The organism is Salmonella sp. 32120201201600049SM (assembly GCF_017572835.1).
Classification (GTDB): domain Bacteria; phylum Pseudomonadota; class Gammaproteobacteria; order Enterobacterales; family Enterobacteriaceae; genus Salmonella; species Salmonella enterica.
Genome location: NZ_JAGESA010000007.1, coordinates 115343 through 202237, shown reverse-complemented (window position 1 = coordinate 202237; position 86895 = coordinate 115343). Strand labels below are relative to the sequence as shown.

76 protein-coding genes and 1 pseudogene (1 of these 77 running past the window's edge) are annotated in these 86895 nt (G+C 54.2%); 32 read left to right on the top strand and 45 right to left on the bottom strand.

The window, feature by feature from the left end; translation table 11 throughout:
- The 9 genes from J4650_RS15760 to fkpA form a co-directional block, all read right to left on the bottom strand.
- The coding region (locus J4650_RS15760) for a GTP-binding protein (protein ID WP_140032430.1) at positions 1 to 631 on the bottom strand (631 nt) is incomplete at its 3' end.
- 71 nt (positions 632 to 702) lie between these two features.
- Positions 703 to 2817 (bottom strand): elongation factor G, encoded by a 2115-nt coding sequence (gene fusA / locus J4650_RS15755; RefSeq protein ID WP_000124693.1) that lies wholly within the window; start codon positions 2815 to 2817, stop codon positions 703 to 705.
- Between the two features lie 96 nt (positions 2818 to 2913).
- On the bottom strand, positions 2914 to 3384 hold the full coding sequence (gene rpsG / locus J4650_RS15750) for a 30S ribosomal protein S7 (protein ID WP_001138042.1): 471 nt from the start codon (positions 3382 to 3384) through the stop codon (positions 2914 to 2916).
- A 95-nt stretch (positions 3385 to 3479) separates the two neighbouring features.
- Complete coding sequence (gene rpsL, locus J4650_RS15745) at positions 3480 to 3854, bottom strand: 30S ribosomal protein S12 (RefSeq protein WP_000246815.1); 375 nt, start codon at positions 3852 to 3854, stop codon at positions 3480 to 3482.
- 125 nt (positions 3855 to 3979) lie between these two features.
- Positions 3980 to 4267 carry a sulfurtransferase complex subunit TusB gene (gene tusB / locus J4650_RS15740; protein ID WP_000903400.1) on the bottom strand — a complete coding sequence of 96 codons (288 nt, stop codon included), beginning with the start codon at positions 4265 to 4267 and terminating at the stop codon, positions 3980 to 3982.
- A gap of 7 nt (positions 4268 to 4274) precedes the next feature.
- The gene (gene tusC / locus J4650_RS15735) at positions 4275 to 4631 is read right to left on the bottom strand and encodes a sulfurtransferase complex subunit TusC (protein WP_000820705.1); all 357 of its coding nucleotides are present in this window, start codon (positions 4629 to 4631) and stop codon (positions 4275 to 4277) included.
- Positions 4631 to 5017: a sulfurtransferase complex subunit TusD gene (gene tusD, locus J4650_RS15730; RefSeq protein ID WP_001268012.1), complete on the bottom strand. Its 387-nt coding sequence runs from the start codon at positions 5015 to 5017 to the stop codon at positions 4631 to 4633. The genes tusC and tusD overlap by 1 nt, the downstream gene beginning before the upstream one ends.
- Positions 5017 to 5739: a transcriptional regulator gene (locus J4650_RS15725; RefSeq protein ID WP_000091471.1), complete on the bottom strand. Its 723-nt coding sequence runs from the start codon at positions 5737 to 5739 to the stop codon at positions 5017 to 5019. The genes tusD and J4650_RS15725 overlap by 1 nt, the downstream gene beginning before the upstream one ends.
- A gap of 276 nt (positions 5740 to 6015) precedes the next feature.
- The gene (gene fkpA, locus J4650_RS15720) at positions 6016 to 6834 is read right to left on the bottom strand and encodes an FKBP-type peptidyl-prolyl cis-trans isomerase (protein WP_000838222.1); all 819 of its coding nucleotides are present in this window, start codon (positions 6832 to 6834) and stop codon (positions 6016 to 6018) included.
- A 219-nt stretch (positions 6835 to 7053) separates the two neighbouring features.
- On the opposite strand from fkpA, the gene J4650_RS15715 reads away from it, so the two are divergent.
- Positions 7054 to 7272, top strand: a complete 219-nt coding sequence (locus J4650_RS15715; RefSeq protein ID WP_001152701.1) for a protein SlyX — start codon at positions 7054 to 7056, stop codon at positions 7270 to 7272.
- A gap of 187 nt (positions 7273 to 7459) precedes the next feature.
- Here the strand turns inward: J4650_RS15715 and slyD are convergent, their stop codons facing one another.
- The 4 genes from slyD to kefG form a co-directional block, all read right to left on the bottom strand.
- Positions 7460 to 8050, bottom strand: a complete 591-nt coding sequence (slyD, locus tag J4650_RS15710; RefSeq protein ID WP_000861341.1) for a peptidylprolyl isomerase — start codon at positions 8048 to 8050, stop codon at positions 7460 to 7462.
- A gap of 94 nt (positions 8051 to 8144) precedes the next feature.
- Positions 8145 to 8345 carry a YheV family putative zinc ribbon protein gene (locus J4650_RS15705; RefSeq protein ID WP_001007735.1) on the bottom strand — a complete coding sequence of 67 codons (201 nt, stop codon included), beginning with the start codon at positions 8343 to 8345 and terminating at the stop codon, positions 8145 to 8147.
- A gap of 9 nt (positions 8346 to 8354) precedes the next feature.
- Positions 8355 to 10160, bottom strand: coding sequence for a glutathione-regulated potassium-efflux system protein KefB (gene kefB, locus J4650_RS15700; protein ID WP_023993559.1), 1806 nt, complete (start codon positions 10158 to 10160; stop codon positions 8355 to 8357).
- Positions 10160 to 10711, bottom strand: a complete 552-nt coding sequence (gene kefG, locus J4650_RS15695) for a glutathione-regulated potassium-efflux system ancillary protein KefG (RefSeq protein ID WP_000081820.1) — start codon at positions 10709 to 10711, stop codon at positions 10160 to 10162. The genes kefB and kefG overlap by 1 nt, the downstream gene beginning before the upstream one ends.
- A gap of 265 nt (positions 10712 to 10976) precedes the next feature.
- Here kefG and J4650_RS15690 point away from each other — a divergent pair, with 265 nt between their 5' ends.
- Both J4650_RS15690 and J4650_RS15685 read left to right on the top strand, forming a co-directional pair.
- A complete protein-coding gene (locus J4650_RS15690; RefSeq protein ID WP_000634756.1) occupies positions 10977 to 12884 on the top strand; it encodes an ABC transporter ATP-binding protein in 1908 nt (635 codons plus the stop codon).
- A 162-nt stretch (positions 12885 to 13046) separates the two neighbouring features.
- The gene (locus J4650_RS15685; protein WP_023993560.1) at positions 13047 to 13268 is read left to right on the top strand and encodes a LysR family transcriptional regulator; all 222 of its coding nucleotides are present in this window, start codon (positions 13047 to 13049) and stop codon (positions 13266 to 13268) included.
- Position 13269: 1 nt separating this feature from the next.
- Here J4650_RS15685 and J4650_RS15680 read toward each other — a convergent pair whose 3' ends face one another.
- Positions 13270 to 13581 (bottom strand): monooxygenase, encoded by a 312-nt coding sequence (locus J4650_RS15680; RefSeq protein WP_000047689.1) that lies wholly within the window; start codon positions 13579 to 13581, stop codon positions 13270 to 13272.
- 197 nt (positions 13582 to 13778) lie between these two features.
- Between J4650_RS15680 and J4650_RS15675 the strand changes: the two genes are divergently transcribed.
- The 3 genes from J4650_RS15675 to J4650_RS15665 are packed head-to-tail and all read left to right on the top strand — an operon-like array spanning position 13779 to position 15982.
- Complete coding sequence (locus tag J4650_RS15675) at positions 13779 to 14846, top strand: hydrolase (protein WP_001214115.1); 1068 nt, start codon at positions 13779 to 13781, stop codon at positions 14844 to 14846.
- Complete coding sequence (locus tag J4650_RS15670) at positions 14843 to 15061, top strand: YheU family protein (RefSeq protein WP_000586568.1); 219 nt, start codon at positions 14843 to 14845, stop codon at positions 15059 to 15061. Before J4650_RS15675 ends, J4650_RS15670 begins: the two co-directional genes overlap by 4 nt.
- 51 nt (positions 15062 to 15112) lie before the next feature.
- Positions 15113 to 15982, top strand: coding sequence for a phosphoribulokinase (locus tag J4650_RS15665; protein ID WP_001274690.1), 870 nt, complete (start codon positions 15113 to 15115; stop codon positions 15980 to 15982).
- 95 nt (positions 15983 to 16077) lie between these two features.
- Here J4650_RS15665 and J4650_RS15660 read toward each other — a convergent pair whose 3' ends face one another.
- Complete coding sequence (locus J4650_RS15660; protein ID WP_001148919.1) at positions 16078 to 16482, bottom strand: OsmC family protein; 405 nt, start codon at positions 16480 to 16482, stop codon at positions 16078 to 16080.
- A 307-nt stretch (positions 16483 to 16789) separates the two neighbouring features.
- On the opposite strand from J4650_RS15660, the gene crp reads away from it, so the two are divergent.
- Together crp and J4650_RS15650 are read left to right on the top strand one after the other, a co-directional pair.
- Positions 16790 to 17422 (top strand): cAMP-activated global transcriptional regulator CRP, encoded by a 633-nt coding sequence (gene crp / locus J4650_RS15655; RefSeq protein WP_000242758.1) that lies wholly within the window; start codon positions 16790 to 16792, stop codon positions 17420 to 17422.
- A 48-nt stretch (positions 17423 to 17470) separates the two neighbouring features.
- Complete coding sequence (locus J4650_RS15650; RefSeq protein ID WP_000269312.1) at positions 17471 to 19558, top strand: YccS/YhfK family putative transporter; 2088 nt, start codon at positions 17471 to 17473, stop codon at positions 19556 to 19558.
- Between the two features lie 42 nt (positions 19559 to 19600).
- Here J4650_RS15650 and J4650_RS15645 read toward each other — a convergent pair whose 3' ends face one another.
- The 5 genes from J4650_RS15645 to ppiA form a co-directional block, all read right to left on the bottom strand.
- The gene (locus J4650_RS15645; protein ID WP_000190023.1) at positions 19601 to 20818 is read right to left on the bottom strand and encodes an aspartate aminotransferase family protein; all 1218 of its coding nucleotides are present in this window, start codon (positions 20816 to 20818) and stop codon (positions 19601 to 19603) included.
- An 85-nt stretch (positions 20819 to 20903) separates the two neighbouring features.
- Entirely contained in the window at positions 20904 to 21467 is a 564-nt protein-coding gene (gene pabA / locus J4650_RS15640) for an aminodeoxychorismate synthase component 2 (protein ID WP_000601878.1), read from the bottom strand.
- 31 nt (positions 21468 to 21498) lie between these two features.
- Positions 21499 to 22101: a putative adenosine monophosphate-protein transferase Fic gene (locus J4650_RS15635; RefSeq protein WP_023259923.1), complete on the bottom strand. Its 603-nt coding sequence runs from the start codon at positions 22099 to 22101 to the stop codon at positions 21499 to 21501.
- Complete coding sequence (locus J4650_RS15630; RefSeq protein WP_001620545.1) at positions 22091 to 22258, bottom strand: YhfG family protein; 168 nt, start codon at positions 22256 to 22258, stop codon at positions 22091 to 22093. The genes J4650_RS15635 and J4650_RS15630 overlap by 11 nt, the downstream gene beginning before the upstream one ends.
- A gap of 108 nt (positions 22259 to 22366) precedes the next feature.
- On the bottom strand, positions 22367 to 22939 hold the full coding sequence (gene ppiA, locus J4650_RS15625; protein ID WP_000920482.1) for a peptidylprolyl isomerase A: 573 nt from the start codon (positions 22937 to 22939) through the stop codon (positions 22367 to 22369).
- Positions 22940 to 23215: 276 nt separating this feature from the next.
- Between ppiA and tsgA the strand changes: the two genes are divergently transcribed.
- From tsgA to J4650_RS15590, 7 genes are all read left to right on the top strand, one after another.
- Entirely contained in the window at positions 23216 to 24397 is a 1182-nt protein-coding gene (tsgA, locus tag J4650_RS15620; RefSeq protein WP_023994415.1) for an MFS transporter TsgA, read from the top strand.
- 317 nt (positions 24398 to 24714) lie between these two features.
- Positions 24715 to 27258, top strand: a complete 2544-nt coding sequence (gene nirB, locus J4650_RS15615; protein WP_000049249.1) for an NADPH-nitrite reductase large subunit — start codon at positions 24715 to 24717, stop codon at positions 27256 to 27258.
- Positions 27255 to 27581 (top strand): nitrite reductase small subunit NirD, encoded by a 327-nt coding sequence (gene nirD / locus J4650_RS15610; protein ID WP_000084814.1) that lies wholly within the window; start codon positions 27255 to 27257, stop codon positions 27579 to 27581. The genes nirB and nirD overlap by 4 nt, the downstream gene beginning before the upstream one ends.
- A 265-nt stretch (positions 27582 to 27846) precedes the next feature.
- The gene (gene nirC, locus J4650_RS15605) at positions 27847 to 28656 is read left to right on the top strand and encodes a nitrite transporter NirC (RefSeq protein ID WP_023993564.1); all 810 of its coding nucleotides are present in this window, start codon (positions 27847 to 27849) and stop codon (positions 28654 to 28656) included.
- 11 nt (positions 28657 to 28667) lie between these two features.
- A complete protein-coding gene (cysG, locus tag J4650_RS15600; protein WP_000349897.1) occupies positions 28668 to 30041 on the top strand; it encodes a siroheme synthase CysG in 1374 nt (457 codons plus the stop codon).
- Positions 30042 to 30369: 328 nt separating this feature from the next.
- On the top strand, positions 30370 to 36237 hold the full coding sequence (bigA, locus tag J4650_RS15595; RefSeq protein ID WP_077956797.1) for an autotransporter adhesin BigA: 5868 nt from the start codon (positions 30370 to 30372) through the stop codon (positions 36235 to 36237).
- Positions 36238 to 36429: 192 nt separating this feature from the next.
- Positions 36430 to 36600, top strand: a complete 171-nt coding sequence (locus J4650_RS15590; protein WP_000472323.1) for a YhfL family protein — start codon at positions 36430 to 36432, stop codon at positions 36598 to 36600.
- A 144-nt stretch (positions 36601 to 36744) separates the two neighbouring features.
- Here J4650_RS15590 and trpS read toward each other — a convergent pair whose 3' ends face one another.
- The 12 genes from trpS to J4650_RS15530 form a co-directional block, all read right to left on the bottom strand.
- Positions 36745 to 37749 carry a tryptophan--tRNA ligase gene (trpS, locus tag J4650_RS15585; RefSeq protein ID WP_000165562.1) on the bottom strand — a complete coding sequence of 335 codons (1005 nt, stop codon included), beginning with the start codon at positions 37747 to 37749 and terminating at the stop codon, positions 36745 to 36747.
- Positions 37742 to 38500, bottom strand: a complete 759-nt coding sequence (gene gph / locus J4650_RS15580) for a phosphoglycolate phosphatase (RefSeq protein WP_023993872.1) — start codon at positions 38498 to 38500, stop codon at positions 37742 to 37744. The genes trpS and gph overlap by 8 nt, the downstream gene beginning before the upstream one ends.
- Positions 38493 to 39170: a ribulose-phosphate 3-epimerase gene (rpe, locus tag J4650_RS15575; protein WP_000816286.1), complete on the bottom strand. Its 678-nt coding sequence runs from the start codon at positions 39168 to 39170 to the stop codon at positions 38493 to 38495. Before rpe ends, gph begins: the two co-directional genes overlap by 8 nt.
- Positions 39171 to 39187: 17 nt before the next feature.
- Complete coding sequence (gene dam, locus J4650_RS15570; RefSeq protein ID WP_000742132.1) at positions 39188 to 40024, bottom strand: adenine-specific DNA-methyltransferase; 837 nt, start codon at positions 40022 to 40024, stop codon at positions 39188 to 39190.
- Between the two features lie 180 nt (positions 40025 to 40204).
- Positions 40205 to 41482, bottom strand: coding sequence for a cell division protein DamX (gene damX / locus J4650_RS15565; RefSeq protein WP_000343147.1), 1278 nt, complete (start codon positions 41480 to 41482; stop codon positions 40205 to 40207).
- Positions 41483 to 41579: 97 nt separating this feature from the next.
- On the bottom strand, positions 41580 to 42668 hold the full coding sequence (gene aroB / locus J4650_RS15560; protein ID WP_000439820.1) for a 3-dehydroquinate synthase: 1089 nt from the start codon (positions 42666 to 42668) through the stop codon (positions 41580 to 41582).
- Positions 42669 to 42724: 56 nt separating this feature from the next.
- Positions 42725 to 43246, bottom strand: coding sequence for a shikimate kinase AroK (aroK, locus tag J4650_RS15555; protein WP_000818621.1), 522 nt, complete (start codon positions 43244 to 43246; stop codon positions 42725 to 42727).
- Between the two features lie 464 nt (positions 43247 to 43710).
- Positions 43711 to 44949 (bottom strand): DNA uptake porin HofQ, encoded by a 1239-nt coding sequence (hofQ, locus tag J4650_RS15550; RefSeq protein WP_000832803.1) that lies wholly within the window; start codon positions 44947 to 44949, stop codon positions 43711 to 43713.
- Positions 44864 to 45265 carry a HofP DNA utilization family protein gene (locus tag J4650_RS15545; protein WP_000648115.1) on the bottom strand — a complete coding sequence of 134 codons (402 nt, stop codon included), beginning with the start codon at positions 45263 to 45265 and terminating at the stop codon, positions 44864 to 44866. Before J4650_RS15545 ends, hofQ begins: the two co-directional genes overlap by 86 nt.
- On the bottom strand, positions 45255 to 45728 hold the full coding sequence (locus tag J4650_RS15540; RefSeq protein ID WP_023181711.1) for a hypothetical protein: 474 nt from the start codon (positions 45726 to 45728) through the stop codon (positions 45255 to 45257). Before J4650_RS15540 ends, J4650_RS15545 begins: the two co-directional genes overlap by 11 nt.
- Positions 45712 to 46251 (bottom strand): PilN domain-containing protein, encoded by a 540-nt coding sequence (locus J4650_RS15535; protein ID WP_000951390.1) that lies wholly within the window; start codon positions 46249 to 46251, stop codon positions 45712 to 45714. The genes J4650_RS15540 and J4650_RS15535 overlap by 17 nt, the downstream gene beginning before the upstream one ends.
- Positions 46251 to 47030: a hypothetical protein gene (locus J4650_RS15530; protein ID WP_023993871.1), complete on the bottom strand. Its 780-nt coding sequence runs from the start codon at positions 47028 to 47030 to the stop codon at positions 46251 to 46253. The genes J4650_RS15535 and J4650_RS15530 overlap by 1 nt, the downstream gene beginning before the upstream one ends.
- 120 nt (positions 47031 to 47150) lie before the next feature.
- Here J4650_RS15530 and mrcA point away from each other — a divergent pair, with 120 nt between their 5' ends.
- The gene (gene mrcA / locus J4650_RS15525; RefSeq protein ID WP_000673808.1) at positions 47151 to 49703 is read left to right on the top strand and encodes a peptidoglycan glycosyltransferase/peptidoglycan DD-transpeptidase MrcA; all 2553 of its coding nucleotides are present in this window, start codon (positions 47151 to 47153) and stop codon (positions 49701 to 49703) included.
- 95 nt (positions 49704 to 49798) lie between these two features.
- Here the strand turns inward: mrcA and nudE are convergent, their stop codons facing one another.
- Positions 49799 to 50362 (bottom strand): ADP compounds hydrolase NudE, encoded by a 564-nt coding sequence (nudE, locus tag J4650_RS15520; protein WP_000045725.1) that lies wholly within the window; start codon positions 50360 to 50362, stop codon positions 49799 to 49801.
- A 322-nt stretch (positions 50363 to 50684) separates the two neighbouring features.
- Between nudE and igaA the strand changes: the two genes are divergently transcribed.
- The 4 genes from igaA (at position 50685) to hslO (ending at position 54865) form a co-directional block, all read left to right on the top strand.
- Positions 50685 to 52817: an intracellular growth attenuator protein IgaA gene (gene igaA, locus J4650_RS15515; protein WP_000104092.1), complete on the top strand. Its 2133-nt coding sequence runs from the start codon at positions 50685 to 50687 to the stop codon at positions 52815 to 52817.
- 64 nt (positions 52818 to 52881) lie between these two features.
- Entirely contained in the window at positions 52882 to 53550 is a 669-nt protein-coding gene (gene yrfG, locus J4650_RS15510) for a GMP/IMP nucleotidase (RefSeq protein WP_001520508.1), read from the top strand.
- Positions 53551 to 53560: 10 nt separating this feature from the next.
- Positions 53561 to 53962: a ribosome-associated heat shock protein Hsp15 gene (gene hslR / locus J4650_RS15505; RefSeq protein WP_000660719.1), complete on the top strand. Its 402-nt coding sequence runs from the start codon at positions 53561 to 53563 to the stop codon at positions 53960 to 53962.
- A gap of 24 nt (positions 53963 to 53986) precedes the next feature.
- Positions 53987 to 54865 carry an Hsp33 family molecular chaperone HslO gene (hslO, locus tag J4650_RS15500; protein WP_023993869.1) on the top strand — a complete coding sequence of 293 codons (879 nt, stop codon included), beginning with the start codon at positions 53987 to 53989 and terminating at the stop codon, positions 54863 to 54865.
- Between the two features lie 110 nt (positions 54866 to 54975).
- Here the strand turns inward: hslO and J4650_RS15495 are convergent, their stop codons facing one another.
- A complete protein-coding gene (locus J4650_RS15495; RefSeq protein ID WP_023993868.1) occupies positions 54976 to 56685 on the bottom strand; it encodes a DUF4153 domain-containing protein in 1710 nt (569 codons plus the stop codon).
- 379 nt (positions 56686 to 57064) lie between these two features.
- Here J4650_RS15495 and pckA point away from each other — a divergent pair, with 379 nt between their 5' ends.
- Positions 57065 to 58684: a phosphoenolpyruvate carboxykinase (ATP) gene (pckA, locus tag J4650_RS15490; protein ID WP_001265689.1), complete on the top strand. Its 1620-nt coding sequence runs from the start codon at positions 57065 to 57067 to the stop codon at positions 58682 to 58684.
- Positions 58685 to 58758: 74 nt separating this feature from the next.
- Here pckA and envZ read toward each other — a convergent pair whose 3' ends face one another.
- Positions 58759 to 60111, bottom strand: a complete 1353-nt coding sequence (gene envZ, locus J4650_RS15485) for a two-component system sensor histidine kinase EnvZ (protein ID WP_001253818.1) — start codon at positions 60109 to 60111, stop codon at positions 58759 to 58761.
- Positions 60108 to 60827 carry a two-component system response regulator OmpR gene (gene ompR / locus J4650_RS15480; protein ID WP_001157751.1) on the bottom strand — a complete coding sequence of 240 codons (720 nt, stop codon included), beginning with the start codon at positions 60825 to 60827 and terminating at the stop codon, positions 60108 to 60110. Before ompR ends, envZ begins: the two co-directional genes overlap by 4 nt.
- Before the next feature lie 225 nt (positions 60828 to 61052).
- Here ompR and greB point away from each other — a divergent pair, with 225 nt between their 5' ends.
- The 6 genes from greB to J4650_RS15450 all read left to right on the top strand — a co-directional run bounded on the left by greB (position 61053) and on the right by J4650_RS15450 (position 68354).
- A complete protein-coding gene (greB, locus tag J4650_RS15475) occupies positions 61053 to 61526 on the top strand; it encodes a transcription elongation factor GreB (RefSeq protein WP_000856695.1) in 474 nt (157 codons plus the stop codon).
- 98 nt (positions 61527 to 61624) lie between these two features.
- Positions 61625 to 63955 carry a Tex family protein gene (locus tag J4650_RS15470; RefSeq protein WP_023993867.1) on the top strand — a complete coding sequence of 777 codons (2331 nt, stop codon included), beginning with the start codon at positions 61625 to 61627 and terminating at the stop codon, positions 63953 to 63955.
- A 436-nt stretch (positions 63956 to 64391) separates the two neighbouring features.
- The gene (gene feoA / locus J4650_RS15465) at positions 64392 to 64619 is read left to right on the top strand and encodes a ferrous iron transporter A (RefSeq protein WP_001160955.1); all 228 of its coding nucleotides are present in this window, start codon (positions 64392 to 64394) and stop codon (positions 64617 to 64619) included.
- A gap of 18 nt (positions 64620 to 64637) precedes the next feature.
- A complete protein-coding gene (gene feoB / locus J4650_RS15460; protein WP_023216665.1) occupies positions 64638 to 66956 on the top strand; it encodes a Fe(2+) transporter permease subunit FeoB in 2319 nt (772 codons plus the stop codon).
- Between the two features lie 12 nt (positions 66957 to 66968).
- Positions 66969 to 67205 (top strand): [Fe-S]-dependent transcriptional repressor FeoC, encoded by a 237-nt coding sequence (gene feoC, locus J4650_RS15455; RefSeq protein WP_000157587.1) that lies wholly within the window; start codon positions 66969 to 66971, stop codon positions 67203 to 67205.
- Positions 67206 to 67439: 234 nt separating this feature from the next.
- On the top strand, positions 67440 to 68354 hold the full coding sequence (locus J4650_RS15450) for an Rpn family recombination-promoting nuclease/putative transposase (RefSeq protein WP_000235946.1): 915 nt from the start codon (positions 67440 to 67442) through the stop codon (positions 68352 to 68354).
- Positions 68355 to 68389: 35 nt separating this feature from the next.
- Here the strand turns inward: J4650_RS15450 and bioH are convergent, their stop codons facing one another.
- Positions 68390 to 69160, bottom strand: a complete 771-nt coding sequence (gene bioH, locus J4650_RS15445; protein WP_000998138.1) for a pimeloyl-ACP methyl ester esterase BioH — start codon at positions 69158 to 69160, stop codon at positions 68390 to 68392.
- Between the two features lie 37 nt (positions 69161 to 69197).
- Between bioH and gntX the strand changes: the two genes are divergently transcribed.
- From gntX to gntT, 3 genes are all read left to right on the top strand, one after another.
- Positions 69198 to 69881 (top strand): DNA utilization protein GntX, encoded by a 684-nt coding sequence (gene gntX / locus J4650_RS15440; RefSeq protein WP_000958733.1) that lies wholly within the window; start codon positions 69198 to 69200, stop codon positions 69879 to 69881.
- Between the two features lie 58 nt (positions 69882 to 69939).
- On the top strand, positions 69940 to 70515 hold the full coding sequence (gene nfuA / locus J4650_RS15435) for a Fe-S biogenesis protein NfuA (protein WP_000619387.1): 576 nt from the start codon (positions 69940 to 69942) through the stop codon (positions 70513 to 70515).
- 373 nt (positions 70516 to 70888) lie between these two features.
- A complete protein-coding gene (gene gntT, locus J4650_RS15430; protein WP_001131741.1) occupies positions 70889 to 72205 on the top strand; it encodes a gluconate transporter in 1317 nt (438 codons plus the stop codon).
- Between the two features lie 118 nt (positions 72206 to 72323).
- On the opposite strand, the gene malQ is transcribed toward gntT, so the two are convergent.
- Positions 72324 to 74402 carry a 4-alpha-glucanotransferase gene (malQ, locus tag J4650_RS15425; RefSeq protein WP_023993866.1) on the bottom strand — a complete coding sequence of 693 codons (2079 nt, stop codon included), beginning with the start codon at positions 74400 to 74402 and terminating at the stop codon, positions 72324 to 72326.
- 9 nt (positions 74403 to 74411) lie between these two features.
- Positions 74412 to 76805 carry a maltodextrin phosphorylase gene (gene malP / locus J4650_RS15420; protein ID WP_023993865.1) on the bottom strand — a complete coding sequence of 798 codons (2394 nt, stop codon included), beginning with the start codon at positions 76803 to 76805 and terminating at the stop codon, positions 74412 to 74414.
- Between the two features lie 593 nt (positions 76806 to 77398).
- Between malP and malT the strand changes: the two genes are divergently transcribed.
- Positions 77399 to 80104: an HTH-type transcriptional regulator MalT gene (gene malT, locus J4650_RS15415; RefSeq protein WP_000907030.1), complete on the top strand. Its 2706-nt coding sequence runs from the start codon at positions 77399 to 77401 to the stop codon at positions 80102 to 80104.
- 68 nt (positions 80105 to 80172) lie between these two features.
- Here the strand turns inward: malT and J4650_RS15410 are convergent, their stop codons facing one another.
- The 3 genes from J4650_RS15410 to glpE form a co-directional block, all read right to left on the bottom strand.
- Positions 80173 to 80931, bottom strand: a complete 759-nt coding sequence (locus J4650_RS15410; protein WP_000815085.1) for a DeoR/GlpR family transcriptional regulator — start codon at positions 80929 to 80931, stop codon at positions 80173 to 80175.
- Positions 80932 to 81024: 93 nt separating this feature from the next.
- Positions 81025 to 81855, bottom strand: a complete 831-nt coding sequence (glpG, locus tag J4650_RS15405; protein WP_000928702.1) for a rhomboid family intramembrane serine protease GlpG — start codon at positions 81853 to 81855, stop codon at positions 81025 to 81027.
- 75 nt (positions 81856 to 81930) lie between these two features.
- The gene (gene glpE, locus J4650_RS15400; RefSeq protein WP_000434523.1) at positions 81931 to 82257 is read right to left on the bottom strand and encodes a thiosulfate sulfurtransferase GlpE; all 327 of its coding nucleotides are present in this window, start codon (positions 82255 to 82257) and stop codon (positions 81931 to 81933) included.
- Between the two features lie 198 nt (positions 82258 to 82455).
- Between glpE and glpD the strand changes: the two genes are divergently transcribed.
- Positions 82456 to 83964, top strand: a complete 1509-nt coding sequence (gene glpD / locus J4650_RS15395) for a glycerol-3-phosphate dehydrogenase (protein WP_000448178.1) — start codon at positions 82456 to 82458, stop codon at positions 83962 to 83964.
- Positions 83965 to 84011: 47 nt separating this feature from the next.
- Here the strand turns inward: glpD and J4650_RS15390 are convergent, their stop codons facing one another.
- From J4650_RS15390 to J4650_RS15380, 3 genes and pseudogenes are all read right to left on the bottom strand, one after another.
- The gene (locus J4650_RS15390; RefSeq protein WP_000390374.1) at positions 84012 to 84557 is read right to left on the bottom strand and encodes a hypothetical protein; all 546 of its coding nucleotides are present in this window, start codon (positions 84555 to 84557) and stop codon (positions 84012 to 84014) included.
- Between the two features lie 9 nt (positions 84558 to 84566).
- A pseudogene (locus J4650_RS15385) lies at positions 84567 to 86062 on the bottom strand (PstS family phosphate ABC transporter substrate-binding protein).
- 157 nt (positions 86063 to 86219) lie between these two features.
- Positions 86220 to 86895, bottom strand: partial view of a glycerol dehydrogenase gene (locus J4650_RS15380; RefSeq protein ID WP_000258839.1) — the 3' portion only. It continues 434 nt past the right edge of the window; only the last 676 of its 1110 coding nucleotides appear in the window; its start codon lies beyond the right edge, outside the window; the stop codon is at positions 86220 to 86222.

The window sequence follows — 86895 nt, the reverse complement described above, 5'->3', positions numbered from 1 at the left end:
ACGGCTTGTCAATCGCACGCTCTGGTTCCGGGATGTAAGAATCCAGGAAGCCAGCCAGTTCGATGATTTTCGCTTCCCACTCTGCGTCGCCTTCCAGCGCTTTCAGAGCAGAACCACGAACGATCGGAGTGTCGTCGCCCGGGAAGTCGTACTGAGACAGAAGTTCACGAACTTCCATTTCAACCAGTTCCAGCAGCTCTTCGTCATCAACCATGTCGCATTTGTTCAGGAACACGATGATGTACGGAACGCCTACCTGACGACCCAGCAGGATGTGCTCACGGGTCTGCGGCATCGGGCCGTCAGTCGCAGCAACAACCAGGATCGCGCCGTCCATCTGAGCAGCACCGGTGATCATGTTTTTAACATAGTCGGCGTGCCCCGGGCAGTCTACGTGTGCGTAGTGGCGGGTCGGGGTATCGTATTCAACGTGAGAAGTGTTGATGGTGATACCACGCGCTTTTTCTTCCGGAGCGTTATCGATCTGGTCGAATGCACGAGCAGCACCGCCGTAGGTTTTAGCCAGTACGGTGGTGATTGCAGCGGTCAGGGTAGTTTTACCGTGGTCAACGTGGCCGATGGTGCCGACGTTAACGTGCGGTTTTGTACGTTCAAATTTTTCTTTAGACACGGCTATATTCCTTACTATAGCGCTCTCCCCTTCAGGAGAGAGCACGGGATTTTGGTTTTTAACCCTGCGGCTTATTTACCACGGGCTTCGATTACGGCCTGAGCAACGTTGTTCGGCGCATCATCATACTTCAGGAATTCCATAGTGTACGATGCGCGACCTTTGGTCAGAGAACGCAGCTGAGTTGCATATCCGAACATTTCAGACAGCGGTACTTCAGCGTGGATCTTAACGCCTGTAACTTCAGATTCCTGACCTTTGAGCATACCACGACGGCGGCTAAGGTCGCCGATAACGTCACCGGTATTCTCTTCAGGTGTTTCTACTTCAACCTTCATGATCGGCTCAAGCAGAACTGGTTTTGCTTTCTTAAAGCCTTCTTTAAAGGCGATAGACGCAGCCAGTTTAAACGCCAGCTCAGAGGAGTCAACGTCATGGTAAGAACCGAAGTGCAGACGCACACCGAGATCAACTACCGGATAACCCGCCAGCGGGCCAGATTTCAGCTGCTCCTGGATGCCTTTATCAACGGCCGGGATGTATTCGCCAGGAATTACACCACCTTTGATGTCGTTGATGAACTCGTAACCTTTCGGGTTAGAGCCCGGCTCCAGCGGGTACATGTCGATAACAACATGACCATACTGACCGCGACCACCAGACTGTTTCGCGTGTTTACCTTCGATGTCGGTAACTTTCGCGCGAATCGCTTCGCGGTAAGCAACCTGAGGTTTACCCACGTTAGCTTCAACGTTGAATTCACGCTTCATACGGTCAACGATGATATCCAGGTGAAGTTCACCCATACCAGCGATGATGGTCTGGTTAGATTCTTCATCAGTCCATACGCGGAATGACGGGTCTTCTTTCGCCAGACGGCCCAGAGCCAGACCCATTTTTTCCTGGTCAGCTTTGGTTTTCGGTTCTACCGCGATGGAGATTACCGGCTCAGGGAATTCCATACGTTCCAGAATGATCGGGTTTTCCGGATCACACAGGGTGTCACCGGTAGTCACGTCTTTCAGGCCGATAGCAGCCGCGATGTCGCCCGCGCGAACTTCTTTGATCTCTTCACGTTTGTTGGCGTGCATCTGAACGATACGACCGAAACGCTCACGTGCGGTTTTCACGGAGTTCAGTACGGTATCACCAGAGTTAACCACACCGGAGTACACACGGAAGAAGGTCAGGTTACCCACAAACGGGTCGGTAGCGATTTTGAACGCCAGCGCAGAGAACGGCTCGTCGTCGCTTGCGTGACGCTCAGCCGGAGTATCTTTACCGTCGTCCAGAATACCGTTGATCGCAGGTACGTCTACCGGGGATGGCAGGTAATCAATTACCGCATCCAGCATCGCCTGAACACCTTTGTTCTTGAATGCAGAACCACAGGTTACCAGGATGATTTCGTTGTTCAGAACGCGCTGACGCAGAGCTTGTTTGATCTCTTCTTCAGTCAGTTCTTCACCACCCAGGTATTTTTCCATCAGCTCTTCAGAAGCTTCTGCGGCGGACTCGATCAGGTTCTGGTGCCATTCGTTAGCCAGGTCCTGCATGTCAGCCGGGATATCTTCGTATTCGAAGGTAACGCCCTGGTCGGCATCGTTCCAGTTGATGGCTTTCATTTTCACCAGGTCAACAACGCCGGTGAAACCTTCTTCAGCACCAATTGCCAGCTGCAGCGGAACCGGGTTCGCGCCCAGACGGGTTTTGATCTGACCAACAACTTTCAGGAAGTTCGCGCCCATGCGGTCCATTTTGTTAACGAACGCAATGCGCGGAACTTTGTATTTGTTTGCCTGACGCCATACGGTTTCAGACTGCGGCTGAACACCACCAACTGCGCAGTAAACCATTACCGCACCATCGAGAACACGCATGGAACGTTCTACTTCGATAGTGAAGTCAACGTGCCCCGGGGTGTCGATGATGTTGATGCGATGCGGTTCATACTGCTTAGCCATACCAGACCAGAATGCAGTAGTCGCTGCGGAGGTGATAGTAATACCACGCTCCTGCTCCTGCTCCATCCAGTCCATGGTAGCTGCGCCGTCATGAACTTCACCGATTTTGTGGTTTACACCGGTGTAGAACAGAATACGTTCGGTAGTAGTGGTTTTACCGGCGTCGATGTGCGCACTGATACCGATATTACGGTAGCGTGCGATGGGTGTTGTACGAGCCATTTGATTCCTCGTTGATATCTTTAGGCGTTCAGTTAAGTTATCCAAAACGGGCGACTTACCTGAAGCGCCCGCCTGGTGACTATGACTCCGAAGGGATTACCAACGGTAGTGTGCGAACGCCTTGTTGGCTTCTGCCATACGGTGAACGTCTTCACGTTTCTTAACTGCAGTACCTTTGTTGTCTGCAGCGTCAGAAAGTTCGTTCGCCAGGCGCAGAGCCATGGATTTATCACCGCGTTTACGAGCAGCTTCTACGATCCAACGCATTGCCAGAGCATTACGACGGACCGGACGGACTTCAACTGGTACCTGATAAGTAGAACCACCTACACGGCGGGATTTAACTTCTACAGTCGGGCGAACGTTTTCGAGAGCGACTTCGAAAGCTTCCAGTTCAGATTTACCAGAACGCTGAGCCAGGGTCTCCAGCGCGCTGTATACGATTGATTCTGCAGTAGATTTTTTACCATCTACCATCAGGATATTGACAAATTTAGCCAGCAGTTCTGATCCGAACTTCGGATCCGGCAGAATTTTACGCTGACCAATGACGCGACGACGTGGCATGGAAATACTCCGTTGTTAATTCAGGATTGTCCAAAACTCTACGAGTTTAGTTTGACATTAATTTAAAACGTTTGGCCTTACTTAACGGAGAACCATTAAGCCTTAGGACGCTTCACGCCGTACTTAGAACGAGCTTGCTTACGGTCTTTAACGCCGGAGCAGTCAAGCGCGCCACGAACGGTGTGGTAACGAACACCCGGGAGGTCTTTAACACGACCGCCACGGATCAGGATCACGGAGTGCTCCTGCAGGTTGTGACCTTCACCACCGATGTAGGAAGTCACTTCAAAACCGTTAGTCAGACGAACACGGCAAACTTTACGCAGTGCGGAGTTCGGTTTTTTAGGAGTGGTAGTATATACACGAGTACATACGCCACGTTTTTGCGGGCATGCTTCCAGCGCAGGCACGTTGCTTTTCGCAACTTTGCGAGCACGTGGTTTGCGTACCAGCTGGTTAACTGTTGCCATTAAATAGCTCCTGGTTTTAGCTTTTGCTTCGTAAACACGTAATAAAACGCCCTCACACAATATGAGGACGCCGAATTTTAGGGCGGTGTCGAAAAGGTGTCAAGAAATATACAACGATCCCGCCATCACCAGGCCATCTGGTTGGCATACTTAACCGTGAGTCTGACAAACTCAGTATAGTCAACCCTGACGACACTGTCTGAAATTTGACCACCCAGGCCGCGGGCGTCAATGTCTTCTTTCAAGGCATAGACCGTTATGGGGGCATCGCGCAGACTTTCAAGGAAGCGGTTACCTTCAATCGCGACGGTAACGCCATCCTGGAGCAACAAAAGCGCATCGCCCTCTTTTAGCAGGCGCAGCAAAGCGGGAAAATCAACGCTCGAAGCGCAATGAGGTAAGGTATGCAGCATAAACGCCTCAGAATCTCAGGATGACATCATAGTTGCCAAGCTCGCGGCGTAACGCCACGGGTTCCAGCGGCGTGGCGTCTACCACAAAATTAACGTTCTCCAGACCACGCTCGCGCAGCGATGCCGCGCAGATCCAGCATTGATCAATATCGTACAAATCAAAGAGCTTGAAAGTAGCAATATAGTCACGCGCCAGCACAGCGTCTGGTTTTTGTCCTGGTAATAACTGAAAGACGCCGTCGCTGATAAAAAAGACGCCCAGCGCTTCCGTTAGCGCTGACGTCGCCAGCAGCGCATCCAGCCCTTCACGACCTGAGGCGCTACCGTGCGGCGCGGTGGAAAAGACAAATGCAATACGTTTCATTAAAACTGCACCACCCGATCGCAGGTGAGAGAAGCCTCCGCCAGCGCGCCCAGGCCGCTTAGCGTAAAGCCCGGCTGAAGATTGGCGGACGGCAACCCCAGTCTGCCGGCTTCAGTTTCATCAATAATACCGCGACGAAGCGCCGCCGCGACACAGATGTTCAGCGCTACGCCATGCTGCGTATTCAATTTCTGCCAGGCGCGTACCAGATCATATTCATCGCTCGCCGGCGAGGTCAGGAGATTGGCGTTATAGACCCCTTCCCGATAGAAAAAGACGCTGGCTAACTCATGCCCCTCATTGAGCAGCGCGTGGGCGAACTGCAATGCGCTGCTGGCCTGCTGGGTGCCATATGCCGGCCCGGTGACCATAATGGCATAACGCATTATTTATCCTGCCCCTGAAAATCGCCGCTTTTGAACTGGCGAATATAGAGGTAAACCGTGTGTTTTGAGATATTCAGACGATCGGCTACCTGGTTAATGGCGTCTTTAATATCGAAAATGCCTTTTTCGTACAGGTTAAGGACGATCTGACGATTTTTCGCATTGTTAGAGACATTACGATCGGCATTCACTTCTTCGATCGTGAACTCCAGCGTCTGGGTGACTAAATCTTCGACTGAGGAGGCAAAATTAACCGCTGAGCCGACTTCCGGCGTTTCCGGCGGAATAAAGGTATTCATAATCTGTGAAAATGGCACATCAAGATTCATGTTGATGCACAGTAGACCAATGACGCGCTGCTCGCGGTTGCGAATGGCAATCGTCAACGACTTCATCAAGACACCGCTTTTCGCGCGCGTGAAATAGCATTTCGACACGCTACTGTCCGCCCCTGTCATGTCGTGCAACATACGCAACGCCAGGTCGGTAATCGGCGAGCCAATTTTACGGCCCGTATGTTCGCCATTGGCAATACGAATGGCTGAACATTTTAGATCCTGCAAAGAGTGCAATACGATTTCACAATGGGAACCTATAAGCATCGCTAACCCGTCCACTACCGCTTCGTAGGATTTCAGAATATCGAAGTCGGTTTGCTCGAAGGGACGCTGATCCAGCAAATCAAGTTCACTGGTTTCGTTGGTTAAAAGCGACCTGGACATGAAAAAAAACACTCCTTTTCAGGAGCCTGTCGTTATGTTTTCAGGGCAGGCTCATTATTTACGCGGATGATTAAATTAATACAGTGAGGGTTCATCTTTCCAGTACTAATTTGCTCGTCTATTTCAGACTACGTGTGCGTTGGCGGTCATTCAGCCTACGGTCTCGCCCTTAACGACCAGCGCAAGCGCCGTTATCCGCAAATCAAATTATGGTGAGTAATATATCCGGCCTGAATAAAAAAAACCGCCGCTATTACAAGCGGCGGCTCTCAGTTTTTATTTTTTAGCAGCATCTGCGGCTTTAGCGTCAGCCGCATCGGCAGGTTTAGCATCCGCTTTCGGCGCTGGTTTGATATCCAGCAGCTCTACGTCGAATACCAGGGTGGAGTTCGCCGGGATACCCGGAACGCCCGTTTTACCGTAGGCCAGCGCCGGTGGGATAACCAGCTTGATCTTGCCGCCTTTCTTAATATTTTTCAGGCCTTCAGTCCAGCCAGGGATAACGCCGTCCAGACGGAAGGAGAGCGGTTCGCCGCGCGTGTAAGAGTTATCAAACTCTTTACCGTCGATCAGCGTACCTTTGTAGTTCACCACAACGGTATCGCTATCTTTCGGCGCCTCGCCTGTGCCTTCTTTCTCTACTTTGTAAAGCAGACCGGTAGAGGAGGTTTTCACGCCTTTCTCTTTAGCAAAAGCGTCGCGGAACGCTTTACCTTTTGCTTCGTTATCGGCAGCGTCTTTTTCCATCTTCGCCTGAGCAGCGCTCTTCACGCGTGCTTCAAACGTCTGCAGCGTTTGCTCAATTTCCTGATCGGACAGTTTGCTCTTATCGGCAAAGGCATCCTGAACGCCGGCAATCAACTGATCTTTATCCAGTTTGATGCCTAACTTTTCCTGCTCTTTAAGCGAATTTTCCATGTAACGACCCAGCGAGGCGCCCAGCGCATAAGCCGCTTTTTGATCGTCGTTTTTAAATGCTGCTTTGCTATCAGCGGTAGCTGCCGGTTTCGCCGCATCAGCAGCAAAAGTGATCGGTGCGTGCATAGCAACGGCCATCGTAGTTGCCAGCAGCGTGGCTTTAAACAGTGATTTCATCCATATCTCCAGGGCCGGGGCATCTCGCCCCATGTTAACTTACGTAAGAAGCGTACTATAAATCGTTGCAGAACAAATCAACATACGAACACGCCCTATTATCACTTCTTTTCAGACTCTTTTTGTTTAAATTAGTTTCGTAGTGCGCGTAATGGTTGCTGTGAAAGCCGGTAAAGTTAAGTAGAATCCGCCGACGGAGACAACATAAAGAGGTACATCATGCAGGATATCACGATGGAAGCTCGTCTGGCTGAACTGGAAAGCCGTCTGGCGTTCCAGGAGATTACCATAGAAGAACTAAACCTGACGGTAACCGCACATGAAATGGAGATGGCGAAGCTGCGCGATCATCTGCGTTTGCTCACGGAAAAGTTAAAAGCCAGTCAGCCGTCAAATATCGCCTCTCAGGCAGAAGAAACGCCGCCGCCGCATTATTGAGACGAAAAAAAAGCGGGGATAACCCGCTTTTTTGTGCCCGATGATTTATCGAACCAATGATAATACCCTAACGATTTCGAGTCACAGCAAGGCGGCAAGCTTGAAAATTCCCCGGGAGCATAGATAACTATGTGACCGGGGTTTGAAAGCGTAGCCAACACCGCGGTGGCTTGAAAGACGACGGGGATTAATGGCAACCGCAGCCGCCTTTACCACCACCGCCGCAGCAGCCTTCGCCGCCGTGCTCGTGACCATGGTCATGACCATGACCGCCACAGCAGCCATCTTCACCGTGATCGTGGTGGTGATCGTGCGCGCCGTGAACATGACCGTGAGCCAGTTCTTCTTCAGTCGCTTCACGAATCGCAACAACTTCTACGTTAAATTTCAGATTCTGGCCAGCCAGCATGTGGTTACCATCAACCACAACGTGATCGTCTTCCACTTCGGTAATCTCTACCGGTACCGGGCCCTGGTCGGTTTCCGCCAGGAAACGCATCCCTACCTGCAGTTCATCAACGCCCATAAAGACGTCTTTAGGCACACGCTGCACCAGATTTTCGTCATACTGACCGTAAGCGTCGTTCGCGCCAACAGCGACATCAAATTTGTCGCCAACTTCATGGCCTTCCAGCGCCGTTTCCAGGCCAGAGATCAGAGAGCCGTGGCCGTGCAGGTAATCCAGCGGCGCACTCACCGGAGACTCATCAACCAACACACCGTCTTCTGTACGTACCTGATAGGCCAGGCTGACCACCAGGTCTTTTGCTACTTTCATGATATCTCCTGAGCATGGGAAGAATAGTGGCGCAGATTGTAGCGGAATTCTGCAGCCGTGTACCCCTTAGCTTAAAAAAACCTGCGGCATATCGCTAGTCCGGATGAAAAATCCCGATCACTTGCTCTTCTTTGCGAACATGCTCGCGAACGTCTTTATCCGCTTCCCGCATTTGATGCCCGCACTTAACGCATTCAACAATATCGACATTATTTTCACGCCACATCGCCATTGTATCCTGCGCCTGACAGGCCGGACATTTCGCGCCTGCAATAAAACGTTTACGGATTGCCATTGTTCACCTCTACTCAAATTCATCCCAGCCATCCAACTGGCGCCGTTCCTGTTGCATTTCGCGCTGAAAAATCTCCTCCAGCTCGCGTCGGGCCTCTCTGGCGCGCGAAATCTGTACCATGTCGCTATGCTCCGGGATCAGCTCCCGCAACATTCGCATATCCAGCCGACGAAAATGCAACTGCGCGCGTTGCGCCTGATGCGGATGCATACCTAACGACACCAGAGTTTTACGTCCCAGTTCCAGCGCGCTGGAAAACGTTTCACGGGAAAACTGCGTGACGCCAGCCTGTAATAACTCATGGGCCTCCACACGTCCACGCGCTCGCGCAAGAATATGCAGATGAGGAAAATGCTGCTGACACAGCGCCACCAGCTTCATCGTGTCTTCCGGTTCATTACACGTGATGACTATCGACTCCGCCGCCTCCGCGCCCGCAGAACGCAGCAGCTCGACTTGTGTAGCGTCGCCGTAATACACTTTATAACCATATTTGCGCATCAGATTAACGGCGCCGATATCGCGTTCCAGCACGGTGATACGCATCTTATTCGCCATCAATAAGCGAGCGATCACCTGACCAAAACGGCCAAAGCCGACGACAATTACCTGGGGCTTATCATCCTCAACCCACGGCTTTTCATCATTCTCTTCCGGGCCATTAAGGCGGCGCGATAACCACTTATCAATCCCTTTCATCAGTAGCGGCGTGGTCATCATTGATAACGTGACAGTCACCAATAATAACGCCATCTGATCGCCCTGAAACAGGCGCTGAGAAGAGGCGGTAGAAAAGAGCACAAAAGCGAACTCGCCCCCCTGACTCAGCACGCTGGCAAACTGCATCCGTTCAGAACTTCTTATTCCATATAACCGCGCCAGCAGATACAGCGTCAGCATTTTTATGACGACCAGAATAACAACGCTCGCCGCCACCCACAGTAAATGGGTATAAAGTACGCCGAGATTTAGCAACATACCGACGGAGATAAAGAACAGCCCAAGCAGTAAACCTTTAAAGGGATCAATAGCGTTTTCCAGCTCATGCCGGTATTCACTCTCTGCCAGTAAAACGCCGGCAATGAAGGTTCCCAGGGCCATCGACAGTCCCAGCGCGTCCATAAATAAGGCGGCGCTCAACACCAGCAACAGCGTCGCGGCAGTGAAGACCTCCCGCACGCCGGACGCAGCAATAAAACGAAATACCGGGCGCAACAGGTAACGACCGCCAATCAGCATTACCGCGAAAGCCAGTACCTTCATTGCCACTTTAAACCAGTCGAAATGCTCGTCGGCCGATCCCGCCAACAAAGGCACCAACGCCAGCGCGGGGATCACCGCTAAATCCTGAAACAGTAAGACGGAAAACCCTAACTGCCCGGACTCGCTACGATTCATGCCTTTCTCGCGCATCAGTTGTAGCGCCATCGCCGTCGAAGACATCGCCAGGCCAATCCCGCCGACGACCGCCGCCTGCCATAAGAAATCAGCAAGCATCAATAATCCCGCCAGCACCGCCGCGCTTAACAGCACCTGAGCAGCGCCGACGCCGAAGATAGAGCGCCGCAGTTGCCAAAGCCGGGACGGATTGAGTTCGAGACCAATGATAAACATCAGAAACACGACGCCCAGTTCAGAAAAGTGCAGGATCTCGTCAACGTCGCTGATAAATCCCAGCCCCCACGGGCCAATCGCAATTCCCGCCAGCAGATAACCTAATACCGCGCCGATGCCCAGCCTGGCGGCTAACGGCACCGCCGCTACCGCCGCGAAGAGGAACAACACTCCCGCGGTCAATAAATCAGCACCTTCCATCAATAGCCTCCCGCGCTCACAGGATTCGCCAGCCACTCGCCATAGGCTTTCGCATGACTGGCCAGCGTCTGCGGCGACTGGCGGCGCGCCCAGTACACAATAATGGGCGGCATCCAGTGCATCCGGCACATGGCCGCGGTCAGTTCAAAGGGGCGGAGTACATCGCTCATTGGATAGCGGTTTAGCGCGTCATACCGGTAAGCGCTCTCCGGCTCGCCGGTCGTAATCACGCTACGCCAGTACTTTCCCACCAGTTGGTTTCCCCCTGGTCCGCTGGCGAACCCCCGACTCAAAACGCGATCAAGCCATTCTTTCAGTAAAGCCGGACAGCTATAGGTGTAAAGGGGATGCTGAAAAACAATGACGTCGTGCTCACGTAACAGGGCTTGTTCATAGGGCGTATCGATAAAAAAATCAGGATAGCGCGCATAAAGATCGTGCACGGTTACGTTATTGTGCTGTATGGCCGGTTTAAGCAGTACCCGGTTAGCAACCGAGTCCTGAGATTCCGGATGGGCATACAACAGCAAGACTTTCGCTGGCTGAGACATCAATCCCCCTCCCGGTTGTTTTGGGTCGATACATGCCATTCTTCAGGCCGCTTCTACGTTGACAGCGTTTGTTCAACTCAGAAACGTACTCCATGTCCGCCGCTGGGGATTAATGAGAGATATTCTTGTCCCTCACCAAAGGCGACCTGAATGATTTTGTGTATCGTTGTTGTTTTGAGCTACCATTGCGCTCCAGCGCGGCGGTACGCCCGAATATTACATTATCATAATGATAAATTAACATAGTCTGAACATACGGCGCCTTATGATTGTTTTCTCCTCGTTACAAATTCGTCGCGGCGTGCGCGTCCTACTGGACAATGCCTCGGCTACCATTAATCCAGGCCAGAAAGTCGGCCTGGTGGGTAAAAACGGCTGCGGTAAATCTACCCTGCTGGCATTGCTAAAAAATGAAATCAGCGCCGATGCCGGGAGTTTTACCCTGCCCGGAACCTGGCAATTAGCGTGGGTGAATCAGGAAACACCTGCGTTGCCTCAGCCAGCGATTGAGTATGTCATTGACGGCGACCGTGAATACCGGCATCTGGAGGCGCAGCTTAACGACGCCAACGAACGTAACGACGGACATGCTATCGCCTCCATACACGGCAAGCTGGACGCCATCGACGCATGGACCGTTCGCTCGCGCGCCGCCAGCCTGTTACACGGCCTCGGCTTCTCTAACGATCAGCTGGAACGTCCGGTCAGCGACTTTTCCGGCGGCTGGCGGATGCGCCTTAACCTGGCCCAGGCGCTGATTTGCCGTTCCGATTTACTGCTGCTCGACGAACCGACCAACCACCTCGATCTGGATGCCGTTATCTGGCTGGAAAAATGGCTGAAGAGCTATCCGGGCACCCTGATTCTGATCTCCCACGATCGCGACTTTCTTGACCCGATAGTGGATAAAATTATCCATATCGAACAGCAGACTCTGTTCGAGTACACCGGCAACTACAGCGCGTTTGAAGTTCAGCGCGCCACGCGCCTGGCGCAGCAGCAGGCGATGTATGAGAGTCAGCAGGAGCGTGTGGCGCATCTGCAAAGCTACATCGACCGTTTCCGCGCCAAAGCGACCAAGGCCAAGCAGGCGCAAAGCCGTATCAAGATGCTGGAGCGTATGGAGCTGATTGCGCCGGCTCATGTCGACAACCCGTTCCATTTCAGCTTCCGCGCACCGGAAAGCCTGCCGAACCCGCTGCTGAAGATGGAAAAAGTCAGCGCAGGTTATGGCGATCGCATCATTCTGGAATCCATCAAGCTGAACCTGGTGCCCGGCTCGCGTATCGGCCTGCTGGGTCGCAACGGCGCGGGGAAATCGACGCTGATCAAGCTGCTGGCGGGCGAACTGGAACCGTTGCACGGTGAAATCGGCCTCGCCAAAGGCATTAAGCTCGGCTACTTCGCCCAGCACCAACTGGAGTTCCTGCGCGCCGATGAATCCCCGCTGCAACATATGGCGCGTCTGGCGCCGCAGGAACTGGAGCAGAAGCTGCGCGACTATCTCGGCGGCTTCGGTTTCCAGGGCGACAAAGTAACGGAAGAGACGCAACGTTTCTCCGGCGGCGAGAAAGCGCGCCTGGTACTGGCGCTGATCGTCTGGCAGCGTCCAAATCTGCTGTTGCTCGATGAACCGACCAACCACCTGGATCTCGACATGCGCCAGGCGCTCACCGAAGCGCTGATTGATTTTGAAGGCGCATTGGTCGTCGTGTCGCACGACCGCCACCTGATTCGCTCCACCACTGACGACCTCTATCTGGTTCACGACAAAAAGGTCGAACCGTTCGACGGCGACCTGGAAGATTATCAGCAGTGGCTGAGCGACGTGCAGAAGCAGGAAAACCAGGCCGACGACGCGCCGAAGGAAAACAACGCCAACAGCGCCCAGTCACGCAAAGATCAGAAGCGTCGCGAAGCCGAGCTACGCACTCTAACGCAGCCGCTGCGTAAAGAGATTACCCGTCTGGAAAAAGAGATGGAAAAGCTCAACGCCCAGTTAGCGCAGGCGGAAGAGAAGCTCGGCGACAGCAGCCTGTATGACCCAAGCCGTAAAGCGGAGATGACCGAGTGCCTGCAACTGCAGGCCAGCGCCAAATCCGGGCTGGAAGAATGTGAAATGGCATGGCTTGAGGCGCAGGAACAGCTTGAGCAGATGATGCAGAACGACTAAGAGCCTATCCCATTAGGCTATTTTATTCGCCATTTTAGGGCCGGGCAGTGCTCGAAATCCTCACGTACTATGTGTACGCTCCGGTTTCTGCGCGCTGTCCGGCCCCAAACTGGCTTCAACAATTACGCCTACTGCGATAGGCTCTAACGCACGGGGCGGACGATGAACCTGTCAATCACCGACGATATTACCTTCCGCAAGCTCACCATCTTCATGACCTTTATGGAGAAGGGCAACATCGCCCGCACCGCCGAGGCGCTGCACACGCTGGAAGAGAACGTTCGTGGTCCGCTGTTCGTCCATAAAGGCCTCTTCGGTACTCGCCCTGGTATAAAGATTACCGTTGCGGCCGGCAGCACCGGAACAGAAGCCTGCGTTATGTGATTTAGCGGCAAAGGTTGCCGTGATTTATTTTCGTCAGCGCGTCGTTCACGCCAAATAATTTAAACGTCACCTCATCAACGCCAAGATTTTTCAGACGCGCAGTGTGTTTTTTAATATAAGCCTGCGCCGTTTCTTCGGATTCAAACAAGTAAATGCCGCCAGCTTGCTGGTTTTTCTCGCTTTCTGTCCAGATTTTCCAGATGAAGCCCGGCTCCTCATTGATAGACTCCGCCAGCCCGACCAGTTGCTGAGTCATCTCCTCGCCAAAAGGGCCGCTAAAGTTAAAATGGATCTGTAAAAGTGTCTTCGACATGCCTTCTCCTTGAGTCACATAACTATCGTGTTGCCACACTACCACGATTAATTCGGCTGATGCAGGGGTTCACGCGATTTCTGTGGGGTATTGCGCGCGCCTTGCATACCGCCCCCTCTGGTGAAATGAGGCGCAATTTTATTTCGCCAGACGACCAATTGAACGTAAAATCACATATTGACTAATCTGTGAACCTTATGCGCGGTATAGTATTGTTTCCAATTATCAATTGTTCTGGTGCTATGGTTGAGATCACGTCCACAGAAATGACCCCGCCTGTCAATGACTCGCATGAATTTATTCCCATGCGTGGCATTCGTAATCGCCATTTACAAACTATGCTGCCGCGCTTAATCCGCCGCAAAGTGAAGTTCAACGCCCACTGGCAGCGGCTGGAGCTACCGGACGGCGATTTTGTCGATCTGGCATGGAGCGAAGAACCGCAACAGGCAAAGCATAAACCGCGGCTGGTGGTCTTTCACGGTCTGGAAGGCAGCCTGAACAGCCCCTATGCCCACGGGCTGATTGAGGCGGCGCAAAAGCGCGGCTGGCTGGGCGTGGTGATGCACTTTCGCGGCTGTAGCGGCGAACCCAACCGTCTGAATCGTATTTACCACTCCGGTGAAACGGAGGACGGAGCCTGGTTTTTACGCTGGCTACAGCGGGAGTTCGGCGCCGTTCCGACAGCCGCCGTGGGCTATTCGCTCGGCGGTAATATGCTGGCGTGCCTGCTGGCGAAAGAAGGCCGCGATATTCCCATCGAGGCGGCGGTAATTGTTTCTGCGCCTTTCGTTCTCGAAGCCTGTAGCTACCACATGGACAAAGGGTTTTCCCGCGTCTATCAGCGTTATTTGCTTAATCTGTTAAAAGCGAATGCGTCACGCAAGCTGGCGGCATATCCCGGGTCGCTGCCGGTGAATCTGGCGCAACTGAAATCAATGCGCCGTATTCGCGAGTTTGACGACCTGATCACCGCGAAAATTCACGGCTTTGCCGACGCCATCGACTACTATCGTCAGTGTAGCGCCATGCCGTTGCTTAACCAGATTGCTAAACCGACGCTGATTATTCACGCTAAAGACGATCCGTTTATGGATCATCATGTGATCCCTAAAGCGGAAGATCTGCCCCCGCAGGTGGAGTATCAGCTGACTGAGCATGGCGGACACGTAGGATTTATCGGCGGTACGCCGCTGCGCCCTGAAATGTGGCTGGAACGCCGAATTCCTGACTGGCTGACAACGTACCTGGAGGCGTCATCATGATCATTCCCTGGCAGGGGCTCGCCCCCGACACGCTGGACAACCTGATCGAAAGCTTTGTGTTGCGCGAAGGCACCGATTATGGTGAACATGAACGTTCGCTTGAACAAAAAGTCGCTGACGTAAAACGCCAACTGCAATCCGGCGAGGCCGTGCTGGTATGGTCTGAATTACATGAAACGGTCAATATTATGCCGAAAAAGCAGTTTCGCGAATAAAACGCCTTTGCCGACAATACATTATTACTAAAGCTCAATCATGGAGTTGCCATGTCAGCCAAACATCCGGTGATAGCAGTAACAGGGTCAAGCGGCGCGGGGACCACCACCACCAGCCTCGCGTTTCGTAAAATTTTCGCGCAGTTAAATCTGCACGCCGCCGAGGTGGAAGGCGACAGTTTTCATCGTTACACCCGCCCGGAAATGGACATGGCGATCCGCAAAGCGCGTGACGCCGGGCGGCATATCAGCTATTTCGGGCCTGAAGCCAATGACTTCAGCCTACTGGAACATACCTTTATTGAGTACGGGCAGACGGGTAAAGGCCAGTCGCGTAAATATCTGCATACCTATGATGAAGCCGTACCGTGGAATCAGGTTCCCGGCACGTTTACCCCCTGGCAGCCGCTTCCCGAACCGACCGATGTGCTGTTTTATGAAGGACTGCACGGCGGCGTCGTCACCCCGCAACATGATGTCGCGCGTCATGTTGATCTGTTGGTTGGCGTGGTGCCTATCGTCAACCTCGAGTGGATTCAGAAACTGATTCGCGACACCAGCGAGCGCGGGCACTCCCGTGAAGCGGTGATGGATTCCGTGGTGCGTTCCATGGACGACTACATCAATTACATTACGCCGCAGTTCTCGCGTACCCATATTAACTTCCAGCGCGTGCCGACCGTCGACACGTCCAATCCGTTCGCCGCAAAGGGTATTCCCTCGCTGGATGAGAGTTTTGTGGTGATCCATTTCCGCAATCTGGAAGGGATCGATTTTCCCTGGCTCCTGGCGATGCTCCAGGGCTCGTTCATTTCTCACATTAATACATTAGTGGTGCCGGGCGGCAAAATGGGGCTGGCGATGGAGCTGATTATGTTGCCGCTGGTGCAGCGATTAATGGAAGGCAAAAAAATCGAATAACCGCGGTGAAATGCCCGATGGCGCTACGCTTATCGGGCCTACGAGATAAAAACGGGTAGGCCGGATAAAGCCACGCCGCCATCCGGCATCACATGTTACGCCGCAATCACTTCATACGAATGGGTAATATTGACCGCTTTTTCCAGCATTAGCGCCACCGAGCAATATTTTTCCGCGGAGAGATCGACAGCGCGCGCGACGGCAGCCTCTTTCAGATCGCTGCCGGTAACGATAAAATGCAGATTAATGTGCGTAAACAGGCGCGGCGCGTCTTCCCGGCGCTCGGATGTCAGCTTCACTTCGCAGTTGGTGACATTCTGACGGCCCTTTTGCAGGATTGATACCACATCAATAGCGCTACATCCGCCAGCCGCCATTAATACCATCTCCATCGGACTCGGCGCTTTGTCACCGGAGTTACCATCCATTAAAATCTGGTGGCCGGAGGAGGACTCTCCGAGGAACGTGAGCCCTTCAACCCACTTTACACGCGCTTGCATATTTCGTAACTCCAATGTTTCAATTTTCCTGAAAGATTACGCGCATACAACAAAACTCGCAATGGAAGGCGACCTGGGTCATGCTGAAGCGAGACACCAGGAGACACACGGCGAAAGCTATGCTAAAACAGACAAGATGCTACAGTAATACATTGACGTACTGCATGTATGCAGAGGACATCACATTACAGGCTACAATCTATTTTCGTAGCCCCCTTCCCAGGTAGCGGGAAGTATATTTTTGCAACCCCAGAGACAGTGCCGTTTTCTGGCTCTGGAGACAGCTTATAACAGAGGATAACCGCGCATGGTGCTTGGCAAACCGCAAACAGACCCGACTCTTGAATGGTTCTTGTCTCATTGCCACATTCATAAGTACCCGTCAAAGAGCACGCTGATTCACCAGGGTGAAAAAGCAGAAACGCTGTACTACATCGTTAAAGGCTCCGTGGCAGTGCTGATCAAAGATGAAGAAGGGAAAGAAATGATCCTTTCTTATCTGAATCAGGGTGATTTTATTGGTGAACTGGGCCTGTTTGAAGAAGGCCAGGAACGCAGCGCCTGGGTACGTGCGAAAACCGCATGTGAGGTCGCTGAAATTTCCTACAAAAAATTTCGCCAATTAATCCAGGTCAACCCGGATATTCTGATGCGCCTCTCTTCCCAGATGGCTCGTCGCTTACAAGTCACCTCTGAAAAAGTAGGTAACCTCGCCTTCCTTGACGTCACCGGGCGTATCGCTCAGACGCTGCTGAATCTGGCGAAACAGCCCGATGCCATGACGCACCCGGATGGGATGCAGATCAAAATCACCCGTCAGGAAATCGGCCAGATCGTCGGCTGCTCCCGCGAAACCGTTGGTCGTATTTTGAAAATGCTGGAAGATCAAAACCTGATCTCCGCGCATGGCAAGACCATCGTCGTCTACGGCACCCGTTAATCCCGTCAGAATGGCGCGTTTTATCATGCGCCATTTTTGTTTGCATCGATGTGGCGAAGACTGATTTATCACCCAGAGATTAATTACGCACTACGGCAAACGCTGGTGCTGTGCCTGCCTGTGGCTGTTGGTTTATTGATAGGCCAGCTACACCTGGGCTTGCTTTTCTCTCTCGTTCCCGCCTGCTGCAACATTGCAGGTCTGGATACCCCGCACAAACGCTTTTTTAAACGCCTGATCATCGGCGCATCGCTGTTCGCCGGATGCAGTCTGGTAACGCAACTTCTGCTGGCGGAATCCATCCCCCTGCCGTTGATCCTGACCGGGCTGACGCTGGTGCTTGGCGTGACGGCGGAAATTAGCCCGCTTCACGCGCGGCTACTGCCAGCGTCGCTGATTGCCGCCATCTTTACCCTGAGTCTTGCGGGATACATGCCCGTCTGGGAGCCGCTGCTCATTTATGCGCTGGGCACGCTATGGTACGGCGTGTTTAACTGGTTTTGGTTCTGGCTATGGCGCGAACAGCCGCTGCGCGAGTCATTGAGTTTGTTATACCGTGAACTGGCCGATTATTGCGAAGCGAAATACAGCCTGCTCACCCAACATATCGATCCGGAAAAAGCGCTGCCTCCCCTGCTGATACGCCAGCAAAAAGCGGTCGATCTCATTACCCAGTGTTACCAACAGATGCATATGCTTTCGGCGCACAACAATAATGATTACAAGCGTCTACTGCGGGCTTTTCAGGAAGCGATGGATTTGCAGGAGCACATCTCCGTCAGCTTGCATCAGCCGGAAGAGGTACAGAAACTGGTAGAACGCAGCCATGCGGAAGAGGTGATTCGCTGGAATGCGCAAACGGTCGCCGCCCGTCTGCGCGTGCTGGCGGATGACATTCTTTATCATCGTCTGCCGACGCGCTTCTCCATGGAAAAACAGATTGGCGCTCTGGAGAAGATCGCCAATCAGCATCCTGAAAATCCGGTAGGCCAGTTCTGCTATTGGCACTTCAGTCGAATCGCCCGTGTGCTGCGTACTCAGCGGCCGCTGTACGCCCGCGACCTGATGGCCGATAAACAGCGTCGTCTGCCGCTACTTCCGGCGCTGAAAAATTATATGTCTCTAAAATCGCCGGCGCTGCGCAATGCCGGACGCATCAGCGTGATGATGAGCATCGCCAGTCTGATGGGCAGCGCGTTGCACCTGCCTAAACCGTACTGGATACTCATGACGGTGCTGTTTGTCACCCAAAACGGCTATGGCGCGACGCGCGTACGTATTCTGCACCGTTCGGTCGGAACGCTGGTCGGCCTGGTGATTGCCGGCGTCACGCTGCACTTACATATTCCCGAAAGCATTACGCTGGCGGTCATGCTGGTACTAACGCTGGCAAGTTATCTGATTATTCGTAAAAACTACGGCTGGGCGACGGTCGGCTTTACGGTGACGGCGGTATACACCATCCAGTTACTGACGTTAAACGGAGAGCAGTTTATTGTGCCGAGGCTGATCGATACGCTGATTGGCTGTTTAATTGCCTTTGGCGGCATGGTCTGGCTGTGGCCGCAATGGCAAAGCGGGCTATTACGTAAAAACGCCCATGATGCGCTGGAAGCCGATCAAGAAGCTATCCGACTGATCCTCAGTAACGATCCGCAGGCCACCCCGCTCGCTTATCAAAGAATGCGGGTCAACCAGGCGCATAACACGTTATTCAACTCGTTAAATCAGGCAATGCAGGAACCCGGATTCAATACCCACTATCTGTCGGATATGAAACTATGGGTCACGCACAGCCAGTTTATTGTCGAGCATATCAACGCCATGACGACGCTGGCGCGGGAGCACACCATGCTGACGCCGGATCTGGCGCAGCGCTATCTGGAATCTTGCGAGATTGCGATTCAGCGCTGCCAGCAGCGCCTGGAGTACGACAGGCCAGGCGGCTCCGGCGATGTCAATATTCTGGAGTCGCCGGACATGCCGTCACATGGCTTATTGAGCACTCTGGAACAACATTTACAGCGCATCATTGGCCATCTGAACACCATGCACACCATTTCGTCGATGGCCTGGCGTCAGCGTCCGCATCACGGTATCTGGCTGAGTAAGCGGCTACGGGATACAAAAAGTTAAGACCGACTGCCGGATGCGCTACGCTTATCCGGCAATCCGCCATCAGGCCACCACCTTCCCTACCGCCTGCGCAAAGCGCTGCATTCCTTCATGGATATCCGCCTCTTCCACCACCAGCGACGGGGCAAAACGCATCACGTCGGCTCCGGCATTGAGCACCATCACGCCGGCCTCCGCGCCTGCGTACAGAAAATCACGCGCCCGACCTTTGTACTTCGGTTTCAGTTCCGCGCCAATCAGCAGCCCCATGCCACGAATATCGCTGAAAATGTCAAATTGCTCGTCAATCGCCTGCAAATGTTGCACAAACTGTTGCCGCTTAGTGTGAATGCCTTGTAGTACCTCTGGCGTATTAATAATATCGAATGCCGCGCCAGCCACCGCACAGGCCAGCGGATTGCCGCCATAGGTTGAACCATGCGAACCGACATGGAAGGCCGAGGCTATTTCCTGCGTGGTCAGCATGGCGCTCACCGGAAAACCGCCGCCTAACGCTTTGGCGCTGGTGAGGATATCCGGCGTGACGCCGTAGTGCATATAGGCAAACAGGTCTCCGGTGCGCCCCATCCCACACTGCACTTCATCAAACACCAGCAACGCCTGATGCTCGTCACACAGGTCGCGTAACCCTTTGAGGAATTCCGGTGTAGCCGCCTGCACGCCACCTTCACCCTGAATCGGCTCGACCACCACCGCGCAGGTGTGGTCATCCATTACCGCTTTCACCGCATGAAGATCGTTGAAGGGAACGTGAATAATATCGGCGGGTTTTGGCCCAAAGCCGTCGGAATATTTCGGCTGCCCGCCGACAGAGACGGTAAACAAGGAACGGCCATGAAAAGCGTTATGGAAGGCAATGATTTTCGTTTTGAACGGGCTATGGCGCACGCAGGCATAATGACGCGCCAGTTTAAAAGCGGTTTCGTTCGCTTCAGTGCCGGAATTCATAAACAGCACGCGCTCGGCAAACGTGGCGTCGATCAGTTTACGTCCCAGACGCAACGCCGGTTCATTGGTAAAAACGTTACTGGTATGCCACAAGGTTTCCCCCTGGGATTTCAGCGCCTCGACCAGCGCCGGATGGCAATGGCCCAGCGCAGTCACTGCAATCCCGCCGGCGAAATCGATATACTCTTTGCCCTGCTGATCCCATACGCGGCTGCCTTTACCTTTGACCGGAATAAAGTCCGCCGGTGCATAAACAGGCAGAATCACCTCATCAAAAGTTGCGCGCGTAATAGCCGTTTGTTCAGTTGCCATATCATTACCACCCGGTTAAGCAGAAAATTTAGTGAAATTATACTCACAAAATATGAATAAAAAATCACTCAATGACAACCATTAATCAACGTTGAAGAAAATTTTCCAGTAGCGCGTGTCCCTGTTCGCTAAGAATACTTTCCGGGTGGAACTGCACGCCTTCCAGATCCCACTCGCGGTGGCGAATGCCCATAATCTCCTGCGTTTCGCTCCAGGCGGTGATCTCAAAACACTCTGGCAACGTGGCAGGGTCGACAATCAGCGAGTGGTAACGTGTCACGGTTAACGGGCTGGGCAATCCCCGAAACACGCCCTGTCCATTATGCGTAACAGGTGACGTTTTACCGTGCATCACTTTCGCTGCCCGCACCACCGACGCGCCAAAGGCCTGCGCCATCGCCTGATGACCCAGGCAAACGCCCAGCATCGGAATACGTCCGGCATAATGGCGGATGACCGCCAGTGAAATGCCAGCGTCATTTGGCGTACAGGGGCCAGGAGAGATAACGATTTTTTGCGGGTTCAAAGCGTCAATGTGCGCCAGCGTCAGCGCATCATTGCGCCGGACCTGCACTTCCGCGCCCAGTTCACAAAAATACTGGTAGAGGTTCCAGGTAAAGGAATCATAGTTATCGATAAGCAGGATCATGGCGGCTCCGGGTGAGTAGAACCGCCCTATTTTACTCAGTTTCGCGAGCTTCGCTTATCGCTTTCTGAAAAATCGCCCGCAAAGCGGAGAGATCGCCCATCGCGCCGCTCTGGTTCGCCTGCTTCCATGTGTCAACCGCAATACCTTGCCAACTCAGCGCATAGCCTGCATGTAACGCCAGCTGTTCAAAGAAGATGCGCTGCGCCAGCCCGCTCCCCAAACGAAACGGATGAAGCACGTTAATTTCACAGTAGTAATGCGCCAGCCGCTCGACAAACTTCTCGTGCGCCAGACCGACCAGATAGCCCTCTTCTTCCAGATCCTGCATCAGAGCATTGCCCTCTTTTTCGATATAGGCAAAGTGGCAGAAACGGGTATCGCCCTGGTAAATATCGACCTCCCGCAGTTGCCCTGCCCAGTCGAAAATATCCTGATAGAGCTGGCGATGAATCGCGCACAGATGAGGCAAGCCGCGTACCAGCGGCCCCAGTTCAATCGTAGCGGCGCGGAGCGCGGTCATTTCGTATGCCGCTTGCGCCAGTCGCTGGGCCTGATGAATCCCCAGCCGATTACGCATCACATTCAGCCCCGGATAGAGGTACGGATCGCGCCCTTCGCCAAATTTATCGCTCATAGTGCCTCCGAAGCTCGTCAAGACGTGCCAGCGCTTCATCGGCGGTCAGGGTTACTAAGGGGATCTCAATACCTTCGAGACGGCAGCTTTGCTGGAAGTTAACGTTGCGCCGCTGTTCCCAAAAGCGTGACTTTTGTTTATCGGTAAGTTTCTTCACCGGGCCTCCCTGAATATGTCTGTGCTTGACCACAAGTATAAGCAGCAATTTCAGGTTACGCTGAGACAGGGAGAAAACGCGGGCGGCTCGCACCCGCGCAGGCATGTTTTATGGCAGGACTTTCGCGGAAAGGATAACGACTGGTTTTGTCGGCACATTCTGATAAGGTCCGACATCGTGCGTCGGTACCTGTGAGATTTTATCGGCGACATCCATACCTTTTACCACTTTACCAAATACCGCATAGCCAAAGTCGCGCTGGCCGTGGTCGAGAAAAGCGTTATCCGCGACGTTAATAAAGAACTGGCTGGTGGCGCTGTCTTTATCTGCGGTGCGCGCCATCGCGATCGTGCCGCGAGTATTACGCAGACCGTTGTCGGCTTCATTCTTAATAGGCGGATTCGGTTTCTTCTGCTGCATCTGCTCGTTAAAACCACCACCCTGAATCATAAAGCCAGGAATAACGCGGTGAAACGTAGTGTTGTTATAGAAACCACTGTTGACGTAATCGACAAAGTTTTTCACAGAAACCGGCGCTTTCTGGCTGTTCAGCTCCAGCTCAATATTCCCGGCGGAGGTGGTTAACAGCACATGAGGATCACCTTTTGCTGCCAACGCTACGGGAGAAAGAGCAGAAAGAGCGAAAACAGCTGCGACAGCCGCCAGAGTCGATTTGAGCATGAGATTTCCTTAAAGAGAGCAGAAATAAAGCAAGTGGAATGATTCTAAAGAGCCTTCCTGGGCCAGGCCAGCCCTTTACCTAATTTTACGTACATGAAACAAATGTAACGTTACGACGCAACGCCTTGTCCTTGCAATATGATGTGACAAACATCACATTAAAAAATGTAATGAACATTACTATCACTAATAATTATTTAAATACATCACAAAAACGCCTAAAATCTGCCCGCTTAACGCGCCCTCCACGCGCTTCACTTCTCTTCAAGGCCAGACATGACTAACAGCAACCGCATCAAGCTCACATGGATCAGCTTTCTTTCCTACGCCCTGACCGGGGCGCTGGTGATTGTCACCGGGATGGTGATGGGAAATATCGCAGACTATTTTCATCTGCCCGTTTCCAGTATGAGTAACACCTTTACTTTTCTGAACGCCGGGATTTTGATCTCGATCTTCCTCAACGCGTGGCTGATGGAAATCGTCCCGCTGAAAACACAGCTACGCTTTGGTTTTATCCTGATGGTGCTGGCGGTGGCCGGGCTGATGTTCAGCCATAGCCTGGCGTTGTTCTCAGCGGCGATGTTTGTGCTGGGGCTGGTCAGCGGGATCACCATGTCGATTGGCACCTTCCTGATTACGCAACTGTATGAAGGGCGTCAGCGCGGTTCCCGACTGCTGTTTACCGACTCCTTCTTCAGCATGGCGGGGATGATTTTTCCTATGGTCGCCGCCTTCCTGCTGGCGCGTAGTATTGAGTGGTACTGGGTCTACGCCTGCATCGGCCTGGTCTACCTGGCGATTTTCATCCTGACCTTCGGCTGTGAATTTCCGGCGCTGGGTAAACATGCGCAGCACTCTCAGGCGCCTGTCGTCAAAGAAAAATGGGGCATTGGCGTACTGTTTCTCGCCATCGCCGCGCTGTGCTATATCCTCGGTCAATTAGGCTTTATCTCCTGGGTGCCGGAATACGCCAAAGGCCTCGGCATGAGCCTGAATGACGCCGGGGCGCTGGTGAGTGATTTCTGGATGTCCTATATGTTTGGCATGTGGGCGTTCAGCTTTATCCTGCGCTTTTTCGATCTGCAACGCATTCTGACCGTACTGGCGGGTATGGCGGCGGTACTGATGTATTTGTTTATTACCGGCACGCAGGCGCATATGCCGTGGTTTATTCTGACGCTGGGCTTCTTCTCCAGCGCCATTTATACCTCCATCATTACGCTGGGATCGCAGCAAACGAAAGTGGCCTCGCCTAAGCTGGTTAACTTTATTCTGACCTGCGGCACTATCGGAACGATGCTGACCTTCGTCGTCACCGGCCCGATTGTGGCGCACAGCGGCCCACAGGCGGCGTTACTCACCGCGAATGGTCTGTATGCGGTGGTCTTTGTGATGTGCTTTGCGCTCGGCTTTGTCTCCCGTCATCGCCAGCATAGCGCGCCGGCTACGCATTGATAATGATTGCCGGATGGCGACGCGATGCGTCTTATCCGGCCTACAGCGTAAGCTGTTGGTAGGCCGGATAAGGCGACGTCGCCCTCCGGCACTCTATCCCCCTCCTGACGAGGTAGGCCTGTTGGTCTAAAAACCCCTCATTTTGTATGTTATTTGTACAATCCTGAAAAGCCTGACAATTCCGCCACTTATAAAAATCCAGACAAATCAGCCATATACCCATTAAGAGGTATATAAAGGTGAATTTGATTTACATCAATAAGCGGGGTTGCTGAATCGTTAAGGTAGGCGGTAATAGAAAAGAAATCGAGGCAAAAATGAGCAAAGTCAGACTCGCTATTATCGGTAATGGTATGGTCGGCCACCGCTTTATTGAGGATCTCCTTGATAAATCCGACGCTAGCCTGTTCGACATTACCGTGTTCTGTGAAGAACCCCGTAAAGCCTATGACCGTGTCCACCTGTCATCCTACTTCTCTCACCACACCGCGGAAGAGCTCTCTCTGGTGCGTGAAGGATTTTACGAGAAGCACGGCGTGAAGGTACTGGTTGGCGAACGCGCAATTACCATTAACCGTCAGGAGAAAGTGATTCACTCCAGCGCGGGTCGTACCGTTTATTATGACAAGCTGATCATGGCGACCGGTTCATATCCGTGGATTCCGCCGATTAAAGGCTCCGAAACCCAGGATTGCTTCGTTTACCGTACCATTGAAGACCTCAACGCTATCGAAGCCTGCGCCCGTCGCAGCAAGCGCGGGGCGGTGGTCGGCGGCGGTCTGCTGGGGCTGGAAGCCGCTGGCGCGCTGAAAAACCTCGGCGTGGAAACGCACGTCATTGAATTTGCGCCAATGCTGATGGCGGAACAGCTCGATCAGATGGGCGGCGAGCAGCTACGTCGCAAGATCGAAAGCATGGGCGTGCGTGTACACACCAGTAAAAACACGCAAGAGATTGTTCAGCAGGGTAACGAAGCGCGTAAGACTATGCGTTTTGCCGACGGCAGTGAGCTGGAAGTCGATTTTATCGTCTTCTCTACCGGTATTCGCCCCCGCGACAAGCTGGCTACCCAGTGCGGTCTGGCCGTCGCGCAGCGCGGCGGGATCGTGATTAACGACACCTGCCAGACGTCCGACCCGGATATCTACGCTATCGGCGAGTGCGCCAGTTGGAACAACCGCGTTTACGGTCTGGTCGCACCGGGCTATAAAATGGCCCAGGTTGCCGTTGACCATATCCTCGGCAGTGAAAACGCCTTTGAAGGGGCGGATCTCAGCGCCAAGCTGAAGCTGCTGGGCGTGGACGTCGGCGGCATCGGCGACGCGCATGGCCGCACGCCGGGCGCGCGTAGTTACGTTTACCTCGATGAAAGCAAAGAAGTCTACAAACGTCTAATTGTCAGCGAAGATAACAAAACGCTGCTCGGCGCAGTACTGGTCGGCGACACCAGCGATTACGGCAATTTGCTGCAACTGGTACTGAACGCCATCGAACTGCCGGAAAACCCGGATTCGCTGATCCTGCCGTCGCACGCGGGCAGTGGTAAACCCGCTATCGGCGTGGATAAACTGCCGGACAGCGCGCAGATCTGCTCCTGCTTCGATGTGACTAAAGGCGATCTGATCGCCGCTATCAATAAAGGCTGCCATACCGTGGCGGCGCTGAAAGCGGAAACCAAAGCCGGAACCGGCTGCGGCGGCTGCATCCCGCTGGTGACGCAGGTACTGAACGCCGAACTGGCGAAACAGGGTATTGAAGTCAACAACAACCTGTGCGAGCACTTTGCTTATTCTCGTCAGGAACTGTTCCACTTAATCCGCGTGGAAGGTATCAAAACCTTTGAAGAACTGCTGGCGAAACACGGTAAAGGCTACGGCTGCGAAGTGTGTAAGCCGACCGTCGGTTCGCTGCTGGCGTCGTGCTGGAACGAATACATCCTCAAACCGCAGCACACGCCGCTACAGGATACTAACGATAACTTCCTGGCGAATATCCAGAAAGACGGCACCTACTCGGTGATCCCGCGCTCGGCGGGCGGTGAAATCACCCCGGAAGGCCTGGTGGCCGTGGGGCGTATCGCCCGCGAGTTTAACCTCTATACCAAAATTACCGGTTCTCAGCGTATCGGTCTGTTTGGCGCGCAAAAAGACGATCTGCCGGAAATCTGGCGTCAGTTGATTGAAGCCGGTTTCGAAACCGGTCACGCGTACGCCAAAGCGCTGCGGATGGCGAAAACCTGCGTCGGCAGCACCTGGTGCCGCTACGGCGTGGGCGACAGCGTCGGTTTCGGCGTGGAGCTGGAAAACCGCTACAAAGGCATTCGTACCCCGCACAAAATGAAATTCGGCGTCTCCGGCTGTACCCGTGAATGTGCGGAAGCGCAGGGCAAAGATGTGGGTATCATCGCCACGGAGAAAGGCTGGAACCTGTACGTCTGCGGTAACGGCGGGATGAAACCGCGTCATGCGGATCTGCTGGCAGCCGATCTCGATCGCGACACGCTGATCAAGTACCTCGACCGCTTTATGATGTTCTACATCCGTACTGCCGACAAACTGACCCGTACCGCGCCGTGGCTGGATAATCTGGAAGGCGGCATCGAGTATCTGAAATCGGTCATCATCGACGATAAGCTGGGCCTGAACGAACATCTGGAAGAAGAGATGGCGCGCCTGCGCGCAGCGGTGGTCTGCGAGTGGACAGAAACCGTTAACACCCCATCCGCACAGGTTCGCTTTAAGCACTTTATCAACAGCGACAAACGCGACCCGAACGTCCAGGTTGTGCCTGAACGTGAACAGCATCGTCCGGCCACGCCGTATGAACGTATCCCGGTCACTCTGGTGGAGGAAAACGCATGAGTCAGTGGCAAAACATCTGCAAAATCGATGACATCCTGCCGGGAACCGGCGTCTGCGCGCTGTCAGGCGGCGAGCAGGTGGCGATTTTCCGTCCTTACCATAGCGATCAGGTGTTTGCGATCAGCAACATCGACCCGTTCTTTGAGGCCAGCGTGCTGTCTCGTGGGCTGATTGCGGAACACCAGGGCGAACTGTGGGTCGCCAGCCCGTTGAAAAAGCAGCGCTTCCGCCTGAGCGATGGTTTATGCATGGAAGATGAGCAGTTTTCTGTGAAACATTACGACGCGCGGGTGAAAGACGGCGTGGTGCAGTTGCGCGGTTAATTATTTTTGGGAGGCGCAACGCCTCCCCTTTTTTGTATTTTTTTTCATTTTAATTGTTATCACAAAATCATTTGTACTGCATCGCGGCGGCAACTGAGCAACAAATTCGTCAGGAACGAATTTGAACAGCCGCTGGCTGCCTTCGGTGAGGGACAAGGATGTCCCTCATTAATCCCCAGGAACATAGTTCACTATGTGACTGGGGTGAGCGAGGGCAGCCAACAAAGAGGCAGTGCAAAGGATGAAGTGAGAAAAGGATAATCAAATGTTTACAGACACTATCAATAAGTGTGCGGCTAACGCTGCGCGCATCGCACGCCTGTCGGCGAATAATCCGCTCGGCTTCTGGGTCAGTTCGGCAATGGCCGGGGCTTATGTCGGTCTCGGCATCATTCTTATTTTCACCCTCGGCAATCTGCTCGACCCGTCCGTACGTCCTCTGGTGATGGGAGCCACCTTCGGTATCGCCTTAACGCTGGTCATCATCGCCGGTTCCGAACTGTTTACCGGCCACACCATGTTCCTGACGCTGGGCGTCAAAGCAGGCACCATCAGCCACGGTCAAATGTGGGCTATCCTGCCGCAAACCTGGCTCGGCAACCTGGTCGGTTCCGTGTTTGTCGCCCTGCTTTACAGCTGGGGCGGCGGCAGTTTGTTGCCGGTCGATACCAGCATCGTTCACTCAGTCGCGCTGGCGAAAACCACCGCGCCCGCCACGGTACTGTTCTTCAAAGGCGCGCTGTGTAACTGGCTGGTTTGTCTGGCAATCTGGATGGCGATCCGCACCGAAGGCACGGCAAAATTTCTTGCTATCTGGTGGTGTCTGCTGGCGTTTATCGCTTCCGGCTACGAGCACTCCGTCGCGAATATGACGCTGTTTGCCCTCTCCTGGTTTGGTCATCACAGCGACGCCTATACCCTGGCCGGAATCGGACACAACCTGTTATGGGTCACTCTGGGTAATACTTTGTCCGGCGTCGTGTTCATGGGATTGGGTTATTGGTATGCTACGCCGAAATCGGAGCGTCCTGTTCCGCAAAAAACCAACCAAATTAAGGTTACAGCTAACCATTAAGGGGTAATGTCGTGGACCATTTGCCTATATTTTGTCAATTACGCGACCGCGACTGTCTGATCGTCGGCGGTGGCGATGTCGCAGAACGCAAAGCACGGTTACTGCTGGAAGCAGGCGCACGTTTAACGGTCAATGCGCTAACCTTTATTCCACAGTTCACCGTATGGGCAAATGAAGGCATGTTGACTCTGGTTGAGGGACCGTTCGACGAAACGCTTCTCGACTCGTGTTGGCTGGCGATCGCGGCCACTGACGACGATACCGTCAACCAGCGTGTCAGCGACGCGGCGGAGTCACGCCGTATCTTCTGCAACGTGGTGGATGCGCCGAAAGCCGCCAGCTTTATCATGCCCTCCATTATTGACCGCTCGCCGCTGATGGTCGCCGTCTCCTCGGGCGGCACTTCCCCGGTGCTGGCGCGTCTGCTGCGCGAGAAACTGGAATCGCTGCTGCCGCAGCATCTGGGGCAGGTCGCGCGCTATGCCGGGCAACTCCGCGCCCGGGTGAAAAAGCAGTTTGCCACGATGGGCGAGCGTCGTCGCTTCTGGGAAAAATTTTTCGTCAATGACCGGCTGGCGCAGTCGCTGGCGAATGCCGATGAGAAAGCGGTTAACGCGACAACCGAACGCCTGTTTAGCGAACCGCTGGATCACCGTGGCGAAGTCGTGCTGGTCGGCGCCGGGCCGGGCGATGCCGGACTGCTGACGCTGAAAGGGTTACAACAAATCCAACAGGCGGATATCGTGGTTTACGATCGCCTCGTCTCCGACGACATTATGAACCTGGTACGCCGCGATGCCGATCGGGTCTTTGTGGGGAAACGCGCGGGTTACCACTGCGTCCCACAGGAGGAAATCAACCAGATCCTGCTGCGTGAAGCGCAAAAAGGTAAACGCGTGGTACGCCTGAAAGGCGGCGATCCCTTTATCTTTGGTCGCGGCGGCGAAGAGCTGGAAACGCTGTGTCATGCCGGTATTCCTTTCTCGGTAGTGCCGGGGATTACCGCGGCTTCCGGCTGCTCCGCCTACTCCGGTATTCCGCTAACCCATCGCGATTACGCCCAGAGCGTACGTCTGGTCACCGGTCACCTGAAAACCGGCGGCGAGCTGGACTGGGAAAACCTGGCGGCAGAAAAACAGACGCTGGTGTTCTACATGGGGCTGAATCAGGCAGCGACTATCCAGGAAAAACTGATCGCATTCGGTATGCAGGCCGATATGCCGGTTGCGCTGGTAGAAAACGGTACCTCTGTGAAGCAACGCGTCGTCCACGGTGTGCTGACGCAGCTCGGTGAATTAGCGCAACAGGTTGAAAGCCCGGCGCTGATTATCGTTGGCCGGGTCGTTGGCTTACGCGATAAATTAAATTGGTTCTCTAATTATTAATTAAAATAACGCCCTGTTATTCAGGGCTTTATTTTACAACTACTCGTAATCTCAAATTATTTTTACTTAAAAGTGAATTAAGAAACTAACTTTAAATACACCGGATAAATTTAAATAATAATAATTCTGCCTAAAAACCCTTTTACTCGTCAAATTCACCTCTTATTCATTCATACAATAAATAACACCGTTAAGCACTCAATTTGACCTGACCTGGTTATCGGGTGATAAAATAAACACTAAAGCATAATTTTTCTTCTGGCCATTTCATCATTGCCTGTACCGCTCTCTGCATATGTTTAGTACGCAAGGAAAACATTAATTAAGGATGAACCCTATGCAAAAGAAAAAACTTATTTCTATCGCTATCGCTTTAACGCTACAAAGTTATTACATTCCGGCCATCGCCGCAGAAAATAACGATGATGAAAAAGAATGTCCCAGTAATATCTCCTCCCTGCCTAAAGAAAAACGCGCAAAACTCTCACCGACCTGCCTTGCTACACCTGAAAATGATAATCACTGGGGCTGGGTTGCTGGCGGCGTTGCTGCACTGGTCGCAGGTGTGGCTATTGGCGTTGAAAATAACGGTGGCGGAGATTCTAATCATTCTTATACCCCCCCTACGCCCGATAATGGCGGCGACGTTACCCCGCCTGACGATGGCGGCAACGTCACCCCGCCTGACGATGGCGGCGATGACAATGTGATCCCACCCGATGATAGCGGCGATGATGATGTGACCCCACCCGACGATAGCGGCGATGACGATGTAACCCCACCCGACGATAGCGGCGATGACGATGTAACCCCGCCCGACGATAGCGGCGATGACGATGTGACCCCGCCCGACGATAGCGGCGATGACGATGTAACCCCGCCCGATGATAGCGGCGATGACGATGTGACCCCGCCCGACGATAGCGGCGATGACGATGTAACCCCGCCCGATGATAGCGGCGATGACGATGTGACCCCGCCCGACGATAGCGGCGATGACGATGTGACCCCGCCCGACGATAGCGGCGATGACGATGTAACCCCGCCCGATGATAGCGGCGACGACGACGACACGCCCCCAGATGACTCTGTTATTACCTTCAGCAACGGCGTCACCATCGATAAAGGCAAAGACACCCTGACCTTCGATAGCTTCAAACTGGATAACGGCAGCGTTCTCGAGGGTGCCGTGTGGAATTATTCAGAACAGGACAACCAGTGGCAGCTCACCACCGCAGACGGTAAAACGCTGAACGTCACCGGCTGGGACGTGACCGACGCCAATGCCGCCGTGATTGAAGGCACCCAGGAAAACGGTCTCTACTGGAAGTACGACAGCCGTGGCTATCTGATTATTGCCGACGATAAAACCACCGTTATCAGCGGCGATGACCAGGAGCATAATTCCGATCGCGGCATGGATATCAGCGGCCAGGATCGCACCGGCGTGATTATTTCCGGCGATCGAACCGTCAACACGCTCACCGGGGACTCCAGTGTGACCGACGGCGCCACCGGCATGGTTATCTCCGGTGACGGCACTACCAACACCATTTCGGGCCACTCAACGGTGGACAACGCCACCGGCGCGCTGATTTCCGGCAACGGCACCACCACTAATTTCGCCGGTGACATTGCCGTGAGCGGCGGCGGCACCGCCATCATCATCGACGGCGACAACGCCACGATTAAGAATACCGGTACCTCTAACATCAGCGGCGCAGGCTCCACCGGCACCGTCATTGACGGCAATAACGCCCGCGTCAACAATGACGGTGATATGACCATCACCGACGGCGGCACCGGCGGCCACATTACCGGCGACAACGTGGTTATCGATAACGCCGGGAGCACTACCGTCAGCGGCGCAGACGCCACGGCGCTGTATATCGAAGGCGACAACGCGCTCGTTATCAACGAAGGTAATCAGACTATCTCCGGCGGCGCCGTCGGTACGCGCATTGACGGCGACGACGCCCATACCACCAATACCGGTGATATCGCGGTGGATGGCGCGGGCTCTGCCGCCGTGATTATCAACGGCGACAACGGCAGCCTGACCCAGGCGGGCGATCTGCTGGTCACCGACGGCGCGATGGGCATCATCACCTACGGCACCGGAAATGAAGCAAAAAATACCGGCAACGCCACCGTGCGTGATGCGGACTCGGTGGGTTTTGTGGTTGCAGGCGAAAAAAACACCTTCAAAAACAAAGGGGATATTGACGTCAGCCTTAACGGCACCGGCGCGCTGGTGAGCGGCGATATGTCGCAGGTTACGCTGGATGGCGATATTAACGTTGTCTCAGTCCAGGACAGCGAAGGCGTGTTTAGCTCAGCGACAGGGGTGAGCGTGAGCGGCGACAACAACGCCGTTGATATCACCGGCAACGTAAATATCAGCGCCGACTACGGGCAGGATGATCTGGCTGCCGGGGCTCCCCCGTTAACCGGCGTTGTCGTCGGCGGTAACGGCAATACCGTTACCCTTAATGGCGCGCTGAATATTGATGACAACGATCTGTCCGCCACCGGCGGACAATACCTGGACGTTGTTGGCCTGAGCGTAACAGGTGATGATAACGACGTTGAGATTGACGGCGGTATTAATATCACCCACAGCGAGGATCCACTTGATGGAACCTCTGCAGACATTACCGGCATCAGCGTCAGCGGTAACAGTACCGTTACGCTAAACGGTCATTCTACCATTGATACCAACACGGTAGTGGGAGGTCACGTTGTACTGGCGCGGGTCAACAACGGCGGCTCCCTGATTCTGGATGATGACTCGGTTGTTGACGTTAATGTCAGTTATATACCCACAGGCTATTACACCTACAACGCGTTGCTGATGGCTGATGGCGAAGGCACATCAATTGAAAATAAAGGCGATATTACAAGCCATGGCGTGTATTCCGTCATTCGCGCAGATAACGGCTCGGAAGTCAGCAACAGCGGAGATATTCTGGTCTACGCGACCAGTAGCAACAGTAGTGAGGATCGTGCAGCCATCACAAGGGCTAGTGGCGAGGGATCGGCTGTTCATAACAAAGCCGGCGGCGATATCACCCTCATTTCTGATCAGACGCCGCAGGGCAGTGGCGGTATTGAAGTATACCCATTGAAATGGTACACCCACACCTTTTACGCCATGATGGCTTCGGATTATGGCGATGTCGTTAACGATGAGGGCGCCACGATCCATTTGCAGGGGGCAGGTGTATATGGCGTTACCGCCAGCCGAGGTAAAGCACTAAACGAAGGCGATATCTATCTGGATGGCCTTGTCCCGACGCTGGACGATGAAAATAACATCACCAGCACCAGCTACTGGCAGCCATCATCGCTCTATCTCACCAGCTCAGGAATGGTGGCGGGTTCCACCGATGCCGATGGCGACGCCACCGCCATCAACACCGGCAACATTACCGTCAACAACGCCGGGTTCGGCATGATGGCGCTTAATGGCGGCACCGCCATTAACCAGGGCGTGATCACCCTGACCGCCGATGACGGCGTGACCGGCCAGGCAAACGAGCTGGTCGGGATGGCGGCGCTCAACGGCGGCGTCGTCATCAACGACACCAGCGGCGTGATTAACATCGACGCCGATTACGGCCAGGCGTTTCTGAGCGACAGTTCCAGCTACATCATCAATAACGGCTCTATCAACCTTAACGGCAGCCCGATGGATGATACTGATTCACACATGGGCGGCACGCCAACGGACAAAATCTGGATTCAGTCTCTGCCCGGCAGCGGCGACAGCGACACCAGGACCTCCGACACAGGTTTCTTCACCGCCGGTACGCTGGCCAACTACGGTACTGAAACCCTGAACGGCGATGTGGACGTTAACGGGGGCTGGCTGTACAACGAAGCGGGCGCCTCGCTCACCGTCAACGGCACCGTGACGATTAACGGCGGGGCTAACGCGCTGGCTAACTACGGGACGCTGGACGCGGACGCTATTTCCACCTGGCACAGCCTCTTTAATGAAGCGGACGGCAGCATCACCACCGATCTGTTAACCCTTAATGGCGACGTCACTTTTTACAATAACGGCGATTTCACCGGCTCCATAGCGGGCACCAGCTACCAGCAGGAAATCGTCAATACTGGCGATATGACGGTGGCGGAAGATGGCAAATCGCTGGTCAGCGGCAGCTTCTATTTCTATAACGAAGAGGACGCAACGCTTACCAACAGCGGCAGCGCGGTGGAAGGCGGCGAGAACACCATCATCAATCTGACGCGCGCCAACGATTCGCTGACCCAGGTGAACAGCGGCACCATCACCGCCACTAACGGTTACAGCGCCATCACCACGGTCAACGGCAGCAATGACCCCAAATGGATCTGGAACACCGCAACCGGCGTGATTAACGGTATTAACCCGGATGCGCCGCTAATCAATTTGGGCCGCGGCTATAACTTCGGCAACCAGGGCACTATCAACGTGCAGGGCGATAACGCCGTGGCGATTAGCGGCGGCACCAGCAGTTATGTCATTAACCTGGTCAATAGCGGCACCATCAACGTCGGTACCGAGCAGGGCAAGGAGGACGGCACCAACGGCACCGGGCTTATCGGCATCAAGGGCAACGGTAATGCCACCACCATAAACAACACCGCAGACGGCGTGATCAACGTTTACGCGGATGACTCGTATGCGTTTGGCGGCAAGACCAAAGCCATCATCAACAACGGCGAAATCAACCTGCTGTGCGACAGCGGCTGCGACATCTACGCGCCGGGTACTACGGGCACGCAGAACGACCATAACGGGACAGCGGACATCGTCATCCCGGATGCGACTACCGCCCCGACCGAGGGCAGCATCCCGACGCCGCCAGCGGATCCCAACGCGCCGCAGCAGCTCTCCAACTATATTGTTGGCACCAACGCCGACGGTAGCTCCGGTACGCTGAAAGCCAATAACCTGGTGATTGGCGACAACGTGAAGGTGGATACCGGCTTTACCAGCGGTACGGCGGATACCACCGTGGTGGTGGATAACGCCTTCACCGGCAGCAATATCCAGGGCGCGGACAACATCACTTCCACCAGCGTGGTGTGGAACGCCCAGGGTAGCCAGGATGCCGACGGCAACGTTGACGTCACCATGACCAAAAACGCCTATGCCGATGTGGCGACCGACGGCTCGGTAAGCGACGTGGCGCAGGCGCTGGACGCCGGTTACACCAACAACGAGCTGTACACCAGCCTTAACGTGGGTACTACCGCCGAGCTGAACAGCGCACTCAAGCAGGTGAGCGGTGCTCAAGCCACCACGGTATTCCGTGAAGCGCGTGTACTCAGCAACCGCTTTACCATGCTGGCCGACGCCGCGCCGCAGATCAAAGATGGCCTGGCGTTCAACGTGGTGGCGAAAGGCGACCCGCGCGCGGAGCTGGGCAACGACACCCAGTACGATATGCTGGCATTACGCCAGACGTTGGATCTCACCGCCAGCCAGAATCTGACGCTGGAGTACGGTATTGCGCGTCTGGATGGCGACGGTTCGAAAACCGCAGGCGATAACGGCCTGACCGGCGGCTACAGCCAGTTCTTTGGCCTGAAGCACAGCATGGCGTTTGATGAAGGTCTGGCGTGGAACAACAGCCTGCGTTATGACGTGCACAACCTCGACAGCAGCCGTTCTGTCGCCTATGGCGATGTCAACAAAATTGCCGACTCCGACATGCGTCAGCAGTACCTTGAGTTTCGCAGTGAAGGGGCGAAAACTTTCACCATGATGAGTGATACGCTGAAAGTCACGCCGTATGCCGGAGTGAAATTCCGTCACACCATGGAAGATGGCTACAAAGAGCGCAGCGCCGGAGATTTTAACCTGTCCATGAACTCTGGCAACGAAACGGCGGTAGACTCTATTGTCGGCCTGAAGCTGGATTACGCCGGGAAAGACGGCTGGAGCGCCACCGCTACCTTGGAAGGCGGCCCGAACCTGAGCTACAGCAAGAGCCAGCGTACAGCGTCATTACAGGGTGCGGCGGGTCAATCGTTCGGCGTGGATGACGGTCAAAAAGGCGGCGGCGTTAATGGTCTGGCAACCATCGGCGTGAAATACAGCAGCAATGATACCGCGCTACATCTGGATGCCTACCAGTGGAAGGAAGACGGTATCAGCGATAAAGGCTTTATGCTTAACGTTAAGAAAACATTTCGTTAAATAAACGACATTATATAACACTAATAAAGGCCGCTTATTATTAAGCGGCCTTTTTAAATCATATCCCCTGGTAAAGATAAAGTCCTTATTTGGACTACCTGGATGATTCATTAATTGCTATCGTACTATACGCTAAATAGATCTTATATTTATTCCATCAGTAGTGCTCGTTTTATCAACAAGGATTTTGAAATGTTTAAATTTGTAAAAATTGCCGTTGTGGCAGGGGTTCTGGCGACGCTCACTGCTTGTACTGGTCATATCGAAAACAAAAAAAATAACTGCAGCTACGATTATTTGCTGCACCCTGCAATTTCTATTTCTAAAATTATTGGCGGTTGCGGCCCGGCTGCCGATCAATAATAGAAACGACTGCGCAGATACAAAAAAACCGGGATTTTCCCGGTTTTTTTACAGGTCTGATAAACGGTACGGCGCAGATGCCTTGTCCAACTTACGCTCGTTTGTAGGCCCGATAAGCTCGCGCCATCGGGCACGCAATACCCCTTACGGTTTCGCCACAAAGCCAATGGCTTCGTAAACGGCTTTCAGCGTTTCGGCCGCACGTGCGCTGGCTTTTTCCGCCCCGTCTTTCATCACCTTCTGCAAGAACGCTTCGTCGTTGCGGAAACGGTGATAGCGCTCCTGCAACTCAGACAACATTCCGGAAACCGCCTCCGCCACTTCGCCTTTCAAATGGCCATACATTTTACCTTCAAACTGTTTTTCCAGTTCAGGAATGCTCTGACCGGTCACGGCGGAAAGAATATCCAGCAGGTTAGAGACACCCGCTTTCTCTTTCACATCATAACGCACTACCGGCGGCTCGTCGGAGTCAGTGACCGCACGTTTGATTTTCTTCACTACCGATTTCGGATCTTCCAGCAGGCCGATCACGTTATTACGGTTATCGTCCGATTTGGACATTTTCTTCGTCGGCTCCAGCAACGACATCACACGCGCGCCGGATTTTGGAATAAACGGTTCCGGTACTTTGAAAATATCGCCATACAGCCCGTTAAAACGCTGGGCGATATCGCGGCTCAGTTCCAGATGCTGCTTCTGATCTTCGCCTACCGGCACCAGATTGGTTTGGTACAACAGGATGTCTGCCGCCATCAGCACCGGGTAATCAAACAGGCCGGCGTTAATGTTTTCCGCATAGCGCGCAGATTTATCTTTAAACTGCGTCATACGGCTCAGCTCGCCGAAATAGGTATAGCAGTTCAGCGCCCAGCCAAGCTGCGCATGTTCTGGCACATGGGACTGAACGAAAATAGTGCTCTTTTCAGGATCAATACCACATGCCAGGTACAGCGCCAGCGTATCCAGCGTCGCTTTACGTAGCTGCTGCGCGTCCTGACGCACGGTAATAGCATGTTGGTCTACGATGCAGTAGATGCAATGATAGTCATCCTGCATGTTTACCCACTGACGCAATGCCCCCATATAGTTGCCAATGGTCAATTCACCTGAGGGCTGTGCGCCACTAAAAACGATGGGCTTAGTCATTTTTTATTTCCTGGTTATCGCTATGCGGAAGCCCAAGTGCGGGCAAAAGATCGTTAAAACTGTCATAAATGACGTCCGGCTCGCTAAGGGCGATCGCTTCGCCATAATTGTAGCCGTATGTCAGGCCAACCGAAGGGCAGCCCGCCGCTTTTGCTGCCTGAATATCATTACGCGAATCGCCGACAAAAAGCATCTGCTCCGGCATCATGCCCAGCCGGCTTGCCACCAGCAACAGCGGCTCCGGATGCGGCTTCTTATTTTGCACATCATCGCCGCCGATAACCACACTAAAGTATTTGGCGATATCAAGCGATTCCAGCAACGGCGCGACGAACGGCGTCGGTTTGTTGGTCACCAGACCTAATGACAATCCGCTGGCGTGCAGCGCACCCAGCGTGTCGGCGACATGCGGAAATAAAAAGGTGCCTTCTTCCGCCACTTCGCCATAATACCTGTCGAACAGTTTACGCAGAATGCGTACCTGTTCCTCGGCAGGAATATCTTCATCAACGGGCGGTTTCCCCATCGTCTTACGCAGCGTGGCGCGCTCCTCGCGAGCCCAGGTCAGCGCGCGTTCCATCAATACGTCTGCGCCGTTACCAATCCAGGTAATCACGCGCTCCTCGCCCGCGACCGGCAGTTCCAGCGCATACAGCGCCATATCTACCGCCGCGGCAAGACCCGGCGCGCTATCCACCAGCGTACCGTCAAGATCAAAGGCGACGCCCCGAATATTCTTTAACTTATCCATGACTTACCTTTGCCAGCTCACTGCGCATTTCATCAATCACTTTTTTGTAGTCGGGTTTATCGAAAATTGCCGACCCCGCAACAAACATGTCCGCACCTGCTGCGGCGATCTCGCCGATATTGTTCACCTTCACGCCGCCGTCCACTTCCAGGCGAATGTCGTAACCGGAGGCATCAATGCGGCGACGCACTTCGCGCAGTTTATCCAGCGTCTGCGGAATAAAAGACTGGCCGCCGAAGCCTGGGTTCACGGACATCAGCAGGATCACATCCAGTTTGTCCATGACGTAATCGAGATAACTGAGCGACGTTGCCGGGTTGAATACCAGCCCCGCTTTACAGCCGTGTTCTTTAATCAACTGTAGCGTGCGGTCAACATGTTCGGAGGCTTCCGGGTGAAAAGTAATGATGCTCGCGCCAGCGGCGGCAAAGTCGGGCACGATACGGTCGACTGGCTTGACCATCAGGTGGACATCAATAGGCGCGGTAATACCGTATTGACGCAGGGATTTCAGCACCATCGGGCCGATAGTCAGGTTCGGCACATAGTGATTATCCATGACGTCAAAGTGTACAACATCAGCACCGGCAGCCAGCGCTTTGGCGGTGTCTTCACCCAGGCGAGCAAAATCAGCCGACAGAATTGAGGGGGCAATCAAATACTGTTTCATCCGCTTCTCCTTGAGAATTATTTTCTTGCAGGCGTTGCGACTCCTGGTTGGTACAGAGCCAGCAGTTCGTCCACCTTTTTACGTGTGCCGCCGTTGCTGCTTATACTGCGTCTAACTTTGACGACATGCAATTTTGCGAGTTGATACCACTCGCGTGTGAGCGCCGTATCATGGTTGGAAATGAGCACCGGTATCCGGTTACTGACCAGATTCTCAGCGATTTCCGCCAGATGCGCTTGTTGCGTCAGGCTAAAACTATTGGTGTGATACGCTGTGAAGTTAGCCGTGGCGGACAGCGGCGCATAAGGCGGATCGCAATAGACCACCGACGACTTGTCCGCACGCGCCATACTGTCTGCGTATGACTCACAGTAAAAGAACGCATTCTGCGCTTTTTCTGCAAAGTGGTACAACTCCGCTTCCGGGAAGTAAGGTCTTTTATAACGACCAAACGGTACATTAAATTCCCCGCGCAAGTTATAGCGGCAGAGTCCGTTATAACCGTAGCGGTTCAGATATAAAAACAGTACCGCCCGACGAAAGGGGTCCTGGCAGGTGTTGAACTCCTCACGGAGTTGGTAATAGACCTCAGCCTGGTTAGTTTCAGGCATAAACAGCTCGCGCGAAGCCTGTACATACTCGTCAGTACGTAACTTCACGATGTTATAGAGGCTAATAAGGTCGCTGTTGATATCGGCGAGGATATAACGAGAAAAGTCGGTGTTAAGAAACACCGATCCGGCACCCACAAAAGGTTCGACAAGGCACTCGCCTTTTGGCAAATGTCGTTTGATATCATCAAGCAGAGGGTATTTTCCCCCTGCCCACTTCAAAAAAGCGCGATTTTTTTTCATGCTGACTAACTAATTACACCTTCTCCGGCTGTGGAGAAAGCTCCGACAGCATCCTGCGCTTTAGGCTGTGCCGCGTTGCTTTACGGCGCATTTGACGGTAGCAAATGCGCCCCTCGCGCCTGTCCTGAACAAAAATAGCTGTCAGCGACACTCACAGGCAATTGCAGGACACAGCCTGGATTATTTCAGATCGGCCTGAACCTGATGCAACGGTTTTGCCCACGGGTTTTTCGCCTGCACATCGGCAGGTAAGGTGGACACTGCACGTTTAGCATCTTCTTTCGAAGCATACATCCCCGTTACCAGCACATACCACGGTTGTCCATTACGCGTCGTCTCGTATACCACATAATTTTTCAGGTTCTCTTTCTTCGCCCAACCGTTCAGGTTGTCGTAATTTGAAGAACTACTGAGCTGCAATGTGTAGTGGCTGGATGGCGCGCTCTTTAAGGCGCCAACGTTGCCAGCGCTTTTCCCGCCGCCTGCGACAGGCGTCGTCGAGGCTTGCGCTGGCTTCGCGGTTTGTACCGGCGCAGCGCTTGCCGTCGCTGTCGGAGCAGCCGTCGTGGTGGTCGCTTTCGGCGTCGCGGCTGGCGCTGCCGGTTCCGTGCGTTTCACTGGCGCGACCGGTTTCTTCGGTTCCGCAGTGGTGGTTTTCGCCGTGGTCTGCGGTTTCTTAGGTTCAATGACGGCCTGTTTACGTTCCGGACGCGTGGTATGACGCTCGGTAGGTTCGCTAACCGCTGCCTGACGCGTCGTGCTGCCATTGCGAACTGGCGCGACGGTTGCAGGCTCTGTCGGCAACGTAGAGTTCACCGCAACATTGTTCATCTGCTCTGGATTCTGCGTCAGCGCATTATTCAGATCGCCCTGCACTTCCACGCGCTGCTGACCGTCAGCGACCACAGGCGACTGTCCCTGCGTCGGCGTTGAAGAAATCGGCGGCAACGAAATATCCTGCGACGTATTGCCCGCGGTTTGTTCTGCGGAGGTGGCGCCCGGCGCAGGCTGGGTCGCATTCGCCTGATCGGCGGCGTTACCGGAAAGATCGATACTCTTTTCGCCAGAGGCCGACGGCTCGCTGGAAGACGTAGAGGGGGCTTTCAGCGCGGAGCCGATACCGATAATCAACAGCAGCAGCACCAGTACGCCAACGCCCATCATCATGTACTGACGAGAGGCTGGCTTATGGGCCGCTTTTTTACGCTTACGTGGACGGCGTTCAACACGCTCTTCGTCCACCGTATCGTCTTCATCGGATTCGTACTCTTCTTCAACTTCAGGTTCTTCACTACGCGCTTTACGCGTACGCGTCGGACGGCGATCGTCGGCGTCCAGATCAACGTCATCAAAGTTGATCTGCGGCTCATTATCGCGTTCTGAAGATTGACGAGAACGACCAGTACGACGATCGCTGGGATCGGGTTTCAGCTCGTCTTCTGGTTTGAATTCATCCATTTAACACCCCACTCAAAGGTTAATGCTTACGACATTGCACATAACCTGAAGCTAAAAGACTGACATCTACGCAATATCAGTCTGACCTTTCTTGTTGTTACGCCTGCTGACAGTCAGCAATCGCGCTAAGAACGACTTCGTGCGACACTCCGCCGCGCACTTCACTTTTCCCTATGGCCAGCGGAAGCACTAAACGCAGCTCCCCCGCTAACACTTTTTTATCTCGCAGCATGTGCGGCAAATAGTCCTGCGCGGACATCTCGCAAGGGCCATTGACTGGCAGCCCGGCCCGTTCGAGTAGAGCGATGATGCGCTGCGTATCAGCAGAACTGAACTGCCCCAAACGCTCGGATGCGCGCGCAGCCATCACTATACCTGCGGCAACGGCTTCACCATGTAACCAATTGCCATATCCCATTTCCGCTTCAATGGCGTGGCCAAAGGTATGTCCAAGATTCAGTAAAGCACGTAAGCCCGCTTCACGCTCGTCGGCGGCAACAACTTCGGCTTTCAGCTCGCAACAACGACGAATACAGTACGCCATCGCCGGGCCGTCCAGACGCAACAGCGCATCCAGATTATCCTCAAGCCAGGTGAAGAAGTCCGCGTCGAGTATAATGCCGTATTTGATCACCTCTGCCAGTCCCGATGCCAGTTCGCGTGCGGGAAGCGTTTTCAGGCAATCAAGATCGACAACCACAGAAGCGGGTTGGTAAAACGCGCCAATCATGTTTTTGCCAAGGGGATGGTTGACGGCGGTCTTCCCGCCCACGGAAGAATCAACCTGCGACAGTAAGGTAGTTGGCACCTGGATGAAACGAACGCCTCGCTGGTAGCTGGCCGCCGCAAAACCGGTAAGATCGCCAATCACGCCGCCGCCAAGCGCGACCAGCGTGGTATCACGACCATGCGGTTTTTTCAGTAACGCCGTAAACACCGTATCCAGCACCGTCAGGCTCTTATACTGCTCGCCGTCAGGAAGAATCACGCTGTCTACGTTAACGCCCGCCCGTTCGAGTACGCCGCGAACCTTGTCCAGATAAAGCGGCGCCAGGGTTTCGTTGGTCACTAACATGACCTGATCGCCTGATTTCAGCGGCAAGAATGAAGCTGGTTCGTTAAACAAACCAGCCGCGATGGTGATCGGGTAACTACGTTCCCCGAGAGTGACTGTAATCCTCTCCATGACGCGACATCCACCTTAGTTACTTGTGCCCGCTTACCCAGCGTATTCTGCTTGAATTAGTTGCTTTCCAGCATATGAATAATCTGGTTTGCCACAACCTTAGCGCTTTGATCGTCGGTGCGAATGGTGACGTCGGCAATCTCTTCGTACAGCGGATTGCGTTCGTTAGCCAGCGCTTCCAGAACTTCGCGAGGCGGTGCTTCAACCTGCAACAGCGGGCGTTTTTTATCACGCTGCGTGCGCGCCAGTTGTTTTTCGATGGTCGTTTCAAGGTAGACCACGACGCCACGCGCGGAGAGACGGTTACGCGTTTCACGCGATTTTACAGAGCCACCGCCGGTTGCCAGCACAATACCCTGTTTTTCCGTCAATTCGTTGATAACTTTTTCTTCACGATTACGGAAGCCGTCTTCACCTTCAACATCGAAGACCCAGCCCACATCAGCTCCGGTTCGTTTCTCAATCTCTTGATCAGAATCGTAAAATTCCATATTGAGTTGTTGAGCTAACTGGCGCCCAATAGTGCTTTTTCCGGCACCCATAGGCCCAACCAGAAAGATATTGCGTTTCTCTGCCATTTTTTCGGTACTACTAAGACTATTCGTTAATGGTAAACCCGCTTCACAGACACCCAGCGCAGCAGGACATGAACTGAAACCTCATAAGATATTGCGAGAGTCAGACTGAAAATTATCTCAATACTCAAGCGGGTTTGGCAACTGAATAAATCACCAAGCCTGATTGTTGCAAAACCCGAGTTAGCGTTGCCGAATGGCGACCAGAACAACATATCCGGCCTACAAATTGCTCTACTTTCAAACAATTGTGCGCAATCCGCAGAACCAATACGTCTGCATCAGCGGACATTCAGCCGTTTATCATCGGTCTTATGCACACCTTCGGCAAGGCAAAGCGCATTAATCAATGCGTAAGCAACGAAAAGCACGACTCTCAAATCGGTACTCCTTGTATGCTAAATACATCCGCACGTCAAATCCCGCAGATGCGTTCAGTGCAAAAACAGCGCTTTTTTATGCATAAATTATTCTGTCGCCACCAGTCTGGGGGTGATAAACACCACTAATTCGCGTCGCTCGTCCTCTTTACCGTCATGGCGGAAGAGCTGACCAAGCCAGGGAATATCCCCCAACAGCGGCACGCTATCGCTACCCGATTTATTTTTTCGCGAAAAAATACCGCCCAGCGCCAGCGTCTCGCCGCTTTTTACCTCTACCTGCGTTTCAATTTCCTGTTTATCTATCGCCAGCACTTCGCCGTCAGCCTGTTGTAGTACCTGACCGGGGACATTCTGGCTGATATGTAACTTCAGGCGGATGCGCCCTTTTTGCAAAACGGTGGGCGTCACCTCCATTCCCAGCACCGCTTCTTTAAATTCCACGGAGGTCGCGCCGCTTTCGCCGCTGGAAACCTGATAAGGAATTTCGCTGCCTTGCTTGATACTGGCTGGCTGCAGATGGGAAGCCAGCAGCCGGGGGCTGGCGATAATATCCAACTGCTGCTTTTGCTCCAGCGCTGACAGCTCCAGATCCAGCAAGCGTCCGTTAATGCGCCCGATGTTAAACCCGACGCGTGAGGTGGCGGCGGCGACGGATAAATCACTGGAAAGCGTCGTCACGTCACCCACCGCGCCCGCTTGCGTCGCGTCAGCCAGCGTCCACTTTACGCCCAGTTCCCGTAGACTCTTTTCGTTAATGGTGACGATATGCGCCGCCAGTTCCACCTGCGCCACCGGCAGATCCATTTGCGATACCCATTTTTCCAGCTCCGCCAGGGCCGCGCGGTTATCGCGCAACAGCAGGCGGTTGGTGCGCTTATCTACCATGATGGTTCCCTTCGCGCTCAGGAGTTTCTCGCCCGCTTTCGCCAGTTCGGCGGCATCGGCGTATTGCAGGCTAATGCTGCGATTTTCCAGCGGTAAATTAGCCTGAAGCCTTAACCGCTCGGCATCCTGCCGCGCACTGTGTTCTTTCTGCCAGGCCTGTGAATGAACATGGAGAATATTCCCCTCCTGACGCAGCACCAGCCCCGCGCTATTGACCACCGTCTGTAGCGCCTGTTTCCACGGCACATCCGTCAGATGTAGCGATAATGTCCCGCTGACGTCCGGCGACACCACCAGATTCTGCCGCTCCTGCTCGGCTAAAGTCTGCAAAACCTGCACCACAGGGACGTCGTCAACCACCAGCGTCACTTTCGCCGCTTTTCCCGCCTGCGCGGCGGGCATCAAGGCTATCAGTATTATGGCTATCCATCGCTTCATTGTCCGCTCCCTGACGTAGCCACCGCCACTGCGGCGGCGCACAATTTTTACCGGTCGTTAACGTTAAGGCTTCCGCCGTCAGGCGGACAATCGTCCAACCGTTTTCCAGCGTCTGCCCTTCTTCCACTCGTCGCCATTTTTGCTGGCTGTCTTTAAGAATGCCTGTCCATCGCTCGCCTTTACGCACCGCGCCCTGATACCGCCACTGCGAGAGTTCCGCTATCCGGCAGCGATCTTCCGGCGGGCGGAAGGGATCGCGCATTCCCGTCAACGTCAGCAAACAAAAACAGAGCAATACACCGCGGCTAGCCTTCATTCGCCAGGCGCTCCAGTTGCAGCGTCATCAATAATTCCGCCCCCTCTTTACGCAATGAAAACCGACTTACGCTCATCTCGCTTTCGGCCAACCGGACAAACAGCGACGGCACCGCATCCCAGGACGTTTTCAGTGCCATTTCTCCCCCCTGCGCCGATGGCTGCCAGTGCAGCAAACGCAGGGGAGGCGCCTGGAAATCTAACGGCGAAAAAGGACGCGGATTTTCCACGGTGCCCCCGAAAAGCGGTTCAGCCGCGACGCTCAGACGGCGCAGATGACGCCACTGTTGCCGGGCGGCCTCGCGCTGCTGGCTTAACCGCGTTTGTTGCGTATCCAGCGTCTTCCAGCCGGGATAGCCCACAGATAACGCAACCGTCAGCGTCAGGCACAGCACGCCTGCACACCAACAAAAAACCCGACCACGGCGCGACATCCCGTACCAGATATCAAAGAGCGCGTTCACGGGCGGCGCTCCTCGTTAACTGATAATGGAACTGCCAGCGCCCTTGCGCATCCTGCCGTGTGGCGCCCGTGCGGTTTAGCGGAAAACTGACATAGTGACGAAGCGATGTCTCAAGCGTGAGCAGGGCGTCAAACGTTCTCGCCAGCCCTTCCAGCTCTAGCGTCTCTTGCTGATAATTGAGGCTTGTCAGCCATGCCTGCTCTGGCAACAGGTTGGCAAGGTCAGTCAAGATAGATTGCCAGGCTTGCGTCAGTTCACGCTGCGCCTGACGTTGTAATCGCGCCTGTTGCTGTCGCTGACGCTGCTGCAACTGCGGTATGTTCGCCGCAAGTGCCGTCGTGCGTCCGTTTTCCGCCGTCAGTAGCAGTTCATTAATCCTCCCCTCCTGCCAAAAAACCAACCGGGCGATCGTCGCGAGGCTTGCTATCAGCAGCAGGGACGCGCCCCATACCACGCACCACAGCCGCAGACGCGCTACGTAATGTTGGCGCCGCCAGGGGAGCAAATTGACAGAATGCGCCATCAGCGTATCTCCCCTATGGCTAAACCCAGCGCAATCGCAAAGCGATAACCGTCCGGCGGAACCGGCGGTTGGCGGACGGTAACGGCGCGCCAGGGGTCGAATTCGTCTTCGGCGCATAACGAAATATGTTCCGGCATGACGGATAACGTCGCGGCAAGGTCATGCAGCGTCGTCGCCTCGCGCGCCGATTTACGCCCCCACGCATAGCGCGTCGCCCACAGCCACTGGCTCTCATCGCGCCAGACCAGACATTGCCGCCCCGAAGGTATAAACGGCAGCAAGCGCTGTAACGCGCAGGCATCGGGCGTTACAGCAGCGATGCGCACATTGAGCGTTTGCGCCAGCGTTAACAGCGCTGAAATTTCTTTGCTTTGCACGGCGGTAACGTTGAACGCAGGGCTTAGCGCATCGTCCTGAAAGTCGAAACGCAATAAGTCCGGATCCATATCCAGCTCACGCGCCATCGTTTGTGAAAGCCATGCGACTTGCTCACGTTCCCGCAGACGCATCGGCGGATGTGGAAAAGCGCGTTGCAATGTCCGATTTGCGGGAAAAGAGAGATAAATACGGTGACGTAGCGGCAGCTCGCGGCTCCAGGGTCGCAGTACGTGAGCCAGCGATTGCGGGTCAGGAATCGTACCCTCTGCCGTGGAGGCGTTCATCAGCGGCAGTCGCCACCAACGTTGCAGGGACCAGCCCGATGCGCCGCGAATAACGGCGATGGCCAGCGCTTCATGCTGCTGAATATGCAATCCTATTTGCCAGGTTTTAAAAGCCATAACGGTCGATCTCCTTATCACCCGTCGCGTTAACGGGTATATCAATGCGTCTGGCTTGCCTTTATACTACCGCGCGTTTGTTTATAAACTGCCCAAATGACACTAAATGGGAAATCTCCAGTGAAGTTCGTAAAGTATTTATTGATCCTTGCAGTATGTTGCATCCTGCTGGGAGCAGGCTCGATTTATGGCCTTTATCGCTATATTGAGCCACAGCTACCTGACGTCGCGACATTGAAAGATGTGCGTTTGCAAATTCCGATGCAGGTTTACAGCGCGGATGGCGAACTTATCGCGCAATATGGCGAAAAACGCCGTATTCCCGTTACGCTCGATCAAATTCCGCCGGAAATGATCAACGCCTTTATCGCCACCGAAGATAGCCGCTTTTATGAGCATCACGGCATTGACCCGGTAGGTATTTTCCGCGCGGCCAGCGTCGCGCTCTTCTCCGGTCACGCATCGCAGGGAGCAAGTACCATTACCCAGCAACTGGCGCGAAACTTCTTCCTTAGCCCCGAACGCACGCTGATGCGCAAGATCAAGGAAGCGTTTCTGGCGATTCGTATTGAGCAGTTGCTGAATAAAAATGAGATCCTCGAACTCTATCTGAACAAGATCTATCTCGGCTACCGCGCCTATGGCGTTGGCGCGGCGGCACAGGTCTACTTTGGTAAGACGGTCGACCAGCTTAGTCTAAGCGAAATGGCGGTTATCGCCGGACTACCTAAAGCGCCTTCTACCTTTAACCCGCTCTACTCGATGGATCGGGCGATAGCGCGCCGTAACGTAGTGCTTTCGCGAATGTTAAGCGAGGGATATATCACTCAGGCGCAGTACGATCAGGCACGTAGCGAACCTATCGACGCAAATTATCACGCGCCGGAAATCGCCTTCTCCGCGCCTTATCTGTCGGAAATGGTGCGCCAAGAAATGTATAACCGTTATGGCGAAAGCGCCTATGAAGATGGTTATCGTATTTACACGACCATCACCCGCAAAGTGCAGCAGGCCGCGCAACAGGCGGTGCGTAATAACGTGCTGGACTATGACATGCGCCACGGTTATCGCGGCCCGGCGAATGTGCTATGGAAAGTGGGCGAAACGGCGTGGGACAGTAAAAAAATTACCGATACGTTGAAAGCGTTGCCAACCTACGGACCGCTGCTTCCCGCCGTGGTCACCAGCGCTAATCCGCAAGAGGCGACCGCTGCGCTTGCCGACGGTACGTCCGTTTCGCTACATATGGAAGGAATGCGTTGGGCGCGGCCTTACCGCTCGGATACACAGCAGGGGCCGACGCCGCGTAAAGTTACCGATGTCGTCCAGACAGGTCAGCAAATCTGGGTTCGTCAGGTGGATAACGACTGGTGGCTGGCGCAGGTACCGGAAGTGAACTCCGCGCTGGTTTCGCTTAACCCGCAAACTGGCGCGGTACTGGCGCTGGTCGGCGGTTTCGATTTTAATCAGAGTAAATTTAACCGCGCGACGCAAGCTTTGCGTCAGGTGGGGTCGAACATCAAACCGTTCCTCTACACCGCCGCAATGGATAAAGGGCTGACGCTCGCCAGTATGCTCAACGATGTGCCGATTTCCCGCTGGGACGCCGGGGCAGGTTCAGACTGGCGTCCGAAAAACTCCCCGCCGCAGTACGCCGGACCGATTCGTTTACGCCAGGGGCTGGGGCAGTCGAAAAACGTGGTGATGGTACGCGCCATGCGCGCCATGGGCGTCGACTATGCGGCGGAGTATCTGCAACGCTTCGGCTTCCCGGCGCAGAATATCGTGCATACCGAATCGCTGGCGCTGGGCTCCGCCTCCTTCACGCCGATGCAGGTTGCGCGCGGTTATGCGGTGATGGCGAACGGCGGTTTCCTGATCGACCCGTATTTCATCAGCAAGATTGAGAACGATCAGGGCGGCGTGATCTTCGAAGCGAAACCGAAAATCGCCTGCCCGGAGTGCGATATCCCGGTCATTTACGGCAATACGCAGAAATCCGACGTGCTGGAAAACACCAATGTGGAAGAGGTCGCGGTTTCGCAAGAGCAGCAAAACAGCGCCGTACCGATGCCTGAGCTGGAACAGGCAAACCAGGCGCTGGTCGCGCAAAACGGCACGCAGGAGTACGCGCCGCATGTGATCAATACGCCGCTGGCGTTTCTGATCAAAAGCGCGCTGAACACCAATATCTTCGGCGAACCCGGCTGGATGGGTACCGGCTGGCGTGCGGCGCGCGACCTTAAACGTCGCGATATCGGCGGCAAAACCGGTACGACCAACAGCTCGAAAGACGCATGGTTCTCCGGCTATGGTCCTGGCGTCGTCACTTCCGTATGGATCGGCTTTGACGATCACCGCCGTGATTTAGGCCGCACCACCGCTTCCGGCGCGATCAAAGATCAAATCTCCGGCTATGAGGGCGGCGCGAAGAGCGCGCAACCTGCATGGGACGCCTATATGAAAGCCGTGCTGGAAGGCGTGCCGGAACAGCCGCTAACGCCGCCGCCGGGCATCGTCACGGTGAATATCGACCGCAGTACCGGACAACTGGCGAGCGGCGGTAACAGCCGTGAAGAGTATTTCATCGAAGGCACGCAGCCGACACAACAGGCGGTACACGAGGTGGGGACCACCATTATTGATAATGGTGAAACACACGAACTGTTCTGATCAAAAAAGGCGCTCCGGCGCCTTTTTTATTGTGTTTAGCGGATGACGGCGAACGGGGAGACGAACTTTCCGTTGGCTTGATCAACGCAGCGCCATCAGGCAATTCGGCCCTGCGCTTTCAACCACTCGCGTACCAGAAACAGCGCGCTGACGTTGCGGGCCTCGTTAAAATCGGGGTCTTCCAGCAGATCCATTAAATGCGCCAGCGGCCAGCGAACCTGCGGCAATGGCTCAGGCTCGTCGCCTTCCAGCGACTCCGGATAGAGATCTTCCGCCACCACGATATTCATTTTGCTGGAAAAATAAGAGGGCGCCATGCTGAGTTTTTTTAAGAAGGTCAGGTTATGCGCGCCAAACCCGACCTCTTCTTTGAGCTCCCGGTTCGCCGCTTCAAAAACGGTCTCACCCGGGTCGATCAATCCTTTCGAGAAGCCCAGCTCATAGGATTCGGTTCCCACCGCATACTCACGAATAAGAATCAGATGCTCATCAACGATCGGCACAATCATTACCGCCTCACGGGTTGATGGTCGCATACGTTCATACACGCGACGCACGCCGTTGCTGAACTCCAGATCCACGCTTTCTACGTTAAACAGTCGGGATTGTGCGACGGTTTCCACTTTCAGAATGGTGGGTTTTTGTAATGATTTGCTCATTGTGAGAATCTTTGCAGTGTAATCTGTGGTCATTGTGCGACATACCGCACGGTTTCGGCAATGCGAATTGCCGTTTATTTACATTTATGTAACGTAATAAAAATTAATTCTTATTTCAAATTAAAAGTCAATAGGTTGAAATAACTCCAGGAATTTGCTGATATTCCGTTTTTGGTGGTATTGCTATGATTTGCCTTCACTGGGATGCGCTTTACAATGCTCAAGTTCAACTCCACGCTTGCCGATAGCCAACCACAGAAAAATGTTTATTGGACAGGGTGCGACTGACCACGCCTGACAGACTTAGTAAGATGGGGAAAGCATGAGCACCATTCTGATTTTTATAGCTGCTTTGCTGGCCTGCTCTCTACTGGCAATATGGCGGTTCCGGGTAAAGTCCAGACGAGGAAGCTTACCGTGGATCAGCGCCTTTCAGGACGCGCAAACGCGTAAACTGTTGCCCGAAGAGCGCAGCGCGGTAGAAAACTATCTCGATAACCTTAGCCAGATCCAGCAAGTTCCGGGGCCGACAGGCGCCAGTGCTGCGCCCATCTCGCTGACGCTGAACGCGGAAAGCAACAGTGTCGTGATACTGACCCACTCCATCACCCGCTACGGCATTACCACTGACGATCCTAATAAATGGCGCTACTACCTCGACTCCGTCGAAGTCCATCTGCCGCCTTTCTGGGAACAGTACATCAATGATGAAAACAACGTTGAGCTAATCCTCACGGATACGCTGCCGCTGGTGATCTCTTTAAACGGCCATACGCTGCAAGAGTATATGCAGGAGTCGCGCGGCTACGCGCTACAGAATACGGCCTCTACGCAGGCGTCGATTCGCGGCGAAGAGAGCGAGCAGATTGAGCTGTTGAATATCCGTCAGGAGACCCACGAAGAATATGCGCTCAGCCGCCCGGCTGGCTTGCGCGAAGCGTTGTTAATCGTCGCCTCCTTTTTGTTATTCTTTTTCTGCCTGATAACGCCAGACGTTTTTGTACCGTGGATGATAGGCGGCGCGATCCTGCTGCTGGCAGCCGGACTTTGGGGGCTTTTTGCGCCGCCGTCGAAAAGCGCGCTGCGGGAAATTCACTGTCTGCGGGGAACGCCCCGCCGCTGGGGACTGTTTGGGGAGAATAATCAGGAGCAGATTAACAATATTTCGCTGGGCATCATCGACCTTATTTACCCTGCCCACTGGCAACCCTACATTACGCAGGATCTTGGGCAACAAACGGATATTGATATTTACCTTGATCGCCATGTCGCGCGCCAGGGCCGGTTTTTATCCCTGCATGATGAAGTGAAAAACTTCCCGTTGCAGCACTGGTTACGCAGCACTGTTATTGCTATCGGTTCGCTGCTGGTGTTGTTTATGCTGCTGTTCTGGATCCCGCTGGATATGCCAATCAAGTTCACGCTATCGTGGATGAAAGGCGCGCAAACCATTGAAGCGACAACGGTAAAACAGCTTGAAAAAGCTGGCGTGCGGGTGGGCGATACGCTGCACCTGAGCGGTAAAGGAATGTGTAATATTCATTCCGGCGCGACCTGGAGCGGCCAGTCTAACTCACCGTTTATGCCGTTCGATTGCTCGCAAATCATCTGGAATGACGCGCCTGCGCTACCGCTGCCGGAATCAGACCTGGTGAATAAAGCGATGGCGCTAAGCCAGGCGGTAAATCGTCAGCTCCATCCAAAACCCGAAGACGACTCGCGCGTCAGCGCATCTTTACGCTCCGCGATCCAAAAATCGGGCATGGTATTATTAGATGACTTTGGCGATATTGTTCTGAAAACTGCTGATTTGTGCGCGGCGGAAGACGAGTGCGTGCGTCTGAAAAATGCGCTGGTTAATCTCGGTAACAGTAAGGACTGGAACGCGCTGGTGAAACGCGCGAACGCCGGCAAACTGGACGGCGTCAACGTGCTGCTACGCCCCGTAAGCGCAGAGTCGCTGGAAAATCTGGTCACGACCTCAACGGCGCCGTTTATTTCTCGCGAGACCGCGCGTGCCGCCCAGTCGCTGAATAGTCCCGCTCCCGGCGGATTCCTGATTGCCAGCGATGAAGGCAGCGAACTGGTTGATCAGGCCTGGCCGTCAACGCCGCTGTATGACTATCCCGCGCAGGAACAGTGGAGCGCCTTCCAGCGTCTGGCGCAAACGCTCATGCAGACGCCATTTAGCGCCGAGGGCATTGTCACCAGCGTGTATACCGATGCCAACGGTACGCAGCATATCAGCCTGCATCGTATCCCCGATAAATCCGGCTGGTGGCGTTACCTCGGCACCACGCTGCTGATGCTGGCAATGATAGTGAGCGCGGTCTACAACGGCATTCAGGCGTTCAGACGTTATCAACGCCACCGTACCCGTATGGCGGACATCCAGGAATACTATGAAAGCTGCCTCAATCCCAGGTTAACCGTCTCTCCGGAAAATCTCATCTGATAGCGCCGCCGTGCGACAGGGTATGCTACCCTGTCGCGCAAATTGCGTTACCCTGGAGTTCCCCATGCATATTGATATTGACTGGCAAAACGTGGATACCGTTTTGCTGGATATGGACGGCACGCTGCTCGATCTCGCGTTCGATAACTATTTCTGGCAAAAGCTGGTACCGGAAACCTACGGCGCGCAGCAGGGTATTTCGCCGCAGGACGCGCAGGAATATATTCGTCAGCAGTATCATGCCGTACAGCATACGCTAAACTGGTACTGTCTGGATTACTGGAGCGAGCGTCTGGGTCTGGATATTTGCGCCATGACGACGGCGCAAGGGCCGCGCGCCGTTTTGCGCGACGATACCGTACCGTTTCTGAATGCGTTAAAAGCCAGCGGAAAACGTCGGATTCTGCTCACCAATGCGCATCCACATAACCTGGCGGTGAAGCTGGAGCATACCGGTCTGGCCTCACACCTTGATTTATTACTTTCCACCCACACATTTGGTTATCCCAAAGAGGATCAGCGGTTATGGCGCGCTGTCACTGAGGAAACGGGAATAAGCGCAGAGAAAACGCTGTTTATCGATGACAGCGAACCGATTCTCGACGCCGCCGCCCGGTTTGGTATTCGCTACTGTCTTGGCGTGACGAATCCTGATTCCGGCCTGGCAGAAAAGCACTATACGCGCCATCCGTCCCTGAACGACTACCGCCGTCTGATCCCCTCGCTGATGTGAAGGAGACGCCATGAAAGAAAAGTCCTCCGTTGAGGTCAGACTGGATAAATGGCTGTGGGCCGCGCGTTTTTATAAAACCCGCGCGCTGGCCCGCGAGATGATTGAAGGCGGTAAGGTGCATTACAACGGCCAGCGCAGTAAGCCGAGCAAAATCGTCGAGCTGAACGCAACCCTTACCCTGCGTCAGGGAAATGACGAACGGACGGTGATCGTTAAAGCCATCACCGAACAGCGCCGTCCGGCCAGCGAAGCCGCCGCTCTGTATGAAGAGACGGCGGAAAGCGTGGAAAAACGCGAAAAAATGGCGCAGGCGCGCAAGCTTAACGCCCTGACCATGCCGCATCCGGACAGGCGACCGGACAAGAAAGAGCGCCGCGACCTGTTACGATTTAAACACGGCGACAGCGAATAACTGTCACCCGCAAGAGAGATGATTATGCCGCAACATGACCAATTACATCGTTATCTGTTTGAAAACTTTGCCGTTCGCGGCGAGCTGGTGACCGTTTCGGAAACCTTGCAACAGATCCTCGACAATCATACCTACCCGCAGCCGGTGAAAACCGTACTGGCCGAACTGCTGGTCGCCACTAGCCTGCTGACCGCGACGCTGAAGTTTGCCGGTGACATTACGGTACAGCTCCAGGGCGACGGGCCGTTAAGCCTGGCGGTGATCAATGGCAATAATCAGCAGCAGATGCGCGGCGTGGCTCGCGTTCAGGGCGACATCCCTGACAATGCGGATCTCAAAACGCTGGTTGGCAACGGCTATCTGGTGATCACCATTACGCCGGAAGAGGGTGAACGCTATCAGGGCGTGGTGGGTCTGGAAGGCGATACTCTGGCGGCGTGCCTGGAAGATTACTTCCTGCGCTCCGAGCAGTTGCCGACGCGCCTGTTTATCCGTACCGGCGATGTCGACGGTAAACCGGCGGCAGGTGGAATGTTGCTCCAGGTGATGCCGGCACAGAACGCGCAGGCGGAGGATTTCGACCATCTGGCTATGTTGACGGAAACCATTAAAAGCGAAGAGCTGCTGACGTTACCGGCAAATGACGTGCTGTGGCGTTTGTATCACGAAGAAGAAGTCACGCTCTACGATCCGCAAGATGTTGAGTTCAAATGCACCTGTTCACGCGAACGTTGCGCGGGCGCGCTGAAAACATTGCCGGATGAAGAAGTGGACAACATTCTGGCGGAAGAAGGCGAAATCGATATGCACTGCGATTACTGCGGCAATCATTACCTGTTCAATGCGATGGATATCGCGGAGATCCGTAACAACGCCTCTCCTGCCGATCCACAGGTTCATTAATCGCCTTTCAGTCGACAACATCATTGCCTGATGGCGCTGCGCTTATCTGGCCTACAGCATCCCGCTCCGTAGGCCGGATAAGGCATTTATGCCGCCATCCGGCAAAAAGTTTACTCGTTGTAGTAATCCACATCCAACCGCTGACCATCAACAATGATATCGCGCCAGGCTTTGGGGGCTGAGTCTAACCGATGCCCGGCAATCGCGTGCAACAGTTGCGTCTTAGAAAACCCGTCCGGCAATCGGGCGAACGCTTTCTGCGTCCATTTCCCCTCTTTTAAGCCGTAGACCTGGCTCTCGGCAACAATAAAGTTATACAGCACCTGCTCAGGCTGACCGTCGCCGTTAAGATCCTGACTCACCAGCACGCAGGCATCCGGTTCAAGGCAGGAATCGTCCGAATAACTCTGCCCTTTGACAAACGCCCAAAATGCGGCATCCGGCTTCTGGCTACCGGGCGCAATCATCACCACCCGCGCTAAATCGTCCGCCGTCGGAGAGACCTTATTTCTCTGCAAAAACGTCATCAGTTCACGATTGCGCTTTCTGTTCTGCGTAAACGCCTCGTCATCCCGCAACGATTTCAGCGCTTCCTGGCCAGGTTTGCCGCTGTGATCCAGCATATACAGGCTGATCTGATCCGCAGTAATTTTACCGCTATGGTAACGCGCCATATGGCTGTTGACGCTAATACGCCAGACATCAAGTACAGGCGAGGCCAGCAACAGCAATATCACCAGCGTCAACAAAGAGACGCTCAGTATCACCTTGCCTTGCCACTCATCAGGGTCGCGTCCGCGGCGTAACAGACCGATCAGATAACCGAAGGACCATACCAGCAAGACAGACGCCGTCAGCGCGCCATACAGGCGATCCGGCGTCCAGCCGTATTGCTGAATGCGTACCCATAACGCCCAGCCCGCCAGCAGCATATATATCGGGGCAACGCACAGCGAGGCGCTAATCATGCCGCGTAGTACGCGCGGATAGGGTAATACGCGCTTTTGCGGTTCGTTGACAATCGCCACGAGGAGCAGCAGCATCAGCGTCAGCGTGGATAGCAGCCCCGCAGCGGAAACACGCGCAGAAATCGCCTCCAGTCCGGTAAAGGGTAACGTCACAATAAACAGCAATGCCAGCAGCGACACCACCGGCAGTAAACCTGTCGCGATCAGCGTCAACAGCTTTTGCACCGCCGCCACAAGGCGCGACTGCGTGCGGGCGAGAATGACCGCCAGCGCCGTAATCAGGCCGATGGTCACATAAATAAAGGCTTCAGTTTCAAAGAAAAGGGTGCTGAAAAAGCGGATGCCCACCAGCCTGAATAGCGCGCTCCAGAGCAGGAGAACCAGCCAGAACAGTCCGTTAGCGACCAGGACGATAAACAATGTCAGTACGTTATGCCATAACCGCAGATAAAACTGGGGATAACGCGCCGAACCGGTTTGCGAATGTAACTGATATTGCATCCAGGGTAAGACCAGCATCGCCATCAACACAAGCCGGAGACCATACAGCCAGAGGAGCTCGGCCAGGCGCCATTTCTCCACCGCCTCAACCTGCCATTTCAGCCAGCCGCTCATTGCCAGCACGACCACAAAGATCAGCCCCAGCCAGCCCCACAGCGCGCGCTGTTTAAAAGAGACCACGGTAAGCAATAGCATTGACGACAACGCTATCGTCGCAGGCATACCATAGAACAGCCAGTCGCTATTTTGTGGTACCAGCCAGGCCATCAGCAGGTAGCACAAGACGCCCTGCAGCAAACCGGTGAGCAACATCCCCCAGCGAGTAGTACGTGAAAGCGCTACACTTTCCATGTCGTTATCCAGAATGATGAGAAAGCCGCATTATTGCATCATCTGTTCACCGCCAGGCGTCGTCATGCATAATTCAGAAAAAAACGCAGAGAGGTGAATCGATATTGTTAATGTTGGTGTTACGTAACTTTCTTACATGAATGCGATTACAGTCACATTATGTCGGTCAAAAACACTTCCTTTTAACGTTTTCAGAACATTTTCCACAACAAAAGTAGGTTTCCTGCCATAATAACCGCCGCTGCGTGACAGGAGTCACAGTGTTTTTCGTCAATCGTGATTTTGTCCAGATACGTAAATCTATGAGCCTTGTCGCGGTTAACCAACCTCAAAAAACCTTACTATTTTCGGTAATATATATTGGCTAAGGAGCAGTGATATGCGCGTTAACAATTTAACCCCGCAAGATCTCAAGGCTTATGGTATCAACGACGTCCAGGATATCGTTTACAATCCCAGCTACGACACCCTTTACCAGGAAGAACTTAATCCTGGTCTGGAAGGCTATGAGCGTGGCGTGTTAACTAACCTGGGCGCTGTTGCCGTTGATACCGGTATTTTTACCGGTCGTTCGCCTAAGGATAAGTACATTGTTCGCGACGACACCACGCGTGATACGCTGTGGTGGTCCGATAAGGGTAAAGGTAAAAACGATAATAAGCCGCTTTCCCAGGAAACCTGGCAACACCTGAAAGGTCTGGTGACGCATCAGCTTTCCGGTAAACGCTTATTCATTGTTGATGCGTTCTGCGGCGCAAATGCCGATACGCGTCTTTCCGTGCGCTTTATTACGGAAGTCGCCTGGCAGGCCCACTTCGTTAAAAATATGTTCATTCGCCCAACGGACGAAGAGCTGGTAGGCTTCAAACCTGACTTTATTGTCATGAACGGCGCGAAGTGCACCAACCCGCAGTGGAAAGAGCAAGGGCTGAACTCGGAAAACTTCGTGGCGTTCAACCTGACTGAACGTATTCAGCTTATTGGCGGCACCTGGTACGGCGGCGAAATGAAAAAAGGGATGTTCTCGGTAATGAACTACCTGCTGCCGCTCAAAGGTATCGCCTCAATGCACTGTTCCGCCAACGTGGGTGAAAAAGGCGATGTCGCGGTCTTCTTCGGCCTTTCCGGTACCGGAAAAACCACTCTGTCCACCGACCCGAAACGTCGTCTGATTGGCGATGATGAGCACGGTTGGGATGACGACGGCGTGTTCAACTTTGAAGGCGGCTGCTACGCCAAAACCATCAAACTGTCGAAAGAAGCGGAGCCAGAAATTTATCATGCGATTCGCCGTGATGCGTTGCTGGAAAACGTCACCGTGCGCGAAGACGGCACCGTTGATTTCGACGATGGTTCCAAAACCGAAAACACCCGCGTCTCTTACCCGATCTATCATATCGATAACATCGTTAAGCCCGTGTCCAAAGCAGGTCACGCCACCAAGGTTATCTTCCTGACGGCGGATGCTTTCGGCGTGCTGCCGCCGGTTTCCCGTTTAACCGCTAACCAGACGCAGTACCACTTCCTGTCGGGTTTCACCGCTAAACTGGCCGGCACCGAACGCGGCGTCACCGAACCGACCCCCACCTTCTCCGCCTGCTTCGGCGCCGCGTTCCTGACGCTGCACCCGACGCAGTATGCTGAGGTGCTGGTGAAACGTATGCAGGCAGCAGGCGCGCAGGCTTATCTGGTTAACACCGGCTGGAATGGCACCGGCAAACGTATCTCCATCAAAGATACGCGCGCGATTATCGACGCCATTCTGAACGGTTCTCTTGATAACGCGGAAACCTTCCGTCTGCCGCTGTTCGATCTGGCGATCCCGACTGAACTGCCAGGCGTGGATACCCACATTCTCGACCCGCGTAACACCTACGCGTCGCCGGAACAATGGCAGGAAAAAGCCACCGCGCTGGCGAAACTGTTCATTGAGAACTTCGAGAAGTATACGGATACCCCGGCAGGCGAAGCGCTAGTTAGCGCCGGACCGAAGCTGTAAGGAACAGGCCGGATGGCGGCTTTGAACAGCGTCATCCAGCGTTAAGAAGAAAGGGAGGGTAATACCTCCCTTTCTTATGCCTCTTTTGTCGTCCCCTGGACGCGAGCCACAGGAACCGGTAGCCAGGCGCGAATCGACAATCCGCCACGCTCGCTGGTGCCAATCTCCAGCATCCCGTTATGGTTATCGATAATGCGCTGCACAATCGCCAGCCCCAGCCCTGTGCCGCTGGTGCTACGGGCGCTGTCGCCACGCACGAAAGGCTGGAACAGATGTTTACGCTGCTCCGGCTTAATGCCCGGCCCGTCATCTTCTACCTGGAACCAGGCGCGATGCGACTCGGTGCCGCTGCTGACCTTAATCCAGCCGTTGCCATAGCGGGCAGCATTGACCACCATATTCGCCACCGCGCGCTTAATCGAGAGCGGGTGCATTTTCACCTGGATGCTGCCTGCCTGAAGCGCAGTGTTAATCTCACGCTCATAGCCGCTTTCCGCCGCAATCACCTCGCCCAGCACGGAATTGAGATCCGCCATCTCCATTGGCATTTCCTGACCGGTACGCAGATAGTCAATAAACTGTTCGATAATGGCGTTACACTCTTCGATGTCTTTATTGATCGACTCCGCGAGATAACCGTCTTCCTCGCCCATCATCTCCGTCGCCAGACGAATACGGGTCAGCGGCGTGCGCAAGTCGTGGCTGACGCCCGCCATCAATAGCGTACGGTCATCGGCCAATTGCTTCACGCCGGCTGCCATATGGTTAAACGCCCGGGTCACAGAGCGCACCTCAGAGGCGCCATATTCACGCAGCGGCGGCGGAATAATTCCCTTCCCTACCTGCAAGGCGGCATGTTCAAGATCCACTAACGGCCGGTTCTGTATACGAATAAACAGCCACGCGCCGCCTATCGCCAGGAGCATGATCGCCAGCGTGTAACGGAAAAGCGGAGAAAAATCGCCCTGATGAATCTCGGTCAGCGGCACGCGCACCCAGATATTGGGCGACAGCCAGGTTTTGAGCCACACGACGGGCGAGCTTTTGTTGACCTCAACGCGCACTTCCGTCGGGCCGCCTAATTGCTGCGCCATCTGGTGGCTTAAGAATTCGTAGTGTTGCGCCCAACGCAGCCCGGCCTCTTCGGCGGCTTCGTTGGTGTAGAGAGAGATTCCCAGCTCGCGATAGATTTCCCGGCGAAACGCAGGCGGCACGACTAACTGCGTGCCGTCCTCCAGTTGCAGCTTATCGGTCATCAGCATACGGACTTCGTAAGCCAGAACCTTATTAAACTGCTGGAGGCTCGGCAAAATCGCGAAGTTCAGCACCACCAGGTAGGTCGTCACCAGGCTGACGAACAGCAAGGTGACGATGAGCAACAGCGTGCGGGCAAATGAACTTCGCGGCGAGAAGCGCATTCGCCTCATGCTTTAGAACCGTCCGGTACGAAGACGTAGCCCAGGCCCCATACGGTCTGAATATAACGCGGATGTGCCGGATCTTCTTCCACCATACGGCGCAGGCGGGAGATCTGGACGTCGATGGAGCGTTCCATCGCGGAATACTCGCGACCACGGGCCAGATTCATCAGCTTGTCGCGAGAGAGCGGCTCGCGCGGATGGCTGACTAACGCTTTCAGTACCGCAAACTCCCCGCTGGTCAGCGGCATCGGTTCATCTTCACGGAACATCTCGCGCGTACCGAGGTTCAGTTTAAACTTACCGAACGCGATAACGGCCTCTTCCTGCGACGGCGCGCCGGGCAGTTCGTTTGCCTGACGACGTAGCACGGCGCGGATACGCGCCAACAGCTCGCGCGGGTTAAACGGTTTAGGAATGTAGTCATCGGCGCCGATTTCCAGCCCGACGATACGGTCAACTTCTTCACCCTTCGCCGTGACCATAATGATCGGCATTGGATTACTTTGACTACGCAGGCGACGACAAATCGACAGACCATCTTCACCTGGCAGCATTAAATCCAGTACCATGAGATGGAAAGATTCACGGGTCAGCAGACGATCCATCTGCTCGGCGTTAGCGACGCTTCGAACCTGGAAGCCCTGCTCGGTCAGATAACGTTCCAGTAGCGCCCGCAGACGCATATCGTCATCAACCACCAGAATCTTATAATTCTCTTGCATTGTCTGTACTCCCAAAGGTTCGCAACAAATGTAAGTGTGTATTCTTAAAAAAGCTCACGTGAGTCACCAGCAAATTCTGGTATGAATTTCAGGCTAAATTGTTACAAAGCATATTTAACAGCAGCTTAAATATACAATTAATCGGCAACCCCATTATTTATTCTGTCGGGACGATCACGTTATACCCCGTGTGCGCAATATCGACAGCAAAGGTAAATCAACGAGATGAAAACGCCCCTGATCACCCGCGAAGGGTACGAAACACTCAAACAAGAGCTCAATTATCTCTGGCGTGAAGAGCGCCCGGAGGTCACCAAAAAAGTGACCTGGGCTGCGAGTCTGGGCGACCGCAGCGAGAATGCCGACTATCAGTATAATAAAAAGCGCCTGCGTGAGATCGACAGACGCGTCAGATATCTGACCAAATGCATGGAAAATCTCAAAATCGTGGATTATTCCCCGCAGCAGGAGGGCAAAGTCTTCTTCGGCGCCTGGGTGGAAATTGAAAATGATGACGGCGATACGCTGAAGTTCCGCATTGTCGGCTACGATGAAATTTTCGGACGTAAGGATTACATCTCTATCGACTCGCCGATGGCGCGGGCGCTACTGAAAAAAGAAGTGGGCGATCTGGCGGTGGTCAACACCCCTGTCGGCGAAGCAAACTGGTACGTCAATGCGATCGAATACGTCAAATAAGACAAGAAGAATCCTAAGCCCCCGCTGATGGCTGGCATTTTTGCCAGCCAATCCGTATAACTATCCCCTGATTTTTATCCTGAAGACGAAGCTAACCCATGATGAATGATTCTTTCTGCCGCATTATTGCGGGTGAAATCCAGGCAAATGCCGGGCAGGTTGAAGCTGCCGTTCGCCTGCTTGACGAAGGGAACACCGTGCCGTTTATCGCACGTTATCGTAAAGAAATCACCGGCGGTCTGGATGACACGCAGTTGCGTAACCTGGAAACGCGTCTGGGCTATCTGCGTGAGCTGGAAGACAGGCGTCAGGCCATCCTCAAGTCCATTTCCGAACAAGGCAAACTGACCGATGAGCTGGCTGGCGCCATCAACGCTACGTTAAGTAAGACCGAGCTCGAAGACCTCTACCTGCCCTATAAACCTAAACGCCGCACCCGTGGACAAATCGCCATTGAAGCCGGCCTTGAGCCGCTGGCCGATCTGCTCTGGAACGAGCCGTCCCACGATCCTGACGTGGAAGCGGCAAAGTACATTGATGGCGACAAAGGCGTGGCGGACACGAAAGCCGCGCTCGACGGCGCACGCTACATTCTGATGGAGCGCTTTGCCGAAGACGCCGCATTGCTGGCGAAAGTGCGTGATTACCTGTGGAAGAACGCCCATCTGGTCGCCACCGTCGTGAGCGGCAAAGAGGAAGAAGGGGCAAAATTCCGCGACTATTTCGACCATCATGAGCCCATTGCTAACGTCCCGTCTCACCGTGCGCTGGCCATGTTCCGTGGTCGTAACGAAGGCATTCTGCAACTTTCGCTCAATGCCGACCCACAGTTTGATGAGCCGCCAAAAGAAAGCTACTGCGAGCAAATCATCATGGACCATCTCGGCCTGCGGCTGAATAACGCCCCGGCGGATAGCTGGCGCAAAGGCGTAGTGAGCTGGACGTGGCGTATCAAAGTCTTAATGCACCTCGAAACCGAACTGATGGGCACCGTGCGCGAACGTGCGGAAGATGAAGCGATTAACGTGTTTGCCCGTAACCTGCACGACCTGCTGATGGCAGCCCCCGCAGGCCTGCGCGCCACGATGGGCCTTGATCCTGGCCTGCGTACCGGCGTAAAAGTCGCTGTCGTTGACGGCACCGGCAAGCTGGTGGCGACGGATACCATTTATCCGCATACCGGTCAGGCGGCCAAAGCGGCTACCATGATCGCCGCGCTGTGCGAAAAATACCACGTCGAACTGGTCGCGATTGGCAACGGTACGGCCTCGCGTGAAACCGAACGCTTCTATCTCGACGTACAGAAACAGTTCCCGAACGTGACGGCGCAGAAAGTGATCGTCAGCGAAGCGGGGGCGTCCGTGTATTCCGCTTCTGAGCTGGCGGCGCAGGAGTTTCCAGATCTCGACGTCTCCCTGCGCGGCGCGGTCTCTATCGCCCGTCGTCTGCAGGATCCGCTGGCGGAACTGGTGAAAATCGATCCGAAATCCATCGGCGTCGGCCAATATCAACACGATGTCAGCCAGACCCAGTTGGCCCGTAAACTGGATGCGGTGGTCGAAGACTGCGTAAACGCCGTCGGCGTCGATTTGAATACCGCCTCCGTGCCGCTGCTGACCCGCGTCGCGGGCCTAACGCGCATGATGGCGCAAAACATCGTCGCCTGGCGCGATGAGAACGGTCAGTTTCAGAACCGCCAGCAACTGTTGAAGGTGAGCCGTCTGGGGCCGAAAGCGTTTGAACAGTGCGCGGGCTTCCTGCGTATTAACCACGGCGATAACCCGCTGGATGCCTCCACCGTCCACCCGGAAGCCTATCCGGTTGTCGAACGCATTCTGGCGGCGACGCAGCAAGCGCTAAAAGATCTGATGGGCAACAGCAACGAATTGCGTCACCTCAAGGCCACTGATTTTACCGACGATAAATTCGGCGTGCCGACCGTGAGCGATATCATCAAAGAGCTGGAAAAACCGGGCCGCGACCCGCGTCCTGAATTTAAAACCGCGCAATTCGCCGATGGCGTCGAAACCATGAACGACCTGCTGCCGGGGATGATTCTGGAAGGGGCGGTCACTAACGTCACTAACTTCGGCGCGTTTGTCGATATCGGCGTTCATCAGGATGGCCTGGTCCACATCTCTTCCCTGTCGACTAAGTTCGTCGACGATCCACACACCGTGGTGAAAGCGGGCGATATTGTGAAGGTGAAAGTGCTGGAAGTGGATCTGCAACGTAAGCGTATTGCGCTGACAATGCGTCTGGACGAACAGCCCGGCGAAACCGCCGCTCGCCGCGGCGGCGGCGCCGATCGCGCTCAGGGCAACCGCCCGGCATCAAAAGCGGCGAAACCGCGCGGTCGTGACGCCCAGCCAGCCGGTAACAGCGCCATGATGGACGCGCTGGCTGCGGCAATGGGGAAAAAACGCTAATCGGGTAATACGCAGGCCGGGTTACTTCTTATCCGGCCTGCGATTTTGCAATACGTCCAACCCTTTCTTTTTTAATTAACAATTAAATCTTACCCATTAGAATCTGTTAATTAATTTCCTTCTGCTATCCGCACTATTAATTATCACTTTATTAACAGATGAAACCTTAATTAAACATTAAAAACGGTGAATATTTGCACATTAGGGGTATTTGCAAAAAGACAAATAAATGTTGAGCCATATCAACATCGGCGCAAATTATCGCTTATTTGTACATTCCGTCACATTTTAATCGTTGAAGATAGAAACCATTCTCATTATCATTGTGTTGTTGATTATTTACTCTTTCCTTCGTTGGCTAAACATCGGGTCTCCTGCCGCCCCCCTGAGCGCCGCATGAGGTATACATCCAGTTAGTAAGAAACAAGTAGGTCGTATGCAATTCACTCCTGACACTGCGTGGAAAATCACCGGCTTTGCGCGTGAAATCAGCCCGGCGTATCGTCAAAAACTGCTTTCGCTCGGCATGTTGCCCGGCTCTTCATTTAATGTCGTCCGCGTCGCGCCCTTAGGCGATCCGATCCATATCGAAACACGACGCGTGAGTCTGGTTTTGCGTAAAAAGGATTTGGCGTTAATAGAAGTGGAAGCGGTTTCCTGTTAATACAGTGAGTCTATAAAAATGAAAAAATTAACCATTGGTTTAATTGGTAATCCTAATTCCGGCAAGACCACCTTATTTAACCAACTCACCGGCGCGCGTCAGCGCGTGGGGAACTGGGCGGGCGTCACCGTCGAGCGTAAAGAGGGCCAGTTCGCGACAACTGACCACCAGGTCACGCTGGTAGATTTACCCGGCACCTATTCTCTGACGACCATCTCGTCACAAACCTCTCTCGACGAACAGATCGCCTGCCACTACATCCTGAGCGGCGACGCCGACCTGTTGATAAACGTTGTGGACGCCTCCAATCTGGAGCGCAACCTCTATTTGACGCTGCAACTGCTGGAGCTGGGTATTCCCTGTATTGTCGCGCTCAACATGCTGGATATCGCCGAAAAACAGCAGGTTCGTATTGATGTCGACGCTCTGTCCACGCGTCTGGGTTGCCCTGTCGTACCGCTGGTATCGACTCGCGGCCGCGGTATCGAGGCGCTGAAACTGGCCATTGACCGTCACAACGCTAACGACAACGTCGAACTGGTGCATTATGCCCAGCCGCTGCTGCGCGAAGCAGGTTTCCTGGCCGACGCGATGGCCCAGGAGATGCCTTTACAACAGCGCCGCTGGCTGGGTCTGCAAATGCTGGAGGGCGATATCTACAGCCGGGCCTACGCAGGCGAAGCGGCGCAAAACCTGGACACCTCCCTTGCCCGTCTGAAGGACGAAATGGACGACCCGGCGCTGCATATCGCCGACGCCCGTTATCAGTGTATCGCCGCTATTTGCGACGTGGTCAGCAATACCCTGACAGCCGAACCCAGCCGCTTCACCAGGGCGGTCGATAAAATTATTCTGAACCGCTTCCTCGGCTTACCGATTTTTTTGTTCGTGATGTACCTGATGTTCCTGCTCGCCATTAACATCGGCGGCGCGTTGCAACCCCTGTTTGATGCCGGTTCCGTCGCCATCTTTATTCATGGCATTCAATGGATTGGCTACACGTTGCACTTCCCGGATTGGTTAACCATCTTCCTGGCGCAAGGTCTTGGCGGCGGGATCAATACCGTCCTGCCGCTGGTGCCGCAAATCGGGATGATGTACCTGTTCCTCTCCTTCCTTGAAGACTCCGGTTATATGGCGCGCGCGGCCTTCGTCATGGATCGCCTGATGCAGGCGCTGGGACTACCGGGTAAATCCTTCGTGCCGCTGATTGTCGGCTTCGGCTGTAACGTACCTTCCGTGATGGGCGCCCGCACGCTTGACGCTCCGCGCGAACGCCTGATGACCATCATGATGGCGCCGTTTATGTCCTGTGGCGCGCGCCTGGCGATTTTCGCCGTCTTTGCCGCCGCCTTCTTCGGGCAAAACGGCGCGCTGGCGGTCTTCTCGCTGTACGTGCTGGGTATTGTCATGGCGGTATTAACCGGCCTGATGCTGAAGCATACCATTATGCGCGGCGAAGCCTCTCCGTTTGTGATGGAGCTGCCGGTTTACCACGTCCCGCATATCAAGAGCCTGATCATCCAGACCTGGCAACGCCTGAAAGGTTTTGTACTACGCGCCGGTAAAGTCATTATCATCGTGAGTATTTTCCTGAGCGCGTTTAACAGTTTCTCGCTGAGCGGCAAAATCGTCGATAACATTAATGACTCCGCCCTCGCCTCTGTAAGCCGGGTCATCACGCCAGTCTTTAAACCGATCGGCGTCCATGAGGATAACTGGCAAGCGACCGTGGGTCTGTTTACGGGCGCCATGGCGAAAGAAGTTGTCGTCGGTACGCTGAACACGCTCTACACCGCCGAAAATATTCAGGACGAAGCGTTTAATCCTGCCGATTTTCACCTCGGCGATGAACTGCTGGGCGCGGTTGACGATACCTGGCAAAGCCTGAAAGACACCTTTAGCCTGAGCGTACTGGCTAACCCGATCGAAGCGAGTAAAGGCGACGGCGAAATGGCGACCGGCGCGATGGGCGTGATGGATCAAAAATTCGGCAGCGCCGCGGCGGCGTACAGTTACCTGATTTTTGTCCTGCTTTACGTACCGTGTATCTCGGTAATGGGCGCTATCGCCCGCGAATCCAGCCGCGGCTGGATGGGCTTCTCCATCCTGTGGGGACTGAATATCGCCTATTCGCTCGCCACGCTGTTCTACCAGGTTACCAGCTTCAGTCAACACCCGACATACAGCCTGATCTGTATTCTGGCGGTAATCATCTTTAACGTTGTGGTATTAAGTCTGCTACGCCGCGCCCGCAGCCGTGTAGACATTGAACTGCTGGCAACCCGCAAAAACGTCAGTTCCTGTTGTTCGGGCACTGCGGGCAATTGTCACTAAGGGATGTAAAAAATGGCTTCATTGATACAGGTTCGCGATCTACTGGCGCTGCGGGGGCGTATGGAGGCAACGCAGATCAGCCATACGCTGCACGCTCCGCAGCCCATGATCGACGCCATGCTGAATCAACTGGAGATCATGGGTAAAGCGGTACGTATCCCGGAAGAAGCGGACGGCTGCCTTTCAGGCAGCTGTAAAAGTTGTCCGGAAGGTAAAGCCTGCCTGCGCGAATGGTGGGCCTTGCGTTAACCTTCGCCGGGTAGCGACGTAACGCGTCTTATCCGGCCTTTATCCCGCGTTATGTTGCCCGGTACGCGTCACGCTGCCGGGCAATTTTGCGTCATGCCTTCCACAAAGATGAAAGCATTACCGCCGTGCGCATTTATCTCCCCACGCGCCTCGCAAGCGCGCTAATCCTCTACTGCAATCAGCCCGGTCTGCGCGTAGTGTCACGCCATTGAACTTCACCGATGACGGATCGATATGGCGACCTCAACAACATCCACGCCGCATGACGCGGTATTCAAACAGTTTTTATGCCACCCCGATACTGCACGGGATTTTTTGGAAATCCATCTCCCGTCGACATTACGTCAAATCTGTAATCTGAATACGTTACGGCTGGAGTCCGGTAGCTTTATTGAAGAGGATTTACGCCCCCATTATTCCGATATTCTTTGGTCGCTGGAAACAAGTGAAGGTGAAGGTTACATTTACGTGGTTATTGAACATCAGAGTACGCCGGACGCGCATATGGCATTTCGGCTGATGCGTTACGCAATGGCTGCAATGCAACGGCATCTGGAGGCCGGGCATAAGACGTTGCCGTTAGTTGTGCCAATGCTGTTTTATCACGGAAACCGCAGCCCGTATCCGTTCTCATTATGCTGGCTGGATGAATTTGCCGACCCGGTGATGGCGCGTAAGCTATACGCCACCGCCTTTCCTCTGGTCGATATTACGGTCGTGCCGGATGACGAGATTATGCGGCACCGACGGGTCGCACTGCTGGAACTCATACAAAAACACATCCGCCAGCGTGATCTGATGGGGCTTGTCGAACAGCTGGTCGCCCTGCTGGTTAAGGGATACGCTAATGACACCCAGCTTCAAAGTTTGTTTAATTACATGATGCACACTGGCGACGCCGCGCGCTTCAATACGTTTATCCGCCAGGTGGCTATGCGTATCCCACAGCATAAGGAGAAGATCATGACTATCGCAGACAGATTACGTCAGGAAGGACATCGTAACGGGTTACAGCAAGGCAAGCAGGAAGGCCAACGGCTCGCCGCATTGCGCATTGCCCGCTCCATGCTAAACGATGGTTTCGATCGCGATACCGTGCTTAGGGTTACCGGGCTGGCGCCTGCCGATCTGGCGTCTGAAAGTCATTAATCTGGCAGAATGGCCTGTGCCCGGCAACGCCCTGGTTACAGCGATGATTTTAACGTCATCAGCGCCTGACAAAACGCCGCCGGATGCGAGATAAACGGCGCATGGGCCGCCTTCGCCATTATCTGTGATGTACTGTGCGGCCATAACGTATCGAGCAAAGGCACGATTTTACGCGGCACCAGACCGTCCAGATAACCATACAAACGCAAAAAGGGCATGTTCACATTTTTAAGCGCTTCTCGTAGATCGACCGTTTTTAAGATTTCCAGTCCGCCATTGAGCACGTCTACATCCGGCATAGGCTGCGCCAGCACCACGCTTTTTAAGGTGCGGGCATCCTGACGCGCCGTCTCCGTCCCTAACGTTTGCAGCGCCAGAAAACGCTCCACCGTGCGCTGAAAATCGTCGCTAAGCTGCTGCTGGAATCCGCCGAGGATTTCCGGTTTTATTCCCGGCCACCCCTCACGCGCGCTAAAGCATGGCGAAGAGGCGACTGTCACCAGCGCCTGAACGCGTTCAGGGTGGGTGAGCGCCATCTGACTCGCCACCAGGCCACCCAGGCTCCAGCCAAGCCAGATAGCCTGGTCCGGCGCGTTTTTCGCTACCTGCGCCGTCATCTCTTCAAACGTCATAGCGCCAAACCCCGAACTACGGCCATAGCCCGGCAAGTCGACCAGATGCAGCGTAAAATGCGAGCCGAGTTCCTCGCGAATGCAATGCCATACCTCCGCGTTCAATCCCCATCCGTGCAGCAGCACAAGATGACAATTTCCCTCGCCGTAGGTCTGCCACCAGATGTCATTCATCAGTTACTGTTCTCTTTTGTCTAACAAGGATGCACCTATGCTAACAGTACCGGGATTATGCTGGCTATGCCGAATGCCGCTGGCGTTAAGCCACTGGGGGATTTGTTCCGTATGCGCGCGCGCCGTCCGCCAGCGCGTCAGCCTGTGCCCGCAATGCGGATTACCCGCCGCGCATCCTTCGCTCCCCTGCGGTCGCTGCCTGCAAAAACCTCCGCCCTGGCAGCGTCTGGTGAGCGTCAGTGACTATACGCCGCCCTTGAGTTTACTGGTGCATCAGCTTAAATTTACCCGCCGCAGCGAAATTGCCGCCGCTCTGGCGCGTCTACTGTTGCAGGAAGTACTCATGGCGCGCCGCAGCACTGGCTTGCAGCTTCCCGACAGAATCGTCAGCGTTCCGCTCTGGTCGCGCCGACACTGGCGGCGGGGATTTAACCAAAGCGATCTGTTATGCCAACCGTTAGCGCGTTGGCTTGGCTGCGCGTGGGACAGCCAGACCATCACGCGGGTACGGGCGACCGCAACACAACATCATCTCAGCGCCAGGTTACGTAAGCGCAATTTGAAAAACGCGTTTCGCCTTGAATTGCCGGTACAGGGTCTCCATATGGTTATTGTGGATGATGTCGTCACTACCGGAAGTACCGTCGCGGAAATCGCGCAACTGCTTTTGCGCAACGGCGCAGCGACTGTCCAGGTATGGTGCCTGTGTCGAACCTTGTAGAGCCTCGATGATGGGCGTATTATAACCAACTAAAATAGTCAACTATTAGGCCATTACTATGATCCGTATTTCCGATGCTGCACAAGCGCACTTTGCCAAACTGCTGGCAAATCAGGAAGAAGGGACGCAAATCCGCGTATTTGTCATTAATCCCGGCACTCCTAACGCAGAGTGCGGTGTTTCTTATTGTCCGCCCGACGCCGTAGAAGCCACCGATACTGCACTGAAATTTGACCTGTTGACCGCTTATGTCGACGAGCTGAGCGCGCCCTATCTGGAAGACGCGGAAATTGATTTCGTGACCGACCAGCTAGGTTCTCAACTCACATTGAAAGCGCCAAACGCGAAGATGCGCAAAGTGGCCGATGACGCGCCGCTGATGGAGCGCGTGGAATATGCTCTGCAATCGCAGATTAACCCACAGTTGGCGGGCCACGGCGGTCGCGTCTCGCTGATGGAAATTACCGATGAAGGCTATGCAATTCTGCAGTTTGGCGGCGGTTGTAACGGTTGCTCGATGGTTGACGTCACGCTGAAAGAAGGGATCGAGAAACAGTTGCTGAATGAATTCCCGGAACTGAAAGGGGTTCGCGATCTGACCGAACACCAGCGCGGCGAGCACTCCTACTACTAAGATTTTCCCCGCATCCATGCCCGATGGCGCTTGCGCCTGTCGGGCCTTGTCTGCCCCACCGTAGGCCGAATAAGGCGTCTACTCCGCCATTCTGCGCTATCAGCCACCTCTCAGAACAATGGTTCTTCTTTCGCCGATAACATGACCTGTGTCTCATAATTTAAATTTTGCCTGCCAGGGTCATTTTCAACACCTATATGTTACCCGTATCATTCTTATGGGCACCTAACATCCATATAACATCTGACTACGCTCATTCGTTTCAACGGTAATCAGTATTGGTGCTATTGCGACTCTGTTCCCGTCGGGAACAACAGGAATTTGTCGTCGAAACAATGACGTTACCCATAACAAAGTAAAGGCCAGGTAAATCATGCCATTAGTCATCGTTGCTATCGGTGTTATCTTGTTACTTCTTCTGATGATCCGCTTCAAAATGAACGGATTTATCGCCCTTGTCCTGGTAGCGCTCGCTGTCGGGTTGATGCAGGGAATGCCGCTGGATAAAGTCATCGGCTCCATCAAAGCCGGTGTCGGCGGTACGCTTGGCAGTCTGGCCCTGATTATGGGGTTCGGCGCCATGCTGGGCAAAATGCTTGCCGACTGCGGCGGCGCTCAACGTATCGCCACTACCCTGATCGCGAAATTTGGTAAAAAGCATATTCAGTGGGCCGTAGTGTTAACCGGCTTTACCGTCGGCTTCGCTCTGTTCTATGAAGTGGGCTTCGTTCTGATGCTGCCGCTGGTATTCACCATTGCCGCAGCGGCGAATATCCCGTTACTGTACGTCGGCGTGCCGATGGCCGCGGCGCTCTCCGTCACACACGGCTTCCTGCCGCCGCACCCGGGCCCAACCGCGATCGCCACGATTTTTCATGCCGATATGGGTAAGACGCTGCTGTTTGGTACGATTCTGGCAATCCCGACCGTGATCCTTGCCGGACCGGTTTACGCCCGTTTCCTGAAAGGTATCGATAAGCCGATCCCGGAAGGCCTGTACAGCGCGAAAACTTTTACGGAAGAAGAGATGCCGGGCTTTGGCGTCAGCGTCTGGACGTCGCTGGTTCCGGTGATTCTGATGGCGATGCGTGCGGTTGCCGAGATGATTCTGCCAAAAGGCCACGCTTTCCTGCCCGTTGCCGAGTTCCTGGGCGACCCGGTAATGGCTACGTTAATTGCCGTACTGATTGCAATGTTCACCTTTGGCCTGAACCGCGGGCGTTCAATGGATCAGATTAACGATACGCTGGTCTCTTCCATCAAAATTATCGCCATGATGCTGCTGATCATCGGCGGCGGCGGCGCGTTCAAGCAGGTGCTGGTCGATAGCGGCGTGGATAAATACATCGCTTCAATGATGCATGAAACCAATGTCTCTCCGCTGTTGATGGCGTGGTCTATCGCGGCGGTGCTGCGTATCGCGCTGGGCTCTGCGACTGTCGCGGCGATTACCGCAGGCGGCATTGCGGCGCCGCTGATCGCCACTACCGGCGTTAGCCCTGAACTGATGGTTATCGCAGTCGGTTCCGGGAGCGTGATTTTCTCTCACGTCAACGACCCGGGCTTCTGGCTGTTCAAAGAGTATTTCAATTTGACTATCGGCGAGACCATTAAATCCTGGTCGATGCTGGAAACGATCATCTCCGTCTGCGGCCTGATCGGCTGTCTGCTACTGGGTATGGTGGTTTAAGCGAGGCGGCTTGTAGGCCGGATAAGGCAGCAATGTGCGCCAGGATTGCCTGATGGCGCTGCGCTTATCAGGCCTACGTGCTCTCACCATAATAAAGCCGGGGAAATCCCCGGCTTTATTACTTCTTCTTCGCGGCCGCTTTTCGGCGCTTATCCAAATCCTTAATCAGCTTGTTTACGCCCTCATCGGCAAACATCTGCTCCAGCGTGGCGGTGAGCTTCCGTCGCCAGTTTTTATACTGATCGCTGGTGCCCGGTACGTTAACCGGATCGGCCATATCCAGCCAGTCCTCCGGCTGAAGCCCCAACAGACCGCTGTTACTGTCGGCGATGTAGCGCTGAAGCCCGCGATTTAGCGTTAGCGTCATCGACATTAACGATGCCTTATGCCCGGCGCGTTTTGGTAGACAGCCATATTTATGCAGCGCGTCCAATAGCCCCTGTTTCGCCCGCTCGCGATCCTCATACAGCCCGCGCAGAATCACTTCATCCGGATAAAGCCCCAGAGCTTTACCCAACGTCAGGTCACCGCATTCCCAATAGCCGCGCAGCGTGGGGAGATCGTGCGTCGAGGCGACAGCCATCGATTGTTGCGGATACGCGCCTGGCGCGCGGAAGTTTTTCTCAAGGTCATTTTCAAACCACAACACTTTATAAGAATAGACCCCGCTATCGCGCAGCTTGCCGACAATCTCAACTGGCACCGTCCCCAGATCTTCGCCTATCACCATACAGCGGTGACGTTGGCTCTCCAGGGCCAGAATAGCCAACAGATCGTCAACCGGATACTGAACATATGCCCCGCGATCCGCGGTTTCGCCATACGGTATCCACCACAGACGCAGCAACGACATGACATGGTCAATGCGCAACGCGCCGCAGTTTTGCATATTGGCGCGCAGCAGGTCGATAAAGGGCTCATAGGCCCGGGCGACAATAATATGCGGGTCCATTGGCGGCAGCCCCCAGTTCTGACCGAGCGGGCCGAGGATATCCGGCGGCGCGCCGACAGATGCTTTCAGGCAGTACAGCTCCCGGTCGCACCAGGTTTCCGCGCCGCCTTCCGCTACGCCAACCGCCAGATCGCGGTACAGACCAATCGGTAGTTTAAAACTCTGGCAGGTATCCCAGCAGGCGGCGAATTGGCGCCAGGCCAGCCACTGAAGCCAGAGGTAAAACTCCACCTCTTCGCGGTGCGCTTCACAGAATTGTTTGACAGCGGGAGACTCTATCGACTGGTACGACTCCGGCCAGGCTGGCCAGCCCCAGCGCTGCTCATCCTCTTTCACCTGATACGCATGCAGCGCGTCGAATGCCGCCTGCCAGTAAAGGCTCTCGCCTTCGCGGGCGATAAAGTGACGAAACTCCGCCATTTGCGCATCGTCGCGAGCGGCAAACCGCGTCCACGCCATCCGCAGCGCCGTGATTTTCAGCGCGGTAACGGTAGCGTAATCCACCCATTGCGCATCGCGCGCCTGTCGCAGCTTTTGCTGTGTGGCGGGCATTTGCCACCATGCCTGTGCCTCTTCGCTCAGGCGGAAATCTTCGACGGCGTTGACGTCGATATATATCACGTTCAGCCAGCGACGAGACGAGGGGCTGTAGGGACTGGCGCTCTCCGGATTCGCCGGATAAAGCGCGTGGATCGGGTTCAGGCCGATAAACGCGCCGCCGCGTGTCGCCACGTCGACCAGCATCGACTTCAAATCGCCGAAATCGCCAATACCCCAGTTTTTTTCTGAACGCAGAGTATAAAGCTGGACGCAGGCCCCCCACAGTTTTTTCCCCTCCAGCAGCGCCTGCGGCTCATAGCATCGCGGCGGGGCAACGATAATACGGCAGTGCGTACGCTGTTCATCCTGAGTCAACGTCAGGGTGTGGTAGCCCTCCGGCAATGTAGCCGGAAGGTTAAGTTTTTTACCGCCCGTCACGCGCCCTTTGTAATGCACGCCCTCTTCCGTAGTCAGCAGCCAGGCAAACTCACCGCGCCCCTCAACCGGCAACGCCATTTTTTTACCCGCGGTATAAACCTTCACATTCGGCACGACCGCCTGTGGTCCTGTTGTCGTGCCGTGCATCGCCGCCAGCAAACGTCTCTTGGTTTCAGCGCCAATAGACTGCGGTTTGCCATGAGCATTGATGTAACTGGGGCTGATCCCCGCCGCCAGCGCGGCACTATCGAGACGTTTATTTTCCATCGCGCTCCCTTAGCGTTTTGCCTGCCAGATACGGGCCTGATAATCGCGAATAGAGCGATCGGAACTGAACATACCGCAGCGCGCGGTATTGAGGATCGCGGCGCGCGTCCACGCTTCCTGGTCGCGATACAGCGCATCCACCTGCTTTTGCGCCTCGACATAAGCGGCGAAGTCCGCCATGACCAGGTACGGATCGCCCCCCTGTTTGCCGAGGCTATGCAGCATCTGGTCAAAGGCATGTTTATCGCCATCGCTGTATTGACCGCTTTCCAGCTCTTTTAGCACCGCATCCAGCACTTTGTCTTTTTTACGCCATTTCACCGGATCGTAGCCTTTGGCTTTGAGCGCCTTGACCTCTTCCACAGTATGGCCAAAGATAAAGATATTCTCTTCACCCACCTTCTCAGCGATTTCAACGTTAGCGCCGTCCAGCGTTCCCACAGTCAACGCCCCGTTCAGTGCCAGTTTCATGTTGCCGGTGCCGGACGCCTCTTTCCCGGCAGTAGAAATTTGCTCGGAAATATCCGCCGCCGGAATGAGCATTTCCGCCGCCGAGACGCAGTAATCCGGCAGGAAAACCACCTTCAGCTTATCACCCACCGCCGGGTCGTTATTAATGGCTTCCGCAACCTTATTGATAGCAAAAATGATGTTCTTCGCCAGGTAATAGCCCGGCGCCGCCTTCGCGCCAAACAGGAATACGCGCGGTACGCGGTCAGCCTGCGGGTTTTCGCGGATCTCTTTGTACAGCGCCAGAATATGCAACAGATTCAGATGCTGACGCTTGTACTCGTGCAGGCGTTTGATCTGAATATCAAAAATCGCGTTGCTTGAAATCTCAATCCCGGTACGGGCCTTGATGAATTTCACCAGCCGTTCTTTGTTCGCCCGTTTGATGTCGCGATACTGCTGACGGAATGTGGCGTCGTCAGCGTATTTTTCGAGGTTGATCAACTGGTCGAGATCGTTAGCCCACTCTTTTTTCAGCGTTTTATCCAGCAACGCCGCAAGCTGCGGATTGCACTGTTTAATCCAGCGACGCGGCGTAATGCCGTTGGTGACATTGTGGAATTTGTTCGGCCAAAGCTGGTGATATTCCGGGAACAGATCTTTCACCACCAGATCGGAGTGCAGCGCCGCCACACCGTTGACCGCAAAGCCGCTGACCACGCACATATTGGCCATGCGTACCTGACGGTCGTGCACCACCGCCAGTTTTGCCCATACCTGCTTATCGCCAGGCCAGGTCTTATCGACCAGCGTCTTAAAGCGATCGTTAATCTGCTTGATAATCTGCATATGACGCGGCAACAGCGCTTTCACCAGCTTCTCATCCCAGCACTCCAGCGCTTCTGGCATCAGGGTGTGGTTGGTGTAGGCGAAGGTTTTGCTGGTGATAGCCCAGGCGTCATCCCAGCTCAGTTGGTGCTCGTCAATCAGCACGCGCAGCAGTTCCGGAATGGCGATGGTCGGGTGAGTATCGTTCAATTGAATGACCTCGTAATCCGCCAGCTCATGCAGTTTGCGTCCAGCCAGATGATGGCGGCGCAGAATATCCGCTACCGAGCAGGCGCACTGGAAGTATTGCTGCATCAGGCGCAGTTTTTTGCCCGCCGTGTGGTTATCGTTGGGATAAAGGACCTTCGTCAGTTTTTCCGCATCGATACCCTGCTGTTCCGCCCGCAGGAAAGCGCCGTCGTTGAATTTGGTCAGATCAAACGGATGCGCGTGGGTCGCCTGCCACAAACGCAGCGGTTGCGCGACGCCGTTACGATAGCCTAACACAGGCAGATCCCAGGCCTGGCCTGTAATCACAAAACCGGGTTCCCAGCGCCCTTCTTTGGTGACTTTACCGCCGATCCCAACCTGGACGTCCAGCGCCTCGTTGTGGCGGAACCACGGATAGCTGCCGCGATGCCAGTCATCCGGCGCTTCCACCTGCTTGCCCTCAACAAATGACTGACGGAACAGCCCATACTGGTAGTTCAGACCATAGCCCGTAGCGGACTGCCCGACGGTGGCCATCGAATCGAGGAAGCAGGCGGCCAGACGTCCCAGACCACCGTTGCCGAGCGCCGGATCGACTTCCTCTTCCAGCAGATTGGTCAGATTAATATCGTGCGCTTTCAGCACATCGCTAACGTCCTGGTACCATCCCAGATTTAACAGGTTATTTCCCGTCAGGCGGCCAATCAAAAATTCCATCGAAATGTAGTTCACATGACGCTGGCCTTTCGTCGGCTGCGCTACCGGTTGCGCGCTCAGTAATTCCGCCAGCGCGCCGCTAACGGCCTGCCACCACTGACGAGGCGTCATGTCGGACGCCGACAGTAAACCGAAACGCTGCCACTGACGCGTCAGGGCGGCCTGGAATTGATCTTTATTGAAGGTTGGCTGTGACATAGGAAATCCGTCCTCGGGTAATAAAACAACGTTATCGCTAGTTTGCCAGGCTCGATGTTGACCTTCCTCCTCCCGGCAATGATTAGGGAGGGAGGAGGAGCGGGGATGAGCATAAAAGTGTGATCGCCGCCACTTACCCCTGTATAAACGCGCCGATTCCTGCCAACGACACCCAGTGTTACGCATAATCAAATGAATAAACAGAAATAACAGTAAATCGCGAAGGGGTATTTTCGAAGATTATATGAACGCCGAAATAGTTTCTTACCTGAAATATTCAGCAGCGGGAGGTTCACTAACTTAACATAATTAATTAAACGCCTGGTATCGCCATTGTGTTAAATCCGCATCCTGTCCAGGACATTATTTACAATAACGGAAATATGACCTCAGCCCAGCTCTGACGCTCGTTTCAACCGCGCCGAATACTTTTTTAATACCGTTATTTAGAATTGTGACAGAGTGCAAATTCAGACACATAAAAAGTCTGCTTAGCTTGCATTAAAATGCTTTCTGGCCGACCTTATATCTATTAATTACGAAGCGCAAAAAAAATCGCAGTTCCCCCCATTTCCCACAGTGAAGTGATTGCTATGTTGATTCCGTCTAAATTAAGTCGTCCGGTTCGTCTCGACCATACCGTGGTTCGTGAGCGGCTGTTGGCTAAACTTTCCGGCGCGAACAATTTCAGGCTCGCCCTGGTAACCAGTCCTGCTGGCTATGGCAAAACCACGCTTGTCTCACAGTGGGCGGCGGGCAAAAATGAATTGGGCTGGTACTCTCTCGACGAAGGCGATAACCAGCAAGAGCGATTCGCCAGTTACTTAATTGCCGCTATCCAACAGGCCACCGGCGGACACTGCTCTACCAGCGAAGCGATGGCGCAAAAACGTCAGTACGCCAGCCTGACGTCCCTCTTCGCGCAGCTCTTTATTGAACTGGCGCAGTGGCATCGCCCGCTTTATCTGGTGATTGACGACTACCATTTGATTACCAATCCGGTGATTCACGACGCGATGCGCTTTTTCTTACGGCATCAGCCGGAAAATTTCACCCTGGTGGTGTTATCGCGTAATTTGCCGCAACTGGGCATCGCTAATCTGCGCGTGCGCGATCAGCTGTTGGAAATCGGCAGCCAGCAGTTAGCTTTTAACCATCAGGAAGCAAAGCAATTTTTTGACCGTCGCCTTTCGTCGCCCATTGAAGCCGCTGAGAGCAGTCGTATGTGCGACGATGTGGCCGGTTGGGCCACTGCGCTACAGTTGATCGCCCTCTCCGCGCGCCAGAACCATACCTCTGCGCATCACTCCGCCCGCCGTCTTGCCGGGATTAATGCCAGCCACCTTTCTGATTATCTGGTGGACGAAGTACTGGATAACGTGGATGTCAGCACCCGACATTTTTTACTTAAAAGCGCGATCTTACGCTCAATGAATGACGCGTTGATTGTGCGCGTGACCGGCGAAGAAAACGGCCAGATGCGGCTGGAGGAGATTGAGCGCCAGGGGTTATTCCTGCAACGCATGGACGACACGGGCGAGTGGTTTAGCTATCACCCGTTGTTTGGTAGCTTTCTGCGCCAGCGTTGCCAGTGGGAACTGGCGGCGGAACTGCCGGAGATCCACCGCGCGGCCGCGGAAAGCTGGATGGAACAAGGTTTTCCCAGCGAAGCTATTCATCATGCGCTGGCGGCGGGTGACGCGCAAATGCTGCGCGATATCCTGCTTAACCATGCGTGGGGGCTGTTTAATCACAGTGAACTGGCGCTGCTGGAAGAGTCATTAAAAGCGCTGCCGTGGGAAAGCCTGCTGGAAAATCCGCGGCTGGTGTTGTTACAGGCCTGGCTGATGCAAAGCCAACACCGCTACAGCGAAGTGAATACGCTGCTGGCGCGCGCCGAGCAAGAGATCAAAGGGGTCATGGACGGCACGCTACATGCTGAATTTAACGCGCTGCGCGCCCAGGTCGCCATCAACGACGGCAATCCGGAAGAGGCAGAGCGGCTGGCGAAACTGGCGCTGGATGAGCTTCCTCTCGCCTGGTTTTATAGCCGCATTGTCGCGACCTCCGTTCACGGCGAAGTGCTGCACTGTAAAGGCGATCTTAGCCAGTCTTTATCGCTGATGCAGCAAACCGAACAAATGGCACGCCATCATGACGTCTGGCATTACGCGCTGTGGAGCTTAATTCAACAAAGCGAAATTCAGTTCGCCCAGGGATTCCTGCAGGCCGCATGGGAAACGCAGGAGAGAGCCTTCCAGTTGATCAAAGAGCAACATCTGGAACAACTGCCGATGCATGAGTTTCTGGTACGTATCCGCGCGCAATTGCTGTGGGCGTGGGCGCGCCTTGACGAAGCGGAGGCCTCGGCGCGCAGCGGTATCGCTGTGCTGTCCACCTTCCAGCCGCAACAACAGTTGCAGTGCCTGACGTTACTGGTGCAGTGCTCGCTGGCGCGCGGCGATCTGGATAATGCCCGTAGTCAGCTTAACCGACTGGAAAATTTATTAGGCAATGGTCGTTATCACTGCGACTGGATCTCTAACGCCGATAAGGTGCGTGTCATTTACTGGCAGTTAACCGGCGACAAAAAATCCGCCGCCAACTGGTTACGTCATACGCCCAAACCGGCGTTTGCCAATAACCATTTTCTGCAAGGGCAATGGCGGAATATCGCCCGCGCGCAGATCTTGCTGGGCGAATTCGAGCCTGCGGAAATCGTGCTGGAAGAGTTAAATGAGAATGCCCGTAGCCTGCGCTTAATGAGCGATTTAAACCGCAATCTGCTGTTACTCAATCAGCTTTACTGGCAATCCGGGCGGAAAAACGACGCCCAGCGCGTATTGCTTGATGCCTTACAGCTTGCCAACCGCACCGGATTTATCAGCCATTTTGTGATTGAAGGCGAAGCCATGGCGCAACAATTGCGTCAGCTTATCCAGCTCAATACGCTGCCGGAGATGGAGCAGCATCGCGCGCAGCGCATCCTGCGAGAGATTAACCAACATCACCGGCATAAATTCGCCCATTTTGACGAAGGCTTCGTCGAGCGCCTGCTTAACCATCCGGATGTCCCGGAGCTTATTCGCACCAGCCCGCTCACCCAGCGTGAATGGCAGGTGTTAGGGCTTATCTATTCCGGTTACAGCAACGAACAGATTGCCGGCGAACTGGCGGTGGCCGCGACCACCATTAAGACGCATATCCGCAACCTCTACCAGAAACTCGGCGTCGCGCACCGTCAGGACGCGGTACAGCACGCGCAGCAGTTGCTGAAGATGATGGGGTACGGGGTTTAAATTAATGCCTGATGAGCTTATCAGGCCTACGATCACGCGCAGAGTGTAGGCCTGATAAGACAGTCTCTTTAACACAGCTCCAGTTGGATATGGTTCTCCGTCAACACCTGCATCACGCCCGGCGGCGGCAGGGTATCGGTGTAGACCGCATCGACCATACTAATGCTGCCCATGTTTACCATCGCGTTACGGCCAAATTTAGAGTGATCCACCACCAGCATCACGTGGCGCGAATTTTCGATAATCGCGCGCTTGGTGCGTACCTCATGGTAGTCAAATTCCAGCAACGAGCCGTCGCTATCAATACCGCTAATACCGAGAATGCCGAAATCGAGACGGAACTGGGCGATAAAGTCCTGCGTCGCTTCGCCAATAATGCCGCCGTCGCGGCTACGGAGTTCGCCGCCAGCGAGGATAATACGAAAATCCTCTTTCGCCATTAGCGTGTTCGCTACGTTCAAATTGTTGGTCACGATCCGCAAATTACTGTGCCCTAACAGGGCGTGCGCTACGGCTTCCGGCGTCGTGCCGATATCAATAAACAGCGTTGAACCATTGGGGATCTGGGCCGCGACTTTGCGAGCGATGCGCTCTTTTTCTTCCGTTTGCGTCGCCTTACGATCGTGCCACGGCGTGTTCACCGAGCTGGATGGCAACGCCGCGCCGCCGTGGTGGCGCAAAATCATATTCTGTTCCGCCAGATCGTTAAGATCCCGACGAATGGTTTGCGGGCTGACAGAAAAATGCTCCACCAGCTCTTCCGTACTGACGTACCCCTGTTTTTTCACCAGTTCAATGATCGCGTCATGCCGTTGTGTTTGTTTCATGAATAATCTCTGAAAGTAACCAACCTTGCGCCGGATAGCGGCATTCGCCCTACCCGGCCTGGAAAAATATCTCGACCACAGGCCGGATACGCCTCACGTTCGTTTTCGCGCATTCAGCGTATCAACAAAGGCCATCGCTAAACCGACGATAAGCCCGGCGATGTGCGCGCCGTTCGCCATAGACATGCCAAACCAGTCAAACCAACCAGCGACTATCCACAATAATGCAAAAATAATTAAGCCGCGCTGGAGGTAAATTCCGCTTTGCGGATCGCGCTCTCCGCGCAGCCACACGTAACCCATCAGCGCATAGACGACGCCGGACAGCCCGCCAAACCACGGGCCGCTAAATTTCTGCTGTACATAGCCGCTTAGCAGCGCGCTTATCACCGTAATGACGATTAATTTACCGCTGCCCAGGCGCTTCTCTACCGCCCCGCCGAGATACCACCACCACAGCAGGTTAAAAAGAATATGCATCAGTGAGAAGTGCATAAAGATATGGGTGAAGTAGCGCCAGACTTCAAATTTTAAAACCGGATCGAACGGCCACGCCAGCCACACCATCACCGTCTGATCGCCGATGAGACTCATCGCGATATAGACCAGCACGCAGGCGAGCATCACGATCCAGGTAACAGGGCCGGCTCGTTCACGCAGCGTGGCGAGAAAGGGAAAACGGCGGTAGCGTAGCCCGCTGTTAGTCTGCCCGGACTGCCAGCTAGCCGCCAGATAACGCGGATCGCCGGGATTTTCTATAAACCGCGCCAGCTCGACCCGCACACGTTCGGCCTGCGATTCATCTGCCAGCCAGATATCGCTTTGATTATGTTGCTGAATAGTAAGAATGACGCCCTGGGTGGCCATGTAATCAACAAATGCCTGCGCCACGCGAGGATTCGCAAAGGAAGTAATCATCAACATTATTGCTGTCGCTTAGTCCATACAAAAGAAGACAGTATATATACCCTTCTCGTCGGAGGCTGCATCTTTATGGGATTACGCGCCATTCGCGACATCGGCAGGGAAACGGCGATGCCAGGCCTCAAACCCGCCGTCAATGCTGTAAACCGCATCATAGCCTTGCTGGAGCAGATACTGCGCGGCGCCTTTACTACTGTTGCCGTGATAGCACATTACCATCACCGCGGTATCGAAACCATGCTCACGCATAAACGCGCCCAGCGTATCGTTAGTCAAGTGAAACGCCTGCGGCGCATGACCCATGGCATAACTTTGCGGATCGCGAATATCGACCAGCACCGCCGCGCCCTGGTGCAGTTTCTGATACGCCTCTTCTACAGTGATACATTCAAATTGTTCCATGAATCGCTCTTTCATTATTGCCGGTGAAGCCAATTAAGGCATTTTATCGCCCAGTGTACGTTGACGGAGTAGCTTAACGCCATAATGTTATACATATCACTCTAAAATGTTTTTTCGATGTTACCAATAGCGCGTTTCTTTGCTATTATGTTCGATAACGAACATTTTTGAACTTTAACGAAAGTGCAAGAGGGCAGCATGGAAACCAAAGATCTGATCGTGATAGGCGGGGGCATTAACGGTGCAGGCATCGCGGCTGATGCCGCCGGACGCGGTTTGTCCGTACTCATGCTGGAAGCGCAGGATTTGGCCTGCGCGACCTCTTCCGCCAGTTCGAAACTTATCCACGGCGGCTTACGCTACCTTGAACACTACGAGTTCCGCCTGGTCAGCGAAGCGCTGGCAGAACGTGAAGTGCTGTTGAAAATGGCGCCGCACATCGCCTTCCCGATGCGTTTTCGTCTGCCGCACCGCCCGCATTTACGTCCGGCCTGGATGATCCGTATCGGTCTGTTTATGTACGATCACCTCGGCAAACGTACCAGTTTACCCGGTTCCACCGGTGTGCGGTTTGGCGCAGATTCGGTGCTCAAACCGGAAATCGTGCGCGGATTCGAATATTCCGACTGCTGGGTAGACGATGCGCGTCTGGTGCTGGCTAACGCACAGATGGTGGTGCGTAAAGGCGGCGAAGTCCTTACCCGTACTCGCGCAACCGCCGCTCGTCGGGAAAATGGTCTGTGGATTGTCGAAGCGGAAGATATCGACACCGGTAAAAAATATGTCTGGCAGGCGCGCGGACTGGTTAACGCCACCGGACCGTGGGTCAAACAGTTCTTCGACGAAGGGATGCATCTGCCGTCGCCGTATGGCATCCGCCTGATCAAAGGCAGCCATATCGTCGTGCCGCGCGTCCATAATCAGAAGCAGGCGTATATTCTGCAAAACGAAGATAAGCGTATCGTCTTTGTCATTCCGTGGATGGAAGAGTTTTCGATCATTGGCACAACCGATGTCGAATATAAAGGCGATCCGAAAGCAGTAAAAATTGAAGAGAGCGAAATTAATTACCTGTTGAAGGTCTATAACGCGCACTTCCAGAAACAACTGGGGCGCGATGACATCGTCTGGACGTACTCCGGCGTCCGTCCGCTGTGCGATGATGAGTCCGACTCACCGCAGGCGATCACTCGCGATTACACCCTGGATATCCATGATGAAAACGGCAAAGCGCCGCTGCTTTCCGTGTTTGGCGGTAAGCTCACGACCTACCGTAAGCTGGCCGAACATGCGATGGAAAAACTGGCGTCTTATTATCCAGGCATCGGGCCGGCATGGACCAAAACGTGCGTACTGCCCGGCGGCGACATCGACGGCAGCCGCGAAGATTACGCGGCGAAGCTGCGTCGTCGTTATCCGTTCCTGACGGAATCGCTGGCGCGCCACTATTCGCGCACTTACGGCAGCAACACGGAGTGGATTCTCGGCGAAGCCACGTCACTGCTTGATTTAGGCGAAGATTTCGGTCATGAGTTTTACGAAGCGGAACTCAAGTACCTGGTGGATCACGAATGGGTGCGCCGTACTGAAGACGCTATCTGGCGTCGCACCAAAGAAGGCATGTGGCTGACCGCCGAGCAGCAGTCCCGCATCACCCAGTGGCTGGCGGCGTATGTTGAGAAACACCAACTTTCACTGGCGTCGTAATAAAATCCGGGGCGGTTTATACCGCCCTTTTTCGCCACATACCGCATTCACTCGCCGGGTTTTGTACAGCCGGGCATATGATTAGTGATACGGTAGCGATCGACACTTATTTTGGTAATAAAGAAGGGTTTTGCCCGCGCTTCGCTATTCCAGAGAGTTTTCCCCGTTTTACACCAGCTTTTATGAGGAAAGTTGGCATAATGAACCACGCTCTCCTCCCCCAGCACGCTTTCAAAATGCGCACGTTTATCACCGTCGGCCACGCTAAATTCAGCATAAAAAAGATTGCTGTCCAGGTTAAACGTCATTTCTATTTCACTGGCGGACGATGGAAAGAACACAGGCAGCCAGGTCCAGATACCGGACTGCTCGGGTATGGCGGCATAATCAGGAAAGTAGCTTACCTGGCGATCATCGCAGGCGGTCAGCACAGCGATGATGATTAATGTTGCACCACACCGGAGGACCTGATTAATCAGCTCAGCAACAATATCTTTATGCCACGAAGTGGATTCACGCCGTGCAATACGAATATCCGCGCCGCTGGCCGGGTCTACGCCTACCCGTTCCACATATAATTTAACATCTTCCATTTAGTCCCTTTATTTCGCGGCCGGATACAGCGGCACATATCCCACATCCTGCACCAACTGTTGTCCTGCGGGCTTAGAAACCAGTCCACCAGCTTTTGTGTTTCCGCTGTGGGGTGTTCACGGGTAACCATATAAACATCAACCGTGTACGGGTAACTGCCGTTACGAATATTTTCAACCGTCGGCGCAACATCGTTTATCGCCAGTAATTTAATCTCTTTATTGCTGTGCATCTGCGTAGCGTAATAACGAAAGGTATAGCCAATGGCGTTGTGCGTATTGCGATACTCAGCCACGATATCCACCATTTCCCCCATCGCGGTTGCCACTGATGTTGTTTGCGCTGGCATCAGCTTTGTTTCTTTCATTACCTTCGCCAGCATCGCCGTTTGGCTGCCAGAGTTTTCTGGTCGCTGCCAGGGCTTAATGTCGATTGCCTCTCCGCCCACCTCATTCCAGTGGGTGATTCTTCCGCTAAAAATGCCGCGAATTTGTACATCACTCAACGATGACACGGGATTGTTTTGGTTGACGATAAACACAAACGCTTCACGTGCAAAGGGGGTGTAAACCAGTTTTACGCCACTGGCCTCGGCCAATTGCTTTTGAGCAGTGGAAGGCTGGGCGACAAAAATAAGATCGGCATTACCGTTAAGGATATTTTGATAGGCTTCAATGGTTCCCTGGTTTTCAAGGTAGTCTTCAGGGCAGATATCATCCGGAAAGCGCGTAAGCGCATAAAAAGCCGAGGCGTATAACGGCAAGCCAGCCGTTGCGCCATCGAGCCGCGGCCAATTTTGGGTGAGCAGAAGTGTCGGTTCATCGCGCAGCCCGGTTAGCTTGTTGCCCCATGTGTGCGCCTGATAATCGCGGAAATAAAGATATTCACTGCTCTCGGGAGCGGGATACTTCACGGCATAAAGATGTGACTGGTATACGGCACAGCTCCCGAAAAACAGCAGGCAAATCACCAGCAGATTACGACAAGAGTAGCCCGCACCGCCGCGTAGCACTCCCCAACGCGCACCGCCATACCCTAATGCAAAACAGAGCTGCGAGCCAACCGGGATGAGCAACACTGCCCATACCCAGCCGTTGAAAAAGGATATTACGCTGGGTACTAACCAAAGCGTTTGCACCACCTGGGCGATGGGTTTACGCCCTATCGCGCGAATATTAAGATCGGTGAGAAACATCAGGATGACCCACCCCATCAGCACCACCAGAGCGGGCATAAGCAGGCAGCAATCACGCCATTCTGGATTTACCTCTGATGCATTTCCCTTTCCCCATATTCGGCCACAGAGAAAAATTAACCCCGCGCCCAGAAGCGCTACCGGGATAATGGTCGCCTTCTCAATAGATCGCGCGACGGGGATACTATTTTCAAGAACGCTAATGTACGCCCACATTCCCCCCACGATAATCGTAATAATGTTCACCAGCAGCGGCACGCCGATAAACGCCATTATGATTGACAAAAAAAGCCAATTAGCATTTTTCATTTTTCTATCCGCTAATCCCTGCGATAACGGAAGTATAAACCCGGTAGTCCTGAGCACCCCCCATGCATTTTTCTGAAATCGCGACGTTAAAACATTCACGATAGCGGCAGACAGAAGTTGAAAGTTCCGGCTGCCGTTTTTTATTTACAGGCTCACATTAACCTGCAAGATCGATCTTTTTCCGCGCCTGCCCAACAGCATCGGCGGCCCGCAATGCCGCCTGCACAGCCTCCGGCGTAATGGTAAACGGCTCGTTGTGTATCGTTTCCCCAGTTTGACAAGACGCCCTGGCAACGGCCAGCAGTTCATCATCGCTAACGCCAGCCAGACCAATATCCGCCAGCGTGGTGGGCAAGCCTATATCTTCACAAAATTGATAAACCTCCTCGATAAGCTCAGGCGCTCTATCGGTGAGCATAAGCATTGCCAGCGTGCCAAACGCAACCTTTTCCCCATGCCAGTATTTGTGCGTGGCGGGCAGTACCGTCAGACCGTTATGAATGGCGTGCGCCGCCGCCAGCCCACCGCTTTCAAAACCAAGCCCGGATAATAGCGTATTCGCTTCAATAACATGTTCGAGCGCCGGAGTAACCTGATGTTGTTCACAGGCAAGTTTCGCCAGGCGCCCATAGCGCATCAAGGTGGTGTAGCAAAAGCGCGCCAGCTCAAATGCGGTCATCGGTCCTGGCCTGGTGGTCATATTGCCAGCCCCTTTGATGCGGCAATCTTCCGCTTCAAACCAGGTTGCCAGCGCATCGCCTATCCCGGAAACCAAAAAGCGTACCGGCGCGGCAGCAATAATACTGCTGTCCACCAGCACAAGTGTCGGGTTA

Excerpts from the sequence above, each read along its gene's own strand:
- J4650_RS15665 (WP_001274690.1), top strand. The coding sequence starts at position 15,113 with ATGTCAGCCAAACATCCGGTGATAGCAGTAACAGGGTCAAGCGGCGCG.
- hslR (WP_000660719.1), top strand. The coding sequence starts at position 53,561 with ATGAAAGAAAAGTCCTCCGTTGAGGTCAGACTGGATAAATGGCTGTGG.
- J4650_RS15675 (WP_001214115.1), top strand. The coding sequence starts at position 13,779 with ATGCGCGGTATAGTATTGTTTCCAATTATCAATTGTTCTGGTGCTATG.
- J4650_RS15545 (WP_000648115.1), bottom strand. The coding sequence starts at position 45,265 with ATGAAGGCTAGCCGCGGTGTATTGCTCTGTTTTTGTTTGCTGACGTTG.
- pckA (WP_001265689.1), top strand. The coding sequence starts at position 57,065 with ATGCGCGTTAACAATTTAACCCCGCAAGATCTCAAGGCTTATGGTATC.
- nfuA (WP_000619387.1), top strand. The coding sequence starts at position 69,940 with ATGATCCGTATTTCCGATGCTGCACAAGCGCACTTTGCCAAACTGCTG.
- J4650_RS15670 (WP_000586568.1), top strand. The coding sequence starts at position 14,843 with ATGATCATTCCCTGGCAGGGGCTCGCCCCCGACACGCTGGACAACCTG.
- rpsG (WP_001138042.1), bottom strand. The coding sequence starts at position 3,384 with ATGCCACGTCGTCGCGTCATTGGTCAGCGTAAAATTCTGCCGGATCCG.
- igaA (WP_000104092.1), top strand. The coding sequence starts at position 50,685 with ATGAGCACCATTCTGATTTTTATAGCTGCTTTGCTGGCCTGCTCTCTA.
- malP (WP_023993865.1), bottom strand. The coding sequence starts at position 76,805 with ATGTCACAGCCAACCTTCAATAAAGATCAATTCCAGGCCGCCCTGACG.
- tusB (WP_000903400.1), bottom strand. The coding sequence starts at position 4,267 with ATGCTGCATACCTTACCTCATTGCGCTTCGAGCGTTGATTTTCCCGCT.
- glpD (WP_000448178.1), top strand. The coding sequence starts at position 82,456 with ATGGAAACCAAAGATCTGATCGTGATAGGCGGGGGCATTAACGGTGCA.
- tsgA (WP_023994415.1), top strand. The coding sequence starts at position 23,216 with ATGACTAACAGCAACCGCATCAAGCTCACATGGATCAGCTTTCTTTCC.
- hofQ (WP_000832803.1), bottom strand. The coding sequence starts at position 44,949 with ATGAAGCGATGGATAGCCATAATACTGATAGCCTTGATGCCCGCCGCG.
- gph (WP_023993872.1), bottom strand. The coding sequence starts at position 38,500 with ATGGATAAGTTAAAGAATATTCGGGGCGTCGCCTTTGATCTTGACGGT.
- J4650_RS15705 (WP_001007735.1), bottom strand. The coding sequence starts at position 8,345 with ATGGCAATCCGTAAACGTTTTATTGCAGGCGCGAAATGTCCGGCCTGT.
- yrfG (WP_001520508.1), top strand. The coding sequence starts at position 52,882 with ATGCATATTGATATTGACTGGCAAAACGTGGATACCGTTTTGCTGGAT.
- tusD (WP_001268012.1), bottom strand. The coding sequence starts at position 5,017 with ATGCGTTATGCCATTATGGTCACCGGGCCGGCATATGGCACCCAGCAG.
- J4650_RS15470 (WP_023993867.1), top strand. The coding sequence starts at position 61,625 with ATGATGAATGATTCTTTCTGCCGCATTATTGCGGGTGAAATCCAGGCA.
- J4650_RS15535 (WP_000951390.1), bottom strand. The coding sequence starts at position 46,251 with ATGGCGCATTCTGTCAATTTGCTCCCCTGGCGGCGCCAACATTACGTA.
- ompR (WP_001157751.1), bottom strand. The coding sequence starts at position 60,827 with ATGCAAGAGAATTATAAGATTCTGGTGGTTGATGACGATATGCGTCTG.
- gntX (WP_000958733.1), top strand. The coding sequence starts at position 69,198 with ATGCTAACAGTACCGGGATTATGCTGGCTATGCCGAATGCCGCTGGCG.
- fkpA (WP_000838222.1), bottom strand. The coding sequence starts at position 6,834 with ATGAAATCACTGTTTAAAGCCACGCTGCTGGCAACTACGATGGCCGTT.
- J4650_RS15590 (WP_000472323.1), top strand. The coding sequence starts at position 36,430 with ATGTTTAAATTTGTAAAAATTGCCGTTGTGGCAGGGGTTCTGGCGACG.
- rpe (WP_000816286.1), bottom strand. The coding sequence starts at position 39,170 with ATGAAACAGTATTTGATTGCCCCCTCAATTCTGTCGGCTGATTTTGCT.
- bigA (WP_077956797.1), top strand. The coding sequence starts at position 30,370 with ATGAACCCTATGCAAAAGAAAAAACTTATTTCTATCGCTATCGCTTTA.
- nirC (WP_023993564.1), top strand. The coding sequence starts at position 27,847 with ATGTTTACAGACACTATCAATAAGTGTGCGGCTAACGCTGCGCGCATC.
- feoB (WP_023216665.1), top strand. The coding sequence starts at position 64,638 with ATGAAAAAATTAACCATTGGTTTAATTGGTAATCCTAATTCCGGCAAG.
- J4650_RS15650 (WP_000269312.1), top strand. The coding sequence starts at position 17,471 with ATGTGGCGAAGACTGATTTATCACCCAGAGATTAATTACGCACTACGG.
- J4650_RS15685 (WP_023993560.1), top strand. The coding sequence starts at position 13,047 with ATGAACCTGTCAATCACCGACGATATTACCTTCCGCAAGCTCACCATC.
- J4650_RS15635 (WP_023259923.1), bottom strand. The coding sequence starts at position 22,101 with ATGAGCGATAAATTTGGCGAAGGGCGCGATCCGTACCTCTATCCGGGG.
- J4650_RS15495 (WP_023993868.1), bottom strand. The coding sequence starts at position 56,685 with ATGGAAAGTGTAGCGCTTTCACGTACTACTCGCTGGGGGATGTTGCTC.
- crp (WP_000242758.1), top strand. The coding sequence starts at position 16,790 with ATGGTGCTTGGCAAACCGCAAACAGACCCGACTCTTGAATGGTTCTTG.
- J4650_RS15725 (WP_000091471.1), bottom strand. The coding sequence starts at position 5,739 with ATGTCCAGGTCGCTTTTAACCAACGAAACCAGTGAACTTGATTTGCTG.
- hslO (WP_023993869.1), top strand. The coding sequence starts at position 53,987 with ATGCCGCAACATGACCAATTACATCGTTATCTGTTTGAAAACTTTGCC.
- J4650_RS15450 (WP_000235946.1), top strand. The coding sequence starts at position 67,440 with ATGGCGACCTCAACAACATCCACGCCGCATGACGCGGTATTCAAACAG.
- malT (WP_000907030.1), top strand. The coding sequence starts at position 77,399 with ATGTTGATTCCGTCTAAATTAAGTCGTCCGGTTCGTCTCGACCATACC.
- J4650_RS15530 (WP_023993871.1), bottom strand. The coding sequence starts at position 47,030 with ATGGCTTTTAAAACCTGGCAAATAGGATTGCATATTCAGCAGCATGAA.
- envZ (WP_001253818.1), bottom strand. The coding sequence starts at position 60,111 with ATGAGGCGAATGCGCTTCTCGCCGCGAAGTTCATTTGCCCGCACGCTG.
- J4650_RS15715 (WP_001152701.1), top strand. The coding sequence starts at position 7,054 with ATGCAGGATATCACGATGGAAGCTCGTCTGGCTGAACTGGAAAGCCGT.
- ppiA (WP_000920482.1), bottom strand. The coding sequence starts at position 22,939 with ATGCTCAAATCGACTCTGGCGGCTGTCGCAGCTGTTTTCGCTCTTTCT.
- kefB (WP_023993559.1), bottom strand. The coding sequence starts at position 10,160 with ATGGAAGGTGCTGATTTATTGACCGCGGGAGTGTTGTTCCTCTTCGCG.
- J4650_RS15390 (WP_000390374.1), bottom strand. The coding sequence starts at position 84,557 with ATGGAAGATGTTAAATTATATGTGGAACGGGTAGGCGTAGACCCGGCC.
- feoC (WP_000157587.1), top strand. The coding sequence starts at position 66,969 with ATGGCTTCATTGATACAGGTTCGCGATCTACTGGCGCTGCGGGGGCGT.
- damX (WP_000343147.1), bottom strand. The coding sequence starts at position 41,482 with ATGGATGAATTCAAACCAGAAGACGAGCTGAAACCCGATCCCAGCGAT.
- glpG (WP_000928702.1), bottom strand. The coding sequence starts at position 81,855 with ATGTTGATGATTACTTCCTTTGCGAATCCTCGCGTGGCGCAGGCATTT.
- tusC (WP_000820705.1), bottom strand. The coding sequence starts at position 4,631 with ATGAAACGTATTGCATTTGTCTTTTCCACCGCGCCGCACGGTAGCGCC.
- rpsL (WP_000246815.1), bottom strand. The coding sequence starts at position 3,854 with ATGGCAACAGTTAACCAGCTGGTACGCAAACCACGTGCTCGCAAAGTT.
- J4650_RS15690 (WP_000634756.1), top strand. The coding sequence starts at position 10,977 with ATGATTGTTTTCTCCTCGTTACAAATTCGTCGCGGCGTGCGCGTCCTA.
- glpE (WP_000434523.1), bottom strand. The coding sequence starts at position 82,257 with ATGGAACAATTTGAATGTATCACTGTAGAAGAGGCGTATCAGAAACTG.
- dam (WP_000742132.1), bottom strand. The coding sequence starts at position 40,024 with ATGAAAAAAAATCGCGCTTTTTTGAAGTGGGCAGGGGGAAAATACCCT.
- trpS (WP_000165562.1), bottom strand. The coding sequence starts at position 37,749 with ATGACTAAGCCCATCGTTTTTAGTGGCGCACAGCCCTCAGGTGAATTG.
- J4650_RS15660 (WP_001148919.1), bottom strand. The coding sequence starts at position 16,482 with ATGCAAGCGCGTGTAAAGTGGGTTGAAGGGCTCACGTTCCTCGGAGAG.
- nudE (WP_000045725.1), bottom strand. The coding sequence starts at position 50,362 with ATGAGCAAATCATTACAAAAACCCACCATTCTGAAAGTGGAAACCGTC.
- greB (WP_000856695.1), top strand. The coding sequence starts at position 61,053 with ATGAAAACGCCCCTGATCACCCGCGAAGGGTACGAAACACTCAAACAA.
- malQ (WP_023993866.1), bottom strand. The coding sequence starts at position 74,402 with ATGGAAAATAAACGTCTCGATAGTGCCGCGCTGGCGGCGGGGATCAGC.
- nirD (WP_000084814.1), top strand. The coding sequence starts at position 27,255 with ATGAGTCAGTGGCAAAACATCTGCAAAATCGATGACATCCTGCCGGGA.
- aroB (WP_000439820.1), bottom strand. The coding sequence starts at position 42,668 with ATGGAGAGGATTACAGTCACTCTCGGGGAACGTAGTTACCCGATCACC.
- J4650_RS15410 (WP_000815085.1), bottom strand. The coding sequence starts at position 80,931 with ATGAAACAAACACAACGGCATGACGCGATCATTGAACTGGTGAAAAAA.
- pabA (WP_000601878.1), bottom strand. The coding sequence starts at position 21,467 with ATGATCCTGCTTATCGATAACTATGATTCCTTTACCTGGAACCTCTAC.
- gntT (WP_001131741.1), top strand. The coding sequence starts at position 70,889 with ATGCCATTAGTCATCGTTGCTATCGGTGTTATCTTGTTACTTCTTCTG.
- feoA (WP_001160955.1), top strand. The coding sequence starts at position 64,392 with ATGCAATTCACTCCTGACACTGCGTGGAAAATCACCGGCTTTGCGCGT.
- kefG (WP_000081820.1), bottom strand. The coding sequence starts at position 10,711 with ATGTCTCAGCCAGCGAAAGTCTTGCTGTTGTATGCCCATCCGGAATCT.
- J4650_RS15680 (WP_000047689.1), bottom strand. The coding sequence starts at position 13,581 with ATGTCGAAGACACTTTTACAGATCCATTTTAACTTTAGCGGCCCTTTT.
- aroK (WP_000818621.1), bottom strand. The coding sequence starts at position 43,246 with ATGGCAGAGAAACGCAATATCTTTCTGGTTGGGCCTATGGGTGCCGGA.
- nirB (WP_000049249.1), top strand. The coding sequence starts at position 24,715 with ATGAGCAAAGTCAGACTCGCTATTATCGGTAATGGTATGGTCGGCCAC.
- bioH (WP_000998138.1), bottom strand. The coding sequence starts at position 69,160 with ATGAATGACATCTGGTGGCAGACCTACGGCGAGGGAAATTGTCATCTT.
- fusA (WP_000124693.1), bottom strand. The coding sequence starts at position 2,817 with ATGGCTCGTACAACACCCATCGCACGCTACCGTAATATCGGTATCAGT.
- slyD (WP_000861341.1), bottom strand. The coding sequence starts at position 8,050 with ATGAAAGTAGCAAAAGACCTGGTGGTCAGCCTGGCCTATCAGGTACGT.
- J4650_RS15645 (WP_000190023.1), bottom strand. The coding sequence starts at position 20,818 with ATGGCAACTGAACAAACGGCTATTACGCGCGCAACTTTTGATGAGGTG.